Annotated in this window: 97 protein-coding genes, 1 tRNA gene and 1 pseudogene (1 of these 99 only partly in view); 42 read left to right on the plus strand and 57 right to left on the minus strand. The window is 62.8% G+C overall.

The window, feature by feature from the left end:
- From A3M7_RS50195 to A3M7_RS0142670, 9 genes and pseudogenes are all read right to left on the minus strand, one after another.
- Positions 1-2,309 (minus strand): annotated as a pseudogene (locus A3M7_RS50195) (RHS repeat protein); the annotation flags it as partial.
- Between the two features lie 921 nt (positions 2,310-3,230).
- Complete coding sequence (locus tag A3M7_RS0142635; protein ID WP_027549379.1) at positions 3,231-4,553, minus strand: UDP-glucose/GDP-mannose dehydrogenase family protein; 1,323 nt, start codon at positions 4,551-4,553, stop codon at positions 3,231-3,233.
- A gap of 190 nt (positions 4,554-4,743) precedes the next feature.
- The gene (locus A3M7_RS0142640) at positions 4,744-5,754 is read right to left on the minus strand and encodes an NAD-dependent epimerase (RefSeq protein WP_027549380.1); all 1,011 of its coding nucleotides are present in this window, start codon (positions 5,752-5,754) and stop codon (positions 4,744-4,746) included.
- Positions 5,755-5,906: 152 nt separating this feature from the next.
- Complete coding sequence (locus A3M7_RS45775; protein WP_049824039.1) at positions 5,907-6,533, minus strand: hypothetical protein; 627 nt, start codon at positions 6,531-6,533, stop codon at positions 5,907-5,909.
- 139 nt (positions 6,534-6,672) lie between these two features.
- Complete coding sequence (locus tag A3M7_RS0142650; protein WP_027549381.1) at positions 6,673-8,886, minus strand: polysaccharide biosynthesis tyrosine autokinase; 2,214 nt, start codon at positions 8,884-8,886, stop codon at positions 6,673-6,675.
- Positions 8,887-8,892: 6 nt separating this feature from the next.
- Positions 8,893-9,420, minus strand: a complete 528-nt coding sequence (locus A3M7_RS0142655; RefSeq protein ID WP_210164313.1) for a hypothetical protein — start codon at positions 9,418-9,420, stop codon at positions 8,893-8,895.
- Between the two features lie 157 nt (positions 9,421-9,577).
- Complete coding sequence (locus A3M7_RS45780; protein ID WP_084303032.1) at positions 9,578-10,177, minus strand: transglutaminase-like cysteine peptidase; 600 nt, start codon at positions 10,175-10,177, stop codon at positions 9,578-9,580.
- Positions 10,178-10,279: 102 nt separating this feature from the next.
- Positions 10,280-10,909, minus strand: coding sequence for a hypothetical protein (locus A3M7_RS0142665; RefSeq protein ID WP_156937137.1), 630 nt, complete (start codon positions 10,907-10,909; stop codon positions 10,280-10,282).
- A gap of 94 nt (positions 10,910-11,003) precedes the next feature.
- Positions 11,004-12,365 (minus strand): O-antigen ligase, encoded by a 1,362-nt coding sequence (locus A3M7_RS0142670; protein WP_027549384.1) that lies wholly within the window; start codon positions 12,363-12,365, stop codon positions 11,004-11,006.
- Between the two features lie 127 nt (positions 12,366-12,492).
- Here A3M7_RS0142670 and A3M7_RS45785 point away from each other — a divergent pair, with 127 nt between their 5' ends.
- Together A3M7_RS45785 and A3M7_RS45790 are read left to right on the plus strand one after the other, a co-directional pair.
- Positions 12,493-13,809 carry a hypothetical protein gene (locus tag A3M7_RS45785; RefSeq protein ID WP_049824043.1) on the plus strand — a complete coding sequence of 439 codons (1,317 nt, stop codon included), beginning with the start codon at positions 12,493-12,495 and terminating at the stop codon, positions 13,807-13,809.
- Positions 13,809-15,020: an acyltransferase gene (locus A3M7_RS45790; RefSeq protein ID WP_063629497.1), complete on the plus strand. Its 1,212-nt coding sequence runs from the start codon at positions 13,809-13,811 to the stop codon at positions 15,018-15,020. The genes A3M7_RS45785 and A3M7_RS45790 overlap by 1 nt, the downstream gene beginning before the upstream one ends.
- Here the strand turns inward: A3M7_RS45790 and A3M7_RS0142685 are convergent.
- Positions 14,999-15,214, minus strand: a complete 216-nt coding sequence (locus tag A3M7_RS0142685; protein ID WP_027549385.1) for a hypothetical protein — start codon at positions 15,212-15,214, stop codon at positions 14,999-15,001. The two genes, A3M7_RS45790 and A3M7_RS0142685, sit on opposite strands and share 22 nt — an antisense overlap.
- A gap of 627 nt (positions 15,215-15,841) precedes the next feature.
- On the opposite strand from A3M7_RS0142685, the gene A3M7_RS0142690 reads away from it, so the two are divergent.
- Together A3M7_RS0142690 and epsC are read left to right on the plus strand one after the other, a co-directional pair.
- Positions 15,842-17,137: a lipopolysaccharide biosynthesis protein gene (locus A3M7_RS0142690; protein ID WP_027549386.1), complete on the plus strand. Its 1,296-nt coding sequence runs from the start codon at positions 15,842-15,844 to the stop codon at positions 17,135-17,137.
- Positions 17,138-17,220: 83 nt separating this feature from the next.
- Positions 17,221-17,817, plus strand: coding sequence for a serine O-acetyltransferase EpsC (gene epsC, locus A3M7_RS50200; protein ID WP_198033921.1), 597 nt, complete (start codon positions 17,221-17,223; stop codon positions 17,815-17,817).
- On the opposite strand, the gene A3M7_RS0142700 is transcribed toward epsC, so the two are convergent.
- Positions 17,814-18,377, minus strand: a complete 564-nt coding sequence (locus A3M7_RS0142700) for a serine O-acetyltransferase (RefSeq protein ID WP_049824045.1) — start codon at positions 18,375-18,377, stop codon at positions 17,814-17,816. The two genes, epsC and A3M7_RS0142700, sit on opposite strands and share 4 nt — an antisense overlap.
- Before the next feature lie 142 nt (positions 18,378-18,519).
- On the opposite strand from A3M7_RS0142700, the gene A3M7_RS49395 reads away from it, so the two are divergent.
- The 9 genes from A3M7_RS49395 (at position 18,520) to A3M7_RS0142740 (ending at position 31,500) form a co-directional block, all read left to right on the plus strand.
- Entirely contained in the window at positions 18,520-18,735 is a 216-nt protein-coding gene (locus A3M7_RS49395; protein WP_156937138.1) for a hypothetical protein, read from the plus strand.
- Between the two features lie 201 nt (positions 18,736-18,936).
- Positions 18,937-22,302: a hypothetical protein gene (locus tag A3M7_RS0142705; RefSeq protein ID WP_027549388.1), complete on the plus strand. Its 3,366-nt coding sequence runs from the start codon at positions 18,937-18,939 to the stop codon at positions 22,300-22,302.
- A 393-nt stretch (positions 22,303-22,695) separates the two neighbouring features.
- Positions 22,696-23,832 carry a glycosyltransferase gene (locus A3M7_RS45800; RefSeq protein WP_156937139.1) on the plus strand — a complete coding sequence of 379 codons (1,137 nt, stop codon included), beginning with the start codon at positions 22,696-22,698 and terminating at the stop codon, positions 23,830-23,832.
- A gap of 127 nt (positions 23,833-23,959) precedes the next feature.
- Positions 23,960-25,153 (plus strand): polysaccharide biosynthesis/export family protein, encoded by a 1,194-nt coding sequence (locus tag A3M7_RS45805; RefSeq protein WP_049824046.1) that lies wholly within the window; start codon positions 23,960-23,962, stop codon positions 25,151-25,153.
- A gap of 141 nt (positions 25,154-25,294) precedes the next feature.
- Entirely contained in the window at positions 25,295-26,602 is a 1,308-nt protein-coding gene (locus tag A3M7_RS0142720; protein WP_084303033.1) for a glycosyltransferase, read from the plus strand.
- A 26-nt stretch (positions 26,603-26,628) separates the two neighbouring features.
- Complete coding sequence (locus A3M7_RS0142725; protein ID WP_156937140.1) at positions 26,629-28,053, plus strand: hypothetical protein; 1,425 nt, start codon at positions 26,629-26,631, stop codon at positions 28,051-28,053.
- Positions 28,054-28,122: 69 nt separating this feature from the next.
- Positions 28,123-29,238, plus strand: coding sequence for a glycosyltransferase family 1 protein (locus A3M7_RS0142730; RefSeq protein WP_027549391.1), 1,116 nt, complete (start codon positions 28,123-28,125; stop codon positions 29,236-29,238).
- A gap of 226 nt (positions 29,239-29,464) precedes the next feature.
- Entirely contained in the window at positions 29,465-30,331 is an 867-nt protein-coding gene (locus A3M7_RS0142735) for a glycosyltransferase family 2 protein (RefSeq protein WP_198033922.1), read from the plus strand.
- A gap of 53 nt (positions 30,332-30,384) precedes the next feature.
- A complete protein-coding gene (locus A3M7_RS0142740; RefSeq protein ID WP_084303034.1) occupies positions 30,385-31,500 on the plus strand; it encodes an acyltransferase in 1,116 nt (371 codons plus the stop codon).
- A gap of 85 nt (positions 31,501-31,585) precedes the next feature.
- Here the strand turns inward: A3M7_RS0142740 and A3M7_RS0142745 are convergent, their stop codons facing one another.
- From A3M7_RS0142745 to A3M7_RS0142755, 3 genes are read right to left on the minus strand one after another with little or no spacing between them, the layout of a single operon-like run.
- Positions 31,586-32,659 carry a glycosyltransferase family 1 protein gene (locus tag A3M7_RS0142745; protein WP_027549394.1) on the minus strand — a complete coding sequence of 358 codons (1,074 nt, stop codon included), beginning with the start codon at positions 32,657-32,659 and terminating at the stop codon, positions 31,586-31,588.
- A 20-nt stretch (positions 32,660-32,679) separates the two neighbouring features.
- The gene (locus A3M7_RS0142750) at positions 32,680-33,417 is read right to left on the minus strand and encodes a bifunctional 2-polyprenyl-6-hydroxyphenol methylase/3-demethylubiquinol 3-O-methyltransferase UbiG (protein WP_049824047.1); all 738 of its coding nucleotides are present in this window, start codon (positions 33,415-33,417) and stop codon (positions 32,680-32,682) included.
- The gene (locus A3M7_RS0142755) at positions 33,414-34,625 is read right to left on the minus strand and encodes a glycosyltransferase family 4 protein (RefSeq protein WP_027549396.1); all 1,212 of its coding nucleotides are present in this window, start codon (positions 34,623-34,625) and stop codon (positions 33,414-33,416) included. The genes A3M7_RS0142750 and A3M7_RS0142755 overlap by 4 nt, the downstream gene beginning before the upstream one ends.
- A gap of 57 nt (positions 34,626-34,682) precedes the next feature.
- Here A3M7_RS0142755 and A3M7_RS45810 point away from each other — a divergent pair, with 57 nt between their 5' ends.
- Positions 34,683-36,029 (plus strand): cellulase family glycosylhydrolase, encoded by a 1,347-nt coding sequence (locus tag A3M7_RS45810; protein WP_049824048.1) that lies wholly within the window; start codon positions 34,683-34,685, stop codon positions 36,027-36,029.
- Positions 36,030-36,263: 234 nt separating this feature from the next.
- Here A3M7_RS45810 and A3M7_RS0142765 read toward each other — a convergent pair whose 3' ends face one another.
- Positions 36,264-37,688, minus strand: coding sequence for an undecaprenyl-phosphate glucose phosphotransferase (locus tag A3M7_RS0142765; RefSeq protein ID WP_027549397.1), 1,425 nt, complete (start codon positions 37,686-37,688; stop codon positions 36,264-36,266).
- Between the two features lie 348 nt (positions 37,689-38,036).
- Between A3M7_RS0142765 and A3M7_RS0142775 the strand changes: the two genes are divergently transcribed.
- Together A3M7_RS0142775 and A3M7_RS0142780 are read left to right on the plus strand one after the other, a co-directional pair.
- On the plus strand, positions 38,037-38,315 hold the full coding sequence (locus A3M7_RS0142775; RefSeq protein ID WP_245284464.1) for a hypothetical protein: 279 nt from the start codon (positions 38,037-38,039) through the stop codon (positions 38,313-38,315).
- Positions 38,316-38,465: 150 nt separating this feature from the next.
- Positions 38,466-39,200: a metallophosphoesterase family protein gene (locus tag A3M7_RS0142780; protein WP_027549399.1), complete on the plus strand. Its 735-nt coding sequence runs from the start codon at positions 38,466-38,468 to the stop codon at positions 39,198-39,200.
- A 24-nt stretch (positions 39,201-39,224) separates the two neighbouring features.
- Here A3M7_RS0142780 and A3M7_RS0142785 read toward each other — a convergent pair whose 3' ends face one another.
- The 3 genes from A3M7_RS0142785 to rfbC all read right to left on the minus strand — a co-directional run bounded on the left by A3M7_RS0142785 (position 39,225) and on the right by rfbC (position 41,218).
- A complete protein-coding gene (locus tag A3M7_RS0142785) occupies positions 39,225-39,647 on the minus strand; it encodes a hypothetical protein (protein ID WP_027549400.1) in 423 nt (140 codons plus the stop codon).
- Between the two features lie 118 nt (positions 39,648-39,765).
- Positions 39,766-40,662, minus strand: coding sequence for a dTDP-4-dehydrorhamnose reductase (gene rfbD / locus A3M7_RS0142790; protein WP_027549401.1), 897 nt, complete (start codon positions 40,660-40,662; stop codon positions 39,766-39,768).
- 1 nt (position 40,663) lies between these two features.
- Positions 40,664-41,218 (minus strand): dTDP-4-dehydrorhamnose 3,5-epimerase, encoded by a 555-nt coding sequence (gene rfbC, locus A3M7_RS0142795; protein WP_027549402.1) that lies wholly within the window; start codon positions 41,216-41,218, stop codon positions 40,664-40,666.
- Between the two features lie 88 nt (positions 41,219-41,306).
- On the opposite strand from rfbC, the gene rfbA reads away from it, so the two are divergent.
- From rfbA to A3M7_RS0142810, 3 genes are all read left to right on the plus strand, one after another.
- On the plus strand, positions 41,307-42,194 hold the full coding sequence (rfbA, locus tag A3M7_RS0142800) for a glucose-1-phosphate thymidylyltransferase RfbA (protein ID WP_027549403.1): 888 nt from the start codon (positions 41,307-41,309) through the stop codon (positions 42,192-42,194).
- A 13-nt stretch (positions 42,195-42,207) separates the two neighbouring features.
- Positions 42,208-43,272, plus strand: a complete 1,065-nt coding sequence (rfbB, locus tag A3M7_RS0142805; protein ID WP_027549404.1) for a dTDP-glucose 4,6-dehydratase — start codon at positions 42,208-42,210, stop codon at positions 43,270-43,272.
- Between the two features lie 88 nt (positions 43,273-43,360).
- Complete coding sequence (locus tag A3M7_RS0142810; RefSeq protein ID WP_049824049.1) at positions 43,361-43,567, plus strand: hypothetical protein; 207 nt, start codon at positions 43,361-43,363, stop codon at positions 43,565-43,567.
- An 88-nt stretch (positions 43,568-43,655) separates the two neighbouring features.
- Here A3M7_RS0142810 and A3M7_RS0142815 read toward each other — a convergent pair whose 3' ends face one another.
- Together A3M7_RS0142815 and A3M7_RS50205 are read right to left on the minus strand one after the other, a co-directional pair.
- Positions 43,656-43,922 carry a hypothetical protein gene (locus A3M7_RS0142815; RefSeq protein ID WP_027549406.1) on the minus strand — a complete coding sequence of 89 codons (267 nt, stop codon included), beginning with the start codon at positions 43,920-43,922 and terminating at the stop codon, positions 43,656-43,658.
- 441 nt (positions 43,923-44,363) lie between these two features.
- Positions 44,364-44,516, minus strand: a complete 153-nt coding sequence (locus A3M7_RS50205; protein ID WP_198033923.1) for a hypothetical protein — start codon at positions 44,514-44,516, stop codon at positions 44,364-44,366.
- A 698-nt stretch (positions 44,517-45,214) separates the two neighbouring features.
- On the opposite strand from A3M7_RS50205, the gene A3M7_RS50210 reads away from it, so the two are divergent.
- Positions 45,215-45,388 carry a hypothetical protein gene (locus A3M7_RS50210; protein ID WP_198033924.1) on the plus strand — a complete coding sequence of 58 codons (174 nt, stop codon included), beginning with the start codon at positions 45,215-45,217 and terminating at the stop codon, positions 45,386-45,388.
- 209 nt (positions 45,389-45,597) lie between these two features.
- Complete coding sequence (locus tag A3M7_RS0142830; RefSeq protein ID WP_027549407.1) at positions 45,598-45,963, plus strand: VanZ family protein; 366 nt, start codon at positions 45,598-45,600, stop codon at positions 45,961-45,963.
- 12 nt (positions 45,964-45,975) lie between these two features.
- On the opposite strand, the gene A3M7_RS0142835 is transcribed toward A3M7_RS0142830, so the two are convergent.
- The 13 genes from A3M7_RS0142835 to A3M7_RS0142895 all read right to left on the minus strand — a co-directional run bounded on the left by A3M7_RS0142835 (position 45,976) and on the right by A3M7_RS0142895 (position 59,603).
- Positions 45,976-47,058: an acyltransferase gene (locus tag A3M7_RS0142835; RefSeq protein WP_084303035.1), complete on the minus strand. Its 1,083-nt coding sequence runs from the start codon at positions 47,056-47,058 to the stop codon at positions 45,976-45,978.
- 369 nt (positions 47,059-47,427) lie between these two features.
- A complete protein-coding gene (locus A3M7_RS50215; RefSeq protein WP_027549409.1) occupies positions 47,428-47,712 on the minus strand; it encodes a hypothetical protein in 285 nt (94 codons plus the stop codon).
- Between the two features lie 109 nt (positions 47,713-47,821).
- Positions 47,822-48,280, minus strand: a complete 459-nt coding sequence (locus A3M7_RS0142845) for a hypothetical protein (protein ID WP_027549410.1) — start codon at positions 48,278-48,280, stop codon at positions 47,822-47,824.
- A 153-nt stretch (positions 48,281-48,433) separates the two neighbouring features.
- A complete protein-coding gene (locus A3M7_RS0142850; RefSeq protein WP_027549411.1) occupies positions 48,434-50,161 on the minus strand; it encodes a hypothetical protein in 1,728 nt (575 codons plus the stop codon).
- Between the two features lie 5 nt (positions 50,162-50,166).
- A complete protein-coding gene (locus A3M7_RS0142855; protein ID WP_027549412.1) occupies positions 50,167-51,258 on the minus strand; it encodes a chemotaxis response regulator protein-glutamate methylesterase in 1,092 nt (363 codons plus the stop codon).
- Between the two features lie 16 nt (positions 51,259-51,274).
- Complete coding sequence (locus A3M7_RS0142860) at positions 51,275-52,129, minus strand: protein-glutamate O-methyltransferase CheR (RefSeq protein WP_027549413.1); 855 nt, start codon at positions 52,127-52,129, stop codon at positions 51,275-51,277.
- A 131-nt stretch (positions 52,130-52,260) separates the two neighbouring features.
- Positions 52,261-54,063 (minus strand): methyl-accepting chemotaxis protein, encoded by a 1,803-nt coding sequence (locus A3M7_RS0142865; protein ID WP_027549414.1) that lies wholly within the window; start codon positions 54,061-54,063, stop codon positions 52,261-52,263.
- Between the two features lie 59 nt (positions 54,064-54,122).
- On the minus strand, positions 54,123-54,599 hold the full coding sequence (locus tag A3M7_RS0142870; RefSeq protein ID WP_027549415.1) for a chemotaxis protein CheW: 477 nt from the start codon (positions 54,597-54,599) through the stop codon (positions 54,123-54,125).
- 65 nt (positions 54,600-54,664) lie between these two features.
- Positions 54,665-56,362, minus strand: a complete 1,698-nt coding sequence (locus A3M7_RS0142875; protein WP_027549416.1) for a methyl-accepting chemotaxis protein — start codon at positions 56,360-56,362, stop codon at positions 54,665-54,667.
- Between the two features lie 37 nt (positions 56,363-56,399).
- On the minus strand, positions 56,400-56,861 hold the full coding sequence (locus tag A3M7_RS0142880; protein WP_198033925.1) for a chemotaxis protein CheW: 462 nt from the start codon (positions 56,859-56,861) through the stop codon (positions 56,400-56,402).
- Positions 56,861-58,918 (minus strand): chemotaxis protein CheA, encoded by a 2,058-nt coding sequence (locus A3M7_RS0142885; protein WP_027549418.1) that lies wholly within the window; start codon positions 58,916-58,918, stop codon positions 56,861-56,863. The genes A3M7_RS0142880 and A3M7_RS0142885 overlap by 1 nt, the downstream gene beginning before the upstream one ends.
- Entirely contained in the window at positions 58,915-59,280 is a 366-nt protein-coding gene (locus tag A3M7_RS0142890; protein ID WP_008142319.1) for a response regulator, read from the minus strand. Before A3M7_RS0142890 ends, A3M7_RS0142885 begins: the two co-directional genes overlap by 4 nt.
- On the minus strand, positions 59,280-59,603 hold the full coding sequence (locus tag A3M7_RS0142895) for a lipid asymmetry maintenance protein MlaB (RefSeq protein ID WP_027549419.1): 324 nt from the start codon (positions 59,601-59,603) through the stop codon (positions 59,280-59,282). Before A3M7_RS0142895 ends, A3M7_RS0142890 begins: the two co-directional genes overlap by 1 nt.
- Before the next feature lie 268 nt (positions 59,604-59,871).
- Between A3M7_RS0142895 and A3M7_RS0142900 the strand changes: the two genes are divergently transcribed.
- From A3M7_RS0142900 to A3M7_RS0142910, 3 genes are all read left to right on the plus strand, one after another.
- On the plus strand, positions 59,872-61,011 hold the full coding sequence (locus A3M7_RS0142900) for an HD domain-containing phosphohydrolase (protein WP_027549420.1): 1,140 nt from the start codon (positions 59,872-59,874) through the stop codon (positions 61,009-61,011).
- 186 nt (positions 61,012-61,197) lie between these two features.
- Positions 61,198-61,869, plus strand: a complete 672-nt coding sequence (locus tag A3M7_RS0142905; protein WP_049824050.1) for a hypothetical protein — start codon at positions 61,198-61,200, stop codon at positions 61,867-61,869.
- Positions 61,870-61,887: 18 nt separating this feature from the next.
- Entirely contained in the window at positions 61,888-64,038 is a 2,151-nt protein-coding gene (locus A3M7_RS0142910) for an adenylate/guanylate cyclase domain-containing protein (protein WP_027549422.1), read from the plus strand.
- Between the two features lie 61 nt (positions 64,039-64,099).
- Here the strand turns inward: A3M7_RS0142910 and pobA are convergent, their stop codons facing one another.
- Positions 64,100-65,272 (minus strand): 4-hydroxybenzoate 3-monooxygenase, encoded by a 1,173-nt coding sequence (gene pobA, locus A3M7_RS0142915; RefSeq protein WP_027549423.1) that lies wholly within the window; start codon positions 65,270-65,272, stop codon positions 64,100-64,102.
- Positions 65,273-65,322: 50 nt separating this feature from the next.
- Between pobA and A3M7_RS0142920 the strand changes: the two genes are divergently transcribed.
- Positions 65,323-66,228, plus strand: a complete 906-nt coding sequence (locus A3M7_RS0142920) for a helix-turn-helix domain-containing protein (protein ID WP_027549424.1) — start codon at positions 65,323-65,325, stop codon at positions 66,226-66,228.
- A gap of 317 nt (positions 66,229-66,545) precedes the next feature.
- A complete protein-coding gene (locus tag A3M7_RS0142925) occupies positions 66,546-67,157 on the plus strand; it encodes an NYN domain-containing protein (protein ID WP_027549425.1) in 612 nt (203 codons plus the stop codon).
- 23 nt (positions 67,158-67,180) lie between these two features.
- Here A3M7_RS0142925 and pcaG read toward each other — a convergent pair whose 3' ends face one another.
- Both pcaG and pcaH read right to left on the minus strand, forming a co-directional pair.
- On the minus strand, positions 67,181-67,807 hold the full coding sequence (gene pcaG, locus A3M7_RS0142930; protein ID WP_027549426.1) for a protocatechuate 3,4-dioxygenase subunit alpha: 627 nt from the start codon (positions 67,805-67,807) through the stop codon (positions 67,181-67,183).
- Positions 67,808-67,811: 4 nt separating this feature from the next.
- Positions 67,812-68,600 (minus strand): protocatechuate 3,4-dioxygenase subunit beta, encoded by a 789-nt coding sequence (gene pcaH / locus A3M7_RS0142935; protein WP_027549427.1) that lies wholly within the window; start codon positions 68,598-68,600, stop codon positions 67,812-67,814.
- Between the two features lie 95 nt (positions 68,601-68,695).
- Between pcaH and A3M7_RS0142940 the strand changes: the two genes are divergently transcribed.
- The 3 genes from A3M7_RS0142940 to A3M7_RS0142950 all read left to right on the plus strand — a co-directional run bounded on the left by A3M7_RS0142940 (position 68,696) and on the right by A3M7_RS0142950 (position 72,563).
- Positions 68,696-69,625: a LysR family transcriptional regulator gene (locus A3M7_RS0142940; protein ID WP_027549428.1), complete on the plus strand. Its 930-nt coding sequence runs from the start codon at positions 68,696-68,698 to the stop codon at positions 69,623-69,625.
- A 79-nt stretch (positions 69,626-69,704) separates the two neighbouring features.
- Positions 69,705-71,009 carry a nicotinate phosphoribosyltransferase gene (gene pncB / locus A3M7_RS0142945; RefSeq protein WP_027549429.1) on the plus strand — a complete coding sequence of 435 codons (1,305 nt, stop codon included), beginning with the start codon at positions 69,705-69,707 and terminating at the stop codon, positions 71,007-71,009.
- Between the two features lie 246 nt (positions 71,010-71,255).
- Complete coding sequence (locus tag A3M7_RS0142950; protein WP_027549430.1) at positions 71,256-72,563, plus strand: GGDEF domain-containing protein; 1,308 nt, start codon at positions 71,256-71,258, stop codon at positions 72,561-72,563.
- Positions 72,564-72,577: 14 nt separating this feature from the next.
- Here A3M7_RS0142950 and A3M7_RS48155 read toward each other — a convergent pair whose 3' ends face one another.
- Positions 72,578-73,198 (minus strand): TetR/AcrR family transcriptional regulator, encoded by a 621-nt coding sequence (locus A3M7_RS48155; RefSeq protein WP_027549431.1) that lies wholly within the window; start codon positions 73,196-73,198, stop codon positions 72,578-72,580.
- Positions 73,199-73,872: 674 nt separating this feature from the next.
- Between A3M7_RS48155 and A3M7_RS0142965 the strand changes: the two genes are divergently transcribed.
- Together A3M7_RS0142965 and A3M7_RS0142970 are read left to right on the plus strand one after the other, a co-directional pair.
- Positions 73,873-77,277: an acyl-[ACP]--phospholipid O-acyltransferase gene (locus A3M7_RS0142965; protein WP_027549433.1), complete on the plus strand. Its 3,405-nt coding sequence runs from the start codon at positions 73,873-73,875 to the stop codon at positions 77,275-77,277.
- A 5-nt stretch (positions 77,278-77,282) separates the two neighbouring features.
- The gene (locus tag A3M7_RS0142970) at positions 77,283-77,957 is read left to right on the plus strand and encodes a triacylglycerol lipase (protein ID WP_027549434.1); all 675 of its coding nucleotides are present in this window, start codon (positions 77,283-77,285) and stop codon (positions 77,955-77,957) included.
- 4 nt (positions 77,958-77,961) lie between these two features.
- On the opposite strand, the gene tcuB is transcribed toward A3M7_RS0142970, so the two are convergent.
- From tcuB to tcuA, 3 genes are read right to left on the minus strand one after another with little or no spacing between them, the layout of a single operon-like run.
- Complete coding sequence (tcuB, locus tag A3M7_RS0142975) at positions 77,962-79,062, minus strand: tricarballylate utilization 4Fe-4S protein TcuB (protein WP_027549435.1); 1,101 nt, start codon at positions 79,060-79,062, stop codon at positions 77,962-77,964.
- A 4-nt stretch (positions 79,063-79,066) separates the two neighbouring features.
- Entirely contained in the window at positions 79,067-80,095 is a 1,029-nt protein-coding gene (locus A3M7_RS0142980; RefSeq protein ID WP_027549436.1) for an esterase, read from the minus strand.
- Positions 80,096-80,122: 27 nt separating this feature from the next.
- On the minus strand, positions 80,123-81,514 hold the full coding sequence (tcuA, locus tag A3M7_RS0142985; protein WP_027549437.1) for an FAD-dependent tricarballylate dehydrogenase TcuA: 1,392 nt from the start codon (positions 81,512-81,514) through the stop codon (positions 80,123-80,125).
- Positions 81,515-81,670: 156 nt separating this feature from the next.
- On the opposite strand from tcuA, the gene A3M7_RS0142990 reads away from it, so the two are divergent.
- The gene (locus A3M7_RS0142990; protein WP_027549438.1) at positions 81,671-82,351 is read left to right on the plus strand and encodes a GntR family transcriptional regulator; all 681 of its coding nucleotides are present in this window, start codon (positions 81,671-81,673) and stop codon (positions 82,349-82,351) included.
- Between the two features lie 17 nt (positions 82,352-82,368).
- Here the strand turns inward: A3M7_RS0142990 and A3M7_RS0142995 are convergent, their stop codons facing one another.
- From A3M7_RS0142995 to mobB, 9 genes are all read right to left on the minus strand, one after another.
- Positions 82,369-83,454, minus strand: a complete 1,086-nt coding sequence (locus tag A3M7_RS0142995; RefSeq protein WP_027549439.1) for a HupE/UreJ family protein — start codon at positions 83,452-83,454, stop codon at positions 82,369-82,371.
- Positions 83,455-83,472: 18 nt separating this feature from the next.
- The gene (gene ybaK / locus A3M7_RS0143000) at positions 83,473-83,946 is read right to left on the minus strand and encodes a Cys-tRNA(Pro) deacylase (RefSeq protein WP_027549440.1); all 474 of its coding nucleotides are present in this window, start codon (positions 83,944-83,946) and stop codon (positions 83,473-83,475) included.
- A 272-nt stretch (positions 83,947-84,218) separates the two neighbouring features.
- A complete protein-coding gene (gene fdhF, locus A3M7_RS0143005) occupies positions 84,219-86,987 on the minus strand; it encodes a formate dehydrogenase subunit alpha (RefSeq protein WP_027549441.1) in 2,769 nt (922 codons plus the stop codon).
- Positions 86,984-88,687: an NADH-ubiquinone oxidoreductase-F iron-sulfur binding region domain-containing protein gene (locus A3M7_RS0143010; protein WP_027549442.1), complete on the minus strand. Its 1,704-nt coding sequence runs from the start codon at positions 88,685-88,687 to the stop codon at positions 86,984-86,986. Before A3M7_RS0143010 ends, fdhF begins: the two co-directional genes overlap by 4 nt.
- A 154-nt stretch (positions 88,688-88,841) precedes the next feature.
- A complete protein-coding gene (locus A3M7_RS0143015; RefSeq protein ID WP_027549443.1) occupies positions 88,842-89,123 on the minus strand; it encodes a hypothetical protein in 282 nt (93 codons plus the stop codon).
- A gap of 94 nt (positions 89,124-89,217) precedes the next feature.
- Positions 89,218-90,873, minus strand: coding sequence for an OFA family MFS transporter (locus A3M7_RS0143020; protein WP_027549444.1), 1,656 nt, complete (start codon positions 90,871-90,873; stop codon positions 89,218-89,220).
- Positions 90,874-91,192: 319 nt separating this feature from the next.
- The gene (locus A3M7_RS0143025) at positions 91,193-91,456 is read right to left on the minus strand and encodes a sulfurtransferase TusA family protein (protein WP_027549445.1); all 264 of its coding nucleotides are present in this window, start codon (positions 91,454-91,456) and stop codon (positions 91,193-91,195) included.
- A gap of 44 nt (positions 91,457-91,500) precedes the next feature.
- A complete protein-coding gene (glp, locus tag A3M7_RS0143030) occupies positions 91,501-92,757 on the minus strand; it encodes a gephyrin-like molybdotransferase Glp (protein ID WP_027549446.1) in 1,257 nt (418 codons plus the stop codon).
- Positions 92,758-92,766: 9 nt separating this feature from the next.
- Positions 92,767-93,294 (minus strand): molybdopterin-guanine dinucleotide biosynthesis protein B, encoded by a 528-nt coding sequence (mobB, locus tag A3M7_RS0143035; protein WP_027549447.1) that lies wholly within the window; start codon positions 93,292-93,294, stop codon positions 92,767-92,769.
- Positions 93,295-93,538: 244 nt separating this feature from the next.
- Between mobB and fdhD the strand changes: the two genes are divergently transcribed.
- Both fdhD and mobA read left to right on the plus strand, forming a co-directional pair.
- On the plus strand, positions 93,539-94,429 hold the full coding sequence (gene fdhD, locus A3M7_RS0143040; RefSeq protein WP_027549448.1) for a formate dehydrogenase accessory sulfurtransferase FdhD: 891 nt from the start codon (positions 93,539-93,541) through the stop codon (positions 94,427-94,429).
- Positions 94,410-95,051, plus strand: a complete 642-nt coding sequence (gene mobA / locus A3M7_RS0143045) for a molybdenum cofactor guanylyltransferase MobA (RefSeq protein ID WP_027549449.1) — start codon at positions 94,410-94,412, stop codon at positions 95,049-95,051. The genes fdhD and mobA overlap by 20 nt, the downstream gene beginning before the upstream one ends.
- Before the next feature lie 362 nt (positions 95,052-95,413).
- On the opposite strand, the gene A3M7_RS0143050 is transcribed toward mobA, so the two are convergent.
- From A3M7_RS0143050 to A3M7_RS0143060, 3 genes are read right to left on the minus strand one after another with little or no spacing between them, the layout of a single operon-like run.
- Positions 95,414-97,363 carry a molybdopterin biosynthesis protein gene (locus A3M7_RS0143050; RefSeq protein ID WP_027549450.1) on the minus strand — a complete coding sequence of 650 codons (1,950 nt, stop codon included), beginning with the start codon at positions 97,361-97,363 and terminating at the stop codon, positions 95,414-95,416.
- A 13-nt stretch (positions 97,364-97,376) separates the two neighbouring features.
- Positions 97,377-98,483, minus strand: a complete 1,107-nt coding sequence (locus tag A3M7_RS0143055) for a molybdopterin-binding protein (RefSeq protein ID WP_027549451.1) — start codon at positions 98,481-98,483, stop codon at positions 97,377-97,379.
- Between the two features lie 54 nt (positions 98,484-98,537).
- Positions 98,538-99,371 (minus strand): substrate-binding domain-containing protein, encoded by an 834-nt coding sequence (locus tag A3M7_RS0143060; protein WP_027549452.1) that lies wholly within the window; start codon positions 99,369-99,371, stop codon positions 98,538-98,540.
- Positions 99,372-99,687: 316 nt separating this feature from the next.
- On the opposite strand from A3M7_RS0143060, the gene A3M7_RS0143070 reads away from it, so the two are divergent.
- Positions 99,688-100,581 (plus strand): helix-turn-helix transcriptional regulator, encoded by an 894-nt coding sequence (locus A3M7_RS0143070; RefSeq protein ID WP_027549453.1) that lies wholly within the window; start codon positions 99,688-99,690, stop codon positions 100,579-100,581.
- Between the two features lie 97 nt (positions 100,582-100,678).
- Positions 100,679-101,908, plus strand: a complete 1,230-nt coding sequence (locus A3M7_RS0143075) for an ABC transporter substrate-binding protein (RefSeq protein WP_027549454.1) — start codon at positions 100,679-100,681, stop codon at positions 101,906-101,908.
- A 117-nt stretch (positions 101,909-102,025) separates the two neighbouring features.
- Here A3M7_RS0143075 and A3M7_RS0143080 read toward each other — a convergent pair whose 3' ends face one another.
- Positions 102,026-103,000, minus strand: a complete 975-nt coding sequence (locus A3M7_RS0143080) for a TAXI family TRAP transporter solute-binding subunit (protein ID WP_027549455.1) — start codon at positions 102,998-103,000, stop codon at positions 102,026-102,028.
- A 107-nt stretch (positions 103,001-103,107) separates the two neighbouring features.
- Here A3M7_RS0143080 and A3M7_RS0143085 point away from each other — a divergent pair, with 107 nt between their 5' ends.
- The 6 genes from A3M7_RS0143085 (at position 103,108) to A3M7_RS0143110 (ending at position 110,889) form a co-directional block, all read left to right on the plus strand.
- Positions 103,108-104,082 carry a tripartite tricarboxylate transporter substrate binding protein gene (locus tag A3M7_RS0143085; protein WP_049824051.1) on the plus strand — a complete coding sequence of 325 codons (975 nt, stop codon included), beginning with the start codon at positions 103,108-103,110 and terminating at the stop codon, positions 104,080-104,082.
- Between the two features lie 421 nt (positions 104,083-104,503).
- A tRNA-Ile gene (locus tag A3M7_RS0143090) sits at positions 104,504-104,579 on the plus strand.
- An 823-nt stretch (positions 104,580-105,402) separates the two neighbouring features.
- Positions 105,403-106,842, plus strand: coding sequence for a hypothetical protein (locus A3M7_RS0143095; protein ID WP_245284467.1), 1,440 nt, complete (start codon positions 105,403-105,405; stop codon positions 106,840-106,842).
- Positions 106,843-107,051: 209 nt separating this feature from the next.
- Entirely contained in the window at positions 107,052-107,543 is a 492-nt protein-coding gene (locus A3M7_RS0143100) for a hypothetical protein (RefSeq protein WP_245284468.1), read from the plus strand.
- Between the two features lie 140 nt (positions 107,544-107,683).
- Positions 107,684-109,420: a type I secretion system permease/ATPase gene (locus A3M7_RS0143105; RefSeq protein WP_027549459.1), complete on the plus strand. Its 1,737-nt coding sequence runs from the start codon at positions 107,684-107,686 to the stop codon at positions 109,418-109,420.
- A gap of 50 nt (positions 109,421-109,470) precedes the next feature.
- The gene (locus tag A3M7_RS0143110; protein WP_245284469.1) at positions 109,471-110,889 is read left to right on the plus strand and encodes an HlyD family type I secretion periplasmic adaptor subunit; all 1,419 of its coding nucleotides are present in this window, start codon (positions 109,471-109,473) and stop codon (positions 110,887-110,889) included.
- A 145-nt stretch (positions 110,890-111,034) separates the two neighbouring features.
- On the opposite strand, the gene A3M7_RS45815 is transcribed toward A3M7_RS0143110, so the two are convergent.
- The 4 genes from A3M7_RS45815 to A3M7_RS45820 all read right to left on the minus strand — a co-directional run.
- On the minus strand, positions 111,035-111,820 hold the full coding sequence (locus A3M7_RS45815; RefSeq protein WP_049824052.1) for a response regulator transcription factor: 786 nt from the start codon (positions 111,818-111,820) through the stop codon (positions 111,035-111,037).
- Positions 111,821-112,033: 213 nt separating this feature from the next.
- Complete coding sequence (locus tag A3M7_RS50985) at positions 112,034-112,618, minus strand: hypothetical protein (protein WP_245284470.1); 585 nt, start codon at positions 112,616-112,618, stop codon at positions 112,034-112,036.
- A gap of 504 nt (positions 112,619-113,122) precedes the next feature.
- Positions 113,123-114,700 carry an adenylate/guanylate cyclase domain-containing protein gene (locus A3M7_RS0143125; RefSeq protein WP_063629498.1) on the minus strand — a complete coding sequence of 526 codons (1,578 nt, stop codon included), beginning with the start codon at positions 114,698-114,700 and terminating at the stop codon, positions 113,123-113,125.
- Positions 114,697-115,343: the end of a response regulator gene (locus A3M7_RS45820; protein ID WP_198033926.1), read on the minus strand. Its footprint extends 1,777 nt past the window's final position; only the last 647 of its 2,424 coding nucleotides appear in the window; its start codon lies beyond the right edge, outside the window; it ends in the stop codon at positions 114,697-114,699. The genes A3M7_RS0143125 and A3M7_RS45820 overlap by 4 nt, the downstream gene beginning before the upstream one ends.

Genomic DNA, 115,343 nt, shown 5'->3' on the forward strand with positions numbered 1-115,343 from the left:
CCGGTGATGTTGTAGATGTAGACCTCGGACGAGCCGTCCTTGTGAAGGACGTTGTCCTTCATCAGCACGTTGTTCGTGTAGACCTTGTTGTCGGCACTGCCGTCCGCATTGGCCGTATAGACGCTGAGCTTGTAGCCCGTCGCCGTGTCAAAGGTCGTCGTCGTCGTGGCGGTCGACGTGACGACTACTTCGGAGCTCTGAACCCCCGTGCTCGTGTAGTAGTCGTAGACCTTCGAGCCATCCGAGTTGTAGGCCGCCTTGTACTGGTAGCTGCCGTCGGCATGGAACCGCTCGATCAACGTCACCTTGCCGCTCGCGTCGATCACCTGATGGGTCGTCGTATAGGACTGGCCGGTGATGTTGTAGGCGTAGGCCTCAGACGAGCCGTCCGCGTGAAGGACGTTGTCCTTCATCAGCACGCCGTTCGCATAGACCTTGTTGTCGGCGCTACCGTCCGCATTGGCCGTATAGACGCTGAGCTTGTATCCGGTCGAGGTGTCATAGGTCGTCGTGACCGTGCTCGAAGAGGTCACGCTGACTTCCATGCTTAGCGCACCGGTGCTGCTGTAGTAGTCGTAAAGCTTGGAACCGTCGCTGTTGTATGCAGCCTTGTACTGATAGCTTCCGTCGGCGTGGAAGCGCTCGATAAGCGTGACATTGCCGCTCGCGTCGTAGGCAGTGTGCTGCGACGTGTAGGATTGGCCGGTGATGCCGTAGTGATAATAGTCGAGCCGTCCGTCGGCCTGCGTAATGCTCTTCGAGACGACGGCGCCGCTGTCGTCGAAGCCCCAAACGATGGTCTCGGTCAGGGAACCACTGGCGTCAAAATCCTGTTCCTTGGTCCAGCCGACGCCGCTCCAGGTGACGGAAAAGGAATAGCCACCGTCGATCTTCGACAGCAGATTGCCGTAGTGGGCAATGACGTACTCCATGGTCTGGGTCGACGAGACGGCGAGAACATGCGTGTCGCTCAACGTCACCTTGTCCAGCCCGGTTGCGCTCACCAGAGTGTCCATCTGGGCGACGAACTGGGCAGATGTCATCGTGAGAGCGCTATCCACCGTCGTCCCGGCTTCGGCGACCGGGTAAGTCGCACCGACCTCGATGACCAACGGATGATCGCTGACGCCGATCTGGATCTTGTCCGTGTTGTAATACACCGCGATCGGGTCCGTACCCTGCAGCGGGTCATAAACGTAAATGGTGCTTTGCACCTGCCCGAGCTGAACGGTAACGGACGTGACCGGCGTCGTGATTTCGGTCTGGGTCGCACTGTCCCATACGCGCGTATCGGCCCATACGACGAGGTCGCTGACGCCGCCTGACTTGTTCATCAGCATCGTATGCGTGTTGCTGGGCGCGTTGGAAAGCGTGTAGCTCAGATCCGAGCCGGTATGAGCGCTGCCGTTGTCACCGTGGCTCAAGATGGTCGTCAGATTGTGGACTGCGACAGCGGCTTCCTTCGGCGTTCCGTCAACGTTGAAAAGACCGAAATGGGCTTCCTTGTCGCCTCGAGACGCCGAGGATGGCGAGTCGAACAGTTCGTAAATATAGGTGGCGGAAGATCCGTTTTCATAGGCCAGGAGCAGATTGGAGAGGACAAGCTTCGCCTGCGCGTCCTCATTCGCGCCGATGCCCATGACGCTCGACAAGGTCGTATAGCCGGTCTCCGTCACGATGACCGGATCGTTCGTCGAAATGTTCTGCGCCAGACGGAGGTCGTCTTCGATCTGAGCGTCGGCGAGCGCGCCGGTCTGTATGTAGACGTGTGCATTCGCCGCGTCCGAATAGGCGCTCATGTCGCCAACCACGGCGTTCGTCGCGTCGGTCTGGTATCCGATGCTGAAGTTGACGACGGTGACGCCGCTGAGAACGCCGTTAGCTTTCACGGCGGCATAGAGAGCCTCCTGAAACGCCGCCGCGCCTTCAAGCGAGGTCAGACCGTTATAGGAAAAATCGTTCAGATTGGCTTCATTGATGCCTTCGATAGACAACAGAGCGCCGGGGTGCTCCGTCTTGAACTGCGCAAGAGAAGCGACGTAGCTCGCTAACCCGCTGCTGCCCGTCTCCGGCAGCGTGTAGGCCACGCGAAAATCGAAAGAGACACCCGCATTGGCAAGCGCGTCGATGACCGCATTCGCATGCCCATTTGCGTTGTAGGAGTCACGAACGTGACTGATGCCCAGATAGTCCAGGCTGTTGATGATCGAGCTGGAGTTTGTGTAGGCGTCGGTATAGGCGCCCGCATTGGTGTTGATACCGAGAGAATTCACAAAGCTCGAAGCAGTGGTAACCGTCGCGTTCGACATTTAGAGCGCCCCCATTTCCATGGAGCGCAGACTGGCAGTCACTCCTAAGAAAACCAACTTCAAGAAAGCTAAAATTGTCAGGCTTTCGCCTAAATTTTCAGCGGTTCGCGCACATCAGTGATGCTCCTTCAATCAAGTTCCACGGCGGAACAAAATCATCACGATTTCACATTCGCTCGCGCGCGCGATCGACGACGCTCGCCGCGCCGAAGCGACGGCACGTCGAGCGCGCTTCTGCGCAAGCAGCCTGATGATCTCAGCGATGTAGGGAACCAACCTTGCCCGCCGCCATTGGCGACATTCATCGCACGTCACTTTGCCCACAGAGTGATGATCCCGTGACACCGAAATGTCTTTGCGCTGGCGATGGCGAGGCGCGGCGCTCCTCGCGCGGCACGCGCAATCTGAGATTGTAGACCTCCGCGTCCGCGACGGCTCGCGCGTCGCGCGAGGCGATATCTATTTCCTACCTAAGATTGACCAGATGGTTGACATCAGATAGACAAGGCTGGCTCCGGAGCAGCACTGAACGGACATCGCGCGGCAAGGTGCACGGGCGCCGAAGCGGATGGTTGCATTCCCGGCGGAGGCGCCTTTGGCGCGGCGGTCGTCCTCTGGCCTAGCGCGGCAAGAGCCGGACCATCGGTTCCGGCAAAGAGCCGTGCCGCCGCTTGCTTCCAAATGCCCTCAAATGCCCGTCGTCCGAATAAAGCGACTGTGCGAACAAACATCCAGGCTGGCCGACAAAGACCTCCTGGGATCGTTCTTCGCCCCATTCGGAAGGCGGACGGTAGCAACGACGGAAGCCACTCTAAGCTTCGATGGTCCGTTGTGCTTCACATTTGATGGTGACGGGCGCCAATGATACCGTCGTCTCGGGAAACGACGGAACAGTTGATGTTCCCGCAGTTATACGACGGGTTAGGCGCTGCTCTGTTCCTTCGACCGACCAACGCTTTCATAAACAAAACCGGCCGCTTCCATCTCTTCAGGGCGGTAGATGTTGCGGAGATCGACGACGATGGGCTGCGCCATGGTCGCCTTCAGCCGGTCGAGATCGAGCGCGCGGAACTGCACCCATTCGGTGACGATGACGAGCGCATCGGCGCCTTCAGCGCAGGAATAGGCGTCCTCGCAATAAATGATGCTGGGCAGCTCGCCCTTCGCCTGCTCCATCCCGACGGGATCGAAGGCCTTGACCTTGGCGCCCATGTCGATCAGGCCGGTCACCAGCGGGATCGACGGCGCATCGCGCATGTCGTCGGTGTCGGGCTTGAAGGTGAGGCCGAGCACGGCGATGGTCTTGCCGCGCAGCGAGCCGCCGAGCGCCTGGCTCACTTTCCGCGCCATCGCACGCTTGCGGTTCTCGTTGACGGCGAGCACGGATTCGACGATGCGCAGGGACACGTCGTAGTCCTGCGCGATCTTGATCAGCGCCTTGGTGTCCTTCGGAAAGCACGAGCCGCCGAAGCCGGGACCTGCATGCAGGAACTTGGTGCCGATGCGGTTGTCCAGGCCAATGCCGCGCGCGACCTCCTGCACGTTGGCGCCGACCTTTTCGGAAAGGTCCGCGATCTCGTTGATGAAGGTGATCTTGGTCGCGAGGAACGCGTTGGCAGCGTATTTGATCATCTCGGCGGTGCGGCGCTCCGTGAACATCAGCGGCGCCTGGTTCAGCGATAGCGGGCGATAGATATCGCCCATCACCTTGCGGCCGCGCTCGTCGGAGGTGCCGACCACGACGCGATCGGGATACTTGAAGTCGCGGATCGCCGCGCCCTCGCGCAGGAATTCGGGGTTGGAGGCGACGACGACGTCCGCTTTCGGATTGGTCTCGCGGATGATGCGCTCGACCTCGTCGCCGGTGCCGACCGGCACGGTCGATTTCGTCACCACGACGGTGAAGCCCGACAGCGACTGCGCGATCTCTTTCGCGGCGGCATAGACGTAGGACAGATCGGCGTGACCATCGCCGCGGCGCGACGGCGTGCCGACCGCGATGAAGACGGCGTCGGCATCCGCCACCGGCTTGGACAGGTCGGTGGTGAAATCGAGCCGCTTGGCCTTGACGTTGCTTGCGACCAGCTCGTCGAGCCCGGGCTCGTAGATCGGGATCTCGCCGCGATGGAGTGCCGCGATCTTCTTCTCGTCCTTGTCGACGCAGGTGACGTCGTGACCGAAATCCGCAAAGCAGGCTCCGGACACCAGTCCCACATAGCCCGTTCCGATCATCGCGATTCGCATGAAAAACTCTTTCCGTTGACGACGGATGTTCCACTGAACACCCTAGACCAATTTTCTATCCGACCGCACGCCCAACATTAGGGCAGCCTGCATCACCTGCCGAACAAACCTTCACCGCCTTGCGCGAGGCAACGGCAGGCGCGCTGCACGTAACGATTAGCGTCCCGGTGCGGAACACGGCGTTGGGGGATCACACGCCGTGATACTTGCGATACCATTCGACGAAGCGGCCAAGGCCGTCCGCGATCGATGTCGAGGGCGAGAAACCGACGTCACGCTGGAGGGCGGAAATGTCGGCGCGCGTCTCCAGGACGTCGCCGGCCTGCATCGGCAGCAGCTTGCGGATCGCCGGCTTCCCGATGATCTTCTCCAGCGTCTCGACGAACTCGATCAGTTTGACCGACCTGTTGTTGCCGATGTTGTAGACGCGATATGGCGCATAGCTCGTCGAGTTTTCCGGCGCTTCCGCGTTCCACGCGGGATTCGGTGTCGCGGGCCGGTCGAGGGTGCGGATCACGCCTTCGACGATGTCGTCGACATAGGTGAAGTCGCGCCACATGTCGCCATTATTGAAAATCTTGATCGGCTCATTCGCGAAGATCGCGCGCGTGAACAGCCAGGCGGCCATGTCGGGCCGGCCCCACGGACCGTAGACGGTGAAGAAGCGCAGACCGGTCACCGGCAGCTTGTGAACATGCGCGAAGGTATGCGCCATCAGTTCGTTGGCCTTCTTGCTCGCGGCGTAAAGGCTGACCGGATGGTTCACCGAATGCTCGGTCGAATAGGGCAAGGTGCGGTTGGCGCCGTAGACGGAGCTCGACGAGGCGTAGACGAGATGCGCCACGCCATGACGCCGGCCGGCTTCGAGCACGGTGACAAAGCCGTCACAATTGGCGCGGATGCTGGTGATGGGATCGTCGATCGACGCACGCACACCGGGCTGCGCCGCCAGATGCACGACGCGATCGGGCCGCACATCCTGGAAGACCCGCGCCGTGGCTGCGAAATCGGCAAGATCCGTCTCATAGAATTTGAACCCGGGATGCTGCTGCAGCCGGTCAAGTCGCGCGCGCTTCAAAGCCGGATCATAATAGGCTGTCAGCGAATCGATACCGACGACATCCTCTCCGCGTGCGAGGAGGCGTTCAGATAGATGCATGCCGATAAAACCGGCAGCGCCAGTGACAATCACAGGAGCCATGATCAACTCGTCGCTTCGTCCTTACCGCACTGCAATGCCAGACTGATACGTCGGAAGCAAGGCTCGGATTTGCGGCAGTTTCATGCACAGCGCCCTCATCGGCGATAGATATGGCGCGCCGACGATCCATGCACGACGCCGGCTGACAGACGCTACAAGCGGGCAGGATTGCCGGGTTCGGCAAAGCACGCATGCGCAATGCGCAGCCCGCGGCTTTCGGCGAAGCGACGGAAGACGAGCCTCACCTCGATCGGGTCGTCGCACATGCCTTCGAGCAGCACCGTTTGGGTCGCCTGCGATGCGGCCTGATACATCAGAACGGCCGTCGGAAAGAGACGGGCGCCGATGATGTCGTCGAAATCAGCGCGTGTCTGTCGCTTGAGGTCCTCCGGCAGGAAGCCGTAGGCGCGCAACGCCAGCGGCGCGCGAAAAAGCTGAACCCAAATCTCATGCGGCCCGAGATGATAGGACTGGGTGAGATAGGAAACCGCAGTCGGGCCAAAGCCTGCGGCTCGAATCTCGACCCAGTACAACGCCAGCCAAGCGATCGATTCCGAGGGCGAGCATGCGAGCAGTTGTTTCGCCGAGCGCCTCACGTTCTGCAGACTCGCATCGAGCGAATCGACGCCGCCGGATTCGAGGTAATTGCTCAGGAGCCGCAGGTTGATCAGGAGCAGGTTGCGACGCTGCCTGGCGTCGCAAAATACGTCCGAGGCGTCCTCGTAGCGGGACGCAATACGTACGAGAACCTCATTGTCGTAATTCTCGCCGCGGCTCAAGCGCGCGGCGAGGTCCTGCAGCGTGGGGCGAAACGTATAGCTCGCAACCGACAGCAGCCAGGCCAGCGCCGTCGCAGCGACGACGACGTTGACAATGGCCCCATATACCGCAGACGGGCGGCGGGACCTCTGCTTGTTCTCAGGCCTGCTCGACGTAATAGTCGGAATAGTGCCGCCCCTTGTACGACTCGATGCGCTTCAGCGTTTTCGGATTGGCACGGTTCAGCACGATACCGACGATCTTGCCTCTGAACACCTCGAGGTCGACGATGGCCTCGTTCACCGCCGCGCGGCGGGTCTTGCCCCATTCAACCACGTAGACGATGGCGTCGACCAGATGTCCGACGGCCTTGGCATCCGTCACCGGAAGCACCGGAGCGAGGTCGACGAAGATATAGTCGTACTTCTTTCTCGCCACCTTGAGAAAATCCGACATCGACTGGGAGGACAGCAGATCGGCCGAGTTGACCAGCCGCGCCCGCACGACCGACGGCAGGAAATTGAGATTGGACTGCCGGTCGACCTGGATGTGGTGCTCGAACTGCGCGGGGTCGGCGAGGGCCTCGACCAGACCGGACTTGGCGCCGGGCGCGATCTTCCGCGTCAAGGACTGGGTGTGCAGATCGCCATCGATCAGCAACGTGCGATGCCCGGCGAGGGCAGCCAGATGAGCCAGGTTCGCGGCAACGGTCGTCTTGCCCTCCTTCGGGAGCGAAGAGACGACGGCAATGACGTTCGTTTCCCTGGTCAGGCGCGACAGATCGACGGCGGTCTTGATGTTGCGAAGCGTTTCGGCAAACCGCGAAAACGGATGTTCGAGCGCATATCGCGTCAGCGCCGCCCCGCGTATGTCCGACGACGAACCATCCGACGCTTCAGGACGAAGCTCCGGCAGGGTGCCAAGGCATTGCAGCGCCGTCTCGGTCTCGACCTCCGACGGAGTGCGCATGACTTCGGTCAGCATTTCCTTGCCGACGGCACCACCGAGGCCGAAGCACAGGCCTCCGATCAGCCCGCCCAGGAGCAGCAGGCCCGTCTTCGGCCAGCTCTTCTTGTCCGCCTTCTGAGCCGTGCTGATGATTCTGGCTTCGCTGATCGGGAAGCTCTGGTTCTGCGTCGCTTCCTGCAATTGCTGCAGGAAGTTGTTGTACAGCGTCCGATAGGTGTCGGCGGCGCTCTCCAGATTGCGCAGCTTCACCTGCGCCTGACTGGCGCTGCCGGATTGGCTCACGAGCTTGTTGAGATCCGATTCGAGCGAACTTTCCCTGCTGCGCGCGATCTCGTAGTCGCTCTTGTAGGCATCGGCGATGCGCTTGACCTCGTCCCTGATCGCCCGCCGCAGTTCCTGCATGCGGGAGGCTAGGTTGACCGACGCCTGGTGGTCCTTCCCGTACTTGCTCGACCAATCCGCATACTGGGCGGCGAGATCGAGATATTGCGCGCGTAGTCGCGTGATCACGGTGTTGCTGAGCGCGTCGGTCACGGTCGGCTGGGCGAGATCCTGGTCAGTGATCGCGTTGATTCGATCGAGCCGGGCCTTGGCTTCCGCGGTGCTGGCGCGCGCCTGGATCAGTTGCGTGTTGACGTCGGAGAGCTGCTGCTCGTTCATCAAGCCCTTGCTCGTACCGACGATGTTATTTTCGGCCTTGAAGGTCTGGACGGCCCGGTCGGCCTCCATCGCCTGCTGCTGCAGCTCGGCGCTTCGCCGTTGCAGCCACTCGCTCGCCCGTTTCGTAGACTGGTACTTGGCCTCGAGGACGCTGGTCATGTACGCATCCGCCAGGGCGTTCGCGATCTTCGCCGCCTTCTCGGGCACCGTCGACCGGAACGACATCGTCAGCACATAGGTGACGCCGACGCGCTCGACTTTCAGATTCTTCTTGAGGCTGGCGACCACCATCCGCTTCACGAAATCCTTGGATTCCGGCTCGCCGAGACCGAGCAGATTGGTGATTGCACCAACGACATAGGAGATCATGTCCCCCTGGACGTATTCGGGATCGCTGGTGAGGTTCAGGGAATCAACGACCGAGCGCACCAGGTCGTCGGACGTGAGAATTTCGACCTGGCTCTCGACGAAGCCGGGATCGATCAGCGTGCTGTTCGCGGCGTCGGTGGACTTGTTCAGAACCGCCTGACGGGTATCCACGAGGATGCTGACGGAGCTCGTGTAATAAGGAGTGGCCGTCAGCGCATACGCCACCACCACGGCCAGACAGAGACCCACGACGGAGGCGATCAACGGCCACTGCCGGCGCACAATGTCGAGCGTCCGCTCGAAGGTCAAAACGGCGGTATTTAGCGGTAACGACGAAGACTGTCCGGCGTCGAAGGTATTTCGCGGCTGATACATGCGTTACTATCGCGGCAATTCGAGAGGAAGCGGGACGGGGGCGAACGGATTGCCGACATCCATGTTCCATTCCCCCTCAAATAATGAACTGGATTGGGGGACCGGCTTGCTCTGTGCCGAAACCGGAACAGGCGCGTCGTTCTCAATCGACGCGTATCCAGCGCTCACCGATGAGTCCTGCAATTTTCGTACAAAATCGATAATGCTCTGCACAACCCTGGGCTCAATCGGGCCACAATGCTGCGCAGCTCGCGCCAAGCCACGCCCGATTGCCGACCGATTCGACGCCGGAGCCAGCGATACCAATTTCCCGATCTGCGGGAGCAAATCGGGATCAGTGGCCAAATACTCCGTAACCTTGCTCTCGATCTTGTTCTTGTCGTTCTTCGCGTACTTCAAGACATGCGCGGGATCGGCCGCAAAAAGACGAAGCTCGACAGGCGGAGTTCTGAGCAGCAACGGCAGGCAGTGTGCCGTTGCCGACGACACTCCAGCCAGCGTCAGGCACGCCACGGCCAAGAGTGATCGCGCCAAGATCGGAGCACGCGAATGAAGGCCCAGCAGGCGATTGCGGTCTCTACGAAGCACTTGGTCTCACCGTAGTTAATGGATTAGCCGCGGTTAGCGGATAAATACGGCAAGTCTTTGTGCATTGCAAAAGAAAACCGATCGGGACTCCTTACGACGTCCCTCACCTGCTTCCGAGTTCGGCAAAATCGCGATGATCTTGCTTGGCGATCGAAACCCAGACGCGAGGGTCCTCACCGGATTCCATCGACACCCATTGATAGCCCGCTCCCCGCCAATCGCGAACGCCCGACGCGAGGTTGTCCAGAATATAGTCACCGTCCTGCAACCGCGCGATCAACACGAGATGCCCTCCGGCGGGAGCAAAGACGACCGCCAGACGCAGGGCGCTCGCAGGCCACCCCTTGGCGAGAAGCAGATGGCGCTTGGTAATCGCATAGTCGTTGCAATCGCCCGACGACGGCGAGAGCGTCCAGCGCGCCAGCAGCGGATCAGTTGATTTCATCACAGGCGAGATCGCCTGATTCACGCTGGCATTGACCTCTTCGAGCGTCGAAAAAGCGGCATCCCGTGCCGGCAATTGCGCCTCAGGCGAGCTTTTCTCGCACTCGCGCGAATAGTTCATGCAGAACTTCACGAACTGCAATGGAGCCAGAACGTTCTGGGCCTCCTTCAGAAAGACGCCCTTGCTCATTCCTTGTTCAGCCGCAAGGCACGGCAACGAGGAACTCAGAACGAACAGGGCTGCAACCAGACGCTTCATCACCGCCTCCCGCGATACTCTTGATCGCTCGACGGTAGCCTCGAAAGTTCTCAACCCGATTGCGCAATTTCGTAAAATTGCACCTAAATGGCGTGCCCTCGTTCAGTTTGTCGGGCTGGTCTGCGCGAGCGGGTTGATCGAGGTGACTGAGGCCGCCGAGAAGAAGGTCGTCGTCGACGGAGGCGAGGCCGCGGTAAAAGTGGTGCTCACTGAAGTACTTACCGCGCCAGGGGACTGCACCGGAGCGGTGCCGCGCCCACCTCCAGCGATAGATTCGCCGTTGGGATCGGAGCCGGGAACGGCAGTCGTCGGAACATCGCCAGTGATGCTTACGAAAGACTGAATCAGGTCGCTGTTCTCGGTCTTCAGGACAGCTTCCTGGATCGCCATGGCGGTCGCCGGATGACTCAGCACGCAGGTCGATGCAGCAGTGCCCAGTCCGGCGCCAATCGCCCGGTTCTGCGCCGGGGAACTGGCGCTCGAGAGCGACCCAATGCCCTCCACCGTCTCAGGACGCATCGAGGCGAAATCTCGAATCGCCGCGGAAAGCCTGCCTTCTTCACCCTCGGGGATTCCATTCAACAGTCCAGCCGGATTGTCGAGAAACTGGGTTGCCTTTTCAGCGTTCACGCCTGCCGCAGCAGGCACGCAAGCAACGTCGACGGCCGTTGCAGCGTTGGATGTCGATGGTGCCAGCAGCAATGCAATCACCAACCCGGGTATCATGCGCATCTGGTAACCCCAATTCTTTCCACGAATAGACATTTTTCAGACATACAGGATTTTCGAGGAACCGCTCGATTATATTTAACGGATGGTAAACTGCCTAGGCTCTTTGCGGACGTCGTGTCGTCGATATCGATTGAGCCAAGCCGCAGCCGGAAATTGCCGCGAATACCACCGCAAATCCAGCGATTTGTAGCGAAAAATCGATACACGAATGCAACACTCCGAGCAGAAACACGGAAGCAGCCGTGGCTGGAATGTCTCGGTCACGAAGCCTTGAGAAAGCTCCCCAGAGCATCCGCCCCCAGAAGAAAGCGGCGATGGCGCAAATTGTCGCTCCCAGGGGAAGCCCGATCGAGATCATCATTTCCAGGGGCGTGCTGTGCACCTTGTCCCAGATGCCCTGACTGCCAAGACTTTCCGGGCGATAGGGCGGAAATGCAGTCTCGAAATTTCCGACGCCGATGCCGAACAATTCGTGCCCGCGCAGCATCTCGAGTGATGTCCGATAGACTTCGGCACGCTGACCGTCGGTCAGGCCGAACAGACCGACCCGACCGATCACATTCCCGCCAATCACAAGGAACCCCACGATGGTGGCGGCCGTGACGGCTCCCGCTCCCAGCCAGTAATGCCTGGATTGGAACCGAAGTTGCATGAGATGGAGATTGGCGAGGCAGGCGAGGCTTAACAGGGTCAACAGAACTCCGGCGCGAGAGCCGGTCATGCCGGTGGCGACGAGACATGTCAGAACGCCGACAGCAAGCGTGGCAGGATGGTCTGTGAACGAACTGTAATGGGGCCGACGCGCCAAAAGCAGAGCGTCCGACGCAATCGGCGCCAGACGGCCCAGGAACAAGACCGAGCAACTGCCCCAAAAAGCGGCAGCAGTGTTGCGGTTCACGAACGTTCCCGTCGCATACGGAAGGTAGTATTCCTTGCTCCTCCAGAGCAACGTGGTCGGCGCCAGGAGATGCGCGAGGATGCCATAGACCGCATAGGCAAATCCCGCATAGGCGATCGCTTTCAACACCTGCCGTGCCGCTTTTTCGTCGGTGGCAAGCAGATAGGCCCGCAAGAGCGCGAGTACAAAGAGCACGCAAGAACCGAATGCGATCCAGGGCACCGATGCCGTAGCGGAGATGCGGTTCGGCTCCGTGACCCCCGCGACATCCCTGGCAATTCGCCAGAAAGGATCGGCGAGCGCGTCGTTCACCCCCGGGGAGACCTGGAAAACCGTGAGTGCACACAATAACAGCAGGACCGCTCCCGTCGGTCCGATTACCCAGAGGTCCGAGCTGCAAACGCGGGAGAGGTTGGCGGTTAACAAGCTCGCGATCAGGAGCGCCGTCCAGATCCAGATCCAGATCAGATCGACCGACCCGAAGGGCAAAGGGGCCAATACGAAGGCTACAATCGCGATGAACCAAGATATACGATGCACTGAAATTTCTATCGGCAAGCTGCGGAATCGGCGATCACTTCATTGAGCCAGATGTGTAGAATGACCAAAATCGAGACAATTTGCTACGCTATCGATCGGCCTATCGGTCTCTGACAGCACGCGCGATCTAACCGAAGGCCCTACGATGGATCAACCGACAACGCCGCTCGCCGAAAAGCGCGAGGCCCCAGCTTCGGCCTGGACGCTGCCTACCCTCGAAGGCTGCGCGGTGCTGCTCTATTTCAGCCGCGACGCCTTCGCCGGCGTCTTCCGCTATTATGCGAGCCTCACGCATCTGGACGCCCTCTGGTTCGTTCCCGACTTGTTTGCATTCGCCTGCGTCGGAGCATTCACGTACAGATATGCGTTCAAGCAAGGCAGCATCATCGCCATCCTGCTCGTTCTCTATACGATTTTCGCGCTTTTTCTCGGCTACGTATTCCTTGGAGAGACGAAGGGGCTGGCCTCTTCGATGAAAATGATCGCGCCCGCTTTTGTCGGATTTTGCTTTTGCGGCCGCGAGTTCAAGGACCAGAAACTCCTGCTGAACGTCATCTATTTTCTGTTCTTCGCCTCGATGATTGGGATCTTCTGGTCCGCGCATTCGCGGCTGCCGTGGGTCGCCTTCTCATACGAATCTTTCGGCGCGACGCGAACCGCGGCACGACTCTGGTGGACGGGCGGCGAAAGCCGCATCTCGGGGTTCGCCGCCGACAGCACCATGGCTGCGTATTTCGTGTTGATAACCTATGTCTTCACCTCCATTCGCAAGAGCGTGCTCTGGTGCCTGTTGTGGGCGGGTCCCGCCCTCTATGCGATTCAGGTTTCGACCAACAAGACCGCGCTGGGCGTCCTTGTGATCTACCTCGGCGCCCTGCTGCTGGTTCGCGCGTTCGACGAACGCCATCGTTTCGCTGCGCTTCGTTCGCTGGCGCTCTGGTCCTTTGCCTGCCTCCTCGTCCCGGCGGCCTTGATGCTAGCGTTCAGCGGGACCAATTTGGGCAGAATCGCAAAGGGCCTGTACAGCCTGCAGGATCGCATCAACAACAGCTGGCAGCTGCCGTTCGTCTACATGAACGATCTGATGCCGCTGGGATATTTCACCGGTTGCGGACTGGGCTGCTTCAACTATCCGCAGCAGCTGTTCTCAAACAAAGTCAGCTATTACGTGCCCGTGGATAATTTCTACATCGGAACCTACCTGATGTTTGGTCCGATCTTCGTGATCTTCGTGATCTTCGTGATCATGGCCGTGGCCAGGACCCGCGATATCTACAAGCTCACTGCCATCTTTGTGATGAACTTCTACACCATAACCGTTCTCGGTTACGGCCCCGCGAGCGGTCTGCTGGTGATCACCATGGCGTTCAGTGAAGTTTTCGGAAAGCCGTCGCCGCTTCCGCGCGCGAACCGCAATGCTATGGGGCAGCCGCCGCAGCTCCTAAAGGTTGCAAGCGGGTGATGGCTCTTCTCGAACGACCATCGGGCTCGGAGAGGGCGAAGGATTTCGCCAAGAGAGTATCCGACAGCAGGCACAATATCTTTGGGCGGCACGGCTCCGCGGCCCAAGCCCGGCTCTTTGAGCCGTCGATCCAGGGGCTGCGCGGCCTTGCCGCGCTAAGCGTCTTGCTCGTTCATCTCTATGACATGCCTCTCACGGCCGGCTTTCTGCCGCCCATGCCGTCGTGGTTCGATGCAATCATCGGAACCTTCGGCCGCGGGGTCGAAGTGTTCTTCATGATAAGCGGGTACCTGATCCCGGCCAGCCTCGTCCGGCATCAGGTGGTTTCGAAATTCTTCATCGACCGCTGTCTGCGCATCCTTCCTGTATTTGTCATCCTTCATCTCGCCCTCTTCGTCATCGGGCCGCTGGTCGGATACAAATTCTTCAAGGGCATCGACGCGCTGGACTACGTGAAGATATTCCTCGCGAACCTGTTCTTCCTCCCCGACATCCTGAACATGCCGATTGGGCAGCAGAACGCATGGACGCTGACCTACGAGTGGGTCTTCTATTTGTGGTTCGCGGCAACCTACTATTTCACCACGCGCTCGCGACCGGTGACCGCCCTGCTCGTTCTGGCGGGGGTCATCGCCGTTCTCTACTTTCCGATTTCGGCCTATTTCGTGGTCGGATTCGCGCTGAGGGCGATCGAACTGCGCATCGGAGCGCGAGGCATATCGGGGCTGCTGCTCAGCGTCGCGTGCCTGGCACTGATGTACATGCTGCTGGAATATGTACATCCGTTCGTGGGGCTGCTTCCGGGCCTCATCCTGTTTTCGACGGTCCTGAACCCGGCTTCGACCATTGCGCAGCAGTTGTCGAAGGCCTCACCGCAATTCGTTGGCAAGATCAGCTACAGCCTGTATCTCGTTCACCCGTTCGCGCTCTACCCGTTGCAGGTGATCGGGGCACGACTGGTCACCCAGGGCTACTCACCCTGGGTGGTTTGGCCCATGTTCGTCGTTCTCGGGCTGCTGTCTTCGTTCGTTGCCTCGACGATCACATATGAGCTGATCGAGGTCCGGCTGCGGAACGTCATCGCGGCCCTCCTTGGCACTCATGAGCGGAAGACCTCGGTCGAAGTCCAGAGCGCGGTCGCCAGCCCGCTCTTGCGAGACGATCTACGCGACCACGCCAGGCTCGATCATCAGGGGCGCCGGCGTGAGTGACGGTCGAGCTTCACCTGAACAGCCTCGGCTGGCAGCTTCTTGACCGGTGCGCTGCGCCGCTTTTTCGGCACGATGCTGGGCGAGACCGTCTCCGGAGGAGCGTCTACACCGAACAACTCTATATAATGAGCCAGAGGCATGTAGCCTGCTTCGACAAGCGCCCTCGCGCTATCGCGCGTGAGTTTTGCCTTCATCCCCACCCTCCCCTTGGTTAACCCGTACCTTCTGTTTTCTCGCCTTTTGGTCAGGCTAGGCCGGGAACGGTAAAAGGTGCGTTGACTCGATTGCCCGGAATCCGGCAATCGCGCAACGATGGCTAAGATCGAACGAACGCGGGATTGACGCCATCGCTGCGACCATTCGCCCGACACGCCGGCGCTCAGTGTATCGAGCGGGAACCACACGGCAGGCGGCCTCGGACCGGGGTGAGCCCTGCCCACTCTCGGACTGCACAATTGCGAGGGCAGCCGTGATGGAAGCCAGCCAGCCGATCGCCTCCTTGCACGGGCAGCGACAAGCGGATATGGCACTTCGGCCCGAGATGCCTCCTTGCATTGCGGCCGTTCTCGATAACAACCTTCCGACAGTTCTGGATCGACGCGCGCCTTTGTCTTGGCAACTTCATGCTGCGACGTTGACCTTGAGTCTTGCGCCATCGGTTCTGACAAGATCTCTGCCTGTCATGAGGCACAGCGGCTAAAACTTCGGCGGATTGACAGGCCGTCGAATGTTTTCGCGCGTACAGAGCGAGCACCATCCCGCGCGATGACGCTTCGCCTTTGACACCGGTCGGATGATGTGCTTGCCCTGCGCTATCACGGATGATCGGTGCCCTGACAATGCAAGTCCCCCAGAAGCTGGTTGCCTTCGCGAATGTGCTCATTCGACTGGCGACGCTCGGGCTTCGATTCCTGCTTTCCTTTTACGTCATCAAGTACCTGGGTTATGACGCGGCCGGTGTTTATGGGCTGACGGTCGGCGTGACCGGCCTCGCGCCGGCGGTGATAGGATGGGGCCTGAATTATTTCGTGGCGCGCGAGGTGGTCGGATTGTCGCCGGCTGAAGCGGCAATCCGAGTCCGGAATCGCTTGTTCGTCACAATCGTTTCGCTGAGTCTCGCTACGGTCCTGGCGGTATTGCTGTCGTTCTACCTGCACCGGCCGGTCACCCTGCTTTACGCGCTGATCGCCGTGCTGGTGTGGCTCGAGACCATCGGGCTCGATCTGCACCTGCCACTGATCGGCCTCGACAAGGCGATTGTAGCCAATGTGCTCGTCCTGCTTCGCTCCGCCGCGTGGATTCCCTTTGTCATCGGCCTCGGCCTGTTGTTTCCGCAATTTCGCTCGATCGAAACGGTGTTGTGCGCCTGGATCGTCTCGAACGTCTTTGCCCTTGTCGTGCTCGGCATCATGGCAAGAAACTGGAAGCTGAGCGGCGTGCTCTCGCGGGACGTCGATTTCGACTGGATCACCAACCGCCTCAAGAGATCCTGGCACATCTATGTGAGCGACGTCAGCCTCGTCGGGCTCATGTATCTCGACCGCTACATCGTGGGCTTTTTCCTCGGACTGTCGGCGACGGGCATCTATACGTTCTTCTGGTCGCTCGCCAATTCGTTACAGACGCTGGTATCGACTGCCGTCGTTCAAGCTGCCCTGCCCATTCTTGTGTCGACCTATGCGAGCGGCAATCGCGAGGCATGGCGGGAAGCGCTTCGCGTGGAATTCTACAAGGTCATCTCGATTTCTACGGGCGGGGCCGTGGCCATTTTCGCGGCAAGCGAAGTGGCGCTGCGCTACATGGCGATGGAAGGACTGAGCGAGCATCGCGGCCTGTTCCTGCTGCTGCTTGCAGCGGCCGTGCTGCGCTCGTGCTCGGATCTGGGCAATGTCGGCCTCCTGAGCACGAAAAAGGACGCGTCCTACGCCGCCATCAACACCATCGGGGTCTGTCTTTCGACCGCAATGACGTGCGTCGGCATCGTCACTTTCGGCCTGACTGGCGCAGGAATTGCAATTTTCGTGACCGCAGTTATCCTGCTGCTCATGCGCGCTTGGTTCCTGGCGGGGGCGTTTCGTTCGACCGGTGCATCGCCCTCTTCCGACAACGGCGGATGAGTGGCAACGAAGACCGCCTTGCCGACCGGCCGAGGCCATTTGGATCTAGCCAGCGCCCAGCCGGCGTTGCGGAGTTCACGTTCATGACCCAGAAGACGAAGATCATCGACAAGATCAAAGAGGATCTTGCCCACTACGCCTCGCGCGAGCGCACCCCGGTGAATTCCGCATTTGTCGCGCGCATGGTGCTGTTGACGCCGGGCTTCCAGTTCGTGTTCGTCTGGCGCATCCAGGAGGCGCTCTTCCGGGTACCCCTCATCGGCAGAATTCTGCGTCGCATCGTCTGGTGGTTCTCCTGCCTGCTGTTCGGCTCGGAAATCGCCCTGGCAGCGAACGTCGACGGCGGCCTCTATATCCCGCATCCCTACGGAATCGTGGTAGGCGACAGCGACATCGGAAAACGCGTGACACTCCTGCAGCACATTACGATCGGTCGAAAGGACCACTCCGATCGGGGCAGGCCGCGGATCGAGGATGGAGCTTCCCTGATGGCCGGATGCGTCGTCCTCGGCAGCATCACCATCGGCAGCAATTCCATGATCGGTGCAAACGCGGTCGTGCTCAAGGATGTGCCGCCCAATTCCATAGCGGTCGGCGCTCCTGCCAAGATCTTGCCGCGCTCCGACGTTTCACCGAAGTCCCAAGACGCGTTGCAAGGCCTGGCGCCGGAAGCCGCCTAGCGCGACGCCGCCCGATTCACGTCCGCGGTCTGCAGCGTGTCTTCCGATCTGGCCGTGCGGACGATACGCGCAGGCGCCCCCACGACCGTGGCAAAGTCCGGCACGTCAGACAGCACCACCGAATGCGCCGCGACGACCGCGTTGCGTCCGATCTTGATTGGACCCAGCAAGGTTGCGCCCGCGTAGATCACCGCACCATCCTCTATCGACGGGTATACGTCGACGTCATGCGAAGCCCGGCCGAGCGTGACGCCCTGGTAGATCGTCACGTCGTTTCCGATCACGCTGCCTTCGCCGATCACGATGCCGACCGGGTGCGGCAGACACAGGCCAGCTCCGAGCCGTGCGGTAGGGGCAACGTAGCATCCGTAGTTCCTGACGGTGGACCGCCAGACCAGCCGCGAAAGCACCCTGCAACCCTTGCCCCGGACGTTCAGCCAGGACGCAAGCCTCGCGCGTGACACGAGGGCGAAGCCGGGTGACGTGACGTAAGCGACCAGCGCGCCAGCCAGACCGTTGCGTGCGGCGTTTCGCTTGAGATCCTGTCTCCACATGCTCATTCATCACCCTGCTGGACGGTTCTTGCGATGTTGCGACCGGCCTCGGAACAATGATGTAGCAAGTTCCACACGCTTTCCAAGCATCCATTCTAGCGCCGAGGCCCTTCGCTGCTTCGTCGCTGTGCAAGCGAGACGTTAGGCCATGCAGACGATCTTGCGCCGTCACGACAACGGCAACATGAAACACGCAATAGACATCTGGCCAACAACACTGGAACAACGCGCGGCCCGAATTGCGTGCTCGATTCACAAGTCAATGCGACGTTGGCTGAGCAGGAACGAAGCATCTGCCGACTTTTTCATCGCAACGGACATCTTTGCTGTGCGTGAGAGCGCAGGTTCCGCAGCGATGCCGTGAGAACGAGCAGATGCGCGCGTCGCGGAACCGTCGCGCACACGCATCGCGGAACCAGCGCGCAAACGTTTGCCACTACGACGCTCGCGCGATCGTCGAGTTCATCGAGATAGCGCGACGAAAATAGTTCCGGTCTCTTCAAACATGAAAACTTCCAAGTTGCGTGAGAGAGGTGAGTGATAGCCTTCAACTTGGAATCGCATCATGACGACGACCAGTACATCATCCGCCGTCCTCTCCGCCCATGCATTCGTCGATTCAATCGCAGTCAACACGCATGCGGCCTACTCGGCCGCATCCTCATGGGAAACCTACGCCAACTCCAGCCTGATCATCGACGACCTGCGCTATCTCGGCGTCACCACGATCCGCGACTCCCTGCCCACGGACCCATCGGCAATCCCGGTGGTCGATGCGCTTGCAGCGGCCGGCGTGAAGTTCGACTTCGTAGTGACGTCCAATCTGCCGGCTTCGGGGGCGCCAGGAATTGCTCAATTCCTCGCTTCCCTCGACAGCTTCATCGCAACACACCCGAATAGCGTCATCGCGATCGAAGGTCTCAACGAAGCCAATATCCAGGCCTTCACCTACAAAGGCAGCTCCTCCCTAGAAGCTGCCGCGCAATTTCAGAAGGATCTGTACACAACCATCAAGGCCGACGCACATCTCAGCGACGTCGCGGTCTACAACATGACGCTGGGACTGAACGACGAGAACGGCTACGCCAAGCTCGGTGATCTCTCGAAATATTCCGACTTTTCCAACTCCCATGCGTACGTCGCGACAACCACACCCGAGAACTACGGCATCAAGTTCGCCGTCGACCTCGCAGCCACCAGCTCACCCAACAACCCCTCCGTCATCACCGAGACGGGCTACACCACGCTGGCGAGCTATACAGGCCTCGGCGTCGACCAACTGGTGCAGGCAAAGTCCATTCTGAATTCGCTCGTCGATGCCTTCAAGAATGGCGTCACCACGACCTATCTGTACCAGCTGCTCGACCACGGCAGCAGCTCCGATCCTGAAGGCAAGTTCGGCCTTTTCAATGCGGATGGCACGCCGAAGCTGGCCGCGACTGCGATCCACAATCTGACGACACTCCTTGCCGACGATGGTGACGGCGGCCGCACGCCCACCACGGCGCTCGGCTATACGATCGATAACCTGCCCGCGACAGGCACCAGCATGGTCCTCGGCAAGAGCAATGGAGCCTACGAGCTGGTGGTCTGGGCCGAGCCGCAACTCTGGAATGACGCCAAGGACGTCGAGATCGCGAACCCGACGAAGCAGGCTCAGGTTCATCTGAACAGCGTACACAAAATCGTCACGATCTATGACCCGCTGAACACCACGAAGCCGATCGCGACCTACACCAACGTCCAGGATTTCACCGTCCCGGTGAGCGACCATCCGCTCATCATCGAGATCGACGCTCCCGCGACCCCGGCGCCGCCGCCTCCCGTGACCGAAATCACCGGCACCGCAGCTGAAATCGTGGCCGACTTGTCCGACCTCAACGCCGCCGGAGCCGTCAAATCCATCACGCTGACCGACACCCATGTTCTCGCCGTGTCGACGAAAGAGACCATGGATTACATGATCTCGCACTATGGCAGCGTGCTTTCGACGATCAAGGGCGGCTATTCGTTCGCGGTGACCACCTCGGCGCCAACCTGGCGCCTCACCGAGAATTACGATTCGACCGGCGCGCTCACGTCGACCGAGGAGACGGCCTATCAATCCGGCCTCCCGGTTTACCAGCTGGTGACCTACGCCGACGGATCGACCGCCGCTTCCTCCTATGCAAACGGCGTCAAGACGACGATGACGGTCACCCATAGCGACAAGTCGAAGGACATATTCGTCTATGGAATCACGGACAAGCCGTATGTCACCGAGGTGACGCACAAATCCGCCTCGGGTGCCGTCACCGGAAAGACCTATATCGGCGCGGACGGAAGCTCAACCGAGGATCATTACAACGCAGCAGGCGCGCTCGTGTCGGAAATCAAGACGAACGCCGACGGCTCGTCGAGCTCCACGCTCTTCACCTCGGGCGTCAAGACGGCCATGTTCGTCACCAATACTGACCATTCCAACGACAATTACTTCTACCACATCACCGGGAAGAGCTATGTGGCGGAGGTTCTGCACGTCGCCGCCAGCGGCGTTGTCACATCCGTGGTCCGGACCCACGCGAACGGAACCCTGGACTACACCGAGACGCGCAACGCCGACGGCACGACGACGTCGACCAGCTTCGATGCCAAGGGCGTGAAAATCGCTCAGGCGAGCTCGCATCCCGACGGGACGAAGGACATCTACGCGCTGAACATCAAGCAAAAGGCTTATGTGACGGAGCACAGCGGATTCGACGCGGAGGGTCGCCTTGTGCTGTTCGAGCGCCTGCACGCCGATGGCAGCTACGCACAGAAGGTCACAATTGTAGGCGCCATCACGACCACCGACAATTTCGACTCGACTGGCGCACTCTCGAGCGAAGTAGTGGCCGCCGCGGGCGGCACCAGCACGACTTCACTCTTCAGCGGCGGCATCAAGACGAAAGTGTACGTCACGAACGCCGATCACAGTCAGGACAATTACGCGTTCAACATCGCGGGTGAAACGTACGAAAACATCGTCCAGCACGTCAGCGCATCAGGGCAATTGGCATCGATCGTCCGCACGCATGGCGATGGCACCCTGGAATACACAGAGGTCGTCGACACCCAGGGGACGAAGACCAGCACGCAATACGACGGTCACGGCACGAAGCTGGCCCAGACGGTGCACCATACGGATGGATCGTCGGTCCACGACCTGTTCAATGCCGCCGGGTCGATCACTCAGGAGATCGTCAAGAACGCGGACGGCCCCACCTCAACGTCTCTCTTCACGGACGGCGTGAAGACCAAGATGTACGTGCTGCACACGGACGGCAGCCAGGACAATTATGCCTATGGCGTCGTCGGCCAGTCATACGTCAACATCGTTCAGCACGTCGACCCCGCCGGCAAGCTCACTTCGGCGACGCGCACCCATGCCGATGGCACACTCGACTACACCTTCAAGGCCGGTGCGGACGGCAGCTCGACCGCGACCTACTACGACGCTAACGGCCAGTTGGCATCCAAGGTCGTAACCCAGAGCAGCGGCGCGAAGGACGTCTATACCTTCCTGTCGACCGGCGTGCAGGACAAGACCTACAACGCCTCGGGCGTCCTGCAGAAGACCGATCTGCTCAAGGCCGACGGCACGCATGTCGAGACGGCGAATGCAGCCGGCGTCACGCTAAAGGGCGGCAGCGGAAACGACCTGTTCACGGCGGCGGCTTCGACGACATTCGTCTTCAAGGGGGGCAACGATCAGATCTCCGGCTTCCACGCGGGCGCTGCTGCAAGCCACGATGTCATCCAGCTGTCCAAATCGTTCGCACCCGACTTCGCTCACTTGAACATCGCCCAGGCGGGAGCAGACACGATCGTCCATCTGGGCGATGGCGCTTCGATTCTGCTCGCGCATGTCAATTCGACCAATCTTACGCACGACAATTTCCTACTCGTGTAGGCTGCACGGATCGCGCAGCCTGCCTCGCGATCCGGCACTTGTCGCTCTTCTGTCACTTCGCACCCAGCAAGCGCGCGAAGTGCCGTTATATTCGCGTTGCAATCGTGCGAGCGGAAATATAGAGATGGACCGGTGAACGGCAGATCGGATGGCGTGACCATTCGAGGCCAAATTGGTGCCTACGTATACAATCCAGAGATCAGCAAAGGGTGGACTAGGAAGCCGCAAAATTCAGCGGGGGCGCTGAATTGCCACAAAGCTCGTTTTGGTTAAGTCTGTCAGCGAAGGATGCTCGGCCCGCACCGGGCTTGCCTGGGGCGGAAGCAGGAATATCGTTGAAGACCGGGTGTTTGTTGTGTGGGTTGCATATGTCTCCATCAAGTCAATTTCCGAATGACGTCTGATTCCCCTCGGCTGAAGATCATCCACGTTGCCGAGACTATCCGCGGTGGGATCGCGACCTATTTCACCGAATTGCACGCGCTTCAGTGCCAGACTTTCGGCAAGGAAAACGTGTGTTATATCGTACCGTCGGACCATCGGGCCGACCTTATCGGGATTGCAAATTCCAATATCGTCGCTTTTGACCGCTCGGGCCGCAATTTGCCCAGCCTGCTGAGGCTGGCGCTTGAGACCATGCGGCAAGTGCAGATTGCCAAGCCGGACATCGTGCACGTTCACTCGACGCTCGCCGGCCTGATCGTGCGAACGGCGTTCGTTTTCATGCGCAAACGTCCTCCCATCGTCTATTGCCCGCATGGCTGGGCCTTCTCCCGCGAGACGTCGCGCTTCAGCAATGCCGTCGCCAAGATCGCGGAGCGGGTGCTCGCCAAGGTCACCGACAGAATCATCTGTATCTCGCAAAACGAGTACGCGGCGGCGCGCGACGCCGGCATCCCGGAAAAACAGCTCAGCCTCGTTCTGAGCGGGATGCGCAACGAGCGCCCAAATTTCAGCCACGATGACGCCACTTGGAGCACATCGAAGCTGAAGGTTCTGTTCATCGGACGCCTTGATCGACAAAAAGGATACGACTTCCTGATCGAGGCTGCGAGGCAGCTCGAGACGTCCATTGACGTCCGGATGATCGGATCCGCGGTGGTCAACGAGGAAGGCGACCACACCATGCCTTCGAATGTCACCCTTCTGGGCTGGCTCGCGCGGACGGACATCGAGGCCCAGCTCGACCTGGCAGACCTCGCCATCATTCCATCGCGGTGGGAGGCCTTCGGTTTCGTCGCGCTGGAAGCAATGCGCGCGCACAAGCCGATCCTAGCATTTCGCGCGGGCGCATTGCCGGAAATCATCGAGGACGGAGTGACCGGGCTGATCTGCGATCCTGCCGGAACGAAGGCACTTGTGGCAGGTCTGAGGCGAGCATCAGGCGTAAATTTGCGCGCGTTGGGAGAAGCTGGTTACGAGCGCTTCGTATCGGTGTTCAACATCGACAGCACGCACCAGGAGCTGCTTAAAGTTTACGCAGCGGTGATCACGACGTCGCCGAAACATCTGTCCAAACTTGTCTTCTAGCGCGACGAAGTGGCCAGAATGCAACAGTGACTTTCAATGGTCCGTTGCAACGTCCTCCAGACTTGGTCTCAAATGGTGCGGCTGCTAAGAACTTTACGCAGGCCAAGAGTGAGATAGGACGCGCGTTTTGCTAGCATCGATTTTCAAGTTTTCACCCGCGCTTGCCATCTCTGCCATTTGCTTGGCTGGCTGCGCCGGGTTTACGCCACAAGATGCGCCGAACGGGGCTTCGGTCGTCACTAATGCGGCGCTGACGGTCGCGCCCAGCCCGCCGGTGCCTTACGCGCTTCTGGCGGTAAACCCGCAGATCATGACGTCGGCAAATTCGATCAGTGATCACCTCAGCGGCAATTTTCGCAATTTGCCTGGCGGAAATTACAAAGACATCACTATCGGCGTCGGCGATATCGTCACTGTAACTGTGTTCGAAGCCCAGTCCGGCGGCCTCTTCATTCCGCGCGAGGCCAGCGTCCGGCCTGGTAACTTCGTCGACATACCTCGCCAGCAGGTCGACCAATCCGGCAACATCACGGTCCCTTACGCAGGCACGATCAAGGCCGCCGGGCTGACTGCCCGTGCGGTGGCCGACATCGTTCGCGAGCGGATCAAGAACCGCGCGATCGATCCGCAGGCGGTCGTTTCCGTCGTCGAACAGCGTGGCAATCAGATCAGCGTGCTCGGCGAGGTCAATGCGCCGCTCAGATTCCCGGTCGATCCGGGCGGAATTCGCGTGATGGGCGCTATCGCGCGCGCAGGCGGTCCAAAATATCCGTCGTGGGAAACCAAGGTCAAGATCAAGCGGGGCAGCAAGACGTATACCGAGACGATGAGCTCGATCGTGCGCCATCCCGAAGAGGATGCGTTCCTCGCGCCGGGCGATGTCGTCTATCTGTCACGGGAGCCACGGGTGTTCATGGTCTTCGGATCGACGCCCTCGCCTGGCTCGATCGGCGGCACCAACAATCGCAGGTTCACGTTCGAAAACGACCGGATGACGCTGGCTGAAGCGATCGCGAAGTCCGGCGGCCTGGACGGCGCGCGCGCCAATTCACCTGCGGTCTATGTTCTTCGTCTTGAGCCGCGCAATCTGCTCAAGTCGGCCGGAATCGATGTCGAACGTTTCCCCGGTGAGCTGGTTCCGACAGTTTACAACTTCGACTGGAGCAAGCCGGACGGGTTGTTCTTCGCCGACTCCTTCCAGATCCGAGATCACGACGCAATCGTGGTGTCTGAATCGCCGAGCACAGAGCTGATCAAGTTCTTCGCGCTCATGCTCGCCGGAACGGACACGGCCGTTAACATTCAAACGCTGACGAAATAACAAACACAAACTGGTGATACCGGGAACGTGGCGCTGCAATCATGCAGCGCCGCGTTCGCTTCCAGTGCTCCTGGCTGTGCGCGGTCCTGCTGCCTCATTTCGGTCAGCGGTGAGCCCTGCATTTGGCCTGGATACTGCAAGATGGCCCGAGCACGTCATAAAAAGGCGCTGGGTCTGCAGCTAAACGAACCCAGATCCGCTGATCTTTTGGAGCTTGAACGTATGCGCATTCTGGTCGTCTCGGCCATGTTTCCCCCGAATGTGCTCGGTGGTGCTGAAATCTCTGCTTTCAACCTCTCTTCCTGGCTCCTGAAGCAGGGACATGAAATCGGCGTACTCACGGCTGCAAAGTCTCGCGAAGAGGAGAAGTTCGGCGAGCTTGTCGATGGCATGAGAATCTGGAGCATCTACATGCCGCGCCCATACCCGATCTACAAACAGGGGCGCGTCGACGAGACCTACCTGAAGCCGTTGTGGCATCTGCAAGATCACCTGGACCCGAGAAATTCGCGCATCGTCGGCCGCGTGCTCGACGATTTCAAACCCGACTTCTGCAATGTGCATTATCTGACTGGCATCGGACACAACGTCTTGCAGGAGTTCGCCAAGCGCGATCTCCCGATGATGTACGTGATGCCGGACCTGGCGCTGTCCTGCCTGCGGCTGACCATGTTCGTCGACGGCAAGACCTGCGAAACGCAGTGCGGCGTGTGCAAGTTGTCGGCGGGCGTCAAGCGGCGTGGAATTCTGTCGATGCGCAGAGTCGGCTTCTGCTCACCGTCCCGCGCCAATCTCGAGCGGAATGCAGAGTTTCAGCCGCTCAAGCAATTTCCGACCGCGCACATTCTCAACGCGAACAAGTATCCGTCGCCGACGGTCCAGCGCGTCGAGTCCGAGGCGGTCCGCTTCGTCTACGCCGGGCGGCTGCACGAGGCCAAGGGAATCGACGTTCTGCTGGAAGCCGCCGAAGGGCTCGTGGATCGCTGGCCGTTCACCTTCACGATCGTCGGCGGCGGCGGGCATGAGCCCGCCTTACGCAAGAGGTTTGGTCATCATTCGTGGATCAGCTTCACCGGCCACGTTCCGCTGCAAGAGGCCATCAATCACATCGCGACGAGCGACGCGCTTTGCATTCCCTCGATCTGGCTGGAGAACTCGCCGGGCGTCGTCATCCAGGCCCTCGGCGTGGGCGTTCCGGTAATCGGCAGCAATTTCGGCGGAATCCCCGAACTGGTCGAGCACGATGAAACGGGATTGCTGCTGCCTCCGGGAGACGTCCAGGCGTGGCGCGACGGCCTCGAAAAGATCCTGTCGGACCGCGACACGCTTCGCCGCTACCAGGCCAATGCCATGGGGCGCGCCCGCGAATTCGATCAGGACTTTCTGGGCGCGAAATACCTCAAGTTCATCGACGAGATTCGCAACTTCCGCGGGCATGCGAGCCAATGAGGCCCAAGAGAACCTTGACGAGATCCTTGACCAAGCCTGGCCTTAAGCCTGCAACATCGCGTCCGACACGCACCGGCGCGCCGGTCTCTGCGGTGCTGCGTCGTGCCATTCCATGGTGCCTGCTGTGCGGCATCACGATCTTCGGCGCCGATCGCGCCGCGGCCGCGGAGAAAATCGTCACTCTGCCGCCGATCGCTCGCGCCAATCCGGCAGGCACGTTGCTGATAGGATCAAACATCCATTTCGGCCTCGTCCGCACGCTCGGATACGATTCCGCAACCACGGCGCTGCACGAGCTGGCGCAGATCGGGGCTGCGTCGTATCGCGACTACCTGCCCTGGCAGTCCTTCAGCTTTCCGCCGCAAGGGCCGGTGCTCGTCAAGTCGCAGCGGCTGATGAATTTCCTGCCCCAATCGAAATTGAAGCCCGTCCTCAATGTCGGGGCCGCAAACTCGTCCGTGCCGGGAGGTGTGCCGCCGATCTCCAATGACGCGCTCGGTGTATTCGATGCCTACCTCAAGAAAGTCGTCGAGCTGACGCGGCAATACGATCCGATCTACGAGATCTGGAACGAATGGAATATCGACATCGGCACGGGGACGCGCCTGCCGAGACTCGTCGGCGAAGGACCGCCCAGCGACCCCCGATCCGCGGTCAACTATGCCCGCGTCGCGAATTCCGGAGTTCGCGCCGTAAAGAGCGCGAATCCGCATGCTCAGGTGATCGTCGGAGCTGTGGGTGACGACATCGACTGGAAATGGACGAGGGCGATCGTCCGCGACGGCGTCCTGAACGGTGCCGATGGCCTGTCCGTTCATCTCTACAATCATTGCCTGAAGCCGCAAAACAGAACTGCCACCGAACTGATCGGCCGGGTCAAGCGATTGCAACAGGAACTGATGCAGGACCGTGGCGGGGCCGTCACGCCGATCTACGTCACCGAATTCAGCTGGCCGACCTCCAATGAGCCGTGTGGAGTCATGCCCCTGGTTGCCGGCAACAATTTCGCTCAATTCATCTTGCAGAGCGCCGCCATCCCCTGGATCAAGGGCATTTGGGTGCATGAATTGAAGAACATCGGTTCCAGTCCGACGGACAGGGAAAACAATTTCGGGCTGTTCACGTTCACCGACGAGCCGAAGCCGGCCGCTTGCTTCGTGCGTGAAGCGACGGATCTGGTTCGCTCGGCCGATCACGTCGACATCCAGGAACCCCTTCCGGACGTCTTCGTTTTCAGGGCGCGACGCGGCGCGCGGCAGAGCGTCGTTCTCTGGTCCTCGGGCTCGACCGTGAGGGCACGATACGCCCTGGCGAACCTGCCCGACGCATCGGGACGGCGGATGTGCGACGAAACCACGCCGGCCGCGGGTCCTCAGGGCGAGGTGGAACCAAATCCGGTCGTCTACTACATGGATGCGTCCGCGCCGGTCACCATTCGGGTGCTCAACTGATGTTGCCGCGAAACCGAACCCGAAAGAGACCTCAGCTCATTGTTGGCACGATCAAAGTCAAGCGAAGCAATGCCCAGTGAACTCACAATTCCGCTGTTCGCGATACATCACCACAAGATCGGCGGCACTGAATCGGCGATCTACAACCTCATTCACGGGCTCGACAAGGCGAAAGCCGCGTTGACGCTCGCGTTTTCCGATCCGGGCCGCCTGTCGCCCGAATTCCTGCGATGGATGGAGAAAACCCCTGCGATCGCGCAGCAGCGGCAATACCCGCTTCCTGGCAAGAACAGCCGCTTCGCCGAAGAACTTCTGTTCGAATGGCGAAGGTCTGGGAACGGTTGGGCGGTCTATCCGAACTATTTCCTTCCGCCGCGGCGCCCCGGCAGCCGGGCGAGGTCGGCCGTGATCCTCCACGACATTCAGTACAAGGTGCTGCCGCAGTACCATTCCAGCAAGAGGAAGGCCTGGCTCGACTTCTATCTTCCCCGCATGTTCCAGACGGCGGACCTCGTATTTCTGATATCCAATTCCGAGAAGGAATACGTTCGACTCCATTTCGGAGACACGGCGGCCGACAAGTGCAAGGTCATCTACAACGCCATCGAGTGGGCCAGGCTGGAACAGGGCGAAGTCAGCGAGGCAACCCGCAAGCTTGCGAGCCGGCCTTACATCCTCACCGTCAGCCATCCCTTCCCGCACAAGAACCTGGGCGTCCTCATCAAGGCTTTCGATCGGGTGGCCCAATCGAATCCCGAGATCGAACTGTATCTCGCCGGCAAGGCCTCGGACGAGAAGATGCGCTTGATACGCGAGAATGCGAGTGAGAAGACCGCGGCTCGCATCGTGATGACGGGTATATTGTCGGATGCAGATCTCGGCGAACTCTACCGAAACACGAGGCTGTTCGTCTTGCCCTCTCTCTACGAGGGCTTCGGCATGCCGGCAGCGGAGGCGATGGGCTTCGGAGTCCCGACGCTCGTCAGCGGCGTGACATCGCTTCCCGAAGCAACCCTGGGCAAGGCGGAATATGTCGCCGATCCGACGAATGTCGACGCATGGGCGGAACAGATGACCGCATCTTTGAATTCCGGCAAACGTCTGTCCACAGAGACCGTCGCCGAAGTCCGAGAGGCGTTCGCACCTCACAGAGTTGCGCAGTCGCTTCTCCAAAATCTGGGTTAGTGCATGTTACTTGCGCAGATTCTCGCTGAAAATAGAGGCTCTCCGGCTGAGTTTGTCACGGGGGTCATTCGGAAAGTTATGGTATGACCGCATCAAGACCGAGAAGAGCCGCCGAGCACATCCAGGAAAATCGGAACCCATGCAAAGGATCAGCAGCAGTTGTGACGTCACACGGAGACGGCAATCCCGCCATGGACGCGGCTTGTCATAGCGAGCACGTTTTTGCATGGCCGAGCCTTCAACTCTGCGGGAATCTCGCCTGATGAGCAGTTCTGGCAAGCTCCAGGCGGTCATCGTCAACTTCAGAACCGCTCGACTGACCATTCGCTGCGTAAAGTCGATGCTGGAGCATGGCGTGGTGGATTCGGACGGCGTACTGGTCGTGGACAACTGTTCCGGCGACAACTCGATCGACGAAGTCCGCAAGGCCCTGCCCGACATTCGAACGGTCGTCGCCGACTACAATGGCGGTTTTGGAGCCGGCGTGAATCTGGGCGTTGCGAAAACCACCGCCGATTATCTTCTCGTCCTGAATCCCGACACCTATTTCGAGTTCAACAGCGTCGCTCCCGTTGTTGACTTCATGGAGCGGAATCCCGAAACCGCCCTGGTCGGGCTTGACCTCGTCAATCCCGACGGAAGCCGGCAATACTCGGCCCGGCGCTTCTACTCGGTGTTCGACGTTCTTGCCCGGCGCGTGGACTGGATCGGAGCCATGGCGCCCGGGCGCACCGAAAAGCACCTGATGAAGGACGCCTGGGAGACCGGAAAGCCGTTCGATGCGGAATGGGTGATGGGGACGGGCTTTGTCGTCCGGCGCACCGCATATGAGCAGATCCAGGGAATGGACGAGAGCTATTTCCTATACATGGAGGACGTCGATCTCTGCGCTCGTCTCTGGCGGGCCGGACACACGATCAAAGGCATCCCCGGAGCGAAGCTCGTTCACGACCATCAGCGGTCGAGCGCCGCCGGTCCTCTCACATTCGCAGGAAGGACGCACATTCGCAGCCTCCTTCTGTTCAAGTCGCGCTTTGCCGTGCCGCTGTTCCGGCCGCCTGGCGTGGACAGGATCACCAAGCGCACGGGCTGAGCTTCAGGCATCGGCATCCTCACGCTGCGACTTGACGAGGGAAGTCATCTTTCATGAAGCCCGAACTTCCGAGAGAAACTAAGGTGCCACGGCAAGGACAACTGCTGCAGTTGAACTGGATCCGTGGCATCGCGGCACTGCTCGTTGTGGCCTATCACTGCGAGGTGACCATGCTGATGCCGAAGTATTTCGGCGTCGGCACGTTTCCATTGTTCAAGGCGGGCCATTCGGGCGTTCAACTGTTTTTCGTCCTGAGCGGATTCGTCATTTACCTGGCGCATCATCGCGATCTCGAGGGTAACGGCAGCGCCATCGCCCGGTTCGCGACAAAGCGCTTTCGCCGCCTCTATCCGTCGCTTTGGATCGTGCTCGTTCCCCTGATCATCCTGTCATTCCTCGGCTTTTCCACGAACGTGCCGGGCGGCAGCGACGTCATCCTGTCGCTGCTGATCTTGCCCGTGAAGGAAGAGGTCATCCTGGCTACGGAGTGGACACTTCGCCACGAAATTCTCTTCTACGCGATGTTCGCCGTCTTCCTGTGGAACCGAAAAATCGGATTCGCCCTTCTGATCGCCTGGGGCCTTGCTGGCCTGCCGCTCGCTCTGATCGACGGAAAAGGCTGGTTGATCGATTTCATCTTCAACAACAACCACCTGCTCTTCCTGGCAGGGGTCGGCATTGCGTGGCTCTATGTTCGCGAGCATTCCGCTGGCGGCCCGTATTTCCTCTTCGCCGGCCTGATCGTCTTCACCGTCACGTTCTACTTCGGGATCTCGAAGCAGATTCCCGCAAAGGCCGAGCTTCTGCTGTTCGGGCTTGGCGCGGCGGGAATCATCTACGGCGTGTGCTCGATGCCATACCTGAACCGGCGAATTGCCCCGCTGGAGGAGGCAGGAGCGGCGTCGTATGCGCTCTATCTCCTCCATTATCCACTGATCTCGCTGCTCGTGAAGATCGCGGTCAAAATCGACCAATCGATCGCGATACCGCACGCCGTGTATTTTGTGGCGATCCTGGTCATCTGCCAGCTGGCGGCCTTTGCTTTCCATCGCCTGATCGAAGCCCCCCTGCTGAATGCCCGTTCGATGCAAAACCTGTTTGCCCCCGCCAAGACCGCGACGGTCGCCTCGAACTACCAGGGACGAGCTCCGGCACCGTCCTCTGACTAGTCGTCGCTGCCATTTATCTTGGCGCAGTTCAGATCGCGATTGCTGCGTCAGGCTGTTCGCCGCGCGCCCGTGGCATGAGACGCGACTATATCGAATTCAGCAACGCAAGAGCCGAGGTGGTCCAGGTATATTGTGCCAACCGGCCCGCCTGACGTTGTCGCTCGACCGCGGACAGCGGTCCCTTCTCGATCCGCTCGAGCATCAGACGCGACAACTGGCCTGCATCGGTCGGGCTGCAATATTCGGCCGCGTCACCGCAGATTTCGCGTAGCACGGCGATGTCCGAAGCGATCACCGGGCAGCCGAATAGCATCGCCTCGAGCGGGGGCACGCCGAAGCCTTCATAGAAGCTTGGAAAGATCAATGCCGCCGCGTGCTGATACAGTGCGGCGATCGCCTCATCGGAGATGTGCCCGACACGCACCACTCGTTCATCGGCGATCTGATCGGAGTGCCGGAATACGCGCTCATCCTCCGCACCGACGATCACGAGCCGATGGGATACCGGGATCGACTTGATCGCGTCGGTTGCGAGCCGGATATTTTTGTTCTTTTTCGTCGACCCGATCGCCAGGAAATACTTGCCCGGCCCGAGCTCGAATCGCTCGAGTATCGAAGGGTCCGGTTTGACCCCGGCCAGATGTTCCGCACTGTTCGAGCAGACCGTGATGGCATCGGACGGGATACCGAGGACAGCCGAGAGCTCGCTCCGGGAGAACCTTGATACGGTGATGAGGTTCGCGGTCCTCGCGTAGAGCCGTCCAAGGCCGCGATGGAAGGACGCATAGCTGCGGCTGAAAAACTCGGGATGGCGAAAGACCTGCGCATCGTGAACCACGATATGATGCCGACGATGGAGCACGGGCCCGGAATTGGCGAGGCTGATGAGGGTACCGTTACGCGCCGCCATTGCGAGATCGATCTGGTCCCAAGCATGTCCGGTTCGCGTTCCTACACTTTCGATGCGGATGTGCTTCAGCGCCAGACGTTCCTCGGCATTCGAAGGCACCAGGAGGGTCCAGCTTGCATCGCTCAGCCGAGCAGGCAGTTGCTGCCGATCGATCAATTGATCGATTGCCCTGACGATTTCCGCGGCAAATCGCTGAACACCACTCAGCGATTGTGAGAGGAACCGTCCGTTCAAGAAGACATCAGCCATGATTCAATGACTTCGCGGGCTTACGCCAGGGTCGAACGGCTGAGAACCATGAGGGACCATCCGCCCACAAGTCGAACCGTGGCGTCGGGAGCGGCACGAAACGCCAATCGCCGTGGCCATGCGGCCAACCGCTTCTTCCAGGTCTTGTACGATTGGTCGATGGCCCAGGCCGTATAGAAGCTGTCGATTGTCTCCAGGCCGGATTCCGCGATCATCGACAACGCGCTGTCCCGGGAGAAATAATGGATATGCCCCAGCGAGCGACGGGCTTCGGGCAACACCCAACCGCGCCCGACCGCAAGAGCATTCATGTCGAGCGGAATGTGGATGACCTGCCAACGAGACATCGTCCGCATCGCCCTGAGGAATTCAAAGGGATTTTCCACGTGCTCCACCACGTCAATCGCCATGGCCACGTCGAACTGCTTCCCACATTGGAAAGCATTCTCCATGCTGAAGCTCAGATTTTCCGACGCCCGTTTGCGCGACAGGTCGTGAGCATAGGGCGAGACCTCAAATCCTTCCATTCTCGATTGCGGGTAGTGCTTGGAGAGAACTCCAACAATCGCACCCGTCCCGCAGCCTATGTCGGCAAGCGTCCTCCACTGGATGTGGTTACGCTCCAGGATCGTCCGGATATGCGCAGCCTTCCACGGCGCATCTTCCTCGTGCCATTCCGGATTTTCGACCGCGTAGTCGTCCTGCCTGTACCTGCTTGTTGCGCCGGCCACCGGCTTCTCCGTCGAGGTGGAATTCATGCCGGTTGCGTCCTCACTTTTTCGTAGAAGGCAACAACTCGCCGCCCCAAAGTGTCCTGATTGAATTCTTGCATGGCTGCGTCGGCGCTGTCCTTGTACGCGTCGAGACGCTCCGGATGATCAAGTATTCCTTCTATCGCCGCGCTCCAGGCTCTTACATCGCCGGCCTCCACAAGGACACCGTTTTTCTCGTGTGTCACGAGCTCCGGTATTCCGCCCGCGTTGCTTCCCATGACGGGAAGGCCGCGTCCGAGGGCCTCGATGATCACGCCGGGCGAGTTTTCGAACCATACGGACGGCACGAGAAGGAGGTCGCTTTGCGTCATCCGGTTGGTGACTTCCTGCACCGAGACATGCCCGGTGAATTCGACCCAGCGACGTTGGCCAAAGCGCCGCTTGAGATCGTCTTCGCTGGGGCCGGTCCCCACCAGCGTCAGCTTGAACTCATGGCGCTCCGCCAGCGGCTCGATGGCCTGGAGCAGAACATACAGCCCCTTCGATTCATGCAGGCGCCCGACATACAGGAAGCGGACGGTCCTGGATGCGCTTCTCTCGACCGTCGGGCTCGGCGGTTTGTTGGGATTCAGAATATGGGCCTGGGCCCAGCCCTGGAGCGGTTGCAGAGCCGACAAACGGCGAAGAATGGCGAGCGAAGGCGACACGAATCCCAATCGTGGAACCGAGCGGAGAAACGCGAGTTTCGCTCTGGAGGAAACCGCGCAGGGCGCGCATAGACGTTCGCATTCCCGGCCCGCCTTGAACATCGCCATCCTCACACAAGCGAGGCTGAGATCGTGCAGCGTGACGACGACGGGGATGTTCCTCGCACCGATCACGCGAAGGGCATTCCAACCGACGCCTTGCAGGACGTGGATATTGACCAGATCGGGACTAAACTCATCTAGCACCTGACGCATGATCCGTTCGTTACGAGGATCAAAATGGTCTTGAAGGTGCCAGACCGACTTCTGTAAACCGGATTTCTGAGCCGCTTCAAACACGGTGTACGGCCGAGGCATATGAAAGCGCCAGACTTTGAGACCGTCAACGATCGCCCCCCTCACCTCATCCGCGGGCGTCGGTGCTGTGGTCAGGACGGCAACCTCATGGCCGTTCGCATGGAGCCACGCCGCCAGATTGCGCGCAGAGATTTCGGCTCCGCCTTGGACAAAGGGCGGAAAGAAGGCTGAGACGAAGAGAATCCGCATGTATGTTCGTTACCTGACATAATAGAGGCGAAGATGGTCCGAGCTGCGAAAATTGGGTTGGCGGTTGCATTCATCGCAGCAGGCCTGCTCTTCAGCAAAATCTATGCTGCCAATCAAACGACATCCTTCTGGGTTGGCAAGCAACCGTTGCCCGAACGGGCCGAGCGGCCGATCATCGGTCTTGGCGTGCACTTCGGCATAGGAGGAGAATATGGCTATTCTCCTCAAAAGTCTGCGCAGGTGTTGCGTTCCGATGCCTTCGATTCAGTCAGGGACGATCTTGCCTGGAGCCTGTTTCGGGCCGCGCCGGCGGCCGGCGGTGCCACAACGCAAGTTGCCCGAGAGCCAGCCAAGCTGTTTGATTTTCTCGACCAGACCCAGGCAAGGCCATTGCTCATCCTGGGTCACCCAAATCCGCTCGTTCCTGACGGCCAGCCTCCGCTGACCGACGTGGGCCGAAAGAGCTTCGGCGACTTTGCGGCGAAAGCCGTTCTGGCGACCGCCAAGCGCAACCCGATTTACGAGATCTGGAACGAATGGAACATGAACGCCGTGCTGGGGCGCCCTTTCCTGGTCGGTGAAGGCGATCCGAGCGATCCGCGCGCGGCGGCCAATTACTCCGCCCTTGCGAAGGAAGCGGTCGCCCAAATACGCAGCGTGGCGCCTCAGGCACAGGTGCTGGTCGGGGCGGTCGGAATGGACCCGGACTGGAAATGGACCATGGCGCTCGTTCGGTCCGGAGCACTGGAAGGTGCCAGCGGCTTGTCCGTTCACCTCTACAATCATTGCGAGCGCGAGGTGTCCAACCGGACTGCCGAGGCTGCGATACGTCAAGTCAGCACCCTGCGGAAATTGCTGGACGCAGCCGGATCGAACCTCCCTATCTTCGTCACGGAGGTCGGATGGCCGACGACGTCGAAGATGTGCCCCATTTCCACGCAAACGGCCGCGAACAACATCGCGCAATTCCTGCTTTGGACGGCGGCCACGCCTTGGATAAAGGGGACCTGGATCTACGAAATGAAGGATCAAGGTCAGGATCCCGCCGCGCTCGAAGACAATTTCGGCCTGTACGACTACGCGTTTGCGCCAAAACCTGCTGCATGCGCGACCCGCGAGGCCATTCGTGTCATCAAGGGCGCGGGCCCGATGAAACTTGAGCAACCCTTCCCCGGGCTATTCGTGATCGAGACAACGACGCTGGCAGGAAAACAGCTGATCGCCTGGACCTCGCAAGACAACTCCTCGGCGACGTTCGAACTTCCTGGCGGCACAGAGGCGGAATTCGCGCCATTGTGCCAGCAAGGAGCAAAGTCGAACACGATACGGCTGGGGCCCACCCCCGTCGTCATCAATTTGCCGACGAAAGCCCCATTCGAGCTCAAGGCCACATTGGATCGCTGATTCCGGTCGGCAGATTCCCCGCCGCACCTGTCGTGCCGCGCCAACCGCGGCACGCCGGGGAGAAAATGGTTCTACACGAAGATAACGAAGCGAGATGCAGGCCCCACGACAAGCTACGTCGGAGGCGAAGCCAGCTGATTGCGACGGCATCAATGCGATCGGTGGCACGATCCAACTTGTCGCGGGCAGCGATTGCCCTTCACCGGTCGTTAGCCGGCGACATACAGCGTGCCGTCAATACGCTTCCTGATGGATCAGCGCCAACGCGGTCTTCAGAATGATCCTGATGTCGAGCCAGATGCTCCAGTTGCTGACGTACCAGACGTCATACTCGACCCGCTTTTCCATCAGATCGATGGTCGGCGTCTCGCCGCGGAAGCCGTTGACCTGGGCCCATCCGGTCAGGCCCGGCTTCATGTGGTGCCGGTACACGTAATTGCTGATGAGCTCGTCGTAGTAGTTGTCGTGCGCGAGAGCATGCGGGCGCGGCCCGACCAGCGACATCTCGCCGCGCAGAACGTTCCAGAGCTGCGGCAGCTCGTCGATGCTGGTCCGCCGCAGCACGCGGCCGACACGGGTGACCCGCGCGTCGCTCTTCGTCGCCTGCGTGACGACATGGCCGTTCTCCGCCACCGTCATGGAGCGAAACTTCCAGATCTCGAACTGCTTGCCGTTGAAGCCGCGCCGGGACTGCTTGAAGATCACGTTGCCCTTGGAATCGAGCTTGATCATGATCGCGGCCGTCACCAGCAGCGGCGCGAGCAGCAGCAGAGCGAACGAGGCAAGGCCGATATCGAGGCAGCGCTTCTGCGCCTGCTCGAACACGCTGAGCGGCGCGCGCTGGATCTCGATCGCGACCGTGCCGCTGACCGGCTGGAATGGACGCGAGACCAGATCAGCGATCGGGAAATCAGGCAGAAGACGGATCGGCTGGGGAACGACGCGCAGGTGCTGGCTCAGCTTCTGGAGAAGCGGCATCTCGTCCCAGTCGATGACCAGGAGATATTCTTCCACGTCCGCCGTCCGGCCCTGACGAATGATGTCGCGAATCTCGCGATCCCAGCCCGCGCCCTCTTCGGACGGCTCGAGCACGAAATGCCGCACGACGTTGAAGCCGTGCTTGCGCAGATCCTTGAAGCGGGTCGACGTGAAATCGAGCGGCTTGAGGCTGAGCAGCACGACCTTGCGATCGACCAGACGGCCCTTGGCATAGCTCGAGGTCAGGGCCAGGCGCCACAATACGCGCAGCCCGCCCAAGGCAACGCCGCCGGTCGCAGCGAACAGCAGCGTGGTTCCGCGTGACAAATCCGCGGACGATTTGAGCAGAAACGCCTCGACCGCGAGGATGGTCAGCGAGATCAGCCAGACAGCCAAGGCCTTGCGCAGCTGCCAGACCGTGCTCAACAGGCGATGGTGATCGTAGACACCCTGGAAATAGGCGATCATCACGAACACCGCGCCGACGACGAGACCGGCTCCGATGGACGAATCCTGCTCGACGACAAGCACGCGATACAAACCGCTCGCCACGAAATAGCTGAGCAGCACGGCGAGGAAGTCGCCGGCGATCAAGGCCACCTGGAGGGGTCTCTGGAGGGCACCGCGTCGGTTCGATATAGCCGAATAATAGTTTTCCGAACCGTAAGTTGCTACAGCCATCAGAACCTCGCTGCCTCGTCACGCACCCGCATTGGAGAATTGCGAGTAAATCGATCCGAATTTTTTTCGACGTGCGCCGAAGTATATCTTAACTAAACAAAGCGACATTGCGGCAGTGCACCGAAAAAATCAAATCGATTTTCACGCAACGCAGCATCGCAGCGAGAGAATGCACAAACTGCTGTCACACACGTGACAATTATGCGGGCATTGCGCCGCGATTTCTATCAAATCGCGTCATTTTCGCGCAATTTGACGCGCGCATTTGAACGGCTGTTCAACCATGCCGCTTAAGCCGTTATTAGCTCGCGGCCATTAACACTCGTGACCAATTCGAGGAGTTGTGTCGTGAGTACCGTCGTTGTCTTCAGCCTGTTGATCGGATCGTTGCTGGGAGGCCGATTCCGAGTCTTCATCCTGCCGCCCGCCATCGTTCTCGGTGCAACGATCCTCGGTGCGGGCGCGGTCTGGCAGGGACATGATTCGGCTCACACCGTTGTCACGATTCTCGTCTTTGCGGCGGTGCTCCAGTTTGGCTATTTCTGCGGCGCGGCCCTGGTCCGCGCGCGAGCGTCGGCCTATCGCGGCAAGGCCACGCCATCGCTCGACAGCCGGAGCTTCGGCTAGTCGGCCTCGAAACGGCAAGGATCGGCGGTTCACAGAGCTCTGGATCAGCCTTCGGCGGCGGGCGGCAGGAAAAAAGCAGCCCGTGGCGCCTCGATTTCGCCGATAACATATTGACATCCCGGGCGAAGCTCTCTGAAAGAGTTGGGCCCCATGCCCACGACAGCGCCCCGAAATTCGCCCCGGCCGAAGCTACCGAACGGCGTGCGCATCTATGCGCTCAGCGACATCCACGGCTGCGCGCACCTGCTCGAACAGATGTTTGCCGTCATCGATGCGGACATGGCGAACAGCCGGCCCTATCGCGCGATCGAGGTCTTCCTCGGCGACTACATCGATCGCGGACCGGACTCGCGCCACACCCTCGACCTCCTGATCAGGCGCAGCCGCCGCCGCAACACGGTCTTCCTCAAAGGCAATCACGAGGCCTATTTCACCTCGGTGCTGGAGGACCCCTCGCGCGCCACCGAATGGTTTAACTTCGGCGGACTCCAGACCCTGATGTCGTATGGCGTGTCGGCCGCGCCGGGCCTCAGCAAGGACGAACAGTCCGATCTCGTGCGCGAGCTCACATCCGCGATGCCGCCGGAGCACATCGCGTTCCTGCGCCAACTGCGGCCGACATTCACATGCGGCGATTTCTTCTTCGTCCATGCCGGGGTGCGCCCGGGCATTCCGCTCTCCGAACAGCGCGAATCCGACCTGTTGTGGATCAGGGACGAATTCCTCCAGAGCAAGAGGCGCTTCGGCAAATATGTCGTGCACGGCCACACGCCGGTGCGGCAGGCCGAGCTGCTGGAAAACCGCGCCAACATCGATACCGGTGCGTACGCCACCGGAAACCTGACGCTGCTGTCCATCCAGGGCAACAGCATGCTCGCGATCTAGCCCGCCGGGCTCGCGCGCCGCACTCTAGTTGGTGGAGCTTGCCTGAGGCCGGTATTCCGGAAAGCGGCTCAGCACCGCCGCCTTCAGGAACTTGAAATGAGCGATCGAGGCGCCGAGCTCCTTGAGCCGGCGCTGGCCGTTCAGGATCTCCTTGTCGAACAGATCCTGGTGGTGGTTGTCGAGCGCCTCGCGCTCGAGATATTCGTCATCGCCGTTGCCGAAGGTCACGGCCGCACGCGCCAGCACGTCTTCCACCCGGCCGTTCAGGCCCGACTGCTCCCGCTCCGCCGCGTGCAGAGCCTCCTCGATCGCAGTCATGATGGCTTCGACGCGCGTGCGATCGGTTTCGGCGTCGCGCTCGGGCGAGCGCGCACGGAACGTCTGCTCGCCTCCAAAACGATCTTTGAGAAAGTTATGGGTGCGAGCCCGCAGGAACAGTTGGAACATGCGCGCATTCCGGTTCGAAATACCAGGCTAGAACATGGATCCAGGATGGTTAACAAAGGTTAAAGGTCCCGATTGTTCTGCTTCCGATCTCGCCACGCGGAATCATCCAGACAGTCGTTCAGATCGTCCCCTTGAGGATATCCAACTCGCGATCGAGCGCCTGCTCCCAAGTCGGCATCGCAATGTCGAACCGTTCGCGCAGGCGCGTCAGATCCAGGCGCGAATTGGAGGGCCGCGTCGCCTTGACAGGAAACTCCCCTGAACCGATCGGAACAATCTCCTTCACGGCAAATTTGGCGCCGCGCGATTTTAGCCCGGAAACGATCGCGGTCGCAAAGCCGTGCCAACTTGTCTCGCCGGCGCAGACCAGGTTGACGACCCCACCCCGCCTTTCGAACATTGCGGCAACACCCTCGTCCGGTGGTTGCAACATCGCAACCATCGCGCGTGCGATCGCATCCGCAGTTGTAGGTGCACCAATCTGATCGGCGACAATCCGCAACTCTTCCCGTTCTCCCGCCAGCCGCACGATCGTCTTGAGAAAATTCGCTCCCGTCGCGGCATAAACCCACGATGTGCGCGCGATCAGATGAGGACCACCCGCCTCTGCAATCGCCCGATCGCCGGCAAGCTTGCTCTCGCCGTACACCGAGAGCGGGTGCGGAGTGCTGTCCTCGCGCCACGGACCCTCGCCCGAGCCGTCGAAGACATAGTCGGTCGAGAAGTGCACCAGCGGGACGCGGCGGCTCGCGGCCCATTGGGCCATGACCCCAGGTGATTCAGCGTTGACCCGAAATGCCATCTCGCGCTCGTCTTCCGCGCGATCGACGGCCGTGTAAGCCGCGGGATTGATGATCAGATCCGGCCCGATCGAGTCCAGCTTTTCAGCGAGGTCCGCTGGTTGCGACAGGTCGAACGTCTCGCGGGTCGGCGCAACGATGTTCGCGCGGTCCTGAAGCAATCGCAGCAGCGCGCCACCAACCTGCCCTCCGGCGCCAGTCAGAAGAATCTTCATGTCAGACCTCGCCGTAGCGGGGGAGCCCCTTCACATCCGCCAGCAGCGGCGCCTCGGCATCCTTGGGCGAAAGTGACGGTTCTGCGACACCCCAATCGATGCCGATGGCCGGATCGTTCCAGCGCACGGAGATTTCATCCTTCGGACTGTAGGGCTGGTCGCATTTGTAGAAGAAATCGGCCGTCTCGGAGAGAACGGCAAAACCGTGGGCGAAGCCACGAGGAACCCACAATTGCTTGCGATTGTCTTCGCTCAGTTCAACGGCAACATGCCGCCCAAAGTTTGGGCTCCCTACACGGACATCGACTGCAACATCCAGAACACGACCGCGAAGCACCGTGACCAGCTTGCCCTGCGTAGCGGGATTTTGCAGATGCAACCCACGCAACACCCCGAAACGCGAGCGCGAAAGATTGTCCTGCACGAACGGGCGCGTAATGCCATTCTGCACGTAACGCTCGAATTGATACGACTCCAGGAAGAAGCCGCGTTGATCGCCGAACAGCTTCGGCTCGACGATCAAAACTTCGGGTAGGTGTGTCGTGTAAACGTTCATTCGCAGGACTTCAGGCTTCGGCATTGATAATAATCTTGTGCAGCGCACTCTATCTGATATTTTACCGCTGGCAAACCAGAGAGGGCCGATGAAGGGAATAATACTCGCTGGCGGAACAGGTTCGCGCCTTTATCCCGTCACGACCGTGGTGTCGAAGCAACTGCTTCCGGTTTTTGACAAACCGATGATCTATTATCCGCTGTCGGCCCTGATGCTCGCTGGAATCCGCGACATTCTCATCATCTCCACGCCGCAGGACAAGCCGCTGTTTCAGCGCCTGCTCGGCGATGGAACGGAAATCGGCCTCAAGTTTTCCTATGCATCGCAGGAAACCCCGCGCGGGCTCGCCGACGCTTTCATCGTAGGCCGCGAGTTTGTAGGACAGGACTCAGTCGCTCTTGTTCTTGGAGACAATATCTTCTACGGACACGGGCTTCCCGAACTGCTCGCCAAGGCCGCGGCACGCACGCGCGGCGCCACGATCTTTGGCTACGTCGTCAACACGCCCGAACAATATGGCGTGGTCGAATTCGGCGCCGACGGGCGCGCGCGCTCGATCGAAGAGAAGCCCGCGCGGCCGAAGTCGAATGTGGCCGTGACCGGGCTCTATTTCTATGACAATCGCGTGCTCGACATCGCCGCGAAGATCAAGCCTTCCGCGCGCGGAGAGATCGAGATCACCGACGTGAACAATGCATATCTCGACAGCGGCGACCTGTTCGTCGAGGTGCTTGGGCGCGGGTTTGCTTGGCTCGACACCGGAACGCACGCCTCCCTGGTCGAAGCCAGTCACTTCGTGCAGATCTTGGAACAGCGACAGGGATTGCGCATCGCCTGCCCGGAAGAGATCGCTCTGCGGCGCGGCTACATTTCCCTGGAATCCTTCACGAAGGTTGCCGAGAAGACCGCCAAGAGCAGCTATGGCCAGTATCTGCAATCGGTGGCGCGTTCCTTCGCCGCTCACGGTCTGAATTGAGGCAAGTCGACTCATGCGTTTTGAAGGCTCCACGATTTTCGTCACCGGCGGTGCAGGGTTCATCGGCTCGGCAGTCGTTCGTCATCTTCTTCGCGATACGCACGCGCGCGTCGTCAACATCGACAAGCTCACTTACGCGGCAAATCTCGAGTCGATCCCCAACGCTACGGGCAATCCGCGCTATGCGTTCGAGAAGCAGTGCATTTGCGAAGCGCCGTCGCTGAGGAAGCTGTTCGAACGCTACCAACCCGTCGCGGTCATGAATTTGGCGGCCGAAAGCCACGTCGATCGTTCGATCGATGGGCCCGGAGAATTCATTCAGACCAATATCGTGGGCACGTTCACGCTGCTGCAGGAAGCCATGCGGTATTGGAAAGGCATGTCAGCGGATCGCCGTTCGCGGTTCCGCTTCCTTCACATCTCGACCGACGAGGTGTTCGGTTCGCTCGGCAAGGAAGGTTACTTCACGGAGACGACCGCTTACGCACCGAACTCGCCCTACTCGGCGAGCAAAGCCTCGTCCGACCATCTGGTCCGCGCCTGGCGCGAGACCTACGAACTGCCCACGATGGTAACGAACTGCTCGAACAATTACGGGCCTTATCACTTTCCCGAGAAGCTCATCCCCCACATGATCATCAAGGGGCTCGCCGAAGAAGCGTTGCCGGTCTATGGCGACGGGCAGAATATTCGAGACTGGCTCTACGTGGAGGATCATGCCAAGGCGCTTGCGCTCGTACTCGAGCGGGGCGTGGTCGGTGAAACATACAATGTCGGCGGACGAAACGAGCGCAGCAATCTTCACGTCGTGGAAGGCATCTGCGATCTGCTGGATGAAATTTCGCCATCCGGGGCAGGTTCCCGGCGAAGCCTGATTTCGTTCGTCCCCGATCGTCCAGGGCACGATCGCCGTTACGCGATCGATGCCTCGAAGCTCGAAAACCAGCTTGGATGGCGCGCGGACGAGAATTTCGAGAGCGGCCTGACCAAGACCGTCCGGTGGTTCATCGACAATCGGATTTGGTGGGAGAACATTCTCGGTCGCGGCTATCAGCAAAAGCGCATCGGCCTGGGTTAACCGCGTTGACGTCCCTTTGCGAAGGGCCGTGCCGACGTGCATGACATTGGCGGATTGTCCGCGTTGGATGCGAAAGCCGCACGGAAAAATGGACGAATACTACTTCGTGTGGATCCGCGGCCTCGACGGGCGCCCGAAGCCGCAGATTTGGGCCGCGGATCAATTTGAAGGACCTGGGTGGAAGTTTCGGCACGTCATCGCGCGGCGTGTTCTCGATGCGGGCGAACGCGGCATGGGTGTGGATTGCCTTGCGAAGCTCTTCCCAGCGCCATCTGGCCAGGACGACCGCACCTAGTTTCTCGACTTGACCGTACTGCGGACACCAATTTCGACGTCCGAGGGCGCCCAATGATCGAGCGCCGCACGACCTGTCTCTGATCAGACTATGGATTGGTCGGTGCGTTTTGCACCATCCATGCCTTCCACGCCCCCTCATGCTTCTCGTGGAGTTCCACCCAGCGCTGCTCGCCGGCAGCGAGCCAGATTTCGCGGCCGTCCGGCTCGGACTTGCCATCCACCGGACCGAGCACCAACCTGCTATCAAGCCGCTCGAATTCGAATGTTTCCTCACGCGTCAGACCGATGAGAACACGCCGGCCCGCGGCATCGACGAAATATCGCCGGTGAGCGTTGTTTGTTGGCCTAGTCATGGCAGCCTCCAATCATGCCTGTGGCCGAGACGGCGGTGCGGAGGCTGCGAGAGTTCCGCATGCCCACGAGCGGAATGACAAGGGCGACCATCATCGATCATGTCCAAGGTTGCATTTGTTCAGAATGCTCGCCACCCCCGCGCCGGGGACGCGCTTTGCGGAGACAAGGCCGGATCGTAAGGCTGATAGAGTGGATGACGCACCCTGCGCCTGCGCGATCGCCACGCGCGCGTCGCATAGCCTCCACCAAAGCCGGCGAGAAGCGAAAGCAGGATCGCAACTACAGTCATTCTGAACTCTTCCAGTTGCCGAGCGTGTAGTCTTCGTGACACAGCATTCTCAGCTTCGAGTTGTGTCGACATCATGATGAGGGTCGCTGATTTTGTCGTCAGGCCGCGGTTTTTGGCGGCACATGCATGCGAACTGATCGTTTCGTCTGCGTCAAGCAAAGAACCAGAGAAAGAGTCTCACCAGCAATAGCGTGATGAAATAGACCCAGCCTGCCATCGCGATCAGCACTACGCTGAAAAACGCACCTTCAAATGCCCGTTCTCTGAGCTTGGTAGGGAACGCCGCCCGCGCTTTCTGAAGCATCTCGATCTTCTGAACGGTTCATTGCTGTTGGCGCGATCATAGCCGGGTGAATTGGACGATCTCGTGACGGCTCGCCTGAGAGCAGCGCAATGCTGCTCGTCGAGATCGGCGTGTAGGCTCGCGCCGCGCCGACACATTCCAATTCGCGCTATCAAGATGATAACGCACGTGGGCTCGATCGTGATTCGCTCGAGTTGACGGTCATGGGTTTGCCGCTCGGGATGCGCGGCAACGATTCCAATTCTCGCGCAGGAGCCGGCGACAGAGGGGATGAGGCGCGATCCATCCTTGCCGCCATCGCTGCTGGCGTGAGCGCGCTCCAAAGCGATCTCTGCGGATTCCCGAACGGACCCAGTCTGCACAACGGCACATGGCGGCGCGGCCCAACGAGCGTTCCGGCCGGCCTTCGAGGCCGGACGTGATGGCAGAATATCCTTGACCGAGATCGCTGATGCGCGCGGATCGATCTCGGCTGATGAGAATGTCCGTGGTTATACGGAGCAACACGCATCGATTTCATGCGGGTAAGGTTGAGCGGTTAGCTTAATCCGCGTTGTTTGTTGCGAAGTCCTCCCTATCGCTTATCCATCTTCGAACCGGGCTCCCCCAGGCCCGGCCCCACCCAAGCAAGGCCGTCGAGCGAACGTGGGTCCGCTTGGCGGCTTTGTCGTTATTTCAACGAGAGGATCGTTTCGGTTATGGCGCGCAAGCCCTGGTCGTTCAAGGAGGATCGTCGGCTCATGGAGCTCGCGAAGTCTTCGACTTCGCTGGAGGAAGCGGCGAGGCAGCTAGGGCGATCGCCCGACGCCATCAAGCGCATGGCCCTGCGGCTCGGCCTGTCACTGAAATCGAAGGGCACGAAGAAGGGTTAAGGGCGGCGAAAAAGATCCAGCCCAAGCCGGAGCAGCAGCGCGGTTGCGTTGACGCAAGTTTCGGACATACGAGCAGGGTGGATGCGGCGACTTGCAAACCCGAGAGCCACACACGCCGTTTGAACACCGGTTCAAGGACGCCCTTCGGACCTTAACGATATTCTCGGCTTTCGGAAGCGTGGCTCCGATCGAACGATTATGATGCTACAATGCGTCAAAACCATCTCATCGCAGCTGCCGTCATCTGCCTTGCGCTTATTGTCTACGCCACGCTTGTCAAGCTCGCTGGCAGGCCAGCGCTCATCGGACACGCTGAAGGCTACTGGGTGGTGGTCATCGAGCGCTTCAGTGCCTACGGTCTGTTGGGCTTTCTGCTGTCCTTCCTGCTTCCCGGCCGCATCAGGCTGGCCTGCGCCTTCGTGATTGCCGTCGCGGTCGCGCTCGAAGTTTTCCAGGCGTTGACACCCGACCGCGATCCCCGCCTTATCGATGTGCTGCAAAAGGCCGCCGGCGGTGCCTTCGGCGTCATTCTCGCCCAGACGATTTTGGCTTTCCTGCCGCGGCCGCCGGCCTAGCGCCTGCGCGCGCTAGGTTCTGCCGGCCAGCGGAGCCACACGCGGCGAACGAATGCGTTCGACCATTGAGCCGAGCCGATTACGCACGGGCTGATCGACAAATTTCGTCGCAACATACGCAGCGCCGAGGCAAGTGATCACCTCCAGCACGATCGAAAAGGCGAGCGCCGTCTTGCCGAGGGCGAGGGTGTCCTGAAAATAGAAGAAGATGCGCGTGATCGGGTAGTGCAACGCGTACAGCGGATAGGAAAGCTCGCCAACGAAACTACAGGCCCGCCTCCAGCCCGGCGGCACGGCTGTCTCGGCGCTCCTCCATATCAAGAGCGGAAATACGACAAGAATGCATGCAACATCATAGATCGCGTGTTGGGGAAGAGGTACGAACAGCACACCAATCAAGCCCGCGACAGAGGTGATTGCCGTAGTACCGCCGACGCTTGACGCCGTTCCGATCCTCGACATGAAAACGCCGGCGAAAAATGAAAAGCCGACACGGAGCAGACCAACGGAGATTTCTCCGGTTCTTGCACCCAATTCGAGATCGCCCTTTTCGAGCGACACCACGACCAGACCGATCGCGAAAAGAACCACGAGTATTGAGAGTACCGGTATGCGCAGCCACCGAAACACGAAACAGTAAGCGGCATTTGCCACCACTTCATAGAAGAGAGACCAAAGAGGCCCATCGAACGGAAAGATGGATGCGGTCAGGGGCATTCGGCCAAAGGGCAATAGGAGCACCCCGAACGCCAGCACCAGGGCCATCTGGCTCAGGTCCAGCGTATGCCCCCTCAGGAGACTGCCAATCGAAACGACCGCACCGACAAAGGTGCCCAGAACGATCATGGGCCAAAGGCGGACGAAACGCGGCAACAGAAATTCAAGCTTGAACGACCGATCTTCCAAACGCGTGCCGTATGCACGATCGATGACGAAACCACTCAGCAGGAAGAAAAAGTCAACGGCAACATACGCGTGACTTGCCATGCTTGGGATCTGAAGGGATCCGGCAATATGGTAAAGGAGCACGGCAAAGGATGCGATAGCGCGATAAACGTCAAGAATAGGATAGTGCCCGCTTCCCCGAGGTATCATTGTTCACACGCCGTTCGGAAACACATAAAAAACGCTCGTAATAGTATGGGAAATTGAAGGTGAGCCAAGAGCAATCTTGGCAATGGCGTCCCGGGGCGGGACAGCATCTGCCCGAGCGGTTCGCCGCCAGGATCGGCCGCCGTGTGGAGGTTCGCGTACCACTTGCCTGTCAAACGTTCCGCCGCTTGCGCCTCGCTTGGGGTACCGTGCCCTGGATCGGGCTTTCCGCCGACTTGAACGGAAGGGCGATGCCGGATTTTACCGGGCTGGCTGGGCCCATGGAATGAACACTAATTTAGCAAGAGCCGCCAAATTCCGGCTGGGCGATTATGCCTGATTCGAAAATGGCCGTCTGCCGTAGCCGCGAGCTTACGCCACTCCGCGCTTGAGGCCGCCCCGCTCTGCCAGGAGAACCCCGGACATTTGCCGATGGGTATCGCGCAGCGCCGCGATCGCGTCATCGAGATCGTAGTCGGCTTCGCGAATGGTCTCGAAGAACCGGGCCATCAAGGCGAGGTTCAGCTTGACGCGGGTGTTTCCGTCGCGGCTCTTGCGGCGATCGAGCGACAGTTGCTGCGCCTGAAGCCGGGCTTCGGCAGCGCTGCAGCCGTTGAGCGTCGCGAGTTCGTCATATGTCATCCAGATTTGAGGCATATCCCTGTCCGTCTCTTGTTATGGGCCCCAACCTAGATTTCACCTCTAAAGGCACGGTTGCCGCAATGCCGTGACGAAGGGTTTTCGCGACAACAGCGTCAATGCAAAGCTAAGACGCGGGAGCCTTTGCGGGACCCTTGGGCGACGCAAATGGATGGCGCGGCCGGGAGCGGCTGTCGGGACTCTTGGGCAATTTGTCGGCATTGAGCTTCACGACCGCGCATCGCGCGTCGGCGGCCGGCGCATCTTCCTGGCTGTAGATCAGCGTCGCCTCGAACTTGACGTCGGGCGCTTCCTTGGCCGTGCCCGAGCAGGTCGCGACCAAGCCACTGCACACACCCGCAAGATCGACCTCGACCTCGTCCGGCCCGAACACGCTCGGCGGACCATCCGCGTACCGGTTCACGATCAAGACGGCCGAGAAGTGCTTCTCATCGACACGATAAGAGCCGCCATAGGTGAAGAAGCTGTCGCTGCCCGAGATCCGGCCCTCAATCAGATCCACGACGCCGGTGCCCTGGCCGCGCGGGGTCCTGAACCAGGCAGCGTATTTGCCGTCTCTCAACATGCGACATTTCTCGACGTGAAATCTGACAGGTATTTGCGACGAACTCTGGGGCGCGACAATGACCAAACCATCGGCGCTTTCGGCAGGGTTAACACCCCGAAAACCCAATCCATCGAATTGCCGCCGGCGCGCGAGGCGACACCGGCGCCGACATCAAAACAATTCTATGCCGTCATCGGCGGTCTCGACCACCTCGACGCGCCGCGTGGCGACGACCGACGCAAGCCCGAGCGTTTGCAGGAACTCCCGGTGGACGTCCCGCTCGCGCTCCATCGTGTAGCGCGCGAAGAGATCGTCGAGCATGGCCCCGTCCTGCGCAATTGGTTGCGGTCGCCTGGCGACCGCACTCGTAGTCTCGAGGCGCGCGGCTACCGCAGGCAAAGTCGCGGAGCTTTCGCCGAGCTTGGTCATCAGGCCTTGCGCCGAATTCATCAAGCCTTCGAATTCCGCGCCCTCGTCGACGAGCCGGCTCATCAGCTTGTCGAGCCGTTCGTTGCCGGCCTCGACCTCGCGCAGCGCCTGGAGGATCTGCGGCTCGAGGTTGGCAAGCTGCGTGGGATCGCCCTGCACGCGCAACTCCCTCAGCGCCTTGGCCGAGCGCTCGATGCCGTCGAGCACGGGCCGGAGGCGGGCCGCCCCCGCCGAAACCTGGTCGGCAGTCGCCTTGAGCTCGTTGGCGATTACGACGAAGGCGCTGCCGCGGCTGCCGAGATGGCTTGCCTTGAGACCGGCGTTCATCCCGATCAGGGTGATGTCGACGGTCGCATCGGCGAGCCCGGCGATCGCCTGGCGAAATTTCCCCAGCGTATCCTCGACAATGGCCAGTGCGTCGTCGACCGAACGGCCGGCGCTCTCGCAGGTGGCGATCAGGGTCAAAGCATGCGCCAGTATCTGCTTGATGCGCGTCAGGAACGACGACGAGCCGCCCTCCTCGCCGCCGAACAGCGCGCGGCCGTTGCCGACGACGCTGCCCGCATCATGCAGGATAGCCGTCAGCGCGCGAACGATCTGGCCGATATCGCCGCCGAACTCGCGCTGGGCGTCCTTGAGCTGGGCCGCCTGCAACAGGCAGATGGCGCGCGCGCCGTCATCGCTCGTGACCGGTTCGGGAACGAGGCTTGGAGAAGGTCCTGACGCACGACCGAGACCGTGACAGACATGCTCGAGACGCTGGCGCGTGCTGTCGCCGGCCTGCAAGGAGATGATCGCGCTGCCGACCGCCTCGGCGATCTTCCTTGTACTGGCGCTGGCGAGGTCGGCGACATGGCTGCTCTTGCTGCGCTGGTCGCGCAATCCGCCATAGGCCTCGCCGAGCTCCGCGCTCTCCGAGACCAGCTGGTTCCCGTAACGGCTCTCGAACTCCTTCTGCCGGACGGAGGCGGTGGCAACGGCTTCCGACAGGCGTTGCTGGTCCCGTGCGCAGCCCTCGATCGAGCGCTGCACGGCCTTGCCGAGATCGTAGGCTTCCTGCGTGAAGGCGAGAAAGCCCTCACGGTCGCCATCGAGCGAGGCCGCCTCGATCCGCGCGCTGCGCGCGATAATGGTGATCATCCCGATGTGCTTGAACAGCGGCTTGAGCAGCGAGGACGCCTCCGCCGTACTCGTGCCGATCGTCGCAAGCAGGGCGCTCTCGGCTGGCAGGGTTTGCGCCAGCTCGCTGAGCCGCGCGGCGATCTCCTGCAACGCGGTCGCAGCGCCCTCGATCTCGGCGCCGGAGAGCTCCTCGGAGAGCGTCGCGAGGCCCTGGTTCAGCTCCTTGAAGATGAGGTGGCCGCGACCGAGCTCCCGACCGACGCGCGCGAAGACGTCCTCGATCCGCGACGAGACGTCCTCGATCGCCGCAGTCGCTTCAGTGAGCGTGGTGGCCGGAATGGTGGGCATCGCAATCAACCTGCCACCGCAACGTGTCCGGCCTGGTACCAGAGCATGATCTCGCGCGAAATATGGTGCAGCGGCACGACCTTCTCGACCCCGCCATGGGCGATGGCCTCCTTGGGCATGCCGAACACCACACAGCTTTCCTCGTCCTGCGCCCGCGTCGAGGCACCGAGCTTACGCATCTCCAGCATGCCGCGCGCGCCGTCGTCGCCCATGCCGGTCATGATGACGCCGAGCGCGTTGGCGCCGGCGTGCTGGGCCGCCGATCGGAACAGCACGTCGACGGACGGGCGATGCCGCGACACCGGCGGGCCGTCCTTGATCGCGATCTGGTAGCGCAGCCCGATGCGCTGGAGCAGCATGTGACGGGCGCCCGGGGCAATATAGGCCCAGCCCGGCAGCACCGGCTCGCCGTCCTCGGCCTCCTTGACCCGGATCTGGCAGACGCTGTCGAGACGTCTGGCAAAAGCCGCGGTGAACCCCGCCGGCATGTGCTGGACGATGAGAAGCGGAGGGCAGTGCGGCGGCAGCATCTCGAGGACGTCGTTGAGCGCTTCGGTGCCGCCCGTCGATGCGCCGATGCACACGATGCGCTCCGTCGTCGGCCGGACCCTGCCCTGCACCGGTGGCGGGATGATGGCGTCGGCCGTCAGCTTCTTCTCGACCCCCCGGCGCTCCGCGCGCGGGCGCACGCGGGCGCGCGCCGCCGACTTCACGGCCTCGCGCAGCCGCGTGGAGCATTCGAGCAGCGCCTGCCGCGTGTCGATCTTCGGCTTCGGAACGATGTCGACCGCGCCCGCCTCGAACGCCTCGAACATCACGTCAGAGCCTTCTTCAGTCAGCGAGGAGCAGATGATCACCGGGATCGGACGTTGCGCCATGATCTTGCGCAGGAACGTCATGCCGTCCATGCGCGGCATCTCGATGTCGAGGATCATGACGTCGGGGATCTCGTTCTGGAGGCGGCGCGCAGCTGCGAACGGATCGGACGCGGTCCCCATCACCTCGATGTCCGGATCGTCATTGAGGATCGTCTGAAGGATTTGGCGCACCGACGCCGAATCGTCCACGATCAGCACGCGAACTTTCTCCCTCGGCATTCTGGTTGCGCTCCGGCTAGACCTTGAAAATGGTTGGCTGAACTTGCTTCAAACCCGGCACGGCACTGTGAATCATCGATTCCGAATGCCCGACCAGCAGATAGCCGCCGGGCCGCAGATGGCTGCACAATTGCTCGATCACCTTGCGCTGCGTCTCGCGCTCGAAATAGATCAGGACGTTGCGGCAGAAGATGATGTCGACGTCGCGATCGACGGGATAGGACGCATCCATGAGGTTCATCCGCATGAAATGCGTCATGCGCCGCAATTCCGGCACCACCCGCACCTCGCCGCGCGACCTGTCCCGCGACGACAGGAAGTATCGCTTCACGAAGGGCTCCGGCACCGGCGCGAGAACGTCGCGGGTGTAGATCGCGGCCTTGGCGAGGCGCAGCACCGCGGTCGAGATGTCAGTCCCGAGGATGCGGTACTGAAACCGCGAGCCGTTCCGCGTCATGTCGTCCAGCACCATCGCGGTCGTGTAGGCTTCCATGCCGGTGGAGCTCGCCGAGCTCCAGATCTTCAGGTTTGCGTTCCTGCGTCCATGCAATTTGAGCAGGGCCGGAATCGCGACGTCCCGCATGAAGGTGAAGTGCTGGGGCTCGCGGAAGAAGTCGGTCTTGTTGGTCGTCACCACATCGATCAGATGGGTGAGCTCGGTGTCGAAATGCTCGGCCCCGAACAGGTTGTCGACATATTCGTTGAGGTCGGAGAAGTTCAGCGCGCGCACGCGCTTGTGCAGCCGCCCCTCCAGCATCAGCCGCTTGCCTTGCGGCAGCTTGATGCCGACTTTGCCCTCGATCAATTCGGCGATGGTCCGGAAGTGACGATCCGACAGATGCACGGCCATGTCCTGCACGGCGGGCATCATGGTCGCCGGCCCCGGTTCGCGATGGCCGCCTGCACTGAATGTCGGGCCGTCCGGGCCATCTTGAATCCCACACTTTCACGCAATCACTGAAGACAGATCGGCCCCGGTGGGGGCCGATCTCTGAAAGAGCCCTAGCGCTGGAAATCGGCGTCCCGATCGTCCTCGCTGTCATTCATGTCGAAAGCGAAGCCGCCGCCCGCAACCTTCAGGGCGCGCGCGGGCTTGCCCGGGAGCTTCCTCGCCGGACGCTCGACTGCCGCCATGGTGACCGCCTTGGCCCGCAGCTGGTTCACCGCCCGGTCGATCGGTGCGGCCGCCTGACCCTTTCCACCCTGCTCGATGCGGAAATAAGCGATGGTGGACTGGAGCTGCTCGGCCTGCGAGGCGAGTTCCTCGGAGGTCGAGGAAACCTGTTCGGAGGCGCTGGCATTCTGCTGGCCGACCTTGTCGAGCTGCTGGATCGCCTGGTTGATCTGGGCCGAACCGACGTCCTGCTCGCGGCAGGCCGCGGTGATCTCCTCGACCAGCTCGGCGGTCTTCTTGATATCAGGGACGAGCTTGGAGAGCATGTTGCCGGCTTCCTGCGCGACCTTGACGGTTTCGGTCGAGAGCGTGCCGATCTCGGCCGCCGCAGCCTGGCTGCGCTCGGCAAGCTTGCGCACTTCGGACGCGACGACGGCAAAACCCTTGCCGTGTTCGCCGGCGCGCGCGGCCTCGACCGCCGCGTTGAGCGCGAGCAGATCGGTCTGACGTGCGATCTCCTGCACGATCGTGATCTTCTCGGCGATGGTCTGCATCGCATTGACGGCACGTCCGACGGCTGCCCCGCTCGCCTCGGCGTCCTTGGCCGACTGCGCGGCGATCTTCTCGGTCTGGTTGGCGTTGTCGGCGTTCTGCTTCACGTTCGAGGCCATCTCCTCCATCGAGGAGGAGGCTTCCTCGGCTGACGAAGCCTGCTCGGTCGCGCCTTGCGAAAGCTGCTCGGCGCTCGCGGAGAGCTCCTGGCTGCCGGCGGAGACGTTCTGCGCCGCGGTGAGCGCTTCCGACACGATCTGCCGGAGCTTCTCCACCATGCGCTCCAGGGCAAGACCCAGTGTGTCCTTGTCCGACTGCGGCTTGGCCTCAACCATGAGATTGCCCTGCGCGATCTCGTTGGCGACCGCCGCGGTGGCATTCAAGTTCACGGTCATCGCATTCAGCGATTTGATGAGATCGCCGATCTCGTCATTGCTCGACGATTCGATCTTGTGGCTGAGATCGCCGATTGCAACGGCGTCGGCAAGGCCGACGGCCTGTGCCAGTGCCCGGCTGATGTTGAGCGCGATCCAGGTCGCGGCGACCGCTGCGATCAGCAGCGAGGCAATCACCAGGCTCATCAGCAGCATCTCGGCGCGCGAGCCGTCCTGTCTGGCCTGCTCGGCCTGCTCCGCCATGTTCTTCTTGACGTTGTTGATGTAGGCATTGGCCGCATCCAGCGCGTCGGCGACGAACTTGCGGCCGTCATGCATGGAACGGTCCAGGGCCTTCGGCTTGTCGGACTTCGCGAGCCTGACCGTCTCATCCTCATAGGCGTTCAGCTTGGCAAACGCCGTGGAGAAGTTCTCCATCAGTTTCTTGCCGCCTTCGCTGGCGGCGGCGTGGATCTCATCCTTGGACTTGACGAGTGCTTCGCGATTCTTGGCGAGGTCGGCTACAAACTGATCGTATTCCGCATCGCTCGCCGCGAGGATCGAGTTCTTTTCGGCGCGCACCAGAAACAGGATGCCTTCCTTGAGTTCCGCGGCCTTTTCCATGCGGCCCGCGCGACTGACCAGAGTCTCGGTGGTGCCGACCATGTCCGACAGCTTCACATAGCCGACCGCGCCGGCGATCATGGAGAGCAGGATGACGAGGCCGAAGGCGCTGGCAAGCTTGGCTTTGACGGTGAATCTCATGTCAATCTCGTTGGTTCGAATTGGGGGGCTTACGCTTGACAATGCTTACACTTGCAAACTCAGGCGGCGCGGGGCGCATCGCGCCCTTCCGGGATCTCGTCATGCGCCATCAGCTTGGCGAGGTCGAAGATCACGACAAATTTCTCGCCCTTGCGGCCGATGCCGGCGGCATAGTCGGACTGCCATTTGCCGCCGACCTCGGGGATGGGCTCGATCGCCTGCTCGTCGATGTCGGTGACTTCGAACACGCAATCGGCGACGAAGCCGACGCCGACCAGACGGTCCTTCATCGGCACATCGAGGATGATGATGCGGGTCGCCTCGGTCGCCGCCACGCTCGGCAGGCCGAGCTTGGTCCGGAGGTCCACGATCGGATAGCCGCTGCCGCGCACGTCGATCATGCCGAGCAGGAAGTTCGGCGCATGCGGCAGCCGCGAGATCGGCCGCATGTCGAGAATTTCACGGACATTGCGGATACTGATGCCGAACGTCTCGCCGGCGAGCCCGAGCGTCAGATATTGCGAGGTTGCGGCCATGCTGCAGTCCAGGGGTCCCGGGGTTTGCGAATGAGCACGATCCGGCACGAGGCCGGACCGCTTGATCAGCGTTGGAATTCGGCGTCGCGGTCGTCTTCGCCGTCGTGCATGTCGAACGCGAAGCCGCCACCGCCGGCGACCTTCGTCGCACGTGCCGGCTTGCGGACAGGCGCGGGCTTCTTCGCGCCGCGATCCGCCGCAGCCATGTGCGCCGCCTTGGCGCGGAGCTGGGTCACGGCACGATCGATCGGCGCAGGCGCCGCGCTCCCGCCGCGGCCGGCATGGTCGATGCGGAAGAAGGAGATGGTGGACTGGAGCTGCTCGGCCTGCGAAGCGAGCTCCTCCGAGGTCGAGGACACCTGCTCGGAGGCGCTGGCGTTCTGCTGGCCGACCTTGTCGAGCTGCTGGATCGCCTGGTTGATCTGGGCTGAGCCGACGTCCTGTTCACGGCAGGCGGCGGTGATCTCCTGGACCAGCTCAGCGGTCTTCTTGATGTCTGGCACGAGCTTGGACAGCATGTCGCCGGCCTCCCGGGCAACCTTCACCGTCTCCGTGGATAGCGTGCCGATTTCGGCTGCGGCCGCCTGACTGCGCTCGGCGAGCTTGCGGACCTCGGAAGCGACCACCGCAAAGCCCTTGCCGTGTTCGCCGGCCCGCGCCGCCTCGACCGCGGCGTTGAGCGCCAGCAGATCGGTCTGCCGCGCGATTTCCTGCACAATGGTGATCTTCTCGGCGATGGTCTGCATCGCATTGACCGCACGACCGACGGCGGCGCCGCTGGATTCCGCATCTTTGGCGGACTGCGCGGCAATCTTCTCGGTCTGGTTGGCGTTGTCGGCGTTCTGCTTCACGTTCGAAGCCATTTCCTCCATCGAGGAGGAGGCTTCCTCGGCGGACGAGGCCTGCTCGGTCGCGCCCTGCGAGAGCTGCTCGGCGCTGGCGGAGAGCTCCTGGCTGCCGGCCGAGACGTTGCTTGCCGCGGTGAGAGCCTCCTCGACGACTTGCCGGAGCTTTTCGACCATCAGGTTCAGCGATTTGACGAGATCGCCGATCTCGTCGTTGCTGGAGACGTTGATCGTCTGGCTGAGATCACCGGCCGCCACGGCACCGGCGAGGCCGACCGCACGGCCGAGACCGCGGGCAATGCTGATGGAAATCCAGATCGCGGCGATCAGGCCGATAGCGAGCGAGGCCACCACGGCCGAGATCAGCAGGACGTGGGCCCGGTTGCCGTCCTCGTGCGCCCGGGCCGCCTGATCGGCCATGTTCTTCTTGACGTTGCTGACATAGACGTTGGCGGCGTCCATCGCCTCGCGGACCGCCTTGCGAACCTCGATCGCGGAGCGTTCGACGGCTTTCGTCCTGTCTGTCCGGGCGATCTTGAGCGCGTCGTCCTGAACGGTATTCATCCGGGCGTAGGCGGCGCCGAAATTCTCGATCAGCTTCTTGCCTTCGGGGGAGGCCTGCGCGTGGATCTCATCCTTCAGCTTCAGAAGCGTCTCGCGCTGCTTGGCGATCTCGGCGACGAAGCCATCCGCTTCGCTATCGGGCGCAAGAAGGAGGTTCTTCTCGGCGCGGACCTGGAGCAGGATTCCCTTCTCGATTTCCGCCGCACGGTCCATTCGGCCGGCGCGCGACACGAGGCTGTCGGCGGTGTCGATCATCTCGCTCAGTTTCACATAAGCGAGGCCGCCCGCCGCCATCGAGAGCAACAGGACCACGCCGAACGCGCTGGCAAGCTTTGCCTTGACCGTAAATCTCATTTCCAGCCCCTACCCCAGTCTCGCCCGAGACCTCATTTCAATTCAGAATGCGTTCCATGTTGGGAACGATGACGAACTCTTCACGCCACTTGGCGATGAAGCGAATGAACTCCGGTTTCCAGTGCATGCCGACGCGCGGCGTCTGCTGCACGTCGGTCTGCGATATCTCCGTGACCTCGTAGACCTTGTCGGCGGTGACGCCGACCAGGACAGGCTCGCCGTCGAGCTCCAGCTCGATGACGACGATGCGCGTGTCGGCCGAGTTGTCGAGCTGCGGCATGCCGAAGCGGATGCGCAGGTCCGCAAGCGGGATGACGTTGCCGCGTACGTTGATCACGCTGGGAACGAAAGCCCGCGCGCCGGCGACCTTGGTCACCGGCACGGGATCGATGATCTCGCGCACGAGGCCCGCGTCGAACGCGAACTTCTCCTCGCCGAGGCCGATCATCACGACCTGCATCGCGTCCGTCTGATGCTCGCCGGCCAGACTCTCGTTCATCACGCCGCCTCGCTGATGTGCTGCTTCTCGACCTTCGACTGCGCCAGCGCGACGAGCTGCGCGACGTCGAGGATCAGCGCCGCCGTGCCGTCACCCAGGATGGTCGCGCCCGAGAAGATCGTGACATCCGAATGCAGCTTGGAGAGCGACTTGATCACGGTCTGGTGGTTACCGATGATCTGGTCGGCGACGAGACCGACGCGGCTCTCGCCGGTCGAGATGATGATCGTCTTCTGGTGCCGGTCGGGCGAACCCGACGACGACATGATCTCGCGCAAGCGCAGGAACGGGACGAGGTTGCCGCGCACGTTGAGGAAATTGCGGCCGCGCGAGCGCTCGTCCTCGGCCGTCAGCTCGACGCATTCCTCCACCGCCGACAGCGGAATGATGTAGCGGCCTTCGCCGACACGGATCAGGAGGCCTTCGATGATCGCGAGCGTCAACGGCAGGCGCAGCGTCACGGTGGTGCCCTGGCCCGGCCGGGTCGACAGGTCGATCGTGCCGCGCATGTTCTCGATGGTGCGCTTGACCACGTCCATGCCGACGCCGCGGCCGGACAGCGCCGAGATGGTCTGCGCGGTCGAGAAGCCCGGGTGGAACAGGAACTGGTGGATCTCGTGATCGGTCAGCACGGCGCCGGCCGCGATCAGCCCCTGCTCTTCCGCTTTTGCACGGATGCGCGCGGTGTTGAGGCCGCCGCCATTGTCCTTCACGGTGACGAGCACCTGCGCGCCGGAATGAACGGCGGCGAGCTCGATCCGGCCCTGCTCGGTCTTTCCGTTGGCGGCGCGCGTTGCGGTGTCCTCGATGCCGTGGTCAATGGCGTTGCGGATCAGGTGCACCAGCGGATCGGCCAGGCACTCGATCATGGTCTTGTCGAGTTCGGTGTCCTCGCCCGTGGTGACGAATTCGACCGGCTTCGACAGATCACGCGACAGATCGTGGATCAGGCGGCGGAAGCGGCCGAACAGCGAGCCGATCGGCACCATGCGCGCGCCCATCGTGGTGTCGCGCAAGGAGGAGGCGAGGCGCTCGATCTCCTCGGCGATCATCTTGATCGAGAGGTCGGAGCCGGAAGATGCGAGCTGGGTCAGCCGCGCCTGGGCGATGACGAGTTCGCCGACCCGGTCCATCAGTTCGTCGAGACGTTCGGCCTGGACGCGGACGGTGGCGATGCCGCGATCGTCGCGCTTGGCCTCGGCCTTCGGCTCCGGTTTCGGTTCAGATTTGGGCTCCGCCTTTGCGGCGGGCTTCGGGGCAGCAGCCTCGGCCACCGGCGCAGGCATCTCGACCACAGGCGCCGGCTCCTCGTCGAGGAGCTGGAATAGCGGCATCGGCGCGGGCGCCTCGACATGCTCCAAGGGTGAGAGGGTCAGCTTCATCTCGTCCTGGACGAACATGAAGACGTCGTCGATCGCGTCCTTGTCGCAGACCGCGTGCAGCTTGACGTCCCACTTCAAATAGCAGTCTTCCGGCTCCATCTCGTCGAGGAACGGGATGCCGTCGGTAACAGGCACGACGAAGCAGGGGCCGAGCTTGCAGAGGTCTTCCAGCAGGTCGAGCGGGTTCGAGCCGTTGCGAAGGATGTGGGATTCGAATTCCAGATAGAGGTGCCAGCCGGCCTGCTTGCTCTCGACCGGCGCCGCCGCCTCCGTGATCTCGGCATCCGGCGCAACAGGCTGATCGGACGAGACAAAGCGCTTGAGGTCGTCGAGGATGCCGTCGCCGATGACGTCGTCGGTCGACTGGGGATCCTCGATCAGCGCGCGGATATAGTCCTTGGCGGCGAGCGCGACCGAGATCAGTTCCTGCGTCGGCTTGATCTCGCCCTTGCGGACGCGATCGAACGCGGTCTCGAATTCGTGGGTGAAGGAGGCGACCTTGTCGAAGCCGAACATGGCGCCCGAGCCCTTGATCGTATGCAGGGCGCGGAAGGCGGAATCGACGAGTTCGCGGTCATCGGGACGCAGGCCGAGATCGAGCAGGGCTCCTTCAAGAACTTCGAAGAGCTCGCTGGCTTCCTGACGAAAGACCTCGGTCGGGTCCATTGCACTCATGCGCGCACCAGCTTGCCGACAACGGCGAGCAACTGCTCCGGCTTGAAGGGCTTGGTGATCCAGCCCGTGGCGCCGGCGCTCTTGGCCTCCTGCTTCACCGTGTCGTTGGATTCGGTGGTGAGGAACACGATAGGCATGCCGACCGCGCTCGGCAGCTTGCGCAGCGCCCGGATCAGCTCCAGCCCGTTCATCACGGGCATATTGAGGTCGGTGATCACGAGGTCGAGCTTGCCGGCCTGGGCCTTGGCGAGCCCTTGCGCGCCGTCGCCGGCCTCGATCACGTTATGACCGGCCGGCTCGAGCACGACCTTGATCATTTGCCGAATGCTGGGGGAATCGTCGACGGTCAGAATCGTGGCCATTAGGTGCCATCTTTCTTTTGCGGGAAGTGCTGATCGATCATCGCGTCGCTGGCAAAGCCGGCGCGGCGAAGGGTGTTGCGCAGAGACTGGGAGAATGAGGTGAGCACCACCGGGCGGCCCTGGGCCTCGCCCGTCTTGGCGGTCGACAGCAGAAGCTGGATCGAAGTCACGTCGGCCTTGTCGACGCTCGAGCAGTCGATCTCGAGCCGCTCCTGGCGGCCGAACGCCTCGCGAATGAGATCATAGACACTGCGAATGGCCGCGATGCTGCAATCGGCGGGTAACCGCAACGACCACTTCGGCTCCGTCGGATTGAGCGCCATCGCTGTCCCCGCACTTGCAAAATTCCGATACACGTTTGACGCGAATCAAGTGAGCAAACCCCTAACGGGAGAGTCCGTACAACTACGGGTCACATTCCCAAAGACTTCGCGCAACTGCATGCAACCGCGCATAGCCTGCTCAAATCCCATGCGACGCGCGCATGTCCGCGGCGCCGTGCGCACGCACGGCGCATTTGCTTCGCGTTAAATTCGCCCGGGTTATGCAGTGGGTTCGTGCCCTTGCCAGCGAAGAAAGCCCCGGCCGCCGATGCTGACCCAAGCGCTTCTGGTTGACGACAGCCGCTCCGTCCTCAACTTCCTGAAACGTCACATCGAGGCCGAAGGTCTGGTCGAGGCCACCACCTTCCTCGATCCCGTGCAGGCGCTGGCCTGCGCACGCGAGCGCGTCTTCGACCTCGTGCTGGTCGACTACGAGATGCCGCACATGGACGGCATCAGCTTCATCCGCACGCTCCGCACCCTTCCCGGCTGCGCCGACATTCCGATCGCGATGATCACATCGCGGCAGACCGATGACGTGAAGATGGAAGCGCTGCAGGCCGGTGCAACCGATTTCCTGCCCAAGCAGCCGCAGAGCGTCGAGATGACGGTGCGTCTGCGGAATTTGATTCAGCTTGGTGCAGCCGTACGCAAGCTCAACGATCGCGCCGCGCACCTGGCCAGCGAAGTCGCGGCCGCGACGCGCAAGCTCGGCGAGCGCGAGGAAGAGATTATCCTGCGGCTCGCGCTCGCGGTCGAATACCGCGACAACGACACCGGCGAACACACCCTGCGGGTCGCCCGCTACAGCCGCATCATCGCCGAGCAGCTCGGCCTGCCGGCGCGGCTCTGCCGCGACATCTATCTCGCCGCGCCACTGCACGACGTCGGCAAGGTCGCCATTCCCGACAATATCCTGCTCAAGCCCGGCCGGCTGACCGACGAGGAGATGGCGGTGATCCGCACCCACGCCATGATCGGCGCGCGTATCCTGGCGGACTCCGGCTGCGAGCTGATCCAGCTCGGTGCGCAGATTGCCGCAGGCCATCACGAGCGCTGGGATGGCGCGGGCTATCCGAACGGCCTCAAGACCGACGAGATCCCGGTTGCAGCACGCGTGGTCGCGGTCGCCGACGTCTTCGACGCGCTGACGACGCGGCGGCCATATAAAGAGCCGATGCCGCTCGAGGCGGCGCGCAACTACCTGGTCGAGAACCAGGGACGGCAGTTCGACCCGGCCTGCGTCGAGGCTTTTCTGTCGCGCTGGGACGAGGTCGTGGAGATCGCCGCCGGGCAGCAGGCGGCACCATTTCAGAAGGCGGAGGCAACGCTCACTCCTGGTATGGAGCGAGCCGTCGAGGGCCGTCCGGCCAATGACGGCTCGCCGGAGGCCGTTTCGTTCGCCTGACATTGACCATCTGGCCAACAGCTTGCCGCGGCTCTGTTTTCTCCGGTCGCCGGTTTGAACCGGTTCCTGATAGAGTGCACCAATATCTAAGAGTGATTCTGGTCACACTTGCCTGGGCGCTCCGCTGCTAAGTATCGGACCAGGACGGGACCGGCACAGCAGCGGTCGAATTGGATGAGAATACCCATGAGAAGCCTGATCGGCGCCGTTGTCGGCGCGCTCTATATTACGACCCCCGCCCTGGCGGAGACGCCGGCCGCGATCGTCGAGGACGTCCAGGGCAAGGTCGACGGCATCGCGTTCATGGACTATGTGGCGCCGGGCAAGATCATCAAGCTCGGCCCGAAGGCGAGCGTCACGCTCAGCTATCTCAAATCCTGCCTGCGCGAGACGATCAGCGAAGGCGTCGTGCTGGTCGGCGCCGAGCAGAGCACCGTGCAGCTCGGCGAGGTCAAGCGGGACAAGGTGCCCTGCGACACCAACGCGGCGCAGCTGTCCGAGCGAGAGGCCAACCAGAGCGCCGCGACCACCTTCCGCACCGTGCGCTCGGACGCCAAGGGCGCGCCGGCCCCCAAGCTGCCGACGATCTACGGCGTCGCACCGCTGGTGCAGGCCAAGAGCGGCAGCACGCTGGTGATCGAGCGCACCGACGGCAAGGAACCCACGATCAGCGTGCCGCTCAGGAACGAAACCATGATCGGCGGCAAGTTCTATGATTTTGCCAAAGCCGGGAAGTCGCTGACCCCCGGCGGCAGCTATCTCGCCATTCTCGGCGCCAAGCGCTATGCCTTCCAGGTCGATGCCAGCGCCACGTCATCGCCGACGCCGATCGTCGGCCGCCTGCTGCGGCTCGAATAGGCGGCTTGCGACGGGGCGATGCGGCGGATCGGAAGGCGGGACATCGTTGCGGCGATCCTGATTGCGCTCCTCGCGGGCGCGGTCTTCACGTCTCCGCCGCTTCAGACACTGCAAGGCCTGTCGCTCGACATCCTCACCGCGATGCGCGGCATGCTGGACGGCAACCGCCGTGATCCCGCGACATCGCCGGTCGTCGTCGTGGCCATCGATGGTGAGACCTACGACACCCCGCCCTTCAAGGGATCGCCGACGCAGACCTGGACACGCGAGATCGGCCGGGTGCTTGGGAGCATCACCGAGGGTGGCGCCAAGGTCATCGGCTTCGACGTCATCTTCAAGAACTCAATCGAGCAGTCGGAGATTCCGTTCGGCGATACGTCATTCGGCAGTCGCATAAGAGGATTTGACCGGGACTACCTCATCGCGCTCCGGCAACTCTCCGACAGCGGCAAGCTGGTGCTCGGCGAAATCCTGAGCAACGACCATCCGGAAGTGCCCTATCGTGCGCAGCAAGTGGCAGTGCGCAACACCGTCCGCGCGCTCAATGTCCACACCGACCACGACGACGTGATCCGACGAATGCCGTTGAGCTTTGCCATCGAGGGCAGGCCGATCCCCGCGATGGCGGTGGAGCTCGCTGCGCGTGCGCTTGGCGGAAAGCCTGAAATTGCGCCGTCCGGCGCGACCGAGCTGTCCGGCTATGCGATCCCGAGCGCGATACCGAATACAATGACGCTCAACTTTCGAGGGCTGGGACGCGACGTCCCGACCTTCTCCTTCGCCGACCTGCGCGCCTGCGTCGAGAAGGGCGATCGCGATTTCTTCCGCCGCGCCTTCGAAGGCAAGGTCGTCCTGCTCGGCACCGTCCTCAATTTCGAGGACCGCAAGCTCACCTCGATGCGCCTGTCCCGCGGATATGACGGCTCGCCCGCACCGCGCTGCGCCCTGCCCGCCCCGGCGGGCACCGCGCAGAAGGCCCGCAGCGACATCGCCGGCGTCTTCGTGCATGCCACCGCGGTCCGAAACCTGATCGAGCGCGATGCCGTGACCGAGCTCGGCTTTCCCGCGCGGAGCATTCTCACGATCGCGTTCGCGCTCGTCATCGCTTGCGCCGCCTGCATGCTTGCGCCGAGCGGCGCACTGATTGCATGGCTCGGCCTCACCGCCGTTTACGCCGCAATGGCCGTCGGTGCGTTCGTTCACGCACTGGCACTGCCGCTGACCGAGCCCGCGCTCGCAAGCCTTGCCGCGCTCGCCATGATGATCGGCTACCGCTTCGTGCTGGCCGATCGCGACGAGCGCTTCCTGCGCAAGAGCTTTGCCTTCTATCTCGCCCCTGAAGTGATCAACACCATGGTTGCCTCCGGCAAGATGCCGGCGCTCGGTGGCGAGATGCGCAATGTCACCATGTTCTTCTCCGACCTCAGCGGGTTCTCCTCGATCGCAGAGACGATGACGCCGGGCGAGCTGGTCACGCTGATGAACGAATATCTCTCCGCCATGACCGACATCATCGAGGGTCATGGCGGCTATGTCGACAAATATATCGGCGATTCCATCGTCGCCATGTTCGGCGCGCCCGCCGACGATCCCGCCCACGCGCGCAACGCCGTCCGTGCGGCGCTGAAGTGCCACGAAAAACTGGCGGACCTCAACGCGAACAACGCCGTCTTCGCCGGTCACGGCCTGTCGCACCGCATCGGGCTCAACAGCGGCGAAGCCGTAGTCGGCAACATCGGCTCCCGCCGCCGCTTCAACTACACCGTGATGAGCGACACCGTGAACGTCGCCTCGCGGCTCGAGGGTGCGAACAAATATTATGGCTCCGCAATCATGGCCTCGGAGGCGACAGTGGCGCAGACAGCTGACGCCTTCGCCTGGCGCGAGCTCGATGCGATCAGGGTGCTGGGCCGCGGCGAGGCGATCAAGGTGTTCGAGCCGCTGGCGGAGAAAGGCGCGGAGAGCGGCGAGCAGACGAAGGTCACCGCGGCTTATGCGGAAGGGCTGGCGTGCTGGCGGGCAAGGGAGTTTGCGAAGGCGGCCGATACGTTCGACGAGGTGGCGAAGGTCGATCCGCCATCATCCATGTTTGCAAAGCGCGCGAGAGCGCTCGTCGCAAATCCACCGCCGCCGGAGTGGACGCCGGTCAACACGCTCGAAGGGAAGTAGTGGCCGCTTACCCTCCCCTGGAGGGTGAAAGAGGGCGCCGCGTTCGTCGAAATAGTCCCGCTTAAAACGGCAGTCCCACATAATTCTCCGCAAGCAGGCGCTGCGCCGTCTCGGACGAGAAAAGATATTCCAGCTCCGTCTGCTGAAGACGATCCTCATAGTCGAGACGATCGGGGAAACGATGCAGCATCATCGTCATCCACCAGGAGAAACGCTGCGCCTTCCAGATCCGCGCCAGCGCCTTGGCGGAATAGCCTTCGAGGCCGGAATCATCGCCGCTCTGATAGTGTGCGAGCATGGCATGGTAGAGATAGTAGATGTCGGAGGCGGCGCTGTTCAGCCCGCGCGCGCCGGTCGGCGGCACGATATGGGCGGCATCACCGGCGAGGAAGAGGCGGCCGTAGCTCATCGGTTCGGCGACGAAGCTGCGCAACGGCGCGATGCTTTTTTCGATCGAGGGCCCCGTGATCAGGCGGCCGGCGACCTGCTCCGGCAGGCGGCGCTTCAGCTCGGCCCAGAACGCATCGTCCGACCAGTTCTCCACCTTGTCGGTGAGCGGCACCTGGATGTAATAGCGGCTCAATACTTGCGAGCGCAAGGAACACAGCGCAAAGCCGCGCTCGTGCTTCACATAGATCAGTTCGGGTGAGACCGGCTTGGTGCGCGACAGCACACCGAGCCAGCCGAACGGATAGACCTTCTCGTATTCGCGCAGCACGTCCTTCGGGATCGACTTGCGACTGACGCCGTGAAAGCCGTCGGCGCCGACGATGTAGTCGCAATCGACGCGAACGATCTCGTCGTTCGATCGGTACGTCACGTAGGGGCGATCCGACGCCAGGTCATGCGGCGTCACGTCCTGCGCATTATGCACGACCTTGCCGCCCAGACGATCGCGCGCCTCGTAGAGGTCGCGCGTCAGCTCGGTCTGGCCGTAGACCAGAACCGAATTGCCGCCGGAGTGCTTGTGCAGATCGATCTGGGAGAGCACCCCGTCATGGGCGATCTCGAACCCCCGGTGGATCTCGCCCTCGCGGTCCATCCGCTCGCCGCATTGCGCCTCGCGCATCAGTTTTGCGAAACCGTGCTCGAGCACGCCGGCGCGGATCCGGGCCAGCACGTGCTCACGGCTGTATTTCTCCAGCACGACCGTGTCGATGCCCTTCAGATGCAGAAGCTGGGACAAGAGCAGCCCGGACGGCCCGCCGCCGATGATACAGACCTGAACTTTCATTTTTGCGTCCTCCCGACGGTACTTTTTTGCAGATTTAACTGCGCAAACCGATGGAGGGTTTCGTCTTTGTCTTGTACTATTCGAACATGAGAAGCGCCGCCCCTGCCCCCGCGATCCGGGTCTACAATCTGTTCGGCGAGTCCGGCGACCTGCCCGACGTCGTGCATTGCGAGACGATCGCGTCCCGCTCGGTGCTTCACGACTGGACCCTGGCCGTGCACCGCCATGCCCGGCTGCACCAGGTGCTGCTGATCGAGCGCGGCGGCGGCGAGGCGACACTCGACGGACGCGTGGTGCCGTTGAGGCCGATGCAGATCGTCAACGTACCCGTCGGACACGTCCACGGGTTCCGCTTCGTGCCAGAGACCCAGGGCTGGGTGCTGACCATCGCGGCGGAGATCCTGGACGAGGCGCTGCTCGCCGCCGAAGGCCTGCGCGGCGCCTTGTCACGATCAGGCGTGGTGCGCAGCACCCCGCAGATCCGCACCACCATGAAGCAGATCTTCGCCGAACACGCTGCTCGCGATTTCGGCCGGGCGCATGTGCTGCGCGCCTTGTCGGCGGCGATGATCGGGCTGGTGGCCCGCGCGCTCACGAGCGAGAGCGGTGGCAATGGCACGGCCGAATCCGGCCTGTTCCGCCGCTTCGAGGCGCTGCTCGAGCAGCACCATCTGGAACGCTGGAGCGTCGCGGACTACGCAGGCGCGCTGTCGATCACGCCGACCCATCTCAACCGGGTGACGCGGGCCGCGACTGGCGACACCGCCTCGCACCTGATCCTCAACCGCCTGATCCGCGAGGCGCGGCGCAACCTCGTCTACACCAACCTTCCGGTCTCGACGATCGCCTACGCGCTCGGCTTCGACGATCCCGCCTATTTCAGCCGTGTTTATGCTGCCGCCACGGGGCTATCGCCGCGCGCCTTTCGCACCCGGCTGCATGGCGATGAAGGCTGACACATCGGCCGATCGGACAGCCGCACCTATGGCCGAAGGCCAAGCTGCGAACCGCAACGGCCTTCGTTGCCGGCGCAGCCACCTACCTTCGTATATGGTGTCCTATCCTTTGGATAGAGGCCCTTTACCTCAGTACGATTGAGTGGGGAATGCGCGCGCCTTACCCTGGCTGCATTCGGCGCCCTGGCGCTGGTGGCATTGGGTCCTCCCTAACCTAGGCGCAAGACGGCCGCCCCTGTCCGGTCGTCTGCGCTGCTTTTTTCAGCAAGCCATCGGCGCTTTCAGTACTTTCGCGTACAACTGGAGATTTTTGCATAATGCCTTCGAATGGGAAGATTGCACTCTTTATCGATGGCTCCAATCTCCATGCCACCTCCAAGGCGCTCGGCTTCGACATCGATTACAGGCGTCTGCTCGGCGAATTCCAAAGCCGAGGCGCGCTGTTGCGGGCCTTCTACTACACGACCGTCGTCGAGGATCAGGAGTATTCGTCAGTCCGCCCGTTGATCGATTGGCTCGACTATAACGGATACACCGTCGTCACCAAGCTCACGAAGGAATTCGTCGACGCGATCACCGGCCGCCGCAAGGTGAAGGGCAGCATGGATGTCGACCTCGCCGTAAATGCGATGGAGCTCGCCGAGCACGTCGATCAGATCGTGCTGTTCTCGGGCGATGGGAATTTTCGTTCGCTGGTGGAAGCCCTGCAGCGCCGCGGTGTCCGCGTGACGGTCGTCTCCACGCTCTCCACTCAGCCCGCCATGGTCGCCGACGACCTGCGCCGACAGGCGGACATATTCATCGATTTGGCAGAACTGAAACCAAAAGTGGGGCGCGATCCGGCCAATCGGCCGGGATCGCGCGAGATGCGTCAGTTACCGCAATTCCTCTCGCGCGTAGCGATCGATCGCGGCGACCAGGTGGAGTGATCCTGCGGGGGGCCGTCCGACGCTCAGACGTCGAAGAACACGGTCTCCTCCGGCCCCTGCAAATTGATCGTGAAGGAATACACGACCTTGCCGGCGCGCTCGCTTCGCGTGGCGATCAATGTCTTGCGCCGGGCCGGCTGCTCGATCAGGTTGAGCACGGGGTCGGCGGCGTTGGCGGCCTCTTCATCCGAGAAATAGAGCCGCGTGTTGAGGCCGATATTGATGCCGCGCGCGACGATCCAGACATTGACGTGTGGCGCGCATTTGCGCCCCGCCTTGTCGGTGATGGCGCCGGGCTTGATGGTCTCGAAGCTCACGAGCGCGCTGTCGAAGTCGGAGCCGGCGCGGCCCCAGCCGCGAAACTCCTGCTCCAGCGCGCCGGCCGAGCGGTCGGCCGGATGATTGTAGCGGCCGGCCGCATTGGCCTGCCAGATTTCCAGCAGCACGTCGCGCAGCGGCGTACCACTGCCGTCGAGCACCCTGCCTTCCAGCGTGATGCGTTCGCCTTGCGTATTCGGCGTCACCAGCACGTTGGAAAAGTTCTTCTCGAAAATATCGAAGCCGGCCATGGCCGGGATCAGGCCGATGTGGACGTAGGGGCCGGCGGTCTGCGAGGCGGTTTCCTTGAGATAGTTGAGCGGCTGCGGCATTGGCTCAGTTCCCCTCGGTGCGATTTTCAAAATAGGTGGAGCGCTGGCCGCGCAGGACGATGTCGAAACGGTAGGCGAGCGAATCGAACGGCGTCGAGGCGTTGAGGTCGAGCGGCGCGACCAGGCGGTCGAGCGCATCCTTGTCCGGAATCGTCGTCAGGATCGGGCAGACCGGGATCAGGGGATCGCCCTCGAAGTACATCTGGGTGATCAGGCGCTGCGCGAAGCCCGAGCCGAACACCGAGAAGTGGATGTGGGCGGGACGCCAGCTGTTGACGTAGTTGCGCCAGGGATAAGGGCCCGGCTTCACGGTGCGGAAATAGTAGTAGCCAGTGTCGTCGGTCAGCGCGCGGCCGCAGCCGCCGAAATTCGGATCGATCGGCGCCAGATACGTGTCCTTCTTGTGCCGGTAGCGGCCGCCGGCATTGGCCTGCCAGAACTCGACCAGCGTGTTCGGAACGCCGCGGCCGGTCTCGTCCAGCACGCGGCCGTGGACGATGATGCGCTCGCCGACGGGATCGCCGTCCTTGGCGTAGTTGCGGATCAGGTCGTTGTCGAGCGGGCCGAGATCGTTGTGGCCGAACACCGGCCCCGTGATGTCCGAGACCGAATTCTCCAGCGACAACAGCGCCTGGCGCGGCGAGCGTAGCACGGAGGATTTGTAGCCGGGCGCATGCGCCGGCGGATGGATCGAGCGATCGCGCTGGAAGAAGCCACCATCGCCGAGCGGCGGCGTGAACGGCTCGGGGCGGTTGAGGCGGGGATCCTGCAAGGCTGGCGCCTGGGCATTCATCGGCGTTGTCTCTCCCTTGGGCGCTCCGGTCCGGGCGCACGGCTTATCGGGAGATCATGGGACGGTCTATTCTCAAGATAAATAGATCGATTATAATGAATTCCATGAAGAAAATCGATCATTTGGCCCTCGACGGCCATGCCCTCGAACTGTTCCTGGCCGTACTGGAGGAAGGTTCGGTGACGGCAGCCGCCACACGTCTCGGCTTGACGCAATCCGCGGTCAGCCACGCCCTGAACAAGCTGCGGCGGATCGCCGGCGATCCGCTGTTCGCCAAGTCGGGCCGCGGCATCGTTGCCACCGCACATGCGCAGGCGCTGGCCGCGAAGGCGCGGGCACTGATCGACGAGATGCGCAGCTTTGCCGGTGGCGTCAGCTTCGAGCCGGCGCAGGCCCAGCTTTCGCTGACGGTCGCCGCCAACGACTTCCAGCGCGACCTCCTGCTGCCGCGCTTCTTCGGCCATGTCGCCAGCCAGGTGAAGGGCCTGAACCTGCGCGTGATCCCCTCGCAATCGCCCTCGCCCGCGATGCTGCGCGAGAACCGCTGCGATCTCCTGATCACGCCGCTGCCGCCATCCGGCATCGACATCGTGCAGAAGCGCCTGCTCAGCGATCACTACGTCTGCTATTTCGATCCAAAGGCACGCGCGGCGCCCGCCGGCCGCAGCGCCTATCTCGCAGCGCGCCACATCACCGTGGTCTATACCGACAATGAGCGGCTCGACTTCGACCGGCGGCTGGCGGCGAACGGCTTCCACCGCGACATCGCCATCTCCGTGCCGAGCTTTTCAGGCGTGCCGTCGTTCCTGCGCGGATCGCAGATGCTCGCGAGCATGCCGAGCCTGCTCGCGTCCGGCGTCATGCAGGGCTTCGCGCAAACGCTGATACCACTGGCCTCGCGCACCCGGACGCTGGCCGAGCTGCCGATGTTCATGGTCTGGCACCAGCGCTACCAGAAGGACCCGGCCCATCGCTGGATCAGGAGCCAGCTCGAGACCGTGGCGGCGACGGCCGCCGGAGACTGAGCCTCGGTCACGGTTCGCGGAAGCCTGCCCTCCGCCGAACCCACTGGTTGCCTTGCGGCAGCCACGCTAGAATTGCCCCATGACAGTGACCGATATTGCGAGCCGGACCTACAATCACAGCTGGCGGCTGGATCCCATCATCCGCAGCCTGCTCGATACCGACTTTTACAAGCTATTGATGTTGCAGATGATTCGGGAAGATTACCCGGATCGGCGGGTGACCTTCTCGGTCATCAACCGCTCGCGCCATGTGCGGCTCGCCGAGATCATCGACGAGGGCGAGCTGCGCGCCCAGCTCGACCATGCCCGCACCATCCGCTTCACCAAGAAAGAGCTGATCTGGCTTGCCGGTAACACCTTCTACGGCAAGACCCACATGTTCTCGGCGGATTTCATCCGCTGGCTCGCTGAATTCCGCCTGCCCGAATACGAGCTGCGCAAGGTCGAGGGCCAGTACGAAATACATTTCCACGGGCCGTGGACCCACACCACGATGTGGGAGATTCCGGCGCTCGCGATCCTCAACGAGCTGCGCTCGCGCGCGGCGATCAAGGGCCGCGGCCGCTTCGAGCTGGACGTGCTCTACGCCCGCGCCAAGGCCAAGCTGTGGACCAAGGTCGAGCGGCTGCGCAAACTGGAAAACCTGAGGCTCTCCGACTTCGGCACCCGCCGCCGTCACGGCTTCCTCTGGCAGCGCTGGTGCGTCGAGGCGGTGAAGGAAGGCCTGGGCCCCTCCTTCATCGGCACCTCCAACGTGCTGCTCGCGATGGACAACGATCTCGAGGCCATCGGCACCAACGCGCACGAGCTGCCGATGGTCGCGGCTGCGCTCGCCAAGGACGACGAGGAGTTGCGCTGGGCGCCCTATCGCATCCTCGACCAGTGGCGTCAGACCTATGGCGGCAATTTGCTGATCGCGCTGCCCGACGCCTTCGGCACCAAAGCTTTCCTGCGCGATGCGCCGGAATGGGTCGCCGACTGGACCGGCTTCCGCCCCGACAGCGCGCCGCCAATCCAGGCCGGCGAGGAGATCATCGCCTGGTGGGAGAAGAAGGGCCGCAACCCCAGGGACAAGCTGCTCGTCTTTTCCGACGCAATGGACGTCGGCTCGATCGAGGAGACCTATCACCACTTCACCGGCCGCGTGCGGCTCTCCTTCGGCTGGGGCACCAACCTCACCAACGACTTCGTCGGCTGCACCCCGGACGGCTCGTTCAATCTCGATCCGATCTCGCTGGTCTGCAAGGTGTCGTCGGCCGACGGTCGTCCGGCCGTCAAGCTCTCCGACAATCCGGAGAAGGCGACCGGCCTCCCCTCGGAGATCGAGCGTTACCTGCGGGTGTTCGGCGACGCCGGCCGCGTGCGCAAGCCGGTGCTGGTCTAGCACCGGCCCCAACTCTCTCGATCAAGTAAACCGCGCGGGACGAATGCGACGCATTGGTTCGCCGATGCCGCACAGGTTCCGGTTTGTCGGCATTTGCAACGATCTGCACGCATCCACTTCACGACGCCTTCACCCTGCGATGCAGTCTCTCGTCTCTTTCAGGGCGAGTTAAGCAACCATCTCCTCTACTTGGCGTTGCAGGCGCAACACTCCGCTGGGGTCGTTGATCGATTTGGGGAACTGAGGGTGTTTCGGAGAACATCGACGTCGACGAAGGGACACAGCTTCCTTCACGTCATCAAGCTCGTCTCGCCTTTCGTGATGGTCGTCGTCCTCCAGGCGACGATTGCGGGATTCAGCCTCGAGGTGATGTCATCGGTCCGCGCCTATGTCGCGGGCGAAGCGCTATGGTCGCGCTCGCAGAAGAACGCCGTCTATTTCCTCAATCGCTATCTGCATTCGGGCGACAAGAGCCAGTTCGCGCAATACCAGGCCTCGCTCGCCGTTCCCATCGGCGACGAGTTCGCTCGCTGGGCGCTCGAGCGCGATCCGGTCGACGTCGAGGCCGCCCGCATCGGCTTCCTGCAGGGCGGCAACCATCCCGATGACGTTCCGGGATTGATTTGGCTGTTTCGCTATTTCAACCGCGTCAGCTTCCTCCAGGAAGCCATCCGCGAGTGGACCGCCACCGATCCCATGCTGCTGGAGCTGAGCGTGTTCGGCGAGGTCATCCGGTCGGAGCTGGAGAACGGCCCCGTTCGGGATGGCAGCCGCCTGCAGTTCCTGTCGTCGCGGCTCTCGGAGCTCAACACCCAGTTCACGGTACATGCGAACCGCTTCTCCACGGTCCTGGGCGAAGGCTCCCGCGCGATCAAGTTGACGCTGACCTGCATCAACATCGTCACCGCCGTGATACTGATTCTGCTCCTGATCTGGCACACGCGGCGATTGGTGCTGCAACGACAGGCATTCGAGGATGCCCTGCATGCCGAGAAGGAGCGCCTGGCCTGGCAGGCTTCGCATGACTGGCTGACAGGCCTTGCCAACCGCCGCGCCTTCGAGGCCCGCCTGCAAGGCGAGCTGGACAATATTGCGGCAGGCTCGCTGGGCCTGATCCTGCTCGACCTCGACCAGTTCAAGAACGTCAACGACAGCTGCGGCCATCTGGCGGGCGACCGCCTGCTCTGCCAGGTCTCGCGCCTCCTGCAACAAGACCGGCGGCCGCATGATCTGGTGGCCCGGCTCGGCGGCGACGAATTCGGCCTGATCCTGCCGCAGTGCTCGCCGTTCGACGCAGCCGACATCGCCGAACGGCTGCGGCGATCGCTCGAGCTGTTCAGCTTCGCCTGGGACGATCGTTGCTTTGCAGTGACCGCCAGCATCGGTATCACCTGCATCACCGACCGCGACACCACGCTCGAGGACGCGATGCGGCGCGCGGATGCCGCCTGCTATCGCGCCAAGGAAAAGGGACGCAACCGGATTCAGGTCGACGGAGTGCGGCCCGACGTCGTCCTCATTGCAGCACGGCCACGCGAAGCTGCACGGGCCTGAGGCTGCTCGCCCTGTCACCGCAAAGGCAGAATCCCAAGGCCCGCGAGGTGCGCGTCGAGGAACTGCTCAACCTGCTGGCGCAGCAACTGGGGCGGCACGGCCACCATGCGCTCCTCGAGACCGAGCGAGATGATGCCGTGCACCGCCGAAAACAGGGTGCGCGACAGCAGCGCGATCCTCACGTCGTCCGCTTCCGGTAGCAGCCGCACCAGAGGCGGGTGCATCAGCGCGAACGCGTCCATCACCATCTGAAGGATGTCGTCCGGATAGGGGCGATCGTCCTCCATCCGATGCTCGAACAGCGAACGCAGCAAATTGGCATGCTCCGCAAAGAATTCGAGATAGGTCTCGGCAAGCCCGTAGAGCTGGCGAACCGGATCCTCGGCCGGAACCCCGGCAAGCCGTGCCGTGAGCGCCTGAACCGTCTCCCGATTGACGGTCAGGATCACCCCGTCGAAGTCGCCGAACTCGTTATAGACGCTGCCGACCGAGCAACCGGCGGCTTCGGCGACGTCCCGAACCTTGAGTGATCTCAAGCCCTTAGTGGCAATGATGCCGCGGGCGATCTCCAGGATCTGGACCCTGCGGCGATTTTTTTTCTGGTCCCGCAACGATTCTTCTTGAACATTGTTCATTTTCAAGCTACCAATGTGAACATTGTTCAATTTAACCCGGAGACCTGCAAAATGCAAACCCTCGCTGTTGATATCGTCACCACCTTCATCGATGACGCCGCCGCCCTCGTGACCGGCCTTGGCCGGGCCGCCCTCAAGCTCGCGATGACGCCGATCGATCGCATCGCAAACGCCTGCGACATTGCCGGCGTGCTCGCCGAGCGCCGCGCGACCTTCCGGATGTGGCGCGCCAACCGTAGCCGCGTCCGTCGTGAAGGCCGCAGGTTCAGCCTGCTTGGTCGCTTCTCGCCCTTTCGCCACCTCGCCCATCTCACCTGAGACGCGCGCCGCGAAGCGGTTCGAATGCAAGAAAAGGCTGCAATGAAGGACTTACCATTTGCCGACATTCGCAGCCGATGTCGCGGGCCTTACCGGTACGGTTCAGTTTTTGCTCACGGCCCGTCGCATATCCGGGTCAGCGCGGCCCTCCCACCCAGAGCCGACGCGGCCGCAACCGGAAATTTGCGAACCTAACGAGACCATTAGGAGACCAACAGGATCGGAGGGATCGAGGGGACAGAGGCAGGCCGACGACAATCGTCACTCTGCAATCGTTCGTCCCATGCCCTTCCGGTCGTGACGCTTTCACCGCCACCGAAACAACCTCAGGCTGCCTTTCCAAAACAGGACTAGTCATGATCAGGGAATTGATGTCGTCACGCCGCTTCGCGCCGCTGTTCTGGGCGCAATTCTTCTCGGCGCTCAATGACAATGTGCTCAAGAACGCACTCGTCATCATCCTGCTTTACAGTGCCGCGACCGGCCACGGCGATGCGCTGGTGACGGTGGCAGGCGCCGTCTTCATCTTCCCCTATTTCATCCTGTCCGGGCTCGGTGGCCAGCTCGCCGACAAATACGTCAAATCCGTCGTCGCAAGACGGCTCAAATTCGCCGAGATCTTCGCCGCTTGCTTCGCCGCCGCCGGCTTCTTCCTGCACTCGGTGCCGCTGTTGTTCGCAGCGCTCGCGCTGTTCGGGATCATCGCCGCCCTGTTCGGCCCCGTGAAATATTCCATGCTGCCGGACCAGCTCGAGCTCGGCGAGCTCGCGACCGGCAACGCGCTGGTCGAAGGCGCCACCTTCATGGCCATCCTGCTCGGCACCGTCGCCGGCGGCCAGTTCGTGGCCGGCTCCGCCCATATGGGCTGGGTCGCATCGGCCGTGGTCGTGCTGGCCCTATTGTCCTGGGCTTTCGCTTCCCGCATTCCGCAGACAACGCCGTCCGCACCCGATCTGCCCGTCAACGCCAATCCCTGGACCTCGACGCTCAGCCTCCTCAAGACGCTGCATGCCGACCACCGGCTGTGGGACGGCACCGTGATCGTCTCCTGGTTCTGGCTGGTCGGCGCCATCGTGCTGTCGCTGCTGCCGGCGCTGGTCAAGGAGGTCGTCGGCGGCACCGAAGGCGTGGTGACGCTGTGTCTGGCGATCTTCGCGATCGGCATCGCCATCGGCTCGCTGTTCGCGGCGCAACTGAGCCACGTTCGCCCGAACCTCGCGCTGGTGCCGATCGGCGCCATCATCATGGGATTTGCCGGCCTCGACCTCGCCTGGGCCATCGGCGTGACCAGCAAGGGACACGAGATCACCGCGCTCGACTTCGCAACCTCGTTCGCCGGCCTGCGCATGCTGATCGACTTCGTCGCCTTTGCATTCGGCGGCGGCTTGTTCGTCGTTCCCTCCTTCGCCGCCGTGCAGGCCTGGTCGGCACCGTCCGAGCGCGCCCGCATCATCGCCGCGGGCAACGTGTTGCAAGCCGCCTTCATGGTGGTCGGCTCGCTGTTCGTCGCGCTGTTGCAGGCGACTGGCCTCCATATCGGCTGGATCTTCTTCGGCCTCGGCGCCGCCAGCTTCGGCGCGGTGTGGTTCGTGCTGACCAAGTGGGGCAAGGAAGGCGTGCGCGACTTCGGCGCGCTCTTGTTCCGCGCGCTGTTCCGCACCGAGGTGCGCGGGCTCGAGAACCTGCCGCCATCAGGAACGCGCATGCTGATCGCGCCGAACCATGTCAGCCTGATCGACGGCCCGCTGCTGCACGCCGTGCTGCCGATCGACGCGAGCTTCGCGGTCGATACCGGCATCGCCAAGGCCTGGTGGGCCAAGCCGTTCCTGCGAGTGGTCAAGCATTACACCATGGACCCGACCAAGCCGCTGGCCGCGCGCGACCTGATCAAGCTGGTGGCCGCCGGCGAGCCCGTCGTCATCTTCCCGGAGGGACGCATCACCGTCTCCGGCTCGCTGATGAAGGTCTATGACGGCACCGCGATGATTGCGGACAAGGCCGACGCCGTGGTCGTGCCGGTTCGTATCGAAGGCGCACAGCGCTCGCATCTGAGCTATCTCAACAGCAGCCAGATCAAGCGCTCGTGGTTTCCGCGGGTGACGGTCACGATCCTGCCGCCAGTCAAGCTGCCGGTCGATCCGTCGTTGAAGGGCAAGGCGCGCCGCAATGCCGCCGGCGCCGCGCTCCAGGACGTGATGATTGACGCTCTCGTCAAGAACGCCATGCTCGATCACTCGCTGTTCGAAGCGCTCGGACACGCCTATCGCGACCGCGACACCGGCAAGGTCATCATCGAGGACGCGCTCGGCACCAAGCTGACCTATCGCAAGCTGATCCTGGGCGCGCAGGTCTTGAGCCGGAAGCTGGAGAACGGCACTTCCGTCGGCGAGAATGTCGGCGTGCTGCTGCCCAACTCCGCGGGCGTCGCCGTCGTGTTCATGGCGTTACAAAACATCGGCCGGGTCCCGGCAATGCTCAACTTCTCCGCCGGCCCGGTCAACGTGCTTGCCGCCATGAAGGCCGCGCAGGTCAAGACCGTGCTGACATCGAAGGCCTTTATCGAGAAGGGCAAGCTCGACAAGCTGATGACCGCAATCTCCGCGGAGGCGCGAATCGTCTATCTTGAGGATGTCCGCGCCTCGATCGGGACGGCCGACAAGATCAAGGGCCTGCTCGCAGGCACAGCGCCGCGTGTCGTCCGCCAGGCCAACGATCCGGCCGTCGTACTGTTCACGTCGGGCTCGGAAGGCACGCCCAAGGGCGTGGTGCTGTCCCACCGCAACATCCTCGCCAATGCGGCGCAGGCGCTGGCGCGCGTCGATGCCAACGCCAACGACAAGGTGTTCAACGTGCTGCCGGTGTTCCACTCCTTCGGGCTGACCGGTGGAATGATGATGCCGCTGCTCGCCGGCATTCCGATCTACATGTACCCCTCACCGCTGCACTACCGGATCGTGCCGGAGCTGATCTACCAGACCGGCGCCACGATCCTGTTCGGCACCGATACGTTCCTCACCGGCTATGCGCGCTCGGCGCATGCCTATGACTTCCGCACCTTACGTCTCGTGATCGCCGGCGCCGAAGCGGTCAAGGATCGCACGCGGCAGGTGTTCATGGAGCGCTACGGCATCCGCATCCTTGAGGGCTATGGCGTCACCGAGACGGCGCCGGTGCTGGCGATGAACACGCCGATGGCCAACCGTCCCGGCACGGTCGGCCGCCTGTCGCCGCTGATGGAAAGCCGCCTCGATCCGGTCCCCGGCATCGAGGAAGGTGGCCGCCTCTCCGTGCGCGGACCGAACGTGATGCTCGGTTACTTGCGGGCCGAAAATCCCGGCGTGCTCGAAGTGCTCGCTGAGGGCTGGCACGACACCGGCGACATCGTGGCAATCGACGCGGCCGGCTTCATCACCATCAAGGGCCGCGCCAAGCGCTTTGCCAAGATCGCAGGCGAAATGGTCTCGCTGTCGGCGGTCGAAAGCATCGCAGCGACGCTGTGGCCGCAGGCCGGCTCGGTCGCCGTGTCGATCCCCGACCAGCGCAAGGGCGAGCGCATCGTGCTGCTGACGACGGAGAAGAACGCCGAGCGCAGCGCGATGCAGGGCCAAGCCAAGGCGATCGGCGCGTCCGAGCTGACCGTTCCCGCCGCGATCATGGTGGTCGACAAGGTGCCGCTGCTCGGCACCGGCAAGACCGACTATGTCACGGCAACGACGATGGCCCGTGAGCAGGCGTCCGCGCCGGAGCGCGACGTGGCGTAAGCCAGATGCACAAGGCGTCTGAAACAGGTAGTGCGCGATGCCCGGGAGTGGTTCTGCTTCACGGCATCGCGCGTACCTCGGCATCCCTGGCCAGGCTCGAACGAGCGCTTCAGGCGAGTGGGTTCGCGACGCTCAACATCGACTATGCCAGCCGCAGCAAACCGATCGCGGCGCTTGCGGACGATATCCATCCGGCCATCGTCAGCTTCGCCGAACGTGACGCGCCGCTGCATTTCGTCGCGCATTCGATGGGCGGCCTCGTGGCGCGCGCCTACATCGCAAGACACCGCCCGGCCCGGCTTGCCCGCGTCGTGATGCTGGGCACGCCGAACAGCGGCAGCGAGGTCGCTGATCTCCTGCAGGGATTTCTGCCCTACCGCGCATTCTACGGGCCAGCCGGCCTCGAGCTCACCACCACGCCTGCAACCGCGCCGAATACCCTCCCCGCCATCGACTATCCCGTCGGGGTGATCGCAGGAAGCCGCTTCATCGATCCCGTCGCCGGCCTCTTCGTCCTGCCGAAGCCCAACGACGGCCGGGTCTCGGTGCAGAGCGCGATGCTGAGCGGCATGGCCGAGCATATCGTGGTGAAGGCGTCCCACACCGGGCTGCCGCGTCACGCCGCCGCGATCGCACAGACGATCGCCTTCCTGCGCGAAGGCCGTTTTCAGTCGGCGTAGCCGTTCACGGCGCCATCCGCCGTTCCTGTGCATAGCGCACCAGCGCCGCGAAGCGATAGATGCCGTGCACGAACTTGCCGTAGGGCATGGTGATGAACAGTGCGAACACCGCGCCGAGATGCAGCGCCAGCAGCGGTCCCATGGCGGCCGTCTCGCGCAGGATCAGAAGCAGCATGCCGGTGAGACCGGTCAGGAACAGCATGGCGATGAAGCCGACATCCATGCCGTAGCGTTGCTCGTCGAGCAGCTCCGGCGCCCCGCGCAGTTTCGCGACGAACAGGCCGATCGGCCCGACGATGAGGCCGATGCCGCCGAGCGCGCCGAGCACGACGGGCAGATCCCACCACGGATACGGCGCCTCGCGTCCGAGGAGATAGTGATAGAGCGTCGCGACGGACGTCGCGGCAAAGCACAGCAGGAAGCCGTAGAACGTCAGGTGGTGATAGAGCTTGCGCCGGTCGGTCGGCTTGTCGTCCTCGTTGTAGCAGCCGACGCCGCCGCCATGGAGATAGCGCAGCTCACCGGCATCGCGGATCGCCTGGACAATCGAGCCGCCGTCGGCGCGGCCGCCGATCGGCGTGCCGATATCGCGCCAGAATGCGCGCACGCTCATGACCAGCGCGAGGATGGCATAGAGGAACGCGACGCCGAACAGCGCGGCCATCGCATTGTGGGGCATCAGTCTGTAGAATGCGCCCGGCCCGGTATGGACGCCAAACAGCACGCCGCGGTCGTTCAGGGCGGCGAAGCCGAGGATGAAGAGCGCCATGCTGAGCGCAGCGACGATGCTGATGACGAGGCCGTTGCGCGCGAAGGCGCCGGACAGCGCCTGCGGCCAGGCATAGGCCGCATAGGACTCCGCGCGCGCGACCGCGAGCGTCTGCGGGACGTTGACGTTGAATTCGTGCGGCGGCGAGAACTGGCAATCGACGTAGCAGGCGCCGCAGGCATGGCAGAGATTGGCGAGATAGTTGAGGTCGCCGTCGGAGAACGCACGGCGCATCTCCATTGCCGGGAACACCGCGCACAATCCCTCGCAATAGCGGCAGGAATTGCAGACCGTCATCAGGCGGTCAGCTTCGTCCAAAATTCTGGTTCCGTGCATGGCTTTACTTCGTCAGGCCTTTTCCCTCGAGCCATTTCTGGATCAGGGCTGCGACCTCGAGGTTGTTCTTGTCCATCATCACCATATGCGAATTGCCCTTGATGCCGGCCTGCGGGAGGTCGACGATGTCGACGCTGCCCCCGGCCGCCTTGATGGCGTCCGCAAAGGCGATGCCGTTGGCGCGGATTTTGGGCCAGCGCGAATCGTGCTCGATATAGTCGCCGTAGATGATCAGGGTCGGAATGTTCTTCAGCGCATCCGCTCTCGCGGGATCGCCGATGCCGGCCGGCTCGATCGCAATCAGCGCCTTGACCTTGTCAGGCCGGGCTTGCGCGACCTTGAAGCCGAAGCTGCCGGCCTGGCTGTGGAACAGGATCACCGAGGGGCCGACGCGATCGATCTCGGCAATATAGGCGGCGATGGTCGCATCGTCGGTCGTGGTCCAGCGCGGCACGTTCTGCTTGACGAAATTCTCGTAGCCCTCGACGGGAAACTGGTTGCCCGGCAGCACCTTTCGCTTGGCGGGATCGGGATCGTAGGAACTTGGCCCATCGCCGATGCGGAAACGTTCGAACGGATTGGCTGTGGTGAGGAAGACCGGCTCGCTCTTGAAGATGTCGGGGTATTGCGCCCAGCCCGCGCGTCCGCGCTCCACCGCGTCGGAATTGTAGACCGCCCACCCCTTGCGCAGAAAATAGTTCAGCCAGCCTTCGCGTCCGTCCGGCGTGGTCTCGTAGGTGACGCCGGTCAGTCCGCCGCCATGCCACATCAGCAGCGGATAGGCCCCCTTCTCGTTCGCCGGCAGGAAATACTGCACGTACATCTGCTCGACCTGATAGGTGCCGTTGGGATCGACCTTGGCCGGTACGCCGCCAGGCGCGAACACGACCTCTTTCACCGGCTTGCCGGAGATTTCAACAAGACGCCCACCGACATGGAACGAACCCATGTCGCGCAGGGTGATCGGCTCGGCGGCGCGGGCGTGGCCGACGATCAGCAGGGTCGCGATCGACGCAATGGCAATGCGTGACATGGTTCCTCCCAGAGTCTTTTCTTCATTCTAGTTCTTCGCATGGCGTGCCGCTTCCCGTCCTGCGATCCGCCCGAACACGCTGCCGATGGTCATGCCCATGCCCGCCGCATAGCCTTTGCCGAGCACATTGCCGGCCATGATCTCGCCGGCCGCGAACATGTTCGCCGACGGCTTGCCGTCGGCCATCAGCATCCGCGCCTCCCTGGTCACACGCGTGCCGAGATAGGTGAAGGTGATGCCGGGCCGCACCGGATAGGCGAGATAGGGCGGCGTCTCGATCCGCCGCGCCCAATGCGTCTTCGGCGGCGTGATGCCCTCGGTGCGGCAGTCGTCGAGGATGGTGTGATCGAAGGTGCCGGGCCGCACCGCGGCGTTGAACTCGGTGACGGTCTTTTCGAGCGCGGCCGGATCGAGCTCGAGCTTGCCGGCGAGTTCGGCGACCGTCTGCCCGGCGATCGGCGGGAACAGCGTCGGCATGAAGCTCGTGACGACGGTGGAATCGAAGATGATGTAGGCGATCTGGTCGGGCTGCGCCGCGACCAGCCGGCCCCAGATCGCGTAGCGCTTCGGCCAGATGTCCTCACCCTCGTCGTAGAAGCGCTGCGCGTGCTTGTTGACGACGATGCCGAACACCACGGAGTCGTGGCGGGTGATGATGCCGCCGTCGAATTTCGGCGCGCGGGCGTCGATCGCCACCGCATGGCACTGGGTGGGATCGCCGACCTCCTGCACGCCCTTGTCGAGCAGCATCTTCAGGATCGAGCCGCGGTTGTAGGGCGTGCCGCGGATCAGAAAATTATCGGCGGCATCGCCCCAATATTGCTTCAGCCATTCGATGTTGGCCTCGAACCCGCCGGCCGCGGCGACCAGCGACGTCGCGCGGATCTCGGTCTCGCCCTTGATCGGCCGTTTGAGGCGGGCGGCCAGGAACATCCCGTCCTCGATCACGAGGTCGATGACCTCGGCATCGTATTCGACATCGACGCCGAGCCGCTCGGCGGTGAGGTAGAGCGCATTCAGCATCGCGCGGCCGCCGCCGAGGAAGAAGGAGTTGGTACGGCCGAGGCTCAGCGTGCCGCCGAGCGAGGGCTGCCAGCGCACGCCCTGCTCCACGATCCAGTTCAGGATGTCCTTGGATTCGCGGATCATGTGGCGAGCCAGCACTTCGTCGGTCTGCCCGCCGGTCACGCGCAGCAGGTCCTCCCAGAACTCCTCCTCGGTGTAGGGGCCAGTCAGGATTTCGGTGGCGGCGTCATGGGCGCAGCGCATGTTGCGGGTATGGCGGGTGTTGCCGCCGCGATAGAATTTTGGCGCGCCTTCGAGCACCAGCACCGAGGCGCCGCCCCGACGCGCCGCGATCGCCGCGCACAGCGCCGCATTGCCGCCGCCGATCACCAGCACGTCGTATTTGCTGCTCATGCCGTCTGCCCGATGCGACGAAGTTGGAGACATTCTGCTCGCCGGCGGCCTCGGTCAACCGGTCCGCCATTGCGTACTTTTGTATACAAAGATATACAGAAGCTGCGCAAGCGGCATCTCTGCATGGGCAGGATGCGCTTGGCGCTTCGAGGATGCATGACCAGACGCCCGGCAAAGGCAGGATCGATCGCGCGCGGCGCGGGCGTCGCGCTGGGCGAAGCCGTGTTCCGCTCACTGTGCGAGGCGCTCCAGGCCGGCAGCTACCGCGCGGGCGATCGCCTGCGGGAGGAGGAGGTGGCGCAGCGGCTGAAGGTCAGTCGCACGCCGGTGCGCGAAGCGCTGGGCCGTCTCGCGGCGCGCGGCTTCGTCGAACCCGCCGGCGGCCGCGGCCTGATCGTCCGCAACCTCGACATCTCCGAGGTGCTCGAACTCTACGCCATGCGCGAGATCATGGAAGGCGCCGCCGCGCGCCTTGCCGCCGAGCACGCCTCGGCGACGGAGATCGACGCACTCAGGGACATCGAGCAGACCTTTGTCGAGGCGTCCGCGGCCGACGCCATCGAGATGGCAAGGCTCAACCGCGCCTTCCACGAGGCGATCTGCCGCGCGGCGCGCAACCGCTATCTCGACAACGCCTCCCGCGAACTACAGGACTGGATCGCCCTGCTCGGCCCGACCACCTTCACGGTGACGGGACGTCCCACGACCAGCCACGGCGAGCACCAGGCCATCATCGACGCAATCGCCGCGCGCGACGGCGACAGGGCCGAGCAGCTCGCGCGCGCGCACATCCGCGAGGCACTGCGCTGCCGGCTGAAATTGTTGCAGAAGCAATAGGCCGATCGTCCGCCCGATCACGCCTCGAACACACGCGTCAGCAGCCAATAGCCACCGAGCAGGCTGATGATTGCGGACACCGTGTAGACGAGCTTTGCGGTTCGCACCGGCCCGGTCGGGCCGGCACTGGTCAGCCGGTCCAACAGGCCGAGCATCGGCAGCATGACCGCAACGATCGCAATCTGCCCGATCTCGACGCCGACGTTGAAGGCGGCCAGCGCCGGGACAATGGCATCCGGCGGCAAGCCTATCTCCCGAAGCGCGCCGGCAAAGCCGAAGCCGTGGATCAGGCCGAACAGAAAGGCCACGCGCCAGCGCTTGTCGATATCGCGCGAGACAAAATTCTCCACCGCCACGAACACGATCGAGGCCGCGATCGCGGGCTCCACGATGCGGCCCGGGATGACGAGGATATTCAACGCCGCCAGCGACAACGTCATGGAGTGAGCGATGGTGAAGGCGGTAACGATCTTGATGACCGGAACGAGCCCGCGTGCCCAGAGCATGACTGCGACAAGAAAGGCGACATGATCGTAGCCGAGGAAGATGTGCTCGATGCCGGCGACGAGATAGCGCTGCATGGTCGAGGACAGCGATGGCGGTTCAGTCGAGAGCGTGACCGTCGTATTGCCGGCGTCGAGCAGGGCCTGCGCCTCGGACCTGCCCTGCGCGATCAGCACGATCTGGCGCGCGGCCTTGTCCTTCTCGGTCAGCACGGTGGAGCGATAGACGATATCGCCGATCGTGTTCGCGCAGGCGAAACTGTTGCGATAGACGATGCCATCACCGTCCGGGAGGATCGCCGCAGCAGCTGGCGCGCAAGCCGTGCCGCCGCCTGTCACGGCCAGATGCCCGTCGAGATAGGCAAGGATGGCGGTCCTGGCCGCTTCGACCGCGGCGGGATCGACCGCATCCTGCCGCGCATCATAGATCTTCGTGCCGATCAGGCGATCGACGTCGCTGCCCTTCAGTCCCAGCTCGACGGTCACCGTGCGATCGCCGGTCAGCGCCACGCGCGCCGTCGCGAGGTTGACCTGATGCGCCTCAGCCGGAAAGCAGGCGCCGAGCAGAGCCGCGAGCCACAGCAGCCGGGCCCGCCTCATGATCCCGCTCCGTCGCCTTCACGCCAGCACATCCGCGACGACCGCCTTCGAAAGATCCCGGACGTCGGTGGGCTTGAGCCGCACCTGCAAGCCGCGCTGGCCGCCATTGAGATAGACGTAGTCATGCGCGAGCGCGCTCTGCTCGATCACGGTGCGCACGGGCTTGCGCTGCCCGAACGGGCTGATGCCGCCAACCTTGAAGCCGGTGACGCGCTCGGCCTCCGGCGGCTTCATCATCTGCGCCGACTTGCCGCTCGCCGCCGCGGCGAGCTTCTTCATCGAGACTTCCTGGTCGGACGGAACGATCACGCAGACCGGCTTGCCGTCGACGAGCGCCATCAGCGTCTTCAAGACGCGCGCGGGATTCTCGCCAAGCGCGGCGGCGGCCTGGAGCCCGATGCTCTCGGCATCGGGATCATAGTCGTAAGCGTGCACGGTGAAGGCAACACCGGCGGCAGCGAGCGCACGTGTGGCGGGAGTGACTTTGGACATGGGTGATGTTTACCACCGCCGCCGCGCGGAGCGAAGGGACGGCGACGTGGATGCACGCACGCGCCACACCCCCGGTGTCGTCCCGGCCTAGTGCGCAATTGCGCACGGGGGGCCGGGACCCATAACCCCAGGGAGCAGTTTTGCGAAGACCCGTCGCTCGGGACTGCGACCATCCGCAATCGACAGATGACGCGGTATGGGTCCCGGCCTTCGCCGGGACGACACCGCATATTTGGAAGCATTATGCCGCCAAAAGACCGGCGAGCCCTCGCCTACTCCGCCGCGTCCCGCATCTCGGCGCGCTCGGCTTTGACCGCGCAGAACTTGAATTCCGGGATCTTGCCGAACGGATCGAGCGCCGGGTTGGTCAGGAGGTTCGCAGCCGCTTCCGCGTAGCAGAATGGCATGAACACCATGTTCTCCGGCACGTCGCGGTCGGAGCGGACCTTGACCTCGACGGCGCCGCGGCGGGTCTCCAGGCGAATGAAGTCACCCGGCGCGAGCTGCTTCTTGCGCATGTCCTTCGGGCTCATGAAGGCGACCGCCTCCGGCTCGATCTGGTCGAGCACCTGCGCGCGGCGGGTCATCGAGCCGGTGTGCCAATGCTCAAGCACGCGGCCGGTCGAGAGCACCATCGGATATTCGGCGTCGGGAAGCTCGTCCGGCGGAATGACGTGGGCCGGCACGATCTTGCCGCGCCCGCTCGCGGTCGGGAAGCCGGTGGTGAAGATGATCTCGTTGCCCGGCTTGTTCGGATCGTCCGCCGGATAGGTGACGGCACCTTCGCGCACCAGCCGTTCCCAGCTGATGTTCTTGAGCGACGGCATGAGCTCCGCCATCTCGGTGTAGACATCGCCGGGGCCGGCATAATTCCACGGCAGGCCCATCCGCTTGCCGATCTCCTGGATGATCCAGAGATCCTGCCGCGCATCGCCCGGCGGCTTGATCACCTGACGCGCGAGCTGCACGCGGCGATCGGTGTTGGTGAAGGAGCCGTCCTTCTCGGCGAAGGCCGAGGCCGGCAGGATGACGTCGGCGTGGAACGCGGTCTCGGTGACGAAGAGATCCTGCACCACGAGATGGTCGAGCATGGCGAGCGCGTGGCGCGCGTGCTGGAGATCGGGGTCCGACATCGCGGGATTCTCGCCCTCGATATACATGCCCTTGATCTCGCCGGCATGGATCGCGTTCATGATCTCGACCACCGTGAGGCCGCGCACGGGATCGAGATCCTGCTGCCACAGCTTCTCGAAGGCCCCGCGCAAGTCGTCGCGGCCGACCGGCTGGTAGTCCGGCAGGAACATCGGGATCAGGCCGGCGTCGGAGGCGCCCTGGACGTTGTTCTGGCCGCGCAGCGGATGCAGGCCGGTGCCGGGGCGGCCGACCTGGCCGGTGATCAGCGCCAGCGCAATCAGGCAGCGCGCATTGTCGGTGCCGTGGACATGCTGGCTGATGCCCATGCCCCAGAAGATGATCGACGACTTTGCCCGCGCATAGGTGCGCGCAACCTCGCGCAGCGTTTGTGCCGGGACGCCGCAGATCGCCTCCATCTTCTCCGGCGTGAACTCCTTGATCTTCTCCTTGAGGTCCTCGAAGCCCTCGGTGTAGCCGGCAATGTACTGGTCGTCGGTCAGGCCTTCCGTGATGATCGTGTTGATCATCGCGTTCAGCATGGCGACGTCGGAGCCGGGCTTGAACTGCAGATGCTTGGTCGCATGGCGCGACAGCGTCTGCCGGCGCGGGTCCATCACGAACAGCTTGGCGCCATTCTGCTTGACCGCGTTCTTGATGAAGGTCGCGGCGACCGGATGGTTCACGGTCGGGTTCGCCCCGATCACGATGATGACCTCGGCGTCCATCGCCGCGGAGAACGGCGCCGACACGGCGCCCGAGCTCAGACCTTCGAACAGCGCCGCCACCGACGAGGCGTGGCACAGCCGGGTGCAGTGGTCGACATTGTTGGAGCCGAAACCGGTGCGCACCAGCTTCTGGAACAGATAGGCCTCTTCGTTCGAGCCCTTGGCCGAGCCGAAGCCGGCCAGCGCCTTCACGCCGTTGGTGTCGCGGATCTTGACGAGACCCTTGGCCGCGATGTCGAGCGCTTCCTCCCAGCTCGCTTCGCGGAAATGAGTGAAGGGATTGGCCGGATCGACCTGGTCGTTGGCATCCTTCTTCGCATTGGGCAGCCGCACCAGCGGCTTGGTCAGGCGATGCGGATGGTGGATGTAGTCGAAGCCGAAGCGGCCCTTGACGCAGAGACGGTTGCGGTTGGCGGGCCCGTCGCGGCCCTCCGCATAGATCACCTTCTCGTCCTTGACCTCATAGGTGACCTGGCAGCCGACGCCGCAGAACGGGCAGAGCGAGTCCACCTTCCTGTCGGCATAGGTGACGCGGGTCTGCTTCTCGTCGAGCATCACGGCCGGCATCAACGCGCCGGTCGGGCAGGCCTGCACGCATTCGCCGCAGGCGACGCAGGTGGACTCGCCCATGGGATCGTCGAAGTCGAACACGATCTTCGAGCCGTGATTGCGGTAGGCCATGCCGATGACGTCGTTGACCTGGACCTCGCGGCATGCGCGCACGCACAGGCCGCACTGGATGCAGGCATCGAGATTGACGCGCATCGCCGGATGGCTGGCGTCGGTCGCCCAGCGCTCGGCGGCCGGAAAGCGGCTCTCGGTGACGCCGGTGGTCTCGGCCCAGTGCCAGAACTTCGAATCCGGATCGTGCGAGGTCTCGCGCGCCGGCTGGTCGGCGACGAGCAGCTCCATCACCATCTTCTGCGCCGACACCGCGCGCGCGCTTTCGGTCTTCACCTTCATGCCGACCGACGGCGTGCGCTTGCAGGATGCGGCGAGCACGCGCTCGCCCTCGATCTCGACCATGCAGGCGCGGCAATTGCCGTCGGGGCGATAGTCGGGCGCCGGCGAGTAGCACAGATGCGGGATGTCGCGGCCCTGGCGTTTTGCGACCTGCCAGATGGTCTCGCCGGGACTGGCCTCGACCTGCTTGCCGTCGAGCTCGAACGTGATTTTGGTCATTCGGCCGCTTCCTTGAACTCGTCAGGGAAATATTTGATCACGGTGGCAAGCGGATTCGATGCCGCTTGTCCGAGCCCGCAAATCGAGGCATCGCGCATCGCCTGGCTCAATTCTTCCAGCAAGGCACGGTCCCAGACCGGCTTCTGCATCAGCAGCGCCGCCTTCTGGGTTCCGACGCGGCACGGCGTGCACTGGCCGCAGCTCTCGTCCTCGAAGAACTTCATCAGGTTGAGCGCCGCGGCGCGCACGCTGTCCTTCTGCGACAGGATCACGATCGCGGCCGAGCCGATGAAGCAGCCGTATTTCTCCAGCGTGCCGAAATCGAGCGGGATGTCATCCATCGATGCCGGCAAAATGCCGCCGGACGCGCCGCCCGGCAGGTAGGCGTAGAAGGTATGGCCGTCGGCCATGCCGCCGCAATATTCGTCGATCAGCTCGCGCACGGTGATGCCTGACGGCGCGAGCTTCATGCCGGGATTTTTCACGCGGCCGGAGACCGAGAAGCTGCGCAGGCCGTGACGCTCGTGGCGGCCGTGGCCCTTCCACCAGCCGGCGCCCTTCTCGACGATGTCGCGTACCCACCACAGCGTCTCTATGTTGTTGATCAGCGTCGGCAGGCCGAACAGGCCCACCTGGAACGGATAAGGCGGCTTGTGCCGGGGCAGGCCGCGCTTGCCCTCGATGCTCTCGAGCAGCGAAGATTCCTCGCCGCAGATATAGGCGCCGGCGCCGCGGCGCATATGCAGCGTCGGGCCATCCGGCGGCAGCTTTGCGATCTCTCGCTCCAGGATCTCGCGCGAAGCCGGATATTCGTCGCGCAGGTAGATGTAGACGTCGGAGGCCTCAACCACATGCGCGCCGATCAGCATGCCCTCGATGAAGCGGTGCGGATCGCTTTCGAGATAGACGCGATCCTTGAACGTGCCGGGCTCGCCCTCGTCGCCGTTGATCGCCATCAGCCGCGGACCGGGCTCGCCCAGCACCGCGCGCCATTTGCGGCCCGTCGGGAAGCCGGCGCCGCCGAGGCCACGCAGCGAGGCGTCGTCGAGCGCCTTCAGCAAATCATCCTTCGGCAATTCGCCCGAGCGAATGCGATTGAGCAGCTTGTAGCCGCCGCCCGCGACATAGGCGTCGTAGTCGATATATTCGGGCAGATGCGCGTGGGTGTCGCCGGCCTTGGCGGCCGCCATCACATTGGCGACGGTCGCATGATCGACGAAGTTGTGTCCGACTTCCGCGGCAGGTGCGGTGTCGCAGCGGCCGACGCAGGGCGCGCGCACGACCCGGATGCCGGGACCCGACGCGCTCTGCAAATCCGCGAGCAGCTTCTCAGCCCCGAGCATCGCGCAAGTGAGAGAATCGCAGACGCGGATCGTCAGCGGCGCGATATCAGGCTCACCTTCCTTCACGATGTCGAAATGCGCGTAGAAAGTCGCGGTCTCGAACACCTCGGCGAAAGCGAGCTTCATCTCGTCGGCAAGCGCGGCGAGATGCGCCGCCGAGATCTGGTGATATGTGTCCTGGATCAGGTGGAGATATTCGATCAGGAGGTCGCGCCGCCGCGGGCGATCGCCGAGCAGCTGCTCGATCTCGTGTGCGGCGGTGGGATCGACCTGCCGCCCCTTGGGCGTGGCCTTGGCTCGCTTCCGTCCCTCGCCCGGATGTTCGAACGAGCGGACCTCGTGCACGTCATGGCTCATCGATGAGTCTCGTCAACCTTCTTTAGAACAGGTCCAATTCTAACCCTTGGCATACCAGATGCCAAGAGAATTCATCCGTTCCGATAAGCATTTAAGGGCATGCGGCCAACAAGCCTCACGCCCCCTTACCTCGAACTGTTCGCGGAACCCGGCCTCAGGTCTTGCTCATGCACTCTTCGATGTAGAACCAGCGGTCGTCGCCGGCGAGGCCCTTGGACTTCACGTCGGCGCGGCAGGCCTTGAGCTTCGGCTTGTTGGCGGACCACTTCGCCTTCATGTCCTTCAGCTTCTGCATGGTGAGCTTGATCTTGCCGGGCTTGGCCTCCGTCGCCGCCGCCGGTGCTGTGGTGGCAGGTGCCGCCGCGGTTTGCGCGGACGCGGCATGAAGGCCAGCGACCAGCAACATGGCCGCAAGGCAAATTCGGGTACGAAGCATTTCAATTCCCCCTAAGTCCCAGTCTCGATGATGTCTGAAAGGCGAACGCCGCGGGATGCCGATGATGAGCATCCCGCGGCTGTCTTGATGGCGATCAGAATATCTTGACCGCACTCTCCAGCGTCTTCCAGACACCCCACAGGAGGGGAATGCCGACGAAGGCCCAGAACATCGCGGCCTTGGCGTCGAGCCCGCCAAAACCGATGCCGTAGGAGCCATGTGGCCCCGAGGCGGCGGCGTTGGCGCTCGCGGCCTGGAGCTTGGCGACGTCAGCCTCCTTCATGTGCCACTTCGGATTGACCGGCTTGATCAGATAGTTGCAGATCAGGCCCGCGATCAGCATCGCGCACAGGATGTACATGGTGGTGTTGTAGAGCTGGTCGCGGGGAACGCCGGCCGCGAGCTGGAACTCGCGGAGATAGTTCACCACTAATGGGCCGAAGATGCCGGCGGTGGACCATGCCGTCAGCAGCCGGCCGTGGATGGCGCCGACGAACTGGGTGCCGAACATGTCGGCGAGATAGGCCGGCACCGTGGCGAAGCCGCCGCCATACATCGACAGGATGATGCCGAAGCCGAGCACGAACAGCAGCTTCGAGCCCATCGCCGCAAAGGTCGGCGCCAGCGCATAGAGCACGATGCCGAGGATGAAGAACGTGTAGTAGGTGTTCTTGCGGCCCATCCTGTCTGACAGCGAGGCCCAGAAGAAACGGCCGCCGATGTTGAACAGCGACAGCAGGCCGGTGAAGCCCGCGGCAATGCCCGCGATCGCCGCCTTCTGGGTGGCATCGAGCGCGTTGAAGCCGACGTCAGGCAGGCCGATCAGCTTGCCCGCAAAAATCTCCTGGAGCATCGGAGAGGCCATGCCGATCACGCCGATGCCGGCCGACACGTTCAGGCAGAGCACCAACCAGATCAGCCAGAACTGCGGCGTCTTGTGCGCGTCGTTGAGATGAACGTTGTTCTTCGAGATCATCGCGTTGGCCTTGACCGGCGCCATCCAGCCCTCGGGCTGCCAGCCGGGCGGCGGCAAGCGATAGCGGAACGCGCCGATCATCATGAAGACGAAATAGATGACGCCCATCGCAACGAAGGTCTCCCAGACGCCGACCGAGGTCGGACTCTTGAAGTAGTTCATCAGGAGGTTCGCCAGCGGCGCGCCGATCATGGCTCCGCCGCCAAAACCCATGATGGCCATACCGGTCGCCATGCCGCGGCGGTCCGGGAACCACTTCACCAGCGTCGACACCGGCGAGATATAGCCAAGGCCGAGACCGATGCCGCCGATCACGCCCGAGCCCAGCCATAGCAGCCAGAGCTGATGGGTGTAGACCCCGATCGCGCCGAGGAAGAGACCGCCGCACCAGCAGAGCGCCGAGACGAAGCCGGCCTTGCGCGGTCCCACGCGCTCCAGCCAGCCGCCCCAGACCGCAGCCGCAATTCCGAGCAGCACGAAGAACAGCGTGTACATCCACCCCAAGCTGGCGACCTTCCAGTCGCAGCTGGTCGTGAACAGTTCCTGGAACAGCGAAATATCCCCGCAGACCTTCGGCGCGGTCAGCCCGATCGCGCGTGAGAGCGGCAACCAGAACACCGAGAAGCCGTAGGCCATGCCGATGCACAAATGGATGCACAGCGCCGCAGGCGGCACCAGCCAGCGATTAAAGCCGGCGGTCGCGATCGTCCGCTCACGATCAAGAAAGCCGGCGCCAGCGCCTGAAATCGTTCCAGCGCTCTCAATAGTAGACATACAGTCCTCCCCTAAGCCGCCCTTCTGAGCAGCCTGCCGCTAAGATCCTGATCCTCAGCCATTCACGGTGCAGCCAGCTGTCCCCCGCTGCCCCGCATCATCATCCGGCGCGCGCCAGGATCGGTCACACGCCTCCGAAAAGTAAACCCCTCGAGCGGGGCTCTATGCCCGATACGACGTGCAGGCTTCGTGTTTGGCCCGTTGATCCGCGTATCGCAGACAAGACTCAACCTCCGCGCCCGCACGGAGAAAGTCAATTTGGGCAGAAGCCATGATCGATGTCGATAGACAAAAGGTCGGTATCACCGCGGTAACGCGCTCACGAACGCGGCGCACCATTGGCGTTGCCTATCGGACCATTTGTTTTTTCTATCAAGAACACGATGCGCGCGTCGTTGCGCTCGGTGATCTCCACCGTGTCGCCGGTCTCGCGAATCAGGTTCGGAATATCAATCACCGACAGGGGATCGGTGCAGTACACCTCGAGCTGATCGCCCGGCTGTAACGGTTTGAGCGCCTTGCGTGTCTTCAGGGCGGGCAGCGGGCATTTCAGCCCGGTGAGATCGAGCGTGGTTCTGGTCATGGGCGCAACATGGCGGGGCCGGTGCGCGGCGTCAACGCAACCGGTCAGAGCAGATCGGCATAGGAGAGGAAACCCACGCCCTGCCCCGGCTCGACACGCGTGATGTCCTCGCCGAGCTCGACCAGGCCGTCGGTCTCCACCAGCGACGACAACAGCCCGGCGCCTTCGCGCGGGAACTTGATGGCCTCCAGCGCGCCGCCCTCTCCCCGCCGCAACGAGACACGAACATATTCGCGGCGGCCGATCTTCTTCTTGTAGGTGAACGCTGCGCGCACCGGGATTGGCAACAGCGGCTCCGGCAGGCCACCGGCAAGCGCCAGCACCGTCGGCCGCACCACATGGACGAAGGTGACGAAACTCGCGACGGGATTGCCGGGCAGGCCGATCAGCGGCGTGCCGCCGATGATGCCCATCGCCACCGGCCGGCCCGGCTTGATCGCCATCCGCCACAGCACCAGCGAGCCGATGCTCTCGACCGCCGCCTTGACGTGATCCTCCTCGCCGGTCGAGACGCCACCGGTGGTGAGGATCAGGTCGTGGCTGCCTGCAACCTGCTTCAAACCGTCGGCAAGCGAGGTCCGCTCGTCACGCAAGATGCCGAGGTCGCTGACCTCGCAGCCCAGCCGGCGCAGCATCGCCATCAGCATGAAGCGGTTGGAGTCGAACAGCTGCGAGACCGCGCGCGGCCCGCCCGGCGACGCAAGCTCGTCGCCGGTCGAGAACACCGCAACGCGGATGCACCTGACGACGTCGAGCCTGATAAGGCCGAACGCCGCCGCTAGCGCGACATGCTGTGGCCGCAGCCGCTGGCCGGCACGTAGCACGACGTGCCCTTCGGGAATGTCCTCGCCGGCCGGGCGGACATTGGCACCTGGCTTCAGCCCCGGCGGCAGCACGACCTTGCCGGAATCATCGATGCGGACATCCTCCTGCATGAAGACGGTCCCGGCATCCGGCGGCATCGGCGCGCCGGTAAAGATGCGCGCGGTGTGGCCGGGCCTGATCGGCGCCTGAACAAGGCCGCCGGCCTGGATGCGGCCATCGAGCGGGAACGCCCGTTCCGCGCTGTCCGGAAGATCGGCATTGCGCACGGCATAGCCGTCGACGGCGGAATTGGTGAAGGGCGGCAACGGCAGGGGCGCGGCGATGTCTCGGGCCAGCACGCGCCCGTCCGCATCGACCAGTGCCACGGTTTCGAGATCGGCAATCGCGTTGACGCGCGTCGTGATCAGGCCAACGGCCTCGTCGACCGACATCATCGGTCCGCCAAAGGCAAAGCAGTCGTCAGACAGTTGCGCCATGGTGCCTCGTCAGCGCATCGCAGCGCTTTTCGCGACCGCTTCCTCGACCGGCATCGCCGCACGCAACAGCAACGCCGCCGCGGCCGGGATATCGTCGAGATGGACGGTCGGCAGCCGGGTGTCAATCGGGGCATCGGTCGCGATCCCGGCAATTCCGGGATCGTCGGGAAACAGCAACGGCTTGCCGTTGCCGGCACGATAGACCTCGATCTTGCGGTGCGGCTCGCGCTTGAAACCCTCGACCACGACGAGATCGACCGCGGACAGCTTGCTCAGGAGTTCCGGCAGCCGCGGCTCCGTCGCCCCGCGCAGTTCGTGCATCAGAGCCCAGCGGCTTGACGAGGCAACCAGCACCTCGGCGGCACCCGCCTCGCGATGGCGCCAGGAATCCTTGCCGGGCACGTCGACGTCGAACTGGTGATGCGCATGCTTGATGACGGAGACGCGCAGGCCCTGCGCGCTGAAATGCGGGATCAGCCGCGTCAACAGCGTGGTCTTGCCCGCGCCGCTCCAGCCTGCAAGGCCGATGACTTTCATAACCGATCCGTCTCCGCGAGCGACTGGGTCTTTGGTGGAACCGCTCTCTCCACCGTCATTGCGAGCCACCGGGTCCGCGCAAAGCGCGGCCCGATGACAGGCTCCGCGAAGCAATCCAGACTGTCTCCGCGGGGGCATTCCTGGATTGCTTCGCTGCGCTCGCAATGACGACGAGGCGGCATTTTCGCTCTCCGCCAGCATGCTTATATCGGCTTGACCCGAATGTCATGCTAACGTCGTGGCCATGATGAAGATCGACAAAGCCCCGGTGCCCCTGATCGTCCCCAACCCGGATGACCCGCGCCTGACCCAGAGCGTAACCGGGACCGACCAGAGCGGCGCCAAGGTCGAGATCAAGGTGCCGATGGAGCGGCCGCTGACGCTCTACCTGAACTCCCAGGAGATCGTCACCATGATGACGATCGGCGACTATCCGGAATATCTGGCTCTGGGCTATCTGCTCAACCAGAACATGCTGAAATATAATGACGCGGTCACCGAGGTCGAATACGACGACGATCTCCAGGTGGTCGTCGTACGCACCGAGCACAACACCAATTTCGAGGCCAAGCTGAAGAAGCGCACGCAGACCTCGGGCTGCGCGCAGGGCACCGCCTTCGGCGATCTGCTGGAAGCGGTCGAGAGCGTCGCGCTGCCAAAGGCGGAGCTGCGCACCTCCTGGCTCTACCAGATGACGCAGACCATCAACACCATGCCCTCGCTGTATCTGGAGGCGGGTGCGATCCATGGCTGCGTGCTCTGCAAGGAGGGCGAGCCGCTGTGCTATACCGAGGACGTCGGCCGCCACAACGCCGTCGACAAGATCGCGGGCTGGATGTACCGCCACGGCGTCGATGCCGGTGACAAGATCCTCTACACCACGGGCCGTCTCACCTCGGAGATGGTGATCAAGACCGTGCGCATGGGCATTCCCATCCTGGTGTCGCGTTCCGGCTTCACCGCCTGGGGCGTCGATCTCGCAAGGCAAGTGGGCCTGACGCTGGTCGGCCGCACCCGCGGCAAGCGCTTCATCGCGCTCGCCGGCGAGGAACGCATCGTCTACGACCAGAACCTCGCTTACGTCGAGGAAGAGTCGGCCAAGCACAAGCGCAAGGGTGAAGGTGGTGACGACTGAAATTCCGGCAACGCAAGGCGTGCTGCTCGCCGGCGGTCTCGCGCGACGCATGGGCGGCGGCGACAAGCCGATGCGCACCATCGGCGGACGCACCATCCTGGAGCGCGTGATCGCACGCCTTTCGCCCCAGTGCAGCGGGTTGATCCTCAATGCCAACGGCGATCCCGCGCGTTTCGCCGCGTTCGGTTTGCAGGTTGTCGCCGACGACGTGCCCGGCTTTCCCGGCCCGCTCGCCGGCATCCTCGCCGCACTCGACTGGACCGCGGCGAACCGGCCGGAGATCGCATGGGTGCTCAGCGCCGCCGGCGACTGCCCATTCCTGCCGCGCGATCTCGTCGCGCGCCTGCATGAAGCCCGTGAGCGGGAGAGCGCGCAGCTCGCGGTCGCCGCATCAGGCGACCAGTCGCATCCGGTGATCGGGCTGTGGCGCGTTGCCTTGCGCGACGAACTACGCCACGCCCTGGTCGTCGAGGACCTGCGCAAGATCGACCGCTGGACCGCACGCTATCCGCTCGCGACGGTGACGTGGCCGGCCGAGCCGCTCGATCCGTTCTTCAACGCCAACACGGTCGAGGACATCGCCGAGGCCGAGCGGCTCGCGGCGCTGGACGACGCGGCCTAGCGGGCTTGCGATTTGGAGACCTCGTTGAGGAGCTGCGTCCAGACGATCGCGAAAGCGATCACGATGCTGCCTCACCTCGCCCCGCTTGCGGGGAGAGGTCGGATTGCATCGAAGATGCAATCCGGGTGAGGGGGACTCTCCGCGAGTCCCACTCTCACCGCCCCCGCTGAGACCCCCCTCNCCCCAACCCTCTCCCCGCAAGCGGGGCGAGGGAGCGCCGCACTGCCGCGGCCGCCGCTCAGGCCGCCAGCGGCACCGACCAGGCGTCGTAGCCGTAGAACCAGCTCGTATCGGTCCTCTCCCTCAGCCAGATGTTGGCGCGCGCGTCGCGCAGCTTGAAACGCCGCGTCGTCGTCTATCGTCTACGCGGGCCGAAAACCCGCTCGCTCCAGTGCCACACGTGCCTCGTTCGAGCCGAGGGCGTCGAGAAAGGCCTGCACTGCCGGACGCTGCTTGCGCGCCGTCACCAACGTGAAGTCATAATGCTCTTCCGCGAGCGGAATGAAACCGAGGCCGACCGCATCGGCGACCGGCGCAATGGTCATGCCCCAGTCGGCGCGGTGCTGCGCGACGGCCGCGGCAACCGCGTTGTGCGAGCGCGGCTGGTTCCAATAACCTTCGGGGCGCGCACCGGCGAGCAGCCGGTCGATCAGGATGCGCGTGCCGGCGCCCTGGTTGCGGTTGACCATGATGCAGGCGGGGTCCGTGAGCGCGGCCGCAACCGCGTCCTTTGCGCCGAGGCCCTCGAAGCGCTTGTCGCCCTTGCGGAACACGATGCCCTGCATCCGTCGCCAGCCCGGCACGAGCTCGAGCCCTTCGACCAGATAAGGCGTGTTGTAGGTCTCGGTTCTGTCGTCGAACAGATGGATCGGCGCGAGATCGCACTCGCCCCGTTTCGCCGCCGCAAGCCCGCCGAGGCTGCCGACCGCGATCGAGCGCACGGTGAGGCCCGCATGCGCGAGCTGCGCGGTGACGAGGTCGAGTCCTGTGCAATGACTGCCGACGATGACGAGATCGGGCACCCGCACATGCGGCGTGAACAGCGTCACCTCGGCCTCGGTCCCCGCGGGCATCTGGTCGGCGAGCGCATCGATGCGCAAAAAGCCGTCGGCCTGCGCGAAGGAAGTGATCGCACCGGAGCCCTTGCCGGAGGGATAGGCGATCAAGCCGTCCCTGCCCTCGACCAGCGAGACCATGACGAATTCGGTGCGGCCGAGCTCCGAGGCAATGCGCACCGGCACGGTCGCACTGACCTTGGCATCGGAGCGCGGCGGCAGGCCGGCCATCCTGCGCAGCACCGGTACGATCATGTCGTGGAAGGTGAACATCGCCGAGGTCGGAAAGCCCGGCAGGATCACCACCGGCTTGCCGTCGCAGACCGCGAGGCACAGCGGCTTGCCCGGCTTGAGCGCAACGCCATGCGCGACGATGCCGGGCTGGCCGAGCCGGCTGATGATGCGATGGGACAGATCGCCGGCGCCTTTCGACGTGCCGCCGGACAGCACCAGCATGTCGGCGTCCGCCAGCGCGCGACGCATGGCGGATTCGAGCTTCGCTTCGTCGTCGGGAATGGCGCCAAGGAAGATTGCCTCGCCACCATTCTCGTCGATCGCAGCCGCGACGATCGCGCCGTTGGTGTCGTAGATCTCGGCGGGCGCGAGCATCTCGCCGGGCTGGACCAGTTCGTCGCCGGTCGAGATCACCGCGACCCGCGGCTTGCGCGCCACGGCCACCTCGGCGATGCCGCAGGCCGCCAGCATGCCGATCTCGCGTGAGCCGATGGTCGTGCCGGCGCGCAGCAGCGCTTCGCCGCGCGCGATGTCGGAGCCCGCATAGGAGACGAACTGTCCGGGAGATGCGGCACGGCGGACATCGATCGCATCCGGGCCGGCCGGCTGGGTGTGCTCGACCATGACGACGGCGTCGGCGCCGCGCGGCAGCGGGCCGCCGGTGGCGATCGGCGTCGCCGTGCCGGTGGCGACTTGCATCCTCGGCGCGGTGCCGCAGTGGATGGTCTCGCCGTTCAAGGCAAGGCGAACAAGCGCACCTTCGCCGGCCGCGGCGAGGTCCGCCGAGCGGACGGCAAAGCCGTCGACATTGGAACGGTCGAACGGCGGTACGTCGATCGGTGCCGTGACGTCTTCGGCGAGCGCCGCGCCGAGCGTATCGGCAAGCTTGCGCGTTTCGCTCGGAATCGCGCGCGGAAACAGCGCCGCCTCGAAGCGTGCCATCGCCTCCTCGCGCGAGAGAATCTTCAGGAACTGCTCCTGTTCGAGCGCGCTGCGGTCTTGCGATTGCGGGATCATCGTCATGCCGGAATCCATATCACTCCCGCATCAGATAGGCATCGACGGATGCGCCCGCTGCAAATCCCTCGTGGCTGGCAGGAATGATCAGCCATGCATCCGCACCGGCAATGGCGTGGAACGGCCACTCCCCCACCGCAAGCGGCATCCAGGCATGATGTTCCCCGGCCAGCAGTGCGATTTCGGCAATGCCGACACTGGATGCGATCTTTCGCGCGAGCGGCAGGGTCACCTGTCGGCGGGGCCGGCGCGCCGACAAACGATCGACGAGTGGAAGCACCAGCCCGAACCAGGCTGCGAGCGCATGGTCCGGCGAGCCGGGCAAAGCAACGACGGGAACTTTGCCAAGCCGCCCGATCGCGGCGGTGCGGCCGGGCTGAAGCGCAATGCCATGGGCGATCATGTCACCGCGCCGGGCCAGTGCCGTGACGGCGGCATCGCGGCGGCCGACGCCGCTGCCGCCGACAATCAGCAGCAGGTCGCAAGAGGAAGCATCGAGCATATCGGCGATCGATGCGTCATCGCGCGCGGCGGCCTCAAACGCCTTCACATCCAGGCCCGCGGCGCGCGCGATCCCGGCAATCACATGCGCCGTCGCCGTCGCGCCCGGCACATTGACGAGGCGCAGCCGCGGACGCCGCACGCTCAGCCTGTCCACCGCCGCGACACCGGCGAGCATCAGCGCGGCCGGACCGACCGGATATCCGTCTGCGCCGGCAGGCGTGCGAACGGCGATGTCGCTTCCGGCGCGGCGGACGCCCTGCCCCGGGACGCCCTCCGCCAGCACCTGCGCAAGCGGACCCGATATCTCGACGGCGTCGGCATCGAGCACACAGTCGCATCCGGCCGGCATCGCATCGCCGGCCTCGACCCAGGTCGGCGCCGTCGCCAGAGGCAATGGCGAATAGGCGGACGCGCCGACGAGATCATTGGCGCGCAACGCCCACCCGTCGGTGCCGGCAATGTCGTGCGGCGGATAGGCCGCCAGCAGCGGGGCGTCCGCCGTGATACAGCCGATCGCTTCAGTCAACGGCAACGCGACAGGTGCGATCGGTTCAACGTCTCGCAGCAACGCGGCAAGCGCGGTGTCGAGCGGTGTCAGCGATGGCGGCAGGCGCTGGGTCATGCGCCATGATGGACCATGCATCGTTCCGTTTGGCAACCGCCGCAGATGCAGATGTCAGCCGGCCGACTTGTCTGCATTCGGAAAGAACAGCGGCTGCCCGTCGACCCTGTAGCCGGCGATAGCCGCCTGCCCGTCCGGCGAGATCAGCCAGTCGATGAAGGTCTGCCCCAGCTCCTTCTTCACGCTTGGAAACTTCTCGGGGTTGACCAGCATCACGCCGTATTGGTTGAGCAGCCGCTTGTCGCCTTCGACGATGACGTCGAGATCGCCGCGCTCCCTCAAGGCGATCCAGCTGCCGCGGTCCGACAGCACATAGGCATTTGCGACACGCGCAGCTTGGAGCGCCGCGCCCATGCCCTCTTTGGCCTCGCGATACCATGCGCCCTTGGCGGCGGCGATGTCGATGCCGGCGACGATCCAGAGCGCGAGCTCCGCGGCGTGCGTGCCGGAGCGATCGCCGCGCGTCACGAATGGCGCGCCCTTGGCCTCGATCGCCTTGAGCGCGGTGGCGATGTCCTTGCCCTTCACGCCGGCAGGATCACTCTTCGGCCCGATCAGCACGTAGTCGTTGTACATCACGTCAAAGCGCTTCACGGCAAAACCGTCGGCGACGAACTTCTCCTCCTGCGGCCGTGCGTGCATCAGCACGACGTCGACTTCGCCCCGTCGCGCGCCGTCAAGCACTTCATCGGCACGCCGCGCGATCACCGTCACCTCGATGCCGGTCTTCTCGCGGAAGATCGGCAGCAGATGATCGAGCAGGCCGGACTCCTGTGTCGCCGTGGTCGAGGCCAGTACGATCGCGCGGTCCTCCGCGAACGACGCCGCCATGCCCGCGGCGAGGCCGCAGAGAAGCGCGAGTGCAACGGACAGGCAGCGAAAGGCCATGAGCTGGTTCCCATTGGATACGGCTTTGATCATGAGGATCGATTGCGCCGCACTCGTGACGCATTTGCCCCTCGCACGCTACCATTCGGGAAATTTCGGCAATGCACCGAGCGGCACCGATTGCGCGCGCGACAGCCGCAAGGCCCGCACCACGTGAGCACCTCAGGATCGTTCACCAAAGCGGAAGACGCGACTGCGGATGTGTTGCAAAGCAACGAGATCATCAGGCATGGTTCCCGCGGACCGAAAATGAACTGCAGAATTCCACCTGCGACGAAAGTCCAAAAAGAAGCAAGAATTTGCATAGGAATGCAGGATGGAATTCCTGACGACCAGTGAAGCCGCCGACTATCTCCGACTTGGCGAACGCAAGCTCTACGAACTCGTCACCACCGGCGCGATCCCCTGCAGCAAGGTGACCGGGAAGTGGCTCTTCCCGCGGCACGAGCTCGATCTCTGGGTGCTGTCCGGACTGGCGCGCCCTGCGGGCATGCTGGCCACGGAGCCGCCACCCGTTATGGGCGGCAGCCAGGACGAATTGCTGGGTTGGAGCCTGCGCGAATCCGGCTCCGGCCTGGGATCGATGAGCGAGGGAAGCGCGCGCGGGCTCGAGCGCCTCCAGCGCGACGAGGTGACGGCTGTCGCCATGCACTTCCACAGCCTGGATGCCGCCGGCAATCTTGCCTCCGACGCCAATGTGACGGCGCTGCGCGACGCGCCGTGCCTGCATGACGCGCTGCTGGTCGCATTCGCGCGCCGCGAGCAGGGTCTCGTGCTGCCGCCGGGCAATCCGAAGCGGTTGCGCGGCCTCGCCGACGTGCTCGCGCTCGGCGCCAGGGTGGCGATGCGACAACAGGGCACAGGCGCGCAGATGCTGCTCGACGTGCTCCTGAAGCGCGCGGACGCCACCACCCGCGACTTGCGCCGGCTGGAGACGCCGGCCCTGACCGGGCCGGATCTCACCGAAATGGTCCGCGCCGGCCAGGCCGATTGCGGCGTCGCGACACGCGCGGCGGCGCGCTCGGCCGGCCTCGATTTCGTGCCGCTGGTCTGGGAGAATTTCGACCTCGCGATGCGGCAGCGCAGCTATTTCCGCCCCACCATGCAGGCCCTGATCCGGTTCCTGAGCGAACGGCGGCTGCGCCAGCGCGCCGAGGAGCTGACCGGCTACGACCCCTCGCCGGCGGGGCAGATCCGCTTCGCGGCCTGACATTGACGCCCGCCCCCAAATAGTTGCAAAAGAAACCAATTCAGCCGGGCATACCCGGGCAACACCGGCCAACGAGCCGGATCAGGGGAGGACAAGCGTGAATCCAGCAAGATTTCGACTGCCGGTCGCGGCAGGCTTTGCAGCGACGTTCTTGGCGGCGGCGCTGCTGCCGGGTGCCGCGTCGGCGCAGGTTTCCGACAACGTCGTCAAGATCGGCGTGCTCACCGACATGAACGGTCCCGCCTCCGCGCCGACCGGCCAGGGCTCGGTGACGGCGGCGCAGATGGCGATCGACGATTTCGGCGGCACCGTGCTTGGCAAGCCGATCAGCATCGTGATCGGCGACCACCAGCTCAAGGCCGATATCGGCGGCGGCATCGCGCGGCGCTGGTACGACGTCGACCAGGTCGATCTGATCGTCGACGTGCCGGTCTCGGCGGTCGGGCTCGCGGTGCAGAACGTCGCCAACGAGAAGAAGCGGCTGTTCATCACCCACTCCACCGGCACCGCCGATTTCCACGGCAAGTTCTGCTCGCCCTACGCGATCCAGTGGGTGTTCGACACCCGCGCGCTCGCGGTCGGCACCGCGGATGCGGTGGTCAAGCGCGGCGGCGACAGCTGGTTCTTCATCACCGACGACTACGCCTTCGGCCATTCGCTGGAGCGCGACGCCTCCAGCGTCGTCACCGCCAATGGCGGCAAGGTGCTCGGCTCGGTGAGGCCGCCGCTGGCAACGCCCGATCTCTCATCCTTCGTGCTGCAAGCGCAGGCCTCCAAGGCCAAGATCATCGGCATTGCGGCAGGCCCCCCCAACAACATGAACGAGATCAAGACCGGCTCGGAGTTCGGCGTGTTCAAGGGCGGCCAGCAGATGGCGGCGCTGCTGGCGCTGATCACCGACATTCATGGCCTCGGCCTGCAGGCCGCCCAAGGCCTGCTGCTGACCACCTCGTTCTACTGGGACATGGACGACAAGACGCGCGAATGGTCGAAGCGCTACTTCGCCAAGATGAACAAGATGCCGTCGATGTGGCAGGCCGGCGTCTATTCGAGCGTGATGCACTATCTCAACGCCATCAAGGAGACCGGCACCGACGATCCGCTGAAGGTCGCGGCCAAGATGCGGGAAAAGCCGATCGAGGATTTCTTCGCCCGCAACGGCAGACTGCGCGAGGACAATCTGATGGTGCACGACCTCTGGCTGGTGCAGGTGAAGACGCCGGAGGAGAGCAAATATCCGTGGGACTATTACAAGATCCTCACGACCATCTCGGGCGACAAGGCGTTCGGGCCGCCGGACCCGGCGTGTGCGATGGTGAAGAAGTGACGATCGCTTAAAAGCGATCGTCATTCCGGGGCGGTCCGCAGGACCGAACCCGGAATCTCGAGATTCCGGGTTCGCGCTTTGCGCGCCCCGGAATGACGGCCGCTTAAGGAGCGACCGTCACTTCACCACCCCAATCTCGCGGAAGTACTTCATCACGCCCGGATGAATCAGCTCCGCCTTCGGTGCCGCCGCGACGGTGTTCGCCGCCGTCGTCTCGCAGGCCTGCGCGAGCTTCTTGCAGAACGTCGCCTCGGCACCGTGCAGCGTCCTTGCCAGCCGGTAGGCGACATCATCGGGCAGGTCTTCGCGCGTGAGCACAAAGCTCCACGAGCCGAGCGAGGCAATCGGCTCCGTCTGCTTCGGGTAGGAGCCCGCCGGCACGGTCAGCGGCTTCAGGAACGCATGCCTGGCGCGAATGCGCGTGATCTCTTCCGCGCTGGGCGCGATGAAGCGCCCGCCCGACGCGCTCGATGCGACCGCGGCAAAGCCGGGCCAGCCGATGCCGGCGCCCCACAGCGCGGCAACGCGTCCGTCCTCGACCATCGCGGGACCATCGCCGGCGCGGTCGAGATAGACGGCCTTGAAGTCCTCGTCCTGCCTCAACCCGAGGCCATCGAGCACGTAGCGCGCCAGAATCGGCAGGCCCGAGCCCTTGGCGCCGAACGCCACCGGCTGGCCAACGAGATCGGCAATCGTCTTGTACGGACCGTCCGCGCGCACCACGAACATGCCAGGATTGGAATAGATCGCGGTGAGGATCTTCAGCGACACCTTCGCGCGGCCGATGCCGGCGAAGGCCTCGTAGGCCGGCTCGCCCGCGACCAAAGCGAGATCGAGCTCGCCCTTCTCCAGCAGCGGAATGTTCTCGTTGCTGCCCTTGGTGTTGCGCGGGGCGATGGTGATTTGCGGATCGGCCGCGTTCATCACCTCCGCGAAGGCGTTGCCATAGAGCGGAAAGCCGCCGCCGGGCGTCGCGGTGCCAAGACTGAGCGAATGGCTGAGTGTCGTGGTCGGAATGGCCGTGCCTCCGGTTTGAGCAGCGGCGGGGCTTAAGAGCAGCACTGCCGCGAGAAGGATGATTGCGAATCTCATGGTCGTTCCCGGCGGACCTGCGTCAACACCGACTTGCGACGATGTAGGCAGCAGCCCGATTTTGTGAAAGCATGCAGCACAACGACAATAATGCAACGGGAGGCGTCATGTTGCGAATTTTGCGTAACAGTGTTTTCGGGCTCGCAGTTCTCATAGGTCTTTTCAGCGCTACACCTCCCGCCTCCGCCGCCTATCCCGACCGCCCCGTGCACTGGATGATCGGCTTCGCCGCCGGCGGCCCGGTCGACATCGTGGCGCGGATCATGGCGCAGTGGCTGTCGGATCGTCTCGGCCAGCAATTCATCGTCGAGAACCGCGCCGGCTCTGGCGGCAACATCGCCGCCGCCGCCGCGATCAACGCCCCGGCCGACGGCTACACGCTGCTGTTCGTCGCGCCCAACAACGCGATCTCGACCTCGCTCTACAAGAAGCTGCCTTACGACTTCCTGCGCGACACCGTGCCGGTCGCGAGCATCATGCAGCTCACCAACATGCTGGTCGTCTCCAACGCGATGCCGGTGAAGACGGTTCAGGAGTTCATCGACTATTGCAAGGCCAATCCCGGCAAGATCTCCTTTGCCTCGTCCGGCAACGGCACCTCGGTGCACATGTCGGCGGAGCTGTTCAAGGTGATGACCAAGTGCGACATGGTGCACGTGCCCTATCGCGGCTCGGCGATCGCCTTCCCCGACATCATCTCCAACAAGGTGCAGCTGATCTTCGACAACCTGCCGTCCGCGCTGGAGCAGGCGAAGGGCGGCAATGTCCGTGCGCTCGGCGTGACCTCGCCGCAGCGCTGGCCTAGTGTGCCCGACGTGCCCGCGATCGCCGAGACCGTGCCGGGATTCGAATCGGTCGGCTTCTACGGCATCTCCGCGCCGAAGGGCACGCCGGGCGAGGTGGTCGAGATCCTCAACAAGGCCGTCGGCGAAGCGCTGAAGGACCCGAAGCTGGTCGCCCGCCTCGCGGAGACCGGCGGCATCCCCAAGCCGATGACGCCGGCCGAGTTCGGCAAGCTGGTCGCGGACGAGACCGAGAAGTGGCGCAAGGTGGTGGAGTTCGCCGGGGTTTCGGTGGATTAGGCAGCGGCCCCGCGAGGGGCCCGTCGCTCGCCGGCAGGACGTTTGAGGGGGCCGACAGGCCCTCTCGCAACAAAAGTTGCGAAAACAACCCCATGCACAGTAGAAGACGTGAGCAATCACAGCGGGTTAGGGAAGCGAAAAGACAGGCATCGGCTGGATGATCGCGGGGGCCATTTGACTCGTCGGGCAAAACAGTGACAAAATGCGATTATTCCGAATCCCGCAATCAGCCGATGCGCAACGCTTTCCGCGCGGCCCCGGCGTTCCGCCTCGATCAGGGCCCTTTGCCTGACGCGTTTTCCCCGACGCGGGCCGGCGGCCGCTTCGCTTGAAAACGCTTGAGGATTGCACCCTCGCCTCCAGCCTTGTAAACGAACCGCGCACCGTTGCCGGCCGCTGCCAATGCGGCCGTCTCGCGGCGGGGCCTGTAGCTCAATGGTTAGAGCCGGCCGCTCATAACGGTCTGGTTGCAGGTTCGAGTCCTGCCGGGCCCACCAAGAATATCAGTGACTTGCTTGGTCTTCGTTGCCCGCACCGCGACGACTGCACCAGAAACCGCACCAGATACGTCCACTTTTCGTTCGTGCGTAAGTTCGCGCATCGCAAATCCACTCGATGGCGCTAGACCGACTTAGGGTGAATGTAATCGTCGCCCACTCATCGGGTGGAGATGCTCCGACAGAGCCACTGGTAGCAAATACGCGCACCTCGCGAAAACCTACAAGATGAGGCGTCGGGCGTTCGAGTCAGGAGACCGCTACCGCCTTTCCCCACACGACGCAAATCTGCGATATTTCCTCCGATCGTCCGCCTATCCTTGCGTCCCAAGCTCGGGCAAGTCGCCAACTTAAAGAGCACGCCGTAACGGCCGAGCGCGACCATCCCAAAACTGACTCTGCGTTGATTTTTCTTGATCTCCCAGTGCACACGACACCGACTACCCCCGACAGTTAGGACTTTTCCTAAGGTTAGATCGGTCCGCTCGTCTCAATTTGCCGCCCCACCTCGTGCATAGCTTGGTCGAGTACCCGGAACCCCGGTAGATTTCCTCGCGCGCATTCTTCTGCGCGTCATAGATCCTGATCTGGAGCATGGGAAAACACTTCTTTAGTTTTTCTCCACCTGCCCTGGCGCAGTTACGAATTCCGCGCCAGCAAAGGCTGTAACCGCACCCGAACGGATGTAGCCGATGTTACGGGTGCCAGACGAAGCGCCATATCCGAACTGACGACTGGGCTTTCGACCTTCCCGGGATGACATTCTGTCTGGAGTGCAGAACCCGTCCGATTGCATGGAGCGATTGCGATGAGGGAGGCCACGATGGATTTTTCGCGAATGTCGGATGGAATCCGGCTGCATCACGCCTCTCTTCACCACGATGGGTACGATGGCGAGGACGAACAGAGCCCTGCGCCGAGTGCCCCGTTCGCGGCAGACGCGGTCGGCGGTGGCGCCCTAGTCCATCGTCCCGGCCCGTTTGCAGGTCAATTTGCAGGTCCTGGATCGCACGCCGCGAGCGCGAATACCCAGCACAATGACTCCGACCCGATTCAATCAAAACATCTCACATCGGGGGTCGACACGGGCGGCCACGCCGGCAACCACGCTACGGCGGGTCTGGATGTTTCGTCCACTACGCCCGCTTCCGGCGCATCACATCCCGGGATGGGCGTCGCTTCGGTCGAGAGTGGGGCGAACACGTCCGGGAATGGCGGGGATGGCTACTTTTACGGAAGTATCATTCACGCGTCCCTGTTGATCTATGAACCGATCAACATCTCAATGAGCCTGGGATACGGCTCGGTCGTCCTGGCCAACCAGTCCAACAATTTGAATGTCGATCAATCAGCCTTTCAGATGGCCGGCGTCGGGGGCCATGGTGGCAATTATAATGTTGTATCGGGAGGCAGCATCGGTACGTCCTTAGGCGCCGGCGTGATCGCGAGCGGAGACAACGGCGCCGGAAACGGTGGCAGCGGCTATTTCTCGGGTGCGATAGTGGACGCTCCCGTGGTGATCTATCATCCGATCAATATTGCGGTGGCGGCCTCCGGCGGCACTGCGCATGCAAGCCAATCGAACACGGTCGACATCGATCAGTCGGCCACTCAGATCGCGGGTGTCGGCGGAAGTGGCGGAAGTGGCAATGTGGCCGCCGGCGGCAGCGTCATGACGCTCGACCCCAGTTGGGGATCAAGCAACGGAGGGGGCGTCCCGGATATTCAGACCGGCGGAAGCCAGGCCGGCAATGGCGGCGACGGCGCGTTCTACGGCGGGCTCGTCCATACTTCGTTCGTCCTGTACGACCCGATCAACATCGCAGTCGCGGGCTATGGCTCCAACGTTCATTCGGTCCAGACAAACGACGCCTACGTGGATCAATCCATCGTTCAGATCGTCGGCATTGGCGGGCACGGTGGCAACGCCAACGTCGCGGCGGGCGGCCATGCAAGCCTTCTTTCCCATAGCCTGTGGGGCGGCTCCGACACGATCGCGACCGGTTCAAACGGCGCAGGAAATGGCGGCAACGGATATTTTGCCGGCAGCCTGATCGATGTCAGCGTCGCGATCTATGCACCCATTAATATCGCGATCGCGGGCCCCCATTCGACAGCCGTAGCCGATCAGGTCAACAACGTGCACATCGACCAGAGTGCGGTCCAGATCGCCGGACTTGGCGGGGACGGTGGCAACGGCAATCTCGCACTGGGTGGCGATCTCTCCGCCCATCTTCTGTCGGATCTTCACCTGATGGGATAGCGGCACATCGTGCCCCTATCACAAACCCGATCGCGAGCTGCGTCGATGCTCTGCGGGCCTTCCCGGATGTTTCGAACTCCGATGCGGCGCAATGAATGTCGTACTTTCGTACATAGGTCGACCAAGCCGGATGGTGTCCGTTTTGACATCTATCGCCATCGCGCGTGGGCGGATCAGACTTGCCGCGCGCGTCCGCCTGATCGGGATGGATGATGCACGAAAGCCAACAGAGGGAGGCACACATGATGCCCAAAGCGATCAACATCTCGGACTCGATCGAATTCAAATCGATCAGCACCGGTGGTCAGAACGTCGGAAATGGCGGCGACGGCACCTTCAAGGGAGCCATCATCAGCAAGCCGACGCTCAACTTCGATCCAACCAACAAGGCGGTCGGTGCCGACGTGCACGTGAACACCGGCGATCACGTCAAACAGACGGCTGATTGGGATGCGGGCGGCGCCAACGCAAAGGCCTCGTGGTTTTCGAAGGCCCATGGCGGAGACGCCGAGTCGAACGGAAGCCAGAAGTCCTACAGCGGCTACGATACCTCCAAGGTATACGCCAATACAGATGCCACCCAGATCAACAAGGTCGCGGTGGATCAGCACCAGGAGGTCGTGGCCGGCATCGGCGGAAATGGCGGAGACGGCAACGCCGCGCTGGGCGGAGAAGTGAGCTTCCATCTCGATACGTTCTGACCACCGGCTCGTCCGGCTGCCAGGACCGGTGGCCGCCGCCACCGGTCCTGAAGTTCGAGCCAATACCCTGCTGACCCGTTGGCAGATGGCGTTGGCCATCAGTCAAGTACGCCGGACCTCGCTTTCAGGCGGTGACGATCATGCTGATGCCGCCCATTCGGTTGCCTATCCTGCCGCAGATCGGGACGCCACTGCACGCGGCCCTCCGGTCCTGCGCTGGACCGCTCGGTCTCGTATTCGCGTATAGCTGCAGCTACAATCTGCTTCTGTTTGCGCCTTCCATCTATCTTCTTCAGATCTACGACCGGGTGTTGTCGAGCCGGAGTGGCGATACGTTGCTGCTGCTCACGCTCATTGTCGCGATCACGGTGGTCGTCGGCGGCGTGTTCGATGCATTGCGGCGCGCCGTCCTTGGACGCCTTGGCGCATGGCTCGACGATCGCCTTCGTCCTTGCGTGCTTACGGCCGGCCTCGAATCAGCGCTTCGCAGCGATTGGACGCGGGCGTCGGGCGCGTATCGGGATCTCACCGTGCTGCGCCAGTTCGTCGAGTCCGGCGCATGTCCGATGCTGTTCGACGCGCTCTGGGCGCCCTTGTTCCTCCTTGTGCTCTTTCTGATCCATCCCCTGCTTGGCGTGGTGGGCGCCTGCTGCGTCGCCTTCCTGTTCGCGCTCACGGTTGCCGGAGAGCTGGTCACGGAAGACGTTCTGCTCAGATCCGGCGCAGCGCTATCCAGAAGCTGCGGCCGCCTCCAGACTGCAGCGAGCAACATCCACATGATCCGCGCCATGGGAATGCTCGATAGCGCTGCGCGCATGATCCACCGTGACGCGCAGCACGCCCGCAGAGAGCACGATGTGGCACTCCGGCGAGGCGAGATCGTCTCACTGGCCGCCAAGCCGGTTCGCGCGCTGTCGCAGGTCCTGATCATGGGGGCTGCCGCATGGCTCGTCCTCGATCACGGGAAGAGTCCGGCAATCATCTTTGCTTCAACGCTGATGTTCAGCCGGGCGCTCGCGCCGGTCGAAAGTGCGGTCGCAGGCTGGAAATCACTCGTGACGGCCGTGAGCGCTTGTCAGCGGCTCGGCGCACTTCTCGCCGCATTCCCCGTCGCCCGGCAGCAGAGCCCGGAGGTTTCCCCGCTGCAGGCGCGAAGCGGCCTCGTCGTCGACAATGTTGACGTGAGGCTTGCGGGGACCAACCATCTGCTCCTGAACGGCGTCTCGTTCAGCCTCATGCCCGGAGAATGCCTTGGCATCATCGGTCCGTCCGGGTCAGGCAAGTCCTTGCTCGGCCAGGTGATCGCCGGGCTGTCGATGCCAACGCATGGCCGTGTCGTCCTCGACAATACCGACGTCTCGCTGTTTCGCGAGGGCCTAAAAGGCGACCGCCTCGGATATCTCCCCCAGGACATCAACCTCCTCGGCGACACGATCAACGACATCATCGCACGCCTTGACGATGCCGATCGGCGGAAGGTCATCGAAGCGGCCAAGCTCGTCGGTATCCATGGGGCGATCATGCGCTTGCCGCTGGGTTACGACACGGTGGTTCAGAGTGAAGCAACCTTCTCGCGCGGGTATCGGCAGCGCCTCGGTCTTGCCCGCGCCTTTTTCGGCAGTCCACGCCTCATCGTTCTCGACGAACCCAACGCCAGCCTCGACTACGGGGGCGAGCGAATGCTCCTGGATGCCGTCGAGCGCATGAAGCTCGCAGGCGTCATCCTTGTCGTCATCACTCACCGGATGGGTCTTCTCGCCGCTACGGACAAGATTGCCATCATGGAGGACGGTGCGGTCGCCGCGTTCGGCGACCGCGAGGACATCTTTGAACGGCACCTGAGCCGACCCCAGGTTACTTCACAGATAGCGCCATGATTTGGAATTCTCTCACCATCTGGAAACTTCCCGCCGTCTCGAGACTTCCCATGATCAGGGATCAGCTCGTGCGAGCGCCGGCGAGCCCCCCGCCCGCTCGGCGATTTGGCGTCGTGGTGACCGCAATCGACGATTTCGAGCCTCTGGAATTTCCATGGTGCTCGACGCCCACGCCGACCTCTCCGCGCGGAAGGCTTCGCGGCATCACCGTCGCGGGCAATCTGCTGGTGCTCTGCTTCATGCTGGGGCTTGGTACATGGGCGAGCCTCGCGCCTCTCGAGAGCGCCGCGATCGCGTCTGGCGTCCTGGAATCGGAATCGAGCCGCAAGACGATCCAGCATCTGGAAGGCGGTATCGTCAGGAAGATCCTGGTTTCGGATGGCGATATCGTGCGCAGCGGCCAAACGCTGATCGCGCTGGACGACACCCGGGCCGGCTCGGAGATGCAAAGCCTCCAAGGTCAATTTTGGGATGCTGCTGCTCGTGCCGCACGGCTTCAAGCCGAGCAGCAGAGATTCGAGAGGATCGCAATCCCGGACGCGCTGGAACAGGACAGCAGGCAGAACGGAGTGGCCGCCGCTGCGGTGTCGGCGCAGCAGTTCATTTTTCAGGCACGCATGCAGGTTCACGAGTCGCAGCTTGCGGTCATTCGCGAACGAAGGCATCAAGTCGAGAAGGAGATCGAAGGTCTCAAGGCTCAGGAAACCGCCACCGGGCAGCGGGTCGACATCGTTCGGGAGGAACTGGATATGGTCGCGACCCTCGTCAACAAGGGGCTCGAACGGCGGCCGCGGCTTCTGAACCTGCAGCGGGAGCTGGCCGACGTCGAGGGCCGCCGCGGCGAGATCGCCGCGCAGATTGCCCGCGCCGGGCAGGTCATCAGCGAACAGCAGGCCACATTGTTCAAGCTCGAGAGCGAGAGGCAGAACGAGATCGCACAGTCGCTTCGTGAAGCACAGAACCAGATATTCCAGCTCCGCGAGCGGTTGCTTGCGGCCAGGGATCAGCTATCGCGAACGGAGGTCAAGGCGCCCGAGGACGGCGTGATAACCGATCTGCGGGTTCATACAGCCGGCGGTGTCATCGGAGCAGGTGCTCCGCTCATGGACCTGGTGCCCCGGCAAGACCGTCTCATCGTAACCGCGCGCCTGAGGCCCGAGGACATCGATGTGGTTCATCCCGGCCTCAGTGCCGAGGTTCACCTGGTACCGTACAATCAGCGTCGCGTGCCTCGCCTGAAGGGAACCGTCGTGCACGTATCCGCAGACCGGCTCCTCGACAAGCGTACCGACCAGCCATACTACGCGACAAAGATCCGGATCGACGATGGGCAGATCGCGGCAAACGACATCCAGATCGTCCCCGGCATGCCGGTTCAAGTGTTCATCACGACCGGGCGAGGCACCGTGGCTCTCTACGCGCTCAGGCCCCTGCTCGACAGCTTCCGTGGTGCATTCAGAGAGGACTAAAGCGCGATGAGATTGGGATGACTCGTCATCGCGCTTTAGGTTGTTGTTGGAGCATGATCTCCACGCAAACGCGTTCCGCGTTTGTCGCGAGGGAGAACCGCTGCGCACCTTGCGCTAACGCGGCCCTCCGGGTCCGGATCATGCTTTAGGTCTCCGGCATTAGAGCCGCACCGGGGTCGTGATCGCGACTCTGCGCGGGCAACCGGCCGCGCCAGCGGAGGACGGCTTCCGTGCGATTGTGCGCAGCACATTTCCTCATGATATGCTGAATGTGCATTTTGACTGTGCTTTCCGAGAGGCCCAATTTGGCGGCGATCAGCTTGTTGGGCAGGCCGAGCTCCAGTTCCGCCAGAACCTGTTGCTCACGAGGCGTGAGATCGGTCACGCTCCTCCTGTCGATAGCCACTCTGGCTCCCTCGTTAATCAGATATGCGGGCACAAGCCCGCGCGCATCCGGTGGCTCGAAATCCGGTATCCTGTTCATCCCGGCCACGGGCAACGGCCTGTAGGCGCCGCCGACAAGAACAAGGCGCAGGCCAGCTATGGCGATCTCGATCGGTAGCGAGGTGGAAAGAAAGCCGCGCACGCCCCGCTGCATCGCGGCCTGCACGGTCGGTTCGTCGTCATGGTTTGAGAGGACAACAGTGGCGGCGTTGGGACAACACTCCGCAACGAAGGCGAGATCGTCCTCAACCGAGGGATCGCCGATGGGCTTGTCCGCGATACTCAGCATCACCAGACGAACATCGCGGGCTGACGTGCAGTCCAGGCCTTGGACCGTTGCCATGTCAAGGATCTCAAGTTCGTCCAACTCCCTCCTGAGGACGTGCAGAATGCATGTACGAGGCAACACGAGCGGCTCGATGATCACCAGAACCGGCAAGTGAAGCGATTCATTGAGCCGCTTTGACGTGTTGATTATGTCGTGCATGATGCCCTCGAGATGAAAAGAATTTCCGCTATATTCCCATTCCGTATTGCGTCTCCCGTGCTGCTGCGTTCATCCTGAATGCATCATCACGAGAGCGGCGCAGTGCCGCCGTTAGTGCCGCATCCACTGCGGGATCACTTGACACCTGGGTGGAAATTCTTTCCGCTCAAATCATTTTGGCGTGTACCGCGCGGTGGCGCAGTCGACGCATCCCTAATTGCAGATATTTCGATACGCCGTTGAGGCCGCCGACCCTGACCTACCGTCGACGACGTATGCTTCATCCTCCTTCACGAGATACAGAAACGGCCTCTCTCCAGTCTCGCCGCCTGACGCGATTCTTCCTTTCACGCGCCCGCAAATCGTATCCACGCGGCGTCCAAGCATGTTCTTTCGCATTGCGCGCTTCACGTCGCTGAGTTCGACCGTTTCTGGGTCCCCCATCTGCGTCGCGATCGCAACCTTCGCCTTGTCCAGAGCAGGATCCGACATTTCCGCGGTCCGTTCGGGTGCCGGGACGCTGATCCTCGTCCGCGGGGACGCCGCTTTGGCAAGATCGGTCGATCCGCGTTTCTTCGGAGTTGATGTCTTGCCGGGCCTTGCCTGCGTTGCGGAATTCGATCTGACAACCGCAGGCTCTGGCGCCAACGCAGTCGGCATCGGCTGCGCGGGTTGGGCGACAGCGCCCCTGTCGAAACAGGGTCGTGATGCGCACCCGAGGAAATACCCCCGGGACGGCGCGAACCAGCCAAAGCCGATCAGGACTCCTGCCAGCACTCCGACAAATAACAGTCCCATCCGATTCCCCTCCTCGGGAGCTCGGCTCGCACTCGTAACTAGGACTAATTCCGCGCTGGTGATCTATCTGTTGCGCAAAAGCATTAAGCGCCCATTAAGCGCGCGCCGTTGTCCGGCCCATGCCTCGATGGACGGATTAGATCGGACTCCAGACCCGTGCCGCGATGATCGCAGAAGGCCAATCGTGAAAGCAATCATGGCCGATTTGGTCCGCTCTCGGACTATTCTGCAACTTGCGAGTTCGTCCGAAGGTTTGCACCACCAAACGCTGTCGATCGCCGACTTAGGGCCTTCAGGCAAGTTTCGGAGCACGCACCAGCTTCGTACCAGAACCGGCGTAAACGAAACGCAACGAAAGCACTTGGACCCGAACAAAACCGCAGGAGATCAACGGAGCTGACCAATCTTCGGCCGCTCATAACGGTCTGGTCGCAGGTTCGAGTCCTGCCGGGCCCACCACGCTTCGCCCTTCGTCGGACTACGCGTGGCGCAGCCACGCCGAGCCTAAATCCGGCTCAAGAAAAAAGTCTCCAATTTGCCCTTGCCCTTCACGTCAATGCTGCCGCGTGGCTCCAGCGCGAAGCGACCGACGAGGTGGCGGGCGATATCCCGAGACACATGGATTCGATTGGGCAGAGAGTAGGCCTCGAGCCGGCTGGCGACATTTACGGTATCGCCCCACACGTCGTAGATGAAGCGGTGTGCGCCGATGATGCCGGCAACCACGGGGCCCGAATGTATGCCGATCCGGATTTGCAACGGCCAGCCGAAATGGCTGTTGACGCGTCCCAGTCGATCGATCATGCCAAGTGCCATTTTCGCGATCGCTGCGATCGCATCGGGGTTCGGATCGGGCAAACCGGCGACGGCCATGTAGGCGTCGCCGATGGTCTTGATCTTCTCGACACCGAGCTCACGGGCAAGCGCGTCGAATTCCGAGAACAACCGGTTCAAGTACTCGACCATCGCTGCAGGCGTGACCCGTGACGAATGCTCGGTGAAGCCCTCGGCGAACAGAACGCTCACACCCTCGAAGCGGTCGGCAATCATGGCTTCGCCGTGGTTCAGACGGCCAATCACCTGTCTTGGCAGGATTGTCAGCAGCAGCCGCTCAAACTTGGCGGTCTCCTCCTCGATGCGGCGAAGATACTTCTGCTCGCGGTCGCGCCAGCGCTTCTTGTGCAAGCAAGCATTGATCCGTGCGCGCAGCAGGATCGGATCAAACGGCTTCGGCAGATAGTCCTCGGCCCCGGCCTCGATGCAGCGGACGGCGCTCTCGGTCTCCGCCAAGGCCGTGATCATGATCACCGGAATGCGGCGCAGCCGCTCATCCGCCTTCATGCGCACCAGCACATCAAGCCCGTTGATATCGGGCATCATCAAATCGAGCAGGACGAGGTCGAACTCATCGTTGGCCAGCGCCTGCAGCGCCTGCTGGCCGCCGGCCACCGAAGAGACGCGATGGCCGTCGCGGTTCAGTCGGCGCGACAGGAGGTCGCGATTGGCCTCGATATCGTCCACGACGAGAATAGAACCGGTTTCGGTGGCAGCATACTGCCGGACCGGCCCGAGGCTGCGCATCAGGTCGCTAACCATGACCGCGCCGGTCTGATCGGGAGCCAAGCTCGTCTCCTCGACATCAACCGAGAATCGCACGATGCGATCGAGGCGCAGCAACAGGTCGGTGGCCGCAGCCAGCAGGCGATCGAAATCCCCCCGCAGGGAGTCGCTTGAGAAACTGGCTGCATCCTCGCGCAGCATCTCACCATAGCCCTTGATCGCGTTGAGCGGCGTGCGCAGCTCGTGACGAAGATCCTGTTCTTGCGTGGTGGCCGCTGAGCCGGGCGGGCTCTTGGCGCGATCGCCGTCCATCAGCCGGTCGACCTTGCCGGCGAGATCCCGGGCTGCGCCGAGGATACGGTTCATATCGGGGAGGATGTCCGAGCGCCCGTTCCGGGACGCCTCTTCGTGCAGGATCTCTGCGTAGCCGAGCAAGGCGTTGACCGGGGACTGCAGTTCCTGGCGAAGATGGGCAAGCTGAATGCGCCAAGCGCGCGCGCTGTCGGTGTCAATGATACTCATGGCCGATCCGCGCGCGCGCGCCGGGCGTGCAGGGGTACCAGCTCGTCAAGCGCCGCCAGCACGGCCTTGCCGCTGTATTCGCCCTTGTGCACCAAATGCTGTACCTGGCCGTTGAGGCGCGAGCGATCCTCAACGGTCAGCGTCTTTGCGGTGACGACGATGACTGGGATGCTCCGCCAGCGGGACTCGGCTCGCACCCGTGCGATGAACTCGAACCCGTCCATCTCCGGCATCATCAGATCGAGCAGAATTGCATCGGGTGAAGCCTCATTCAAACGCTCAAGACCAATCCGACCATTCTCTGCTTGCGTCACCATGCAATCGATCTGCCGCAAGGCGCGCCCCATCAGCTCGCTGGCCGACGCGTCATCCTCGACTATCAGCACGTGTCGCGGCGCGCCCCTTGGGCAGCACTTTTCCACCGCGCTGACCAGTCTGTCGCGATCAATCGGCTTGACCAGGTAATCGGCGGCACCGAGCGAGAAGCCAATGCCCTGGTTGTCGACGATCGTGACCATGATCACAGGAATTTCCGCGAGTACCGCATCTTCTTTCATGGCGCTGAGCACGGCCCAGCCATCCATCTGCGGCATCAGGGCGTCGAGCGTGACGACATCGGGGTGCAGCGTGCGGGCGAGTTGCA

Source organism: Bradyrhizobium sp. WSM2254 (assembly GCF_000472645.1).
Classification (GTDB): domain Bacteria; phylum Pseudomonadota; class Alphaproteobacteria; order Rhizobiales; family Xanthobacteraceae; genus Bradyrhizobium; species Bradyrhizobium niftali.

Excerpts from the sequence above, each read along its gene's own strand:
- A3M7_RS0142635 (WP_027549379.1), bottom strand. The coding sequence starts at position 4,553 with ATGCGAATCGCGATGATCGGAACGGGCTATGTGGGACTGGTGTCCGGA.
- A3M7_RS0142640 (WP_027549380.1), bottom strand. The coding sequence starts at position 5,754 with ATGGCTCCTGTGATTGTCACTGGCGCTGCCGGTTTTATCGGCATGCAT.
- A3M7_RS0142650 (WP_027549381.1), bottom strand. The coding sequence starts at position 8,886 with ATGTATCAGCCGCGAAATACCTTCGACGCCGGACAGTCTTCGTCGTTA.
- A3M7_RS45780 (WP_084303032.1), bottom strand. The coding sequence starts at position 10,177 with ATGAAGCGTCTGGTTGCAGCCCTGTTCGTTCTGAGTTCCTCGTTGCCG.
- A3M7_RS0142665 (WP_156937137.1), bottom strand. The coding sequence starts at position 10,909 with ATGCGCATGATACCCGGGTTGGTGATTGCATTGCTGCTGGCACCATCG.
- A3M7_RS45785 (WP_049824043.1), top strand. The coding sequence starts at position 12,493 with ATGGATCAACCGACAACGCCGCTCGCCGAAAAGCGCGAGGCCCCAGCT.
- A3M7_RS45790 (WP_063629497.1), top strand. The coding sequence starts at position 13,809 with ATGGCTCTTCTCGAACGACCATCGGGCTCGGAGAGGGCGAAGGATTTC.
- A3M7_RS0142685 (WP_027549385.1), bottom strand. The coding sequence starts at position 15,214 with ATGAAGGCAAAACTCACGCGCGATAGCGCGAGGGCGCTTGTCGAAGCA.
- A3M7_RS0142690 (WP_027549386.1), top strand. The coding sequence starts at position 15,842 with ATGATCGGTGCCCTGACAATGCAAGTCCCCCAGAAGCTGGTTGCCTTC.
- epsC (WP_198033921.1), top strand. The coding sequence starts at position 17,221 with ATGACCCAGAAGACGAAGATCATCGACAAGATCAAAGAGGATCTTGCC.
- A3M7_RS0142700 (WP_049824045.1), bottom strand. The coding sequence starts at position 18,377 with ATGAGCATGTGGAGACAGGATCTCAAGCGAAACGCCGCACGCAACGGT.
- A3M7_RS49395 (WP_156937138.1), top strand. The coding sequence starts at position 18,520 with ATGCAGACGATCTTGCGCCGTCACGACAACGGCAACATGAAACACGCA.
- A3M7_RS0142705 (WP_027549388.1), top strand. The coding sequence starts at position 18,937 with ATGACGACGACCAGTACATCATCCGCCGTCCTCTCCGCCCATGCATTC.
- A3M7_RS45800 (WP_156937139.1), top strand. The coding sequence starts at position 22,696 with ATGACGTCTGATTCCCCTCGGCTGAAGATCATCCACGTTGCCGAGACT.
- A3M7_RS0142720 (WP_084303033.1), top strand. The coding sequence starts at position 25,295 with ATGGCCCGAGCACGTCATAAAAAGGCGCTGGGTCTGCAGCTAAACGAA.
- A3M7_RS0142730 (WP_027549391.1), top strand. The coding sequence starts at position 28,123 with ATGCCCAGTGAACTCACAATTCCGCTGTTCGCGATACATCACCACAAG.
- A3M7_RS0142735 (WP_198033922.1), top strand. The coding sequence starts at position 29,465 with ATGGCCGAGCCTTCAACTCTGCGGGAATCTCGCCTGATGAGCAGTTCT.
- A3M7_RS0142740 (WP_084303034.1), top strand. The coding sequence starts at position 30,385 with ATGAAGCCCGAACTTCCGAGAGAAACTAAGGTGCCACGGCAAGGACAA.
- A3M7_RS0142745 (WP_027549394.1), bottom strand. The coding sequence starts at position 32,659 with ATGGCTGATGTCTTCTTGAACGGACGGTTCCTCTCACAATCGCTGAGT.
- A3M7_RS0142750 (WP_049824047.1), bottom strand. The coding sequence starts at position 33,417 with ATGAATTCCACCTCGACGGAGAAGCCGGTGGCCGGCGCAACAAGCAGG.
- A3M7_RS0142755 (WP_027549396.1), bottom strand. The coding sequence starts at position 34,625 with ATGCGGATTCTCTTCGTCTCAGCCTTCTTTCCGCCCTTTGTCCAAGGC.
- A3M7_RS0142765 (WP_027549397.1), bottom strand. The coding sequence starts at position 37,688 with ATGGCTGTAGCAACTTACGGTTCGGAAAACTATTATTCGGCTATATCG.
- A3M7_RS0142780 (WP_027549399.1), top strand. The coding sequence starts at position 38,466 with ATGCCCACGACAGCGCCCCGAAATTCGCCCCGGCCGAAGCTACCGAAC.
- A3M7_RS0142785 (WP_027549400.1), bottom strand. The coding sequence starts at position 39,647 with ATGTTCCAACTGTTCCTGCGGGCTCGCACCCATAACTTTCTCAAAGAT.
- rfbD (WP_027549401.1), bottom strand. The coding sequence starts at position 40,662 with ATGAAGATTCTTCTGACTGGCGCCGGAGGGCAGGTTGGTGGCGCGCTG.
- rfbC (WP_027549402.1), bottom strand. The coding sequence starts at position 41,218 with ATGAACGTTTACACGACACACCTACCCGAAGTTTTGATCGTCGAGCCG.
- rfbA (WP_027549403.1), top strand. The coding sequence starts at position 41,307 with ATGAAGGGAATAATACTCGCTGGCGGAACAGGTTCGCGCCTTTATCCC.
- rfbB (WP_027549404.1), top strand. The coding sequence starts at position 42,208 with ATGCGTTTTGAAGGCTCCACGATTTTCGTCACCGGCGGTGCAGGGTTC.
- A3M7_RS0142810 (WP_049824049.1), top strand. The coding sequence starts at position 43,361 with ATGGACGAATACTACTTCGTGTGGATCCGCGGCCTCGACGGGCGCCCG.
- A3M7_RS0142815 (WP_027549406.1), bottom strand. The coding sequence starts at position 43,922 with ATGACTAGGCCAACAAACAACGCTCACCGGCGATATTTCGTCGATGCC.
- A3M7_RS50205 (WP_198033923.1), bottom strand. The coding sequence starts at position 44,516 with ATGCTTCAGAAAGCGCGGGCGGCGTTCCCTACCAAGCTCAGAGAACGG.
- A3M7_RS50210 (WP_198033924.1), top strand. The coding sequence starts at position 45,215 with ATGGCGCGCAAGCCCTGGTCGTTCAAGGAGGATCGTCGGCTCATGGAG.
- A3M7_RS0142830 (WP_027549407.1), top strand. The coding sequence starts at position 45,598 with ATGCGTCAAAACCATCTCATCGCAGCTGCCGTCATCTGCCTTGCGCTT.
- A3M7_RS0142835 (WP_084303035.1), bottom strand. The coding sequence starts at position 47,058 with ATGATACCTCGGGGAAGCGGGCACTATCCTATTCTTGACGTTTATCGC.
- A3M7_RS50215 (WP_027549409.1), bottom strand. The coding sequence starts at position 47,712 with ATGCCTCAAATCTGGATGACATATGACGAACTCGCGACGCTCAACGGC.
- A3M7_RS0142845 (WP_027549410.1), bottom strand. The coding sequence starts at position 48,280 with ATGTTGAGAGACGGCAAATACGCTGCCTGGTTCAGGACCCCGCGCGGC.
- A3M7_RS0142850 (WP_027549411.1), bottom strand. The coding sequence starts at position 50,161 with ATGCCCACCATTCCGGCCACCACGCTCACTGAAGCGACTGCGGCGATC.
- A3M7_RS0142855 (WP_027549412.1), bottom strand. The coding sequence starts at position 51,258 with ATGCCGAGGGAGAAAGTTCGCGTGCTGATCGTGGACGATTCGGCGTCG.
- A3M7_RS0142860 (WP_027549413.1), bottom strand. The coding sequence starts at position 52,129 with ATGATGCCCGCCGTGCAGGACATGGCCGTGCATCTGTCGGATCGTCAC.
- A3M7_RS0142865 (WP_027549414.1), bottom strand. The coding sequence starts at position 54,063 with ATGAGATTCACCGTCAAAGCCAAGCTTGCCAGCGCCTTCGGCCTCGTC.
- A3M7_RS0142870 (WP_027549415.1), bottom strand. The coding sequence starts at position 54,599 with ATGGCCGCAACCTCGCAATATCTGACGCTCGGGCTCGCCGGCGAGACG.
- A3M7_RS0142875 (WP_027549416.1), bottom strand. The coding sequence starts at position 56,362 with ATGAGATTTACGGTCAAGGCAAAGCTTGCCAGCGCGTTCGGCGTGGTC.
- A3M7_RS0142880 (WP_198033925.1), bottom strand. The coding sequence starts at position 56,861 with ATGAACGAGAGTCTGGCCGGCGAGCATCAGACGGACGCGATGCAGGTC.
- A3M7_RS0142885 (WP_027549418.1), bottom strand. The coding sequence starts at position 58,918 with ATGAGTGCAATGGACCCGACCGAGGTCTTTCGTCAGGAAGCCAGCGAG.
- A3M7_RS0142890 (WP_008142319.1), bottom strand. The coding sequence starts at position 59,280 with ATGGCCACGATTCTGACCGTCGACGATTCCCCCAGCATTCGGCAAATG.
- A3M7_RS0142895 (WP_027549419.1), bottom strand. The coding sequence starts at position 59,603 with ATGGCGCTCAATCCGACGGAGCCGAAGTGGTCGTTGCGGTTACCCGCC.
- A3M7_RS0142900 (WP_027549420.1), top strand. The coding sequence starts at position 59,872 with ATGCTGACCCAAGCGCTTCTGGTTGACGACAGCCGCTCCGTCCTCAAC.
- A3M7_RS0142905 (WP_049824050.1), top strand. The coding sequence starts at position 61,198 with ATGAGAAGCCTGATCGGCGCCGTTGTCGGCGCGCTCTATATTACGACC.
- A3M7_RS0142910 (WP_027549422.1), top strand. The coding sequence starts at position 61,888 with ATGCGGCGGATCGGAAGGCGGGACATCGTTGCGGCGATCCTGATTGCG.
- pobA (WP_027549423.1), bottom strand. The coding sequence starts at position 65,272 with ATGAAAGTTCAGGTCTGTATCATCGGCGGCGGGCCGTCCGGGCTGCTC.
- A3M7_RS0142920 (WP_027549424.1), top strand. The coding sequence starts at position 65,323 with ATGGAGGGTTTCGTCTTTGTCTTGTACTATTCGAACATGAGAAGCGCC.
- A3M7_RS0142925 (WP_027549425.1), top strand. The coding sequence starts at position 66,546 with ATGCCTTCGAATGGGAAGATTGCACTCTTTATCGATGGCTCCAATCTC.
- pcaG (WP_027549426.1), bottom strand. The coding sequence starts at position 67,807 with ATGCCGCAGCCGCTCAACTATCTCAAGGAAACCGCCTCGCAGACCGCC.
- pcaH (WP_027549427.1), bottom strand. The coding sequence starts at position 68,600 with ATGAATGCCCAGGCGCCAGCCTTGCAGGATCCCCGCCTCAACCGCCCC.
- A3M7_RS0142940 (WP_027549428.1), top strand. The coding sequence starts at position 68,696 with ATGAATTCCATGAAGAAAATCGATCATTTGGCCCTCGACGGCCATGCC.
- pncB (WP_027549429.1), top strand. The coding sequence starts at position 69,705 with ATGACAGTGACCGATATTGCGAGCCGGACCTACAATCACAGCTGGCGG.
- A3M7_RS48155 (WP_027549431.1), bottom strand. The coding sequence starts at position 73,198 with ATGAACAATGTTCAAGAAGAATCGTTGCGGGACCAGAAAAAAAATCGC.
- A3M7_RS0142965 (WP_027549433.1), top strand. The coding sequence starts at position 73,873 with ATGATCAGGGAATTGATGTCGTCACGCCGCTTCGCGCCGCTGTTCTGG.
- A3M7_RS0142970 (WP_027549434.1), top strand. The coding sequence starts at position 77,283 with ATGCACAAGGCGTCTGAAACAGGTAGTGCGCGATGCCCGGGAGTGGTT.
- tcuB (WP_027549435.1), bottom strand. The coding sequence starts at position 79,062 with ATGCACGGAACCAGAATTTTGGACGAAGCTGACCGCCTGATGACGGTC.
- A3M7_RS0142980 (WP_027549436.1), bottom strand. The coding sequence starts at position 80,095 with ATGTCACGCATTGCCATTGCGTCGATCGCGACCCTGCTGATCGTCGGC.
- tcuA (WP_027549437.1), bottom strand. The coding sequence starts at position 81,514 with ATGAGCAGCAAATACGACGTGCTGGTGATCGGCGGCGGCAATGCGGCG.
- A3M7_RS0142990 (WP_027549438.1), top strand. The coding sequence starts at position 81,671 with ATGACCAGACGCCCGGCAAAGGCAGGATCGATCGCGCGCGGCGCGGGC.
- A3M7_RS0142995 (WP_027549439.1), bottom strand. The coding sequence starts at position 83,454 with ATGAGGCGGGCCCGGCTGCTGTGGCTCGCGGCTCTGCTCGGCGCCTGC.
- ybaK (WP_027549440.1), bottom strand. The coding sequence starts at position 83,946 with ATGTCCAAAGTCACTCCCGCCACACGTGCGCTCGCTGCCGCCGGTGTT.
- fdhF (WP_027549441.1), bottom strand. The coding sequence starts at position 86,987 with ATGACCAAAATCACGTTCGAGCTCGACGGCAAGCAGGTCGAGGCCAGT.
- A3M7_RS0143010 (WP_027549442.1), bottom strand. The coding sequence starts at position 88,687 with ATGAGCCATGACGTGCACGAGGTCCGCTCGTTCGAACATCCGGGCGAG.
- A3M7_RS0143015 (WP_027549443.1), bottom strand. The coding sequence starts at position 89,123 with ATGCTTCGTACCCGAATTTGCCTTGCGGCCATGTTGCTGGTCGCTGGC.
- A3M7_RS0143020 (WP_027549444.1), bottom strand. The coding sequence starts at position 90,873 with ATGTCTACTATTGAGAGCGCTGGAACGATTTCAGGCGCTGGCGCCGGC.
- A3M7_RS0143025 (WP_027549445.1), bottom strand. The coding sequence starts at position 91,456 with ATGACCAGAACCACGCTCGATCTCACCGGGCTGAAATGCCCGCTGCCC.
- glp (WP_027549446.1), bottom strand. The coding sequence starts at position 92,757 with ATGGCGCAACTGTCTGACGACTGCTTTGCCTTTGGCGGACCGATGATG.
- mobB (WP_027549447.1), bottom strand. The coding sequence starts at position 93,294 with ATGAAAGTCATCGGCCTTGCAGGCTGGAGCGGCGCGGGCAAGACCACG.
- fdhD (WP_027549448.1), top strand. The coding sequence starts at position 93,539 with ATGATGAAGATCGACAAAGCCCCGGTGCCCCTGATCGTCCCCAACCCG.
- A3M7_RS0143050 (WP_027549450.1), bottom strand. The coding sequence starts at position 97,363 with ATGACGATGATCCCGCAATCGCAAGACCGCAGCGCGCTCGAACAGGAG.
- A3M7_RS0143055 (WP_027549451.1), bottom strand. The coding sequence starts at position 98,483 with ATGACCCAGCGCCTGCCGCCATCGCTGACACCGCTCGACACCGCGCTT.
- A3M7_RS0143060 (WP_027549452.1), bottom strand. The coding sequence starts at position 99,371 with ATGGCCTTTCGCTGCCTGTCCGTTGCACTCGCGCTTCTCTGCGGCCTC.
- A3M7_RS0143070 (WP_027549453.1), top strand. The coding sequence starts at position 99,688 with ATGGAATTCCTGACGACCAGTGAAGCCGCCGACTATCTCCGACTTGGC.
- A3M7_RS0143080 (WP_027549455.1), bottom strand. The coding sequence starts at position 103,000 with ATGAGATTCGCAATCATCCTTCTCGCGGCAGTGCTGCTCTTAAGCCCC.
- A3M7_RS0143085 (WP_049824051.1), top strand. The coding sequence starts at position 103,108 with ATGTTGCGAATTTTGCGTAACAGTGTTTTCGGGCTCGCAGTTCTCATA.
- A3M7_RS0143095 (WP_245284467.1), top strand. The coding sequence starts at position 105,403 with ATGGATTTTTCGCGAATGTCGGATGGAATCCGGCTGCATCACGCCTCT.
- A3M7_RS0143100 (WP_245284468.1), top strand. The coding sequence starts at position 107,052 with ATGATGCACGAAAGCCAACAGAGGGAGGCACACATGATGCCCAAAGCG.
- A3M7_RS0143105 (WP_027549459.1), top strand. The coding sequence starts at position 107,684 with ATGCTGATGCCGCCCATTCGGTTGCCTATCCTGCCGCAGATCGGGACG.
- A3M7_RS0143110 (WP_245284469.1), top strand. The coding sequence starts at position 109,471 with ATGATCAGGGATCAGCTCGTGCGAGCGCCGGCGAGCCCCCCGCCCGCT.
- A3M7_RS45815 (WP_049824052.1), bottom strand. The coding sequence starts at position 111,820 with ATGCACGACATAATCAACACGTCAAAGCGGCTCAATGAATCGCTTCAC.
- A3M7_RS50985 (WP_245284470.1), bottom strand. The coding sequence starts at position 112,618 with ATGGGACTGTTATTTGTCGGAGTGCTGGCAGGAGTCCTGATCGGCTTT.
- A3M7_RS0143125 (WP_063629498.1), bottom strand. The coding sequence starts at position 114,700 with ATGAGTATCATTGACACCGACAGCGCGCGCGCTTGGCGCATTCAGCTT.